Raw genomic sequence first — 109,234 nt, 5'->3', positions numbered from 1 at the left:
GGTGATGAGGAAGGAGGGGAAGGAGAGGAAGACGTCGATGAACCGGCTGAGGGCCTTGCCGCCGGGAAAGGGGACGAAGGCGATCACGATCGCCAGCACGAAACCGAGGATCACGGCGCCGGCCGTGGATCCGACGGCGATCAGCACCGTGGTGCCGAGGGCTTGTCGGAAGGCCGCCTGTCCGAAGACGTCGCCGTACGCGGCGAGGGAGGGGCTGCCGCCGGAGCCGTCCGGCGAGACGGACTGCCAGGCGACGAGGGCGAGGGGGTAGAGGAAGACGAGGCCGAGCACGGCGAGGGGCGGGAGCGCGAGCGCCCATGCGGGCAGGGCCCGTGACCTTCCGTCGCGGCGGGAGCATTCTTCGGCGCCCGGCACCGCAGGGGTCCCCGCCCGGGGCCCGTTCGGCAGTGCAGGGTCGTAGGGACCGCCCCCGTCCCCACCCTCCGCCGCAACGGCGAGACGACGCACGGCGGAGTCCGGCGGTGCCGAACCGACCCGGGCCGCGCCCGTGTTCGGGTCAGCCATGACTCGTTCCCCCGCTCACGCCGACCGCCCCTGCTGGAAGCAGCACCGCGTCCTCGCTCGCGAAATGGACGGTGACCTCATCGCCGAGCACCGGGGTCTCCCGGAGTTCGCGGACTTCCGCGGTCACACGATGGCCGTCCACCTCGACGGCCACCCGGTGCGTGGCACCCCGCCACTGGACCTCCGCGACCCGGCCCCGCAGGGCGTTCGGGCCGGGGCCCAGGCCCACCAGGTGCGGGCGGACGCACAGGGTGGCCGACGCGCCGCGCGCCGCGCCGTCCGTCGGGACGGACACGTCCGTCCCCGCGAGGCCGACGCGGCCGTCCCCGGTGACGGTCACCGGCAGCAGGTTCGCGTTGCCGACGAACGACGCCGTGAACTCGGTGCGCGGGCGCCGGTACAGCTCCTGCGGCGTGCCGCAGTCCCGCAGCCGGGCGCGGTCCATGACCGCGATCCGGTCGGCGAGGGTGAGCGCCTCGACCTGGTCGTGGGTGACGTACAGCATCGTGACGTCCGGCAACTCGCGGTGCAGCCGGGACAGTTCCGCCAGCATTCCGGAGCGCAGCTGAGCGTCCAGCGCGGACAGCGGCTCGTCCAGGAGCAGCACCCCGGGCCGGATGGCCAGCGCCCGCGCGATGGCCACGCGCTGCTGCTGTCCGCCGGACAGCTCGCGCGGGTACCGCTCGGCGTACGCGGCCATGCCCGTCATCTCCAGCGCCTCCGCGACCCGTCCGGCGATCGTGTCGCGCGGCGCCTTCTGCGCCCGGAGGCCGAAGGCGACGTTGGCGTCGACCCGCATGTGCGGGAAGAGCGCGTACTGCTGGACGACCATGCCGACGCCGCGGCGGTACGGGGCGAGGTCGGTGACGTCCCGGTCGCCGATGAACACCCGCCCGGCGGCGGGCCGTACGAACCCGGCGACGGAGCGCAGCGCCGTCGTCTTGCCGGATCCGGACGGCCCGAGCAGGGCCATGACCTCGCCGGGTTCGACGGTGAGGGAGAGGCGGTCGAGGACGGTGTTGTCGCCGTAGGCGACGGTGACGTCCTCGAACCGTATGCCTGTGCCGCTGCGCGGGCTTCCGGCGGCCGCAGTACCGGCGCTCAGGTCGTCGGACGCCGGTGACGGCGCCCGCCCGTCCGCCCGTATCACGACCCCGCCCCCGTGGCACGGAGCTCGTACTCCGCGATGGCGTCCGGCAGTTCGGCCACCGAGCCCAGGACGTGCGTGGCCCCGGCCGCCCGCAGGGCGCCCTCCTCGTGGGCGCCGGTCAGCACGCCGGCGACCACGCCCGCGCCCGCCCGGCTCCCGGTGAGCATGTCGTACGAGGTGTCCCCCGCCACCGCGATCTGCGCCACCGCGTCCGCGGCCTGCGTGCGCAGCAGGGCGGCGAGCACCATGTCCGGGTACGGGCGGCCGCGGCCGCCCACGTCGCCCGGGCAGAGGGTGAGGTCGACGAGGCCGTCGCCCCAGCCGAGCGCGGCGAGGATCGCGTCCTGGGTGACCCGGGCGAAGCCGGTGGTCAGCACGACGCCGCGGCCCTCGGCACGCAGCCGCTCGATCGCCTCGCGGGCGCCCGGGACCGGCGCGCAGTGCCCGGCCCCGACCAGCTGCCCGTAGGCCTCCTCGAAGGCCGCGTTGGCCTGCTGCGCCTTCGCCTCCTCGCCGAAGAGGTGACGGAAGACGGAGATCTTGGACTCGCCCATCGTGGCGCGGACGTAGGCCAGTTTCTCCGCGTGGTCCGCGGTGCCCGGCTCCACGCCGAGTCGCCGGGCCGCGGCGTCGAAGGCCTGCTCGACGAGGCCGTCGTCGGCGACGGTCGTGCCGGCCATGTCGAGCACGACCAGGGAGATACGGTTCTGCTCCTGCTTCAACACCCTCACCAGCCCAGTTCGTTCGCGGTCGTCTCGGCGATCGCCGGGGAGCAGGTCATGCCGCGCCCGCCGGGTCCGGTCACCAGCCACACGCCCTCGCGCACCTGCTCGCGGTGCACGACGCGCCCGGCCTCCAGGCACTGCGCGTACACCCCGGCCCAGCGGCGCCGGATCGCCGGCAGCGGGCGGCCGAGGAGGGACTCGGCGACGTCGGTGAGGTGCCGGTAGGGCGCCTCGTCGACGTCGAAGGCGAACGGGGTCTCGTACTCGTGCGTGTCGCCGATGGTCAGCCCGCCGTCCGCGCGCTGGACCATCAGCAGCTGCATCTTGTGCTCGGCGGCCACCGGCGGCTGGGCCTGCGCGGCAGCCATCGCGTCGAGGGCGGCGCCGCCGTAGGCCGGGTAGTAGCGGAAGCTGTCGGCGTCGGCGACGGAGGAGCCGAGGCGCTCGCCGAGGGGATCGGTCTGCATCATCTGCAACCGCACACGGCGGACGGGGAGTTCGGGGGCGAGCTCCTTGACGAGCCCGCCGAGCCAGGCGCCCGTGCACAGCACCACGGCGTCGCCGCGGTGGACGTCGCCGTGGTCGTCTCGGACGGCGCGCTCGCCGACGACCTCGCGGACCTCGCGTCCACCGAGGAAGGTGTAGCGGCCGGACTTCAGCAGTTCGGCCTTCAGGACGCGCTGGGCGGTGCGCGGTTCGACGGCGCCGTCGCGGCCGCACCGCAGGGCGCCGAGGAACGTGCCGCGCAGGGCGGGTTCGAGGGCGCGGACCTCGGCGGGGCCGAGGAGTTCGAAGCCGCGCCGGTCCGCCTCGGGGCCCTCCGCGGCGGCCCGGGCGACGGCCAGCTCGGCCTCGTTGGTGACGAGGGTCAGCGAACCGTTGCCCCGGAAGCCGAGGCCGGGGACGGCGGTCCCGATCTCCTCCCACAGCTCCCGGGCGCGCAGGGCGGTGTCCAGCTCCGCGCCGGCGGCCCGGCCGCCGACCCAGACCAGGCCGAAGTTGCGGACGGAGGCCCCGCGGGCCTCGGCCTCGCGCTCCAAGTGGACGACCTCGTGGCCGCGTTGCACTGCATGCCAGGCGTGCATGGTTCCCACCACGCCGGCTCCGACGACTATGACTCGCATGCCGTGAACGGTCGTCGGAGTCGGTGACTCCGTTCTGTCCGGGCGGCAACATGGGGGTGAACGGAGCGTCAAAGTTGGCCTAGACCCGTTACCGTTTCGTTATCTGCAGGTACGACGTGGCTGACCGCGCGGTTCCCCGCGCCCCTTACGGGGCGCTCACGCCCCCAGATGCGTCGTGAACGAGAACCGGTCCCCCCGGTACAGCGACCGCACCCGTTCCATCGGGCGGCCGTCGGTGTCCCGCGACAGCCGGTGGATCAGCAGCATGGGCAGCGCGGGCGGCGTGCCGATGAGGAGGGCCTCGCGCGGGGTGGCCAGCACGGTCTCCAGCTTCTCGTCCGCGTCGCCGAAGCGGATGCCGAGCTGCTCGCGCAGGTAGCCGTAGAAGGACGAGTCGGGCGAGAAGTCCGTGTCGAGCCGGGGCACCCGCTCGACCGCGATGTAGGTGCTCTCCAGCCCCACGCGCTCGTCGTCGGCGAGCAGGACGCGCTCCATGTGCCAGACGGGATCGCCCTGTTGCACCCCGAGGTCCGCGGCGAGGGCGGCCGGGCTCGGCAAGCGCTCCAGCCCCACCAGGGTGCGGCCCGGGCGGCGGCCCTGACGGCGGACACCCTCGGTGTAGCTGGCGAGGGCGAGGGGCTGTTCGAGTTTGGGCCCCGCCACCACCGTGCCGCGGCCCGCACGGCGCAGGCGGCCCTCCAGCAGGAGCTCGCGCAGGGCCTGGCGCAGGGTCTCGCGGGACACCTCGAAGCGGGCGGCGAGCTCGCGCTCGGTGGGCAGGAGGCCGCCTTCGCCCAATTCGTCGAGCAGGGCGGCCACTTGCGTCTTGACGGCGTAGTACTTGGGGACCCGGCCGTGCTCGGGAATACCGGCCCGGACAGGGGCCCCGGGAGAGTGCGCACTGTTCACGGCGCCGATCTTTGCACGGGGGCAGCGCCCGGTAGGGGTGCGGGGAACTGCGCGATCGGCCCTCACCGGCCCGCAGCCGACGCACCACCCCAGAGGTCCGGGGCGCAGCCCCGAGAACCTCGACTGCAGGCACGTCGTGGCTGGTCGCGCAGTTCCCCGCGCCCCTTACGGGGCGCCCCGGCGCCGCACACCCAGCATCAGCGCCGCCCCAGCGGCAAACGCACTACCCGCACCGGCCGCGATCCCCCGCAGAGGATCGCCCCCGGTATCGGCCAGCCCATCCGCCCCCGCATCCCCGCCCCCCACCGCGAACGCGTAATCCCCGGACTGCCCCACCCACGCCCCGTCCGCCCCGCGCCGCTGCACCGCGGTGACATTGGCCGTGACCGTCCCCTCCGGGGCGTCCCCCGTGAACCCCAGCCGCATCCGCACGGTGACCGCCTGCCGGGCGGGTACGGCGAAGCCGGGGAAATCGGGCTCCTGCCCGTCCAGCACGCCCACGTTCTCGGCCTCCTCCGTGCGCTCGAACTGCACCGGCCGCCACCGCGCGCCGCCGGGGTCGTAGAAGTCGAGCCGGATGTGGCCGGGCTGCAGCGCCCGTCCCTTGTCGGACAGCACCGCCACGGGGTGGACGGCACGGCACTCCCCGTCGGTCGTGTTGCGCAGCTCCAGTTCCCAGGTCTGCTGGGCGCCCCCGCGCTCGTACGCGTCCGGGCCGCCGCTCAGGCGCGAGGTGATGGGGAAGTCCTTGCCGGCGGGGTCGCCGCAGTGCGGCTGGGGGCTGAGTGGAATCGCGTCCCGAAAGGGGCGCGGGGCGGATACATATGCGGCTCCGCCACGTGGGCGCGACCAGCCAGAGACGGCCCGCAGCCGCAGAGCCACACTCCCGGCGGAGCGCTCGGCGGCGGCCGGCTCCTGGGGCACCACCGGCCCGAGGGCCAGGGCCAGGACAAATGCGGCGGCGCCGAGGGCGCGGGGCAGAGGCATGTTCCGGGACCTTCGCGGTGAGGGATCGCGTGGACACCGGGTAACTCCCACCGGGCAGGCCGCGGTACGGGCGCGTACGGCCGACCGGCCGTCAGACGCCACCCGTTGTGCGGAAGAGCGGGGCGAGCGCGAGCTCGGCCGCCCCGTCGACCACGGTGCGCCCGCCCCCCGGGGCGACGGCGACCGGGACCGCACCCCCGGCCGCGCCCGCAAGGGCGTCCCGCACCCCGGCCGTGTACGCCTCCGGGTCCGCGAGCACGGTGCGGCCGCCGAGCAGGACGAGGTCGATGTCCAGCAGGCGCACGAGGTTGGCGGCGCCGACGCCGAGCAGGCGGGCGGCGCGGGTGGTGTCGCCCGCGGCGACGGCGGCCAGGCACAGGGCCTCGATGCAGCCGCGGCTGCCGCAGGGGCACGGCGGCCCGTCGAGCTGGAGCACCTGGTGCCCGAACTCCCCCGCGCCCGTGCGCGCGCCGCGGTGCACGCCGCGGCCGAGGACGAGCCCGGCGCCGAGGCCGGTGCCGAGGTGGAGGTAGGCGAAGGAGTCGGCGGCACGGGTGCGGGCGAGGCCGAGGGCGGCGGCGTTGGTGTCCTTGTCGAGGACGACGGGGACGCCGAGGCCGAGCCGCTCGGCGAGCGCGTCGCGCAGCGGGAAGCCGTCCCACTGGGGGTGCCCGGTGACGCGGTGCAGGATGCCGCCCGGGTGGTCGAGGGGGCCGGGGGCGGCGACCCCGACGCCGAGGAGCGTGGCGGGGGCAGTCTCCGCCAGCAGGGCCGCGACCTCGCCCTGCACGGTGGCGAGCACGGCCTCCGCGCCCGCGCCGAAGGCGAGCGGGGCGGTGCGGACGGCGACGGGCGTGCCGGTGAGGTCGGCGAGGGTCACGTGCATCTCGTCGCGGTCGAGGTGCAGGCCGACGGCGTGGGCGGCGCCCGGTACCAGGCGGATGGCGGTCGCGGGCTTGCCGCCCGTGGAGGCCCGGCGGCCCGCCTCGGCGGCCAGCCCGCCGTCCCGCAGCCGCGCGGTGATCTTGCTGACGGCCTGCGGGGTCAGCCCCGTGCGCCCGGCCAGCTCCGCGCGGCTGGCACCGCGCTCGCCCGCCTCGCGCAGGAGACCGAGGACGAGGGCGGTGTTGTGATCGCGGAGCGCGGCGAGGTTGGCGCCGACGGGGGTGGTGATCCTGTGCACACCACCATTGTGATCGCCCCGCTTGCACTTCTGCAACAGCGTTGCCAAAGTGGAGGGCATGGTCACCCCGAACCCGTACCGCGTCGGCCTCATCGGCTACGGCCTCGCAGGCTCCGTCTTCCACGCCCCGCTGATCGCGGCCACCGGGGGACTCGTCCTCGGCACGGTCGTCACGGCCAACGAGGAGCGCCAGGCACAGGCCCGCGCCGAGCACCCCCAGGTGCGCACCGTCGCGACGGCCGACGAGCTGTTCGCGCGGGCCGGCGAGCTCGACCTCGTCGTCATCGCCTCCCCCAACCGCACGCACGTCCCGCTCGCGCACACCGCGCTGGAGGCCGGCCTGCCCGTCGTCGTCGACAAGCCGCTCGCCGCCACCGCCGCCGAGGCGGAGGCGCTCGCCGAACTGGCCGACCGGCGCGGGCTGCTGCTCAGCCCGTTCCAGAACCGCCGCTGGGACAACGACTTCCGCACCGTCGCCGGCCTCCTCGCCGACGGCGCACTCGGCAGCGTGCAGCGCTTCGAGTCCCGCTTCGAGCGCTGGCGCCCGCGGCCCAAGGGCGGCTGGCGCGAGTCCGGCGACCCCGCCGAGATCGGCGGCATCCTCTACGACCTGGGCAGCCACCTCGTCGACCAGGCACTCGCCCTCTTCGGCCCGGCCGCGGCCGTCTACGCCGAGACGGACGTCCGGCGGCCGGGCGCCGAGGCGGACGACGACACCTTCATCGCCCTGACGCACCGCAACGGCGTCCGCTCCCACCTGTGGATGAGCGCCACCACGGCCCAACTCGGGCCGCGGTTCCGGGTGCTGGGCAGCGCGGCGGGCTACGTGAAGTACGGGCTCGACCCCCAGGAGGCGGCCCTGCGCGAGGGCCTGCGGCCGGGCCCCGGCTGGGGCCGGGAGGCCGAGACCTCGTGGGGCCGCCTCGGCGCGGGCGAATCGCCGCTGACGGGCGGCGGCGAACCGGTGCCCACGCTGCCGGGCGACTACCCCGCCTACTACGCGGCCATCGAGAACGCCCTGCGCACCGGCGCCGAACCGCCCGTCACGGCACGGGAGGCGGCGGCCGCGCTGCGGGTGCTGGAGGCCGCACGGAAGTCGGCGGCAGACGGCTGCACGGTGACATTCGAGGACGGTACGAAGTGAGCGTCGCAGTGGGTGAATTGATCGCACGCCTGGAGGAGGACGAGGCCCGCCTGGTCCTCGACCGCTTCGACAACGACGACGCGTGGCGGCTCGGCCTGGCCCTGACGGAACTCGCGCAGGAGCAGGGCGCGGCGGTCACGATCGGCATCCGCCGGGTCAACCAGCGCCTGTTCCACCGAGCCCTGCCCGGCACGACGGCCGACAACGACCACTGGATCGACCGCAAGTGCCGCGTGGTGCTGCACTACGAGGAGTCCTCGCTCCTCGTCGGCGCCCGCTTCCGCGCCAAGGGCCGCACCTTCGAGACGGCCTCGCGCCTCGACCCCCGCCGCTACGCCGCACACGGCGGGGCGTTCCCGCTGCGGCTGGGCGGTACGGGGGTGATCGGCGCCGTTGCCGTGTCCGGCCTGGCGCAGGAGGCGGACCACGCGCTGGTGGTGGAGGGGCTGGAGCGGTTCTTGGGGCTCTAGGACCTGTCCGGACGGGCCGGGCCGATCTTGACGATCGGCCCGGCCCGGGTGCATGATGCGGCCTTCAGTACGTGAACAACCAAGGAGGTGAGACCCATTACCGCAGCAGCAGGCGGGATGCTCTCACCCCACCACCGCACGGTTCCCTTGGCATAGGTGGACCGGGAGAGCGTCCTTCGGTTTCCCGAAAGGCTTCACCTCTCCCATGTCGGTTTCCCTTGTCACCACTTCGCTTGTCACCACTCTCCGCGCCGCCGGCTGTGTCTTCGCCGAGGACGAGGCGCGCCTCCTTCTCGACACCGCACGCACGCCCGGCGAACTCGACACGATGGTCGAGCAGCGCGTCACCGGGCTCCCCCTGGAACACGTCCTCGGCTGGGCCGAGTTCCGTGGCCTGCGCATAGCCGTCGACACCGGCGTCTTCGTCCCCCGCCGCCGCACCGAATTCCTCGCGGAGCAGGCGGCAGCACTGACGCGGCCGGGTTCCGTCGTCCTCGACCTGTGCTGCGGTACGGGCGCGGTCGGGGCGACGCTGGGCGGCGTCGAACTGCACGCGGCCGACATCGACCCGGCGGCGGTGCGGTGCGCACGGCGGAACGTTGCTGCGGTGGGCGGCCGGGTCTACGAGGGCGACCTGTACGAGCCCCTGCCGGCCGCCCTGCGCGGGCGGGTCGACGTGCTGGTCGCCAACGCACCGTACGTACCGACGGAGGCGATCGGGCTACTTCCGCCCGAGGCGCGGGAGTACGAGGCGCTGGTGGCCCTGGACGGCGGTACGGACGGACTGAGCGTGCAGCGGCGAGTAGCCGCCGGGGCATTGGACTGGCTCGCGCCGGGCGGTCACCTGCTCATCGAGACGAGCGAGCGACAGGCTGAGCAGACGGTCGACGTCTTCGTGCGGAACGGGCTGACGGCGCAAGTAGTCAACTGTGACGAGCTGGACGCGACGGTCGTCGTGGGGCGCGTCTGACGGACCAGGGGGCCAGGGGGGTGCTCCGGGCGGCCGGAGCACCCGCTTCGCCCCTCACACGCGCTCCAGCACCACCACCGGGATCTCCCGGTCCGTCTTGCGCTGGTAGTCGTCGTACGCGGGCCAGGTGGCGACCATCGTCCGCCACATGTCCGGCTTCTCGTCGGCGTTCGCCGTACGCGCGCGTGCCGTGAAACGGTCGCCCTTCACCTGGACCTGCACCTCGGGGTTCGCCTGCAGGTTGAGGTACCAGGCGGGCGGTGTGGCGGAGCCGCCATTGGAGGCCACGAGGAGCAGCGCGTCGCCGTACGGCTGGTAGATCAGCGGATTGTTGCGCTGCGCCCCGCTCTTGCGGCCGGTCGTGGTGAGGATCAGCACCGTGGAACCCTGCCAGTCGTGGCCTTCGGCCCCGTCGGTCTCGACATATCGCCTGACGTGCTCGTCGCCGAACAGCATGAGCCTGCTCCTTCGATTTCGATCAGCGGGTCCGTTCTCATGGAACACACCGCACCCGCCGTTCGTTCCCGCTCACATGGTGAGCCTCCTGACGGGTCCGTTCCTCACGCTCCTCATCGTGATACCGCTGTTCCTGCTGGCCGCCCTGCGGAAGGCCTTCCGGCCACGCAAGGGTTTCGGCACCCGAGGTGTCGGTGCAACAGCCACCGAGGAGTTGCACGCCCTGCTCTACCCCAGCAAGCGGGTGCAGCTGGAACAGCGCCGGGTCATGCTCGTCCTGCGCGACGACGAGCTCGACGGCGCCCCCAAGAAGACCGGCATCGACCTGGACGGCGGGACGGCCCGGATCACGTGAACGCCTTCGAGAAACCCCAATGGCTCACCCGGTAGTGCCCCTTGGCGATGATGAGCGCCGCCGCCTTGTCCCGCTCCACGAGCAGCTGCCGACGTGTCCGCAACGGCTGCGGCAGCCCTTCGGGGCGCAGGGCCCCGTAATCCGTGAAACGGCGCGCCCCGCAACGGGTGCACTGCGACAGGCCGTTGGCATGCTGCCAGGCCGCGTTGTGCTGACAGTTGACCATTAGTTCCTCCCTTCCGCAGAGTGTGCCACGATCCAGTGCCCGTATGCGGCGGCACTCGCCTTTCCGGCTTCTTCGGTACCGGTTGCCGTACGCCTTGCGCTTTCCAGTGCCGCGCATTCCTCGCACCCGGTGCGGTACGGGCGCAGCCCGGCTGCGGCACGTTCGTCGCGGGTCGCCAACCGGAGGGCGGAGAGCGGGACTTCCCACGTCAGACCCCCTCCGGGGCGCTGGACCTGTACGCGGTCCCCGGTGACCCCGACGACTTGCGCGATGCGATTTTCTCGGGCATCTACCACGAACGCCCCGTTTCTGTACGCCATTCACTGACACCTTCCGCCCTGCGGGTGTGCGCGACGGTTCCACGATGCACGGGTGCGGACGGTATTTCAAACTTCAAATTGCAGAGCTGCAAATTGCAGAGCTGCCTTTTGCGGGTGGCCACTCACTGCAGAGATTCGGCATGATTTGCCGACACGGCCACAAGGGGGAGGTCAGCGTGGGTCAGCAGGCACACCGCACGGCCCGGCGCCGCCGGCTGGGTGCTGCCCTCAGGCAGCTCCGGGAGGCGGCGGGGGTCACCGCTGTGGGGGCGGCGGGGGCCATCCACGGCGGCGTCAGCAAGATCAGTCGCATCGAGACCGGTAGGCACTGCATCACACGACTAGAGCTGGACACGCTGCTGGGCCTCTACGGAGTCGAGGAAGAGAGGATCCGCGGGTGGCTGATCGCACTTGCGTCCGAGGGACGGAAGAAGACCTGGTGGCGCAAGCACAGCGAAATCCTTGGGGAGGGGTTCAAGGAAGGTCTGGCCCTTGAGTCGGAAGCAGCGCGGATCGCGGCGTACCAGACGCAGGTCGTCCCTGGGCTTCTGCAAACGCGCCCGTACGCAACAGCCGTCATGTCGGGAGCCCTCATGCCCTTGGCCGACGAGGAGTTGGAGTTCCACGTCGACTTCCGCATGGCCCGGCAGGATCTCCTCCAGCGGGATATGCACCCGCAGTACCTGTGCATCATGACGGAGGGAGTCATCCGCCAACAGGTGGGCGGTCCCAAGGTCATGGCAGCACAGCTTCGGCACCTGGTGGCCAGCAGCCGACCTCCCGACCTGACAATTCAGGTCGTCCCGTTCTCCCAAAGTGCGTTCACCTGCACCGGCGGCGCGTTCACGCTCTACTCGTACCCGGACCCGCTGGACTTCGACGTCGCGCGTATCTCGCACCTCGACGGCGAGCTGTTCCTGGAGGAGGATGAGGTCACGGCCAGGTACCAGAGGGTGCTCGATGCCCTCCGGGCTTCAGCGCTGCCGGTGGAGCAATCCATCAAGCTGATGGCGTCGGTCGCTCACGAACTTGAGCAGCAGTGAGGTACCTATGAGACGTCTCAATCTGCCCGCGCAGACATGGCGGAAGTCTTCCTACAGCGACGACCTAGGCCCCGGGTGCGTCGAGTTACAACCCACCCCCGACGCCCAAGTCGCCATAGGCGACAGCAAGTCCCGCCCCCGCGGCGCCCTCGCCTTCCAACCCCCCGCCTGGGCCACCTTCGTCCGCGCCGTCACACACGATCAGCTGACCACGACCGTGCCCTTCATCGTCGGGTGAACGGTGCAGTAGTAGCTGAACGTGCCGGCAGAGCTGAAGGTGAAGCTGAACGTGTCGCCCTTGTTGAGCATCGGCGAGTCGAGCGGACCGGAACCGCTGCTGGTGACCGTGTGTGGATCCGTATCACCATTGGTCCACGTCACCGTGGTGCCGCGGCTGATGTTCAGCGTTGCGGGCGAGTAGGCGAAGTTGACCACCGCCACCTGCCCGGTTGCCGCGAACGTCTGCTGTGCGGCGGTCAGTACGGCAGCACTCGCCAGCGCCGCCACAACGGTCCCGTACCTCTTCATCCCACTCCTCCTCTGGTCCGCCCGCCCAAATCCTCAAGACACGCCCAGCGCGCTGAAGATTTTGTGCCAGCACTCACAACAACGCCCTCTCCCACCCCGCCTCCCGCCCCTCGATGTACTCCGCATCCGTCCGCCAGATGTCTCCATCGCCCCGCGCCCATATGTCCGTCCACGGCCGTCGGCCCCGCCGGTTCTGCTCGCGCAGGAAGTCGTACATGGCACGGGTGCGGCGGCCAAGCGCGCCCACCAACTCCCGGCGTTCACCCTCATCGCCCAACCCGTACGCGTCCACAAAGACGCGCAACCTCGCCTCCGCATCCGCCCGCCGCAGGTCCCGGTCCGCCGACAGCGGCACAAACCCGTGCGCCGCATACGCCACGTCCCACAGCCGCGAACCCGGCGCCGCCGTGTCCCAGTCGATGAACGTCCAGGCGCCGTCCCCGCCCTCCGCCACCAGGTTCCACGGAGCGAGGTCGTGGTGCGCGATGATCTCGTCGCCCTCGGCAGGGACCACCACCTGCCAGCACGCATCCGGCGGCGGCACGAAGTCCGCCACGGCATCGTGGAATTCCCGGATCAGACGCCCTACCCGCGCCAGCCGCGCCACCGGGTCCAGGAGGCCGAAACCGTCCCGCCAGATCACCTCGCCCGGTGCGTACGTCAGGACCTCCCGGCCCTGTTCGTCGATGCCGAGCGGGCGTGGGGCCGCCCGGAACCCCACCCCGTGCAGGTGCGTGAGCAGGGCGTGCACGGCGGGGGTCCACGGGCCGGCCGGGCGGCGCACCGTGTTCCCCACGCGCACGATGCCGGTGGGGTTCATGCCGCCCGGCAGCGGCTGTTCCTCGCGAATCGTCACGCGCCCCAGCGTATTCAGCGCCCCTTCCGCGCCGGGAACCGCGACCGGTACAGGACGTACAGCGCCAGTGCCGCCCCGGCCGCCACGCACGTACCGCCGATGGCCATGCTCATCCCCATCGGCGGGCCGCCGTGGGCCAGTTCGTGGTCGCCCGCGACAACACTCGGCGACGCCGCCGGGCGGATCGACGAGTCCCCCCGCGGCGCTCCCGCCGCCAGCGCACCGGCGGCCTCGCAGTTCGGGAGTTCGCCGTCGAAGGGGTACGCGTGGATGCCCTGGCCGCCGCTGACGCCGGACTCGTGGCTCAGCGAACCCGCCGTGAACAGGCGCCCGTTGAGGGCGCTGAGGGTCACCACCGTGGTGCTGGCCGGGCGGCCGACCAGGACCGAACCGTGGAGGTTGCCGCTGCCTGTCAGACGGACCTCGCTCGCGTCCGGGAAGTTCCACAGCAAGCGTTCCCGTCGTGCGCCCGTGACGCCCGTCTCCGACGGGCTCACCATGCGCGAGTCGCCCGTGAAGTTGACCAGGACGGTTGCGTCCTGCGGGACGTTGCGGAACTCCACCGCCTGGGCGCCGCCGTCGGGGGCGACGAGGTCGAAGCCCACGTCGAAGACCTGGAGCGGCGAGGCGCCGTCGCCCGTGAAGACCGTGACCTGGCCGTAGTTGACGGCCGTGCCCGTGGGTTTGCGCGGGACGCCCTTGTCGTAGGCGTAGCAGGAGCTCGCCGAGGTGAGGACGTCGCGCAGGTGCCGGTAGCGGTCGACGGCGGAGGCGTCGTGCACGGCGCGCGGGCTGACCGTGCCCGTCTGGGTGCCGGCGTAGGCGACCGTCCCGTTGACCGTCCCGTCCTCCGCGAGCAGCTTGCGGCCCCCGGCCACGCGGACGTCGCCGCCCACGCGGAGGAAGGCGGAGCCGTTGTCCGGGGGGACGTGGGAGCCGAGGGTGGCGGCGCCGACCTGGTAGGCCTGGGAGGCGCCCTCGCGCTCGGCGACGTCGAAGGAGCCGAGGACGACGACGCTGCCCTCGGCCTCGGCCGCCGCGCGGCGCACGTGGAAGTCGCCGCCGACGAAGACGTTGACCGCGTTGTCCCGGCCGCGTGCGGGGCCCGCGGCGGGCTCGGGGAACACGCCGGGGCAGGAGCCCGACATGCAGGGACCCAGCCCGGCGGGCAGCGGTTCCGCGACGCCGGGGACGCCGACCGCGCTGAGCAGCAGGGCGCCGCCGGTCACGATGCCTGCCGCCAGGACGGTCGCGGCGGGGTGCCGCGGCTTCTTGCGGTGGGGATGCGGGTGCTGGTGCCGTCTGTGCCGCCTCTCGCGCATATTCCGAAAATATGCGCATAAGGGTTGACGGAGCCCTGAACACACGCCCCGGGTCCCCCGAACGCCGCTCACTCGGACGGCTCCGGCGCGGTGGCGGGGGCACCTGGCGGGTGATCACCTCGGAGCAGCATCGTGCACCCGTACCGCACCGCAGGAGGACCGCGATGGACCCGACGCCGCCTCGTCGCGCGGCCGCACCGCTGACCGTGGCCGTGGCCGTGCTGATGGCGATGACGGCGACGGCGTGTTCGGGTGGCGGCGGCTCGTCGGGGTCGGCGGCGCAGTCCGCGTCGCCGACCGCCCAACTCACCGACAGCCAGGCGAAGTCGGCGCTGATCGGCATCTCCACTCTGGGGGCGCAGTGGAAGGCCGGCGCCGGCAGCGCGAGCGCCGGGACGCAGGACGCCCTGCTGCGGAGCAAGACGGACAAGCCCGACTGCCAGGTGCTCCTCGACCGGCTGAACTCGGTCGACCTCTTCGGTGCCGGGCCGACGGCCAAGTCCACCGAGGCCTTCACCGAGCCGTCCAGGAACGCCCGGCTGACCTACCAGGTGGCGTCGTACCAGCCGGACGCCCTCGACAAGGCCATGGACTGGCTGAAGACCCTGCCGTCGGGATGCGACGCGTTCAGCGCCACCGACCCATCGGGCAACAAGGTGAACGGGCAGGTCGTCGCGACGAAGATGCCGGATGTCGGCGACGACCGGATCGGCCTCCGGACGACGCTCGCCACCACGACGCAGGGGCTCAAGGCCACCCTGACCCTCGACACGGCCGCGGTGCGGGTCGGGTCCAGCGCCGTCACCGTCGCCAACGGCGGGCTCGACGGGGCGGAGGGCTCCGCCACGGAACAGGCCGTCCAGAAGGGGGTGCCGCGGCTCAAGGAGGCGCTCGCGGGGAAGACGCCCTAGCGCCCCGTAAGGGGCGCGGGGAACTGCGCGATCAGCCACGACGCGCCCGCAGTCGAAGTCCCGGGGCCGTGCGTCGGCTGCAGGCCGTCGGTGGCTGGTCGCGCAGTTCCCCGCGCCCCTTACGGGGCGTCCTTCAACTCCTGCCGCTGTCGCCCCAACCCCTCGATCTCCAGCTCCACCACATCCCCCGCCCGCAGATACGGCTGCGGGGCCGGGCGGCCCATGGCCACGCCGGGCGGGGTGCCCGTGTTGATCACGTCTCCGGGGTGGAGCGTCATGAACTGGCTGACGTAGCGCACCACCTGGGCCACCGGAAAGATCTGGTCCGCGGTGCTGCCGTCCTGCATCGGCGTGCCGTTGACCCACAGGCGGAGGCGGAGCGTCTGCGGGTCGGGGATCTCGTCGGCGGTGACGAGCCACGGGCCGAGCGGGTTGAAGGTCTCGCAGCTCTTGCCCTTGTCCCACTGCCCGCCGCGCTCGTACTGGAACGCGCGCTCGGAGACGTCGTGGGAGACGGCGTACCCGGCGACCGCGGCCAGTGCCTCCTCGTCGGTGCGCAGGTAGCGGGCCGTGCGTCCGATGACGACGGCCAGCTCGGCCTCCCAGTCGGTCTTCTCCGCACCGCGCGGCACGAGGACGGTGTCCTCGGGGCCGACGACGGTGTCCGGGGCCTTGAGGAAGAGCACCGGCTCGGTCGGGATGGGGACGCGGTTGCCCCTGTGGTCCGTGTGGCCGCGGTAGTTGATGCCCACGCAGACGATCTTGCCGATCCTGCTGAGGGGCGGTCCGGTCCGCAGGCCGCGCGGGTCGAGGGCGGGGAGGATCCGCGCCCCCACGGCCGCCCGGATGTGCATCTGCAATGCCGCGTCGGCGAGGAGCCGGCCGTCGATGTCCGGGACGAGCGCCGACAGATCGCGCAGCGTCCCGTCCTCCTCCAGCAGGGCCGGGCGCTCCGCTCCTGCCGGTCCGACGCGCAGCAGCTTCATCCGGTGGTCTCACTCCCTGGCAGGTCGGCCGCCTGATCGTCAAGGAATCGTCCAGGAGCGGAGGCTGTCTCCGCAAGCCCCGTTTCGGTCTCCCTGGGCCTCACTTGGCGGGTATCGCCCCTTCCGCACCCTCCGGGGTGCGCAGGGGCTGGAGGAACGCGCGCTCCACCGCCGACCACGTCGTGCTCGTCACCACGTACAGCGCCGCCGCGAGCGGCACCACGGCGACGGTGACGAGGGTGCCGAAGGCGAGCAGCGGGGCCACCTTGGTCACCTTGGCCATCACGGCCGCCGTCGGGTCCGAGGCGTCCGGCGCGGGGAGCGCCGCCGCGGCCGCCGCCTTGCGGGCGCGGGTGTACGTCCAGGTGGCGACGGCGCCGACGAGGGCGAACAGGCCGAGGTAGACGAGCCCGTGGGGGCCGGCGACCCCGCCGTGGCCCAGGACGTCCGCCCAGCGTCCGGTGAGCGGTGCGCCGAGCAGGGCGTGGCCCTCGCCGCTCGAACCCGTGGAGAAGAGGTGGTACATCACGAAGAAGACGGGCAGCTGGGCGAGGAGGGGCAGGATGCCGCCCCACGGGGAGACGCCCGCCTTGGCGTAGAGCTCGCTCGTCGCGCGCATCAGCCGCTCGGGGTCGTTCTTGTGCCGTTTCCGCAGCTTCTGCACCTCCGGTGCGAGCGCGGTCCGGGCCCGCTCGCCGCGTGCCGCGGAGCGGGCCAGCGGGTGCAGGGCGAGCCGTACGCCGAGGGTCAGCAGGACGATCGCGGCGGCCGTCGCGGAGCCGCCGAAAAGCGGAACGAGGACGTCCGAGAAGTGGGAGAGGAAAGAGCCGAGAGTGGCGAAGACATGCATGGGAGAGCCCTCCAACGGGTCTCGTCGAGCCGGGATTTCAGAGAAATCGGCGTGACGAGCCGCTCGGGCCCCCGGAGTTGCGGGGACCTACGCGGCCGCCGGGAGGGGACGGCCGGGTGCCCGGGGCCGTCGGCGGCCCCGGGCGTCGGGATCGCGCTGGGCCAGGAAGGCGGTGCGGAGTTCGCGATCGCGCATGGCGGTGCGGATGCGCGTCGGGGTGAGCGGGCCGGTGCTGTGCACGACCAGGGTGCACAGGGTGACGGCGGCGGCGACCGTGGCCGTCGCCGCCATGGCGACGGCGCTCATGAGGCCGCCGCTGTGGGCGAGCAGGAGCTCGCCGAACAGGAGGAGGAGCAGGCTCAGGTGCGTACGCAGGGTGCTGTTCACCATGTTCCCCCTCCTCACCACACGTTCACGCGTTCCGTCAGACTGACTCAGATGGTACTGGGTCGCTCGCCAGCACTTCCTCGTCGGGTCGGTCGTCGGCCGGCTTCGGCCCGAGCCACGAAACCGCCAGCGCGACCACGACGTTCACACCGAGCGCGAGCGCCCCCGCATTCACCCCGTGCACCGGATCGTTCTCCGTGAACACCAGCGAGCACACCAGCGCACCTCCCACGACCAGACCGCTGAGCGCTCCCCACAGCGTCAGCCTCCGCCACACCAGGCCCAGCAGGATCATGGGGACGAGTTGGGCCATGCCCTCGTACGAGATCAGCGACAGCCGGACGAGCGTGTTCGGCTGCGTGTAGGTCAGCAGCAGCGCCAGTGCGCCCGACACGACGACCACCACCTGCCCCGCGAGGCGCTGCCGTTGCGGGCGGTCCGCCAGCGCCGGCACGGCGCCCAGCACGCTCCGGCCCCACATCGTGCCGATCACGAGCATGAACACCGCCATCGGCACGATCGACGACAGCGCCGCCGCGACCCCGATCAGCCCGACCGCCCACGCGGGCAGCGAGTCCACGACGAGCTTGAAGAGCGCCAGGTTCGACCCCGCGCCCGTGAGGCCCGGGATGACGAAGACGGCCGCCATGCCGAGCAGCATCGGCACGAACAGCAGCACGTTGTAGCAGGGCAGCAGGATCGCGTTGCGCCGCAGGGCGTCCGCGCTGCGGGCGCCCAGGTAACCCGCCACGGTGGTCGGGAAGATGACGACGGTGAGGGAGTTGAGGAAGCTGGTCGTCACGAACCAGGTCCCGTTCAGTCCGCTCCCGCCGTGCCCGGTGAACGTCAGCCACTGCGGCTTCTCCGCCACCAGGCGGTGCAGGAAGGGGCCGTAGCCGTCGAAGTAGTGCACGGGGACGTAGATCGCCAGGAAGCCGAGGGTGCCGATGACGAGGACGTCCTTGAGCACCGACACCCATGCGCTGCCGCGCAGTCCGCTGACCACGACGAAGGCGGTGGTGACCGCGAAGGCGATGAAATAGGCCCAGTCGAGGCTGATGGCACCGTAGGAGATCGTCGAGACGACGACGCCCATGCCGGTGATCTGCAGCTGGATGTACGGGAGCAGGCAGACCGTCGCCAGGATCGCCACGAGGGTGCCGAGCCAGGGGCGGCCGTAGCGGTGGGCGACCATGTCGGTGATGCTGACGAGGCCGTGGCGGCGCGCGTACGACCAGAGGGTCGGGCCGACGAGGTAACCGATCGCGTAGCCGCAGGACATGTACGCGATGACGTAGAGGACGGGGGCACCGTAGTTGTAGCCCCAGCCCGCGGCGCCGAGGTAGCTGAAGCTGGTGTAGCTCTCGCCGGCCATCAGGACCCAGATGAAGACGGTGCCGAGACTGCGGCCGCCGACGGACCACTCGGCGATCCCGCCGGCGCCGCCGCGCCCGCGGACGGCGAGGAGGCCGAGGGCCACGGTCAGCACCATGAAGACGCCGAAGATCGTCGAGGCGACCGCCGCGTTCGTGCTCATGCGCGGCCTCGCTTGCGGTCGCCGCGCCAGGCGAGGAACACGGCCACCGGTGTCAACAGGGTTGACAGGAGGATCCAGGAGAAGAGGAAGGGGAAGCCGAGGATTGTCGGCCGGACCTGGTCCACCAGTGGCAGTGCGCCGAGGAAGAGGGCGTAGGGGGCCAGGAGCCATAGGAGGGCGGGACGTTTCAGCACGGGTCGACCCTAGGCGGTGCCCGCCGCATCAGGGGCGCGTACGTCGGCTGCGGGCCGGTGGGGGCTTGTCGCGCAGTTCCCCGCGCCCCTTACGGGGCGCTACCGCTAGGCCCCCACCAATCGTGACGCTGTATAGATCAGCAGCCCCGCCAGCGCCCCCACCACCGTGCCGTTGATCCTGATGAACTGCAGGTCCCGTCCGATGTGGGCCTCGATCTTGCGGGACGTGTGCTCCGCGTCCCAGCCCGCGATCGTGTCCGTGATCAGCAGCGTGATCTCGTCCCGGTACGTCGTCACGACGTAGACCGCCGCGTCCTCCAGCCAGCCGTCCACCTTCGCGCGCAGCCGTACGTCCTCCGTCATCCGGGCGCCCAGCGAGAGGATCGCGGCCCGCGCGCGCAGGCGCAGTTCGCTGCGCTCGTCCTCGGCCGCGGCGACGATCATGCCGCGGACCGACGACCACGCCGAGGCGATGACGTCCTGGACCTCGCCCCGGCCCAGCACCTCGGACTTCAGGCGCTCGACACGGGCCCTGGTGTCCGGGTCCGACCGGAGGTCCTGGGCGAAGTCGGAGAGGAAGCGGTCCACGGCGCCCCGCGCCGGGTGGTCCGGCATGTCGCGCATCTCCGTGACGAAGCGCAGCAGTTCCTTGTAGACGCGCTCGCCGACCTTGCGGTCGACGAAGCGCGGCGTCCAGCCGGGGGCGCCGCCCGTGACGGCCCCCATCACGGAGTCGCCGTGCACGACGAGCCAGTCGTGGGCTCGTACGCACACCAGGTCCACCACCTTCCGGTGGCCCCCGTCCGTGACGATCTTCTCCAGCATGGCGCCGATGCCCGGCGCGATCTCGGCCGCGTCGGCGCGCCGGGTGATGGCCTCGCCGACGACGGCCTGCACGTCGGAGTCGCGCAGGACGGTGAGGGCGCCGCGCAGCGCGGTGGCCAGTTCGGCGGTCACCCGGTCCGCGTGGGCCGGTTCGGCGAGCCAGGCGCCGAGCCGGGAGCCGATGCCGACGGTGCGCAGGCGGAGGCGGACGACGTCGCCGGAGAGGAAGTTCTCGCCGACGAATTCGCCCAGGCTCTGGCCGAGCTGGTCCTTCTTGGTCGGGATGATCGCCGTGTGCGGGATGGGCAGGCCCATCGGGCGGCGGAACAGGGCGGTGACGGCGAACCAGTCGGCGAGGGCGCCGACCATGCCGGCCTCGGCCGCGGCCGCGACGAAGGCCGGCCAGCCGGTCCAGCCCGCGGACTGGGCCCACTTCGCGAGGGCGTAGACCAGGGCGACGGCCAGCAGCAGGCCGGTCGCGATGGTCTTCATCCGGCGCACACCGCGCCTCTTCTCTTCGTCCACCGCGCTGGGGGTGAAACCGCCCGGCCGAGCGGGCATCACCCCTTCGGCGGCATCCGACTCCTCACCCTGTGCCCGAATCATCCGCACCACCCGTTCCGGCTGTCCTCACGTGCATTGTTCCTACCCGGGGGGACTCCGGGTGCGGACGAGGAGTTCCCGGGTGCCGTGGGATCATGGAGCGGCGACCCTCCCCAGGAGACACCGTCCATGGACCACCGCTCATGAACAGGCCGCCCCTGGCCGCCCGGCAGGTGCTGCCCCGAGGTGCCGTCCCCGCCGCGCTCGCCGCCCTGGCGGCCGCGGCGACCGTCGTGGCGGCGGTCCTCTTCACCGACACCGGCGCCGGCGTCCCGCGCGCGCAGGCCGGTCCGCACGCCGTCGCCCGCTCGCACTCCGCCGTGCCGGCCGTCGCCGGGCACTGGGTCGGCAGCTGGGCGGCCGCCCCCGCGGGCGCGGAGCCGGCGACGGACGTGCGGGGCATGGCAGGCCGGTCCGTCCGCAACGTGGTGCACACCAGCATCGGCGGGACCAACGCCCGCATCCAGCTCTCCAACCTCTTCGGGAGACGGCCCCTGACGATCGGCCACGCCTCGCTCGCCCTGGCCGCCTCCCCCGGCTCCCCCGCCGCGGCACCCGGCACGCTGCGGCGGCTGGCCTTCGGCGGGCGGGAGCAGGTGACGATCCCGGCCGGGCAGGCGGTCGTCAGCGACCCGGTGCGGCTGGACGTGCCGCGCGCCGCCGACGTGCTGGTCAGCACCTACTCCCGCACGCCGTCCGGCCCCGTGACGTTCCATCCGCACGCCCGGCAGACCTCCTGGCTCGCGTCCGGCGACCACACGCAGGATGCGGGCGGGGCGGCGTACGCCGAACGGACGCCGTACTGGCGTTACGTGACCGCCCTCGACGTCTGGAGCACCGGCACGCGCGGCGCGGTCGTCGCCCTCGGCGACTCCATCACCGACGGCGTCACCGCCACGTTCGGCGCCGACCACCGCTGGACGGACGTCCTCGCCGGGCAACTGCCCGACTACGGCGTCCTCAACGAGGGGATCAGCGGCAACCGCGTCCTGCTCGGCGGCATGGGCGGCTCGGCCGTGGACAACCCCAGTGCGCTCGGCCGGTTCGACCGTGACGTCCTCGCGCGGACGGGCGTGCGCGCGGTCGTCGTCGAGCTCGGCATCAACGACATCCTGCGGTCGCCGCAGCAGCTCGACCCCGCGCGGATCGTCGACGGGCTGCGGGACCTGGTGCGCCGGGCGCATGTGCACGGGCTGCGGGTGATCGGCTCGACACTGAGCCCCTTCGGGGGGCACGGCGGCGTCGGGGCCGAGCAGGAACGGGTACGGCAGGGGGTCAATGCGGCGGTGCGGGCGGGCGGGGTGTTCGACGGCGTCGTGGACTTCGACGTGGTGCTGCGGGATCCGGCGAACCCGCAGCGGCTGCTGGCGGCGTACGACTGCGGGGACCATCTGCACCCGAACGACGCGGGGTACCGGGCCATGGCGGGGGCCGTGGACACGGGGGCGTTGACGGGGTGGCTGTCGCCGCTGACCCGGCCTTAGGCGGCGCCCCGGACCCCGGGTCGGTGCGTCGGCTGCAGGTCGTCGGTGGCTGGTCGCGCAGTTCCCCGCGCCCCTTCGGGGCGCCCCTGGCGGGGCGCTAAGGCAGCGGCTTCCGCTTCACGCCCACCCCGCCCCACAGAGCAAACCCCGTCACCCGTACCCTCGGCGAGCCCGGGGTGCCCGGGCCCGTCGCCTTGTCGCCGAAGCCGCCCATCAGGCCGAAGCCCCGCACCTGCACGTCGAGGTCCGGCGGCACCAGGACGCCCATGCCGCCGAAGAGCGCGAAGCACCGGATCACCGTCTCGCGGTCCTCGAACCGCGCCTCGCGCAGGTCGATCTGGCCGCCGCCCCACAGCGTGAAGGCCGTGAACGTCCGGCCCACCGTCCACCGGCCCCGGCGGGCGAAGCCGCCGAAGACGGCCACCGCGCCCTTGGACGTGGCCGGGCCGCCGATCCGTTCGGGCCAGGTGCCGGCCTCGTCCTTGTGCAGCGACAGCGGTGCGGGGGTCTCCGCCCCCGCCGCCGGCAGGTCACTGACGAGCGGCACCAACTCCGCGTGCGTACGGGCCTTGTACGCCGCCTCCAGGCGCTCGCCGAACTCGTCCATGTCCAGCCGTCCTTCGGCCACGGCTGTCCGCAGGGCCTCCGCGACCCGTTCCCGCTCGGCGTCGGAGGCCCGCATCTCAGGGAGTTCGTTCGTCATGGGGCACAGCGTAAGGCCTGCGTTCGGCGTACATTCTCGCGATCACGTCCTCGATGTCCGGCTCCCGGACCGACAGGTCCACCAGCGGATACCGCTCCGCCACCGCGGCCACCAGCGGCGCCGCGCTCTGCGTGGCCGCGAACGCCAGCCACTGGCGCGGGCCTTCGGTCTTCACGACCCGCACCCCGGGGATGCCGGTCACGGGCGGAAGCTCCCGCTCCAGGTCGATCACGAGCGTCCGCTCGCTCTCCCCCACCGCGTGCAGCCCGTCCAGGTCGCCGTCGTGGACCAGCCGGCCGTGGTCGATGACCATCACCCGGCGGCACAGCTGCTCGATGTCGGTCAGGTCATGTGTCGTGAGCAGAACGGTCGTTCCCTGCGTGGAGTTCACCTCGCGCAGGAACTCGCGCACCTTGGCCTTGCTGATCACGTCCAGGCCGATGGTGGGCTCGTCGAGGTAGAGCACGTCGGGGTCGTGCAGCAGGGCCGCGGCGATGTCGCCGCGCATCCGCTGGCCGAGGGAGAGCTGCCGGACGGGCACCTCCAGCAGCTCCCCGAGGTCGAGCAGCTCGACACAGCGTTCGAGGTTGGCGCGGTAACGGGCGTCGGGAATGCGGTACATGCGGCGCACGAGCCCGTAGGAGTCCCGCAGCGGCAGGTCCCACCACAGCGTGGTGCGCTGCCCGAAGACCACGCCGATGCGGCGCGCCAGCCGCGTCCGCTCGCGGGACGGGTCGACCCCCGCGACGCGCAGCCGGCCCCCGCTCGGGGTGAGGATGCCCGTCAGCATCTTGATGGTGGTGGACTTGCCCGCCCCGTTCGGGCCGATGTAGCCGACCATCTCGCCGCGCGGCACGGAGAAGCTGATGCCGTCCACCGCACGCACCTGGCGGCGCTCCCGGCGCAGCAGTCCCGTACGTCTCCGGACGTCGAAGACCTTCTCGACCCGGTCGAGTTCGATGAATCCGTCCATCTCCGTGTCCCCTCTCCTCTCTTCCCCTCTTCCCCTCAACTCCCCGTGCTCCGGTAGCTCCGCAGCCCCACCCGCCACGCCAGCCCCGCCAGGGCGCAGCACACCGCCGCCACCAGCGGCGAGGCGAAGTCCGCCCACGGCGGCAGGCCCAGCGCGTTCTCCCGGCCCAGCACCCGCAGTGCGGGCACCCAGTTGACGAAGGCGATCGGCACGACGAACGTGACGCCCCGCACCAGGTCGGTGGCGAACAGCGTGGGCGGGTACTGCAGCAGCGTCGTACCGCCGTAGGTGAAGGCGTTCTGCACCTCGGCCGCGTCGTTGGCCTTGAACTGGAAGGCCGCGCCTGCCACGAACACCGCGCCGAAGATCGCCGCCCCGCTCACCAGCATCAGCGGAACGAGCAGCAGCCGTACGGGCGTCCAGTCGACGTCCAGCCGCACCAGCGACCAGCCGAGCAGCAGCGCCCCCTGGGTGACCCGCCCCAGCCTGCGCAGGGCGAAACGGTCCGCCGCGACCTGCGCGAGGACCGGCGCGGGCCGGACGAGCAGGGTGTCGAGCGTGCCGTCGCGCACCCGGCGGCCCACCTTGTCCATGTTGCCGAGGAACAGGTCCGCCAGCCCGAACGAGGTGCTCGTCGTGCCGTAGAGGAAGGCCACTTCGGGCAGCGAGAAGCCGCCCAGCGTGCGCACGTGCGAGAACATGATGAGGATCGCGACGAAGTCGAGCGCGGTCGCCGCGAAGTTCCCGGCCGCCATCATCAGGAACGACGCCCGGTACGCCATCGTCGAGCGCACCCACATGGCGACGATCAGACCGTAGGCCCGCAGCCCCTGCGCGACACCGGAGAGTGCGTCAGCCACCCTGCACCACCACCTTCCGCGTGGCCACCGCCTGCACCACGCGCCCCAGCCCCAGCATCACCACCGCCCACCCCGCCTGGAACGCCAACGCCCGTATCAGCCCGGCCCCGTGGTGCCGGCCGAGCAGCACGTCCGCCGGCACCTGGAGCAGCGCCGACCACGGCAGCAGCCGCGCCACCTCGCCGAACGTGCCCGGGAAGACGCCCAGCGGCAGCAGCATCCCGGACAGGAAGGTCCCCAGCAGGCTGCTCAGCAGCGTCAGCCCGGCCCCGTCCAGCAGCCAGAAGGCGGCCAGCCCCACCAGGTAGCGCATCCCGAAGCCCACCAGCAGGCCGAGCAGCACCGACAGCAGGAAGGCCAGCCACGTCAGCGGGTCGGCGGGCAGGGTCAGTTCGAACGCCAGCGCCCCCACCGCCAGCGGCACCACCCCGCGGCCCAGCAGCTGGAAGGCCGCCCGGCCCAGGTCGTTGGCCAGCCACCACAGCTGCAGGTCGGCCGGGCGGTAGAGGTCGACGGCCACGTCCCCGGAGCGGATCCGCTCCTGCAGCTCTTCGTCGAAACCCCCGCCCATCAACGCCGATGCGGCCAGCAGCGCCTGACTGATCCACACGAACGCCAGCGCCTGCCCGAGCTCGTAACCGCCCAGGTGGGGACGGGCGTTCCAGAGGGCGATATAGGTGTACGCGACGATGAAGCCGAAGACCGTGTTCGTGAAGACCCCGGCTGCGGTGGCGACCCGGTAGGTGGCGTACCGGCGGAATCCGCTGAGCGCGACCGCCGCATAAAGCCGCATCCCCGGACCCCCCGCGTCGTTGAACTCATACCGGACGAAACGCAGGAGCCTAGTCGCACGCCCCGCCCCGGGGCCACGCATTTTCACCCCGGGGAGTGGTCGGCCTGAACCGAACGGCCCTGACCGCGCCGCCATCGGTGTGCTCTGCCGCTGCGCCGGAACGCAGGATGCGACAGTGTTCGCCGTGGCCACACAACCCCGGCGGCGGCCGAGGAGTCCCAGGAGACATGAGCGACGAGCACGCACACCGACGTCCCGGCGGCGGGACCGGCGCGCCGCCGCACGGCTGGGCGCCCCGCAGCGCCGCGCCCCACGCCCCGACCGCCCGCGCCCGGCGCACCGGATGGCGCCGCCTGCTGCCCACCTGGCGCCTGATCCTCGGCGGCTTCCTGCTGGTCGTGCTGCTCATCGCGGGCGCCCTGATCGCGGGTTACATGCTCGTCGACATCCCGCCGGCCAACAAGGCAGCGGTCGCCGAGAGCAACGTCTTCCTCTACTCCGACGGCAGCCAGCTCGCCCGCGACGGCGAAGTCAACCGCGAGAGCGTGCCGCTGAGCAAGATCCCCAAGAATGTGCAGCACGCCGTACTGGCCGCCGAGGACCGGGACTTCTACTCGGAGTCGGCCGTCAACCCCGAGGCCATGGTGCGCGCCGCCTGGAACACCGTCACCGGCAAGGGCAAGCAGTCCGGTTCCACGATCACCCAGCAATACGTCAAGAACTATTACCTGGGCCAGGAACAGACCATCAGCCGCAAGGTGAAGGAATTCTTCATCGCCATCAAGCTGGACCGCGAGGAGTCCAAGAACGACATCCTGGAGGGCTACCTCAACACCAGCTACTTCGGCCGCAACGCCTATGGCATCCAGGCCGCTTCGCAGGCTTACTACAACAAGGATTCGGACAAGCTGAACACGGCGGAGGGCGCCTATCTGGCCACCCTCCTCAATGCGCCCAGCGCCTACGACGTGGGCGCCCACCCCGAGAACAAGCCGCGGGCCACGGCCCGCTGGAACTACGTCCTCGACGGCATGGTGAAGAAGAAGTGGCTCACCCCGGCCGAGCGGGCGGGCATGAAGTTCCCGGTGCCCGGCAAGTCCCGTCCGCGGCTGGGGATGTCGGGCCAGCGCGGCTATCTGGTGGAGGCCGTCAAGGACTACCTCACCACCAACAAGATCGTCGACGAGCAGACGCTGGCCGCCGGGGGCTACCGCATCACCACCACCATCGACCGCAAGAAACAGGACGCGTTCGTCACCGCCGTGCGCGAAGAGCTGATGAACCAGCTCGACGAGAACCGCAAGGTCGACACGTACGTGCGCGCCGGAGGCGCCTCCATCGACCCCAAGACCGGCCGCGTCGTGGCCCTTTACGGCGGCATCGACTACACCAAGCAGTACGTCAACAACGCCACGCGCCGCGACTACCAGGTGGGCTCCACCTTCAAGCCCTTCGTCTTCACCTCCGCCGTCGACAACGGCTCCACCACGCAGCAGGGCCGCTCGATCACCCCGAACACCGTCTACGACGGCACCAACAAGCGCCCGGTGCAGGGCCCCAACGGGCCCGTCGGCTACTCCCCCTCGAACGAGGACGACAAGTCCTACGGGCCGATCACCGTCACCCAGGCCACCGACTGGTCGGTCAACGCGGTGTACGCACAGATGGCGGAGGACGTCGGGCCGGGCAAGGTGCGGGACACGGCCATCGCGCTCGGCCTCCCGGCCAAGACCCCCGACCTGAACGCGAACCCCTCCATCGCCCTCGGCCCCGCCACCGCCAGCGTCCTGGACATGACCCAGGCGTACGCGACCCTCGCCAACCACGGCAAGCACGGCCCGTACACGCTCGTCGACAAGGTCTCCAAGTCCGCCGAGGACATCGCGCTGCCGGACCGCAGCGACACCCGGCGGGCCGTCTCGCGCGAGGCCGCCGACACCACAACCGCCATCCTGCAGAGCGTCGTCGAGAGCCCGACGGGCACCGGCAAGGCCGCCCAGGCCGCCGGGCGGCCCGCGGCCGGCAAGACGGGCACGGCGGAGGACGACAAGGCGGCCTGGTTCGCGGGCTACACGCCGGATCTGGCGACCGTGGTCGCCGTCATGGGCCAGGACCCCGACACCGCCGACCAGAAGCCGCTGTACGGGGCGACCGGGCTGAGCCGCATCAACGGCGGCGGCTACCCCGCGCAGATCTGGGCGTCGTACACCGGCACCGCGCTGGAGGGGACGCCGGCCACGGACTTCAACCTGACGCTGGAGAGCGGGGCGGGGAAGCCGACGCTGGAGCCGACGGCGTCGCCGTCGTCCGCGCCGCCGTCGTCGGCACCGCCGTCGTCCCTGCCGCCGACCGCCCCGACGGGCCGCCCGACGGTCCCCGGCCCCCCGACGGGCCCGCCCACGGGTCCGCCGCCGTTCACGCCGCCGGGCCCGCCGACCCCACCGGGCTTCCCGCCCTTCGGCGGCCCGAACGAGGGCAAGGAGGGGCATGGGCGGGAGCGTGACCTGCTGGGGTACGAGTACTGAGCGGGCTCCGCGAAGTGTGGTGCGTCGGCTGCGGGCTCGTCGTGGCTGGTCGCGCAGTTCCCCGCGTCCCTTCGGGGCGCGGGCCTCAGTGCCCCGACGTCGCCTTCAAGCCGACGATGGCCACCAGCAGCAGCACGATGAAAAACACCCGCCCCACGCTCACCGGCTCGCCCAGCACCGCCATGCCGAGCACCGCGGCCCCCGTCGCGCCGATGCCGACCCAGACGCCGTAGGCCGTGCCGATGGGGAGGGAGCGGGCCGCCTGTGCCAGCAGCAGCATGCTGGCCGCGATGCCGGCCACCGTGAAGACGCTCGGCCACAGCCGTGTGAAGCCTTCGGTGTACTTCATTCCGATCGACCAGCCGACCTCGAGCAGGCCGGCGACGACGAGCAGGACCCATGCCATGATGGTGCACCCTCCGATGGAAAACGGTTTCCAGGGGTGCGTCGTCTTGTCCTGACCCGGTACGGCGCGTCTCGTCGGGCTTGCCGCCCAGGCTACAGGTACAGGCCCGTGGAGTCCTCCGAGCCCTCCAGCCGCTCCGCGGCCACCGCGTGCAGATCGCGCTCGCGCATCAGGACGTAGGCGATGCCGCGCACCTCGACCTCGGCGCGGTCCTCCGGGTCGTAGAGCACCCGGTCGCCCGGCTCGACCGTGCGCACGCTCTGGCCGACCGCGACGACCTCGGCCCAGGCCAGGCGGCGGCCCACCGCCGCCGTCGCCGGAATGACGATGCCGCCGGTGGACCGGCGCTCGCCCTCGGGGATGTCCGTCCTGACCAGAACGCGGTCGTGGAGCATCCGGATGGGCAGCTTGTCGTGGGTGGTATTCGTCCTCACGCGAAGACCGTACCTGTCCGCGCGGGGTGCGCAGGCCCCAGGCCCGGGATCCCGACCGGAACCCGGCCCGGAACCGGGGCCTTCAGTCCTTGTGGCGCCGCGAGGACACCGCCAGCAGGCCCACGACGCCCACGGCCAGCATCGCCGCCGGAACGATCCGCTCCAGCCGGGGCACGCCCTCCTCCGTGACGAACCGCGAGCGCACCTCGGAGACCAGACGGTTCGCCGCCACGTACGCGCGGCCCGCGGTCTGGTCCACCTTGGAGGCGACCTTGGCCCTGGCGTCCCCGATGATCGTGCTCGGGTGCACCCGCACCCCGATCTCGTCGAGCGTCACGGCGAGCTCCTCCCGCCTGCGGGCGATGTCCGCCTCGATCTGCGCAGGGGTCCTGGCGTCCGGCACCGGGCTGCCTCCGTCTCCGTCATGAAGAGTGATGAATGCTGATGACCAGTCTGTCAGCTTCCCCGGCCCCGTGCCCCGCGGCACCCCCGATCGGCGGGCTGGCTAGTCTCGGGACCGTCAGCCCCCGCACACTCCCAGGAGAGCCAGCCATGAGCGAGCGACTTCAGCCCGGCGACACCGCCCCGGCCTTCACCCTGCCCGACGCGGACGGCCGGGAGGTCTCGCTCGCCGACCGCAAGGGCCGCAAGGTCATCGTCTACTTCTACCCCGCCGCCCTCACCCCCGGCTGCACCAAGCAGGCCTGCGACTTCACCGACAACCTGGAGTTCCTGGCCGGCCACGGCTACGACGTCATCGGCGTCTCGCCCGACAAGCCGGAGAAGCTCGCGAAGTTCCGCGAGCAGGAGGACCTGAAGGTCACGCTGGTCGGCGACCCGGAGAAGAAGGTCCTGGAGGCGTACGGCGCCTTCGGCGAGAAGAAGCTGTACGGCAAGACGGTCACCGGGGTCATCCGCTCGACCGTGATCGTCGACGAGGAGGGCAAGGTCGAGCGCGCCCTCTACAACGTCAAGGCCACCGGCCACGTCGCCAAGATCATCAAGGACCTGGGGCTCTAGCCCCCGCGCTGCTGCCCGCGCCCCGGAGGACCGGACGGTCCTCCTCCGGCACGTCCTCGGCCTCCGGCAGGTCGAGGACGGCCAGCGCGCCCCCGCCCTCGGCCGCGCCGAACGTCAGCAGGGCCCCCAGCACCGCCGCCTGGCCCACCGCGATCGTCAGCCCCAGGCCGTGGCCCGTACCGCGCTCGGGCGCCGCCGTGCGGAAGCGCCGCGGCCCGCGGTCGACCAGGCCCGGCGGAAAGCCGTCGCCGTGGTCGCGCACCGTGATCCGGGTGCCCCGCACCGTCACCTCGATCGGCGGACGGCCGTGCTTGGCCGCGTTGGCCAGGATGTTGACCAGGATCCGCTCCACCCGGCGGGCGTCCGTCGCCACGATCCGGCCCTCGCCGACCACCTCGACGGCCACGTCGGACACCCCGCGCTGGCCCTGCGCCCGCTTGACGATCCCGCGCACCAGCGACGGCAGCTCCACCGCGTCCAGCTGGGCGCTCTCCGCCCCGGCGTCCAGCCGGGAGACCTCCAGCAGGTCCTCCACCAGCGCCCGCATCGTCTGCGCGCGCTCGCGCACCATCTCCACCGCCCGCGGGTGCGGCAGCAGTTCGGCCGAGGCCACCAGCCCCGCCACCGGGGTGCGCAGCTCGTGCGCCACGTCCGCGGTGAACCCGCGCTCGGCCTCCACCCGCGCCGCCAGGGACGTCGCCATGTGGTGCACCGAGCGGCCCAGTTCCGCGACCTCGTCCCGGCCGCCGGTCAGCAGCGCGTCCGCGTCCTGCGACTCGCCCGCCGCGATCCGCCGCGCCGCGGCGGCGCTCAGCCGCAGCCGGCGCGAGAGGCTCTGCGCCACGAACAGCGCGACCACGGCCATCAGCGCCACCGTCACCGCACCGGCCACGATCAGGGTCTGGTCCAGCGACCGCTGCAGCGGGTCCCGGGCCGGGTACGAGGCCGAGACCGACAGCAGCTTGCCGTCGCCGACCCCCGTCGCCGCCCACACCCGCGGGTCGCCGCCGCCGCTGATGTACGTCTTCGGCTTGCCCCGGGCCACCGCCTGCGCGAGCGGCGCCGGCACCCGCGAGTCGTCCAACTGCGCGCCGAGCACCAGCGTTCCGTCCCGCTGGTAGACCTGCAGCGCCGAACTCAGCAGCCCGTCCTGGTACTCCCGGGCCTGCTTGTCGCGCTCCAGCCCGGAGATGTGGTGCACGGCGACACCCAGCACCACGACGGCCAGCGCGGTGACGAAGGAGATCGCCAGCGCGATCCGTCCACGAATACCCATCACGCGATCGTGAACACCTTGTGCGCCTCGCCGGTCGGGGTGGCGCCCGTGTACGTGACCTCGAGCGCCGTGAACGCCATCGTCCCGTCCACCCGCTTGGGCCCGGTCAGCCGCAACTGCGCCGGGAACGACGTCCGCGCAGCCCCGCCCGCCCCGCTCGACACCTGCACCACACCGCTGCCGGTCGCCTCGCCCGTTCCGTACTCGTCCCAGGTGATGTTGCTGGCGACCTGGCCGGAGCTCGCACAGTCCAAGGTGATGATCTTCGGCTCCAGCACCGGTGTCCCGCCGCCGCAGTCCCGCACTCCCGGCAGCTCACCGGCGGCCGACTCGTCGACCTCCACCTGCACCTCCTGCGTGCTGAACGCCCGCTGCGCCGCGGCCGTGCGGGGCGCTTCGCCCATCACACTCCCGCGGTCGGTGGCACACGCCAGCCACACCCCGCCGGCCCCGAGCACGACCACGCCCAGAACGAGCGCCAGCACGCTGCGCGTACTGGCCCAACGGCGCGCGGCACGGTCGGTCATCGGCTCTCTTCCTCGCGTACGGGCGGGCGTTCGTCTCACGGGCTGTCCCCGTTCCCGCTCTGAGGGACGGAGAAATGGGGTCGTGCGTTCCCTTCGCGCATATCAGGTTCCTGTGAATCGGTGGGGAGACGGAGCGGCGTGTCCGAGCAGGATTGCGGTCGTTGCACTCTCCGGTTACGCGGGCGCCATCCCAACTCCCGCGCGGGGCCCAGTACGATGGCCGTGGCACGCGGCCGTGATGGAATTGGCAGTCATGCTGGGTTTAGGTCCCAGTGGGTTCACACCCGTGTGGGTTCGAGTCCCACCGGCCGCACACAACGCAGGAGGGCCGCCCCCGCAGCACAGCGGGGGCGGCCCTCCTCGTTCGGTCCGGCAGCGTCAGCCCAACAACTCCCGCACCACCGGCACCAGCCCCCGGAACGCCTCGCCGCGGTGGCTGATCGCGTTCTTCTCGTCCGGCGTCAACTCGGCGCAGGTGCGCGTCTCCCCCAGCGGCTGGAGGATCGGGTCGTAGCCGAAGCCGCCCGAGCCGGACGGGGTGTGGCGGAGGGTGCCGCGGAGGCGGCCCTCGACGACGCGTTCGGTGCCGTCGGGGAGGGCCAGGGCGGCTGCGCAGGCGAAGTGGGCGCCGCGGTGGTCGTCGGCGATGTCGGCGAGCTGGGCCAGCAGGAGGTCCAGGTTGGCCTTGTCGTCGCCGTGGCGGCCCGCCCAGCGGGCGGAGAAGATGCCGGGGGCGCCGTTCAGGACGTCGACGCAGAGGCCGGAGTCGTCGGCGACGGCCGGGTGGCCGGTGGCCTGGGCCAGGGCGTGGGCCTTGAGGAGGGCGTTCTCGGCGAAGGTGACGCCGGTCTCCTTGACGTCGGGCACCTCGGGATACGCGTCGGCGCCGACGAGTTCGATGTCGAGGCCGGCCCCGGCGAGGATCGCGCGGAGCTCGGTGACCTTGTTCGCGTTGCGGGTGGCCAGGATCAGGCGCTGCACGGTTCTTGCTTCTCCCGGGTCTCAGAGGGTGCGGGCGAGGGCCTCGCGCTGGGCCTTGTCCAGTTCGGCGCAGCCGGTCACGGCCAGGTCGAGGAGGGCGTTGAGCTCCTCGCGCGCGAAGGGCTCGGCCTCGGCGGTGCCCTGGACCTCGACGAAGCGGCCGTCGCCGGTGCAGACGACGTTCATGTCGGTCTCGGCGCGCACGTCCTCCTCGTAGCAGAGGTCGAGGAGCGGGACGCCGTCGACGATGCCGACGCTGACGGCGGAGACGGTGCCGGTCAGCGGGTGGCGGCCGTGCTTGACGAGCTTCTTCTGCTGGGCCCAGGCGACGGCGTCGGCCAGGGCCACGTAGGCGCCGGTGATGGCGGCGGTGCGGGTGCCGCCGTCGGCCTGGAGGACGTCGCAGTCGAGGACGATGGTGTTCTCGCCGAGGGCCTTGTAGTCGATGACGGCGCGCAGCGAGCGGCCGATGAGGCGGGAGATCTCGTGGGTGCGGCCGCCGATCTTGCCGCGGACGGACTCGCGGTCGCCGCGGGTGTTGGTGGAGCGGGGCAGCATCGAGTACTCGGCGGTGACCCATCCTTCGCCGCTGCCCTTGCGCCAGCGGGGGACGCCCTCGGTGACGGAGGCGGTGCAGAACACCTTGGTGTCGCCGAAGGAGACGAGGACGGAGCCCTCGGCGTGCTTGCTCCAACCGCGCTGGATGGTCACGGGGCGGAGCTGGTCGGGGGTGCGGCCGTCGATGCGAGACATGGTGACGAGCCTAGCCGCAACACGAAGGGCCCCGTTCCGGTCCGTTCCGGTGCGGGGCCCTGCGCGGAGGAGCTCAGCGGCTCACATCATGTCTTCGATCTCGGCGGCGACGGGGTCCGCGTCGGTGCCGATGACGACCTGGATGGCGGTGCCCATCTTGACGACACCGTGGGCACCGGCGGCCTTGAGGGCGGCCTCGTCGACGAGGGAGGCGTCGGCGACCTCGGTGCGGAGGCGGGTGATGCAGCCCTCGACCTCTTCGATGTTGTCGATCCCGCCGAGACCGGCGACGATCTTCTCAGCCTTGCTGGCCATGTGCACTCCTGGTTGTCTCGGCCGGACCCTGGCGGTGTCGCCGGTCGGCTTTCACACGGTAACCCACGTTCAGCCCAACTACGCGGGCGTTCGTCCGCCATCTGACGAAAGATGGCCACCACCCGGCAGTGCGTTCCGGGAGGCCGTCGCGCACGTGCCCGCCGAGTGGTCTACACCAGTATGCCAGCCGGGAGGATGCGGATGACCTCGGAAGCAGCGGCGGCCCCCCGGCCGGCCAGGAAGCACCTGCACTCCGTCTTCCAGGGCCTGCAGAAGATGGGCCGGAGCCTGCAACTGCCCATCGCCGTCCTGCCGGCCGCCGGCATCCTCAACCGGCTCGGCCAGCCGGACGTCTTCGGCAAGGACGGCCTGGGCTGGACGGACGTCGCCAAGGTGATGGCGGGCGCGGGCGGGGCGCTGCTGGACTCCTCGCTGGGGCTGCCGCTGCTGTTCGCGGTGGGCGTGGCGATCGGCATGGCGAAGAAGGCGGACGGTTCGACAGCCCTGGCGGCGGTGGCGGGCTTCCTCGTCTACTACGCGGTGCTGCACCAGTTCCCGCAGAATTGCCCGGGCGGTCACCGCTTCACGGGGCTGGGGCTGCTCAGCGGGGTGTGCATCGCCCCGGACGGCACGGCGGGCGCAGCGGCGTACCAGAACCCGGGCGTCTTCGGCGGCATCGTGATGGGCTACATGACGGCCAAGCTCTGGGAGCGCTACCACCGGGTGCGGCTGGTGGACTGGCTGGGCTTCTTCAACGGGCGCCGGCTGGTGCCGATCATCATGGCCTTCGTGGCGATCGCCTTCGCGGCGCTGTGCCTGTGGATCTGGCCGCCGGTGGGGCGCGGCCTGACGAGCTTCAGCAAGTGGCTGGTGGATCTGAGCTCGCTCGGCTCGGGCATCTTCGGCGTGGCCAACCGCGCCCTGCTGGTGATCGGTCTGCACCAGTTCCTGAACGTCTTCGTGTGGTTCCAGTTCGGCGACTACACCAAGCCGGACGGCACGGTGGTGCACGGCGACATCAACCGCTTCCTGGCGGGCGACCCGCACGCGGGCCAGTTCACCTCGGGCTTCTTCCCGATCATGATGTTCGCGCTGCCGGCGGCGGCCCTGGCGATCGCACACTGCGCCAGGCCGGCCCACCGCAAGGCGGTGGGCGGCATGATGCTCTCGGTGGGCCTGACCTCGCTCGTCACGGGCATCACCGAGCCCATCGAGTACTCCTTCCTCTTCATCGCCCCGCTGCTGTACGTGGCGCACGCCCTGCTCACCGGTGTCTCGATGGCGGTCACCTGGGAGCTGGGCGTGCACGACGGCTTCAGCTTCTCGGCGGGCCTGATCGACTACGTGATCAACTGGAGCCTGGCGACCCGGCCTTGGCTGATCATTCCGATCGGCCTGTGCTTCGCGGTCGTCTACTACGCGCTCTTCCGGTTCGCGATCACCCGGTTCGACATCCCGACGCCGGGGCGGGAGCCGGAGGAGGAGGCCGGGGAGAGTTTCGAGGACGCGGCGGTGAAGCCGTAAGTTCAACACCGCGTAAGGATCCTGTAACCCTGCGCCGCCTCCGGACCGATAGGTTCGGGGGCCGCCGTGCATGTGGTCCAGGCCACCTGGAAGCATGGATTCCTTTATGCCCGCTTCACGTGCTACAACAGGTCTAAACCACTGAGTGGTGTAGACCATAAGCGGGCCGTCCCCTTCCCCCGAGCGCCCGCCTCACTTGGAGGAATCCGATGAGCAGGCCCAGGTCGAAGGCGACCAGGAAGCCCTCCGGGCAGCAGAAGAAGCGGCCGGTCCCGGCCCAGAAGAAGTCCGGCGGCGCCGCGCCGGCCCAGCAGGCCGAGACCGCGAAGGCGTCGGCGAGCACCGCGACCGCGGTCGCGGAGAAGCCCGTCGAGAAGGCCGCCAAGGCCGAGAAGAAGTCCGCCCCCGCCAAGAAGCCGTGGTCCGGCGTGCTGCAGGGCCTGCAGAAGATCGGCCGCAGCCTGCAGCTGCCCATCGCCGTGCTGCCCGCCGCCGGCATCCTGCTGCGCCTCGGCCAGAAGGACGTCTTCGGCAAGGACGGCCTCCACTGGGACAAGGTAGCCGACGTCTTCTCCACCGCCGGTGGCGCGATCTTCGACAACCTGCCGATGCTCTTCTGCATCGGTGTCGCGATCGGCTTCGCCAAGAAGGCCGACGGCTCCACCGCGCTGGCCGCCCTCGTCGGCTTCCTCGTCTACAGCAACGTGCTGAAGGCGTTCCCGGTCCACGAGGCCTTCGTGAAGAACGGCGAGTACACGGCCGCCGTCTACAACAACCCCGGTGTCCTCGGCGGCATCATCATGGGTCTGCTCGCCGCCGTGCTGTGGCAGCGCTACCACCGCACCCGACTGGTGGACTGGCTCGGCTTCTTCAACGGCCGCCGCCTGGTGCCGATCATCATGGCCTTCGTCGGCACCCTCGTGGGCGTCTTCTTCGGCCTGGTCTGGGAGCCGATCGGCAACGCCATCAGCGACTTCGGCACGTGGATGACGGGCCTGGGTGCCGTCGGCGCCGGTCTGTTCGGTCTGGTCAACCGCGGTCTGATCCCGATCGGCATGCACCAGTTCGTCAACACCGTCTCCTGGTTCCAGCTCGGTGACTTCACCGACGCCGCGGGCAAGGTCGTCCACGGTGACATCAACCGGTTCTTCGCCGGCGACCCGAGCGCCGGACAGTTCATGTCGGGCTTCTTCCCGATCATGATGTTCGGTCTGCCGGCCGCCGCGCTCGCCATCGCGCACTCCGCCCGCCCCGAGCGCCGCAAGGCCGTCCTGGGCATGATGATCTCGCTCGCGCTGACCTCGTTCGTCACCGGCATCACCGAGCCGATCGAGTTCGCGTTCATGTTCATCGCGCCGCTGCTGTACGCGGTGCACGCGGTGCTGACCGCCGTCTCCATGGCCGTCACCTGGGCGCTGGGCGTGCACGCCGGCTTCACCTTCTCCGCCGGCTTCATCGACTACGCGCTGAACTGGAACCTGGCCACCAAGCCGTGGATGATCATCCCGATCGGTCTGGTCTTCGCGGTGATCTACTACGTGGTGTTCCGCTTCGCGATCACCAAGTTCAACCTCCCCACCCCGGGCCGCGAGCCCGAGGAGGAGATCGAGGACCTCACCAAGGCGTAAGCCCTGTCGGCGACTCAGAAGGGCCCCGGAACCGTTGGCGGTTCCGGGGCCCTTCCCCGTGTCCGGTGGATCTTCGCGCCCCGTCAGGGGCGCGGGGAACTGCGCGACAAGCCACGACGCGCCCGCAGATGACGTGTTGCCCCCGGGGCGGTGCGTCGGCTGCGGGCCGGCTGTGGTTGCTCGCGCCCACGCGGCGGAGCCGCATATGTCAACAGCCCCGCGCCCCTTACGGGGCGCACCCGACGGGGTGCGCCCTACACCTCGTACACCGCCCCCGCCTGCGCCAACTCCGCCGGCCCGTCGTAGACGGACCTGGCGTCGCGCAGGTTCGTCAACGGGTCGGTCCACGGCGGGATGTGGGTGAGGACCAGGCGGCCGACGCCCGCGCGGGCCGCGCACTCGCCGGCCTCCAGGCCGTTGAGGTGGAGGTCGGGGATGTCCTCCTTGCCGTGCGTGAAGGAGGCCTCGCACAGCAGCAGGTCGGCGCCTGCGGAGAGTTCGTCCAGGGCGGCGCAGGGGCCGGTGTCGCCGGAGTAGACCAGGGACGCCCCGTTGTGCTCGACGCGGAAGGCGTAGGCCTCGACGGGGTGGCGGACCAGGGCCGTACGGACCGTCAGGGGGCCCAGGGCGAAGGTGCCGGGGCGCAGGGTGCGGAAGTCGAAGACCTCGCTCATGCAGGCCTCGTCGGGCACGTCGCCGTAGGCCGTGACCAGCCGCTGCTCGGTGCCCTGCGGGCCGTGGACGGGGATCGGCCTGGCGCGGCCGCCGTCGTGGCGGTAGTAGCGGGCGACGAAGTAGCCGCACATGTCGATGCAGTGGTCGGGGTGGAGGTGCGACAGAAGCACGGCGTCGAGGTCGTAGAGACCGGTGTGGCGCTGGAGCTCTCCGAGGGCGCCGTTGCCCATGTCGAGCAGCAGCCGGTAGCCGTCGGCCTCCACGAGGTAGCTCGAACAGGCCGATTCCGTGGACGGGAACGACCCCGAGCATCCGACGACGGTGAGCTTCATGCGGGCCTGAACCTCCGTGGGCCGGTGACGGGGGGCCATGCGGTGCAGTCGAGCCTAGGACGGGAGCGGTGCAACCGCTCCTCGGCGGCGGGGTGGTGTGGCTGGAATCACCAGGACGGCCGTCCGGCACGGCGCCCGGTGCACCGAAGGCCCCGCCCGCGCTACAGGGGGGAGCGCGGGCGGGGCCACGGGAGCGGAGAAGGCTGCGGCTACAGGGGCTTGTGCTGCTCGGCGCGGTCCAGCGTGTCCATGAAGCGCTGGAAGCGCTCGGCCGACTCCTTGCTGCCGGCCGTCACCGTGAACACCTCGGGCGACATGAAGGCCGCGAGGCGTTCACGCGTCTCAGGGGCGAGCGCATCCCACGCTGCCCGGTCCAGCCGTGACTGCGCCGCAGTTTCCGCACTGCCAGTTTCCATTGTTGAGTTGCCTCGTGTCCGAAGATCCACATGCGGGACAGGTCATGTGCGTCTCCTACGTGATGATGTCAGCCGCCTGCCAACATCGGTAGTAGCAGTTCACCCGTGCACAGTTCTGTTTTTTACCGACCGCAGCGGACACTACGCCCAGAGCTGGCCGTGCAGCGCGGCCACCGCCTCCTCGGTCGTCGCCGCCGTGTAGACGCCGGTGGAGAGGTACTTCCAGCCGCCGTCGGCCACGACGAAGACGATGTCCGCCCGTTCCCCGGACCGGACCGCCTTGCGCGCGACGCCGAGGGCGGCGTGCAGCACGGCGCCGGTGGAGATGCCCGCGAAGATGCCTTCCTCGGCGAGGAGTTCGCGGGTGCGGCGCACCGCGTCCTCGGAGCCGACGGAGAAGCGCGTGGTGAGCACGGAGGCGTCGTAGAGCTCGGGGACGAAGCCCTCGTCGAGGTTGCGCAGCCCGTAGACCAGGTCGTCGTAGCGCGGTTCGGCGGCGACGATCTGCACGCCGGGGACGTGCTCGCGCAGGTAGCGGCCGACGCCCATGAGGGTGCCGGTGGTGCCGAGTCCGGCCACGAAGTGGGTGATCTCCGGGAGGTCGGCGAGGATCTCCGGGCCCGTCGTGGCGTAGTGGGCGCCGGCGTTGTCGGGGTTGCCGTACTGGTAGAGCATCACCCAGTCCGGGTGCTGCTCAGCGAGCTCCTTGGCCACGCGCACGGCCGTGTTGGAGCCCCCGGCGGCGGGCGAGGGGATGATCTCCGCGCCCCACATGGCGAGGAGTTGGCGCCGCTCCTCGCTGGTGTTCTCGGGCATCACGCACACCATGCGGTAGCCCTTGAGCTTGGCGGCCATGGCGAGGGAGATGCCGGTGTTGCCGGAGGTGGGTTCGAGGACGGTGCAGCCGGGGGTGAGCCGGCCGGCCTTCTCGGCCTGCTCGATCATGTGCAGCGCGGGCCGGTCCTTGACGGAGCCGGTGGGGTTGCGGTCCTCCAGCTTGGCCCAGATCCGCACGGACGCCGAGGGGGACAGCCGGGGCAGGCCGACGAGCGGGGTGTTGCCGACGGCCGCCAGGGGGCTCTCGTAGCGCATGGGGCGCCGCTCAGACCATTCCGCCGGCGACCGCCGGGAGGATGGTGACGCTGTCGCCGTCGCCGAGCTCGGTGGCGAGGCCGCTGAGGAAGCGGACATCCTCGTCGTTGAGGTAGACGTTGACGAAGCGGCGCAGCGCGCCCTTCTCGTCGACCAGGCGCTCGCGGATGCCCGCGTGCCGACTGTCGAGGTCCTTGAACAGCTCGTCGAGCGTGCCGCCGCTGCCCTCGACGGCCTTGGCGCCGTCGGTGTACGTGCGGAGAATGGTCGGGATACGGACCTCGATGGCCATGGGCTGTGCTCCTGTCGGAGTGCTGGAGTGCTGGGGGTGGGGCACGTGGGGCGATCGTATCGACACCCTGTGCGTCCGCCGGAAGCATGTACCGGCATCCGGACACAACGGTCTTACTGCGTGGTCACATTCCCGTACGCGGCGACGATCTCGACGTCTTCTTCGGTGACTTCGCCGTCCACGATGCGGAACGAGCGGAACTGGAAGGGTCCGGAGCCGTCGGTGTCCGCGGTGGAGACGAGGACGTAGTGCGCGCCGGGCTCGTTGGCGTAGGAGATGTCGGTGCGGGAGGGGTAGGCCTCGGTGGCCGTGTGGGAGTGGTAGATGATCACCGGCTCCTCGTCGCGGTCGTCCATCTCCCGGTAGAGCTTGAGGAGATCGCCCGAGTCGAACTCGTAGAAGGTGGGTGAGCGGGCCGCGTTGAGCATCGGGACGAACCGCTCGGGCCGGCCGCTGCCGGCGGGGCCGGCGACCACGCCGCACGCCTCGTCGGGGTGGTCGGCGCGGGCGTGGGCGACGATCCGGTCGTGGAGGTCCTGGGTGATGGTCAGCATGCGGCCAAGAATAGGCAGGGGGCCCGCCGGTACGGCGGGCCCCCTGCAGGAGCGAGAGGCTGCGGATCAGGCGGCCGCCTCGACCTCCGGGACGGGGGTCGGGTGCGGCTTGCGGGCGAAGGCCTCGGGGTTGCGCTTCTTGAGCACCACGTAGGAGACCCACATGATCGCGGCCCAGACCGGGGCGCAGTACAGCGAGATCCGGGCGTCCTTGTCGATGCCCATCAGCACGAACACCATGCCGATGAAGAGCAGGCCGAAGAGGCTGGTCCACGGGGCGCCCGGGGCCTTGAACTCCGACTGCGGCACCACACCGGCGTCGGCCAGCTTCCGGTAGCGCAGGTGGGACGCGAGGATCATGACCCAGGCCCACAGGCCGGAGATGGTGGCGAAGGAGACGACGTAGTCGAACGCCTGGCCGGGCCACTGGTAGTTGATCCAGACGCCGACCAGCATCAGCGCGGCGGAGATGGTGGTCCCGCGCAGCGGCAGGCCCTTCTTGCTCAGCCGGCCGAAGAACTTCGGGCCCTGGCCGTTGAGCGAGAGGTCCCGCAGCATGCGGCCGGTGGAGTACATGCCGGAGTTGCAGGACGACAGCGCCGCGGTGAGCACCACGAAGTTGACGATGCCGGCACCCGCCGGGAGACCGATCATCTGGAACGCCTCGACGAACGGGCTGACGCCCGGCTTGAAGACGGTCCAGCTGACGACGGACAGGATGATCAGGAGCGCACCGAGGTAGAAGAGGGCGATGCGCCAGGGCACGGTGTTGATGGCCTGGGGCAGGGTCTTCTTCGGGTCCTTGGCCTCGCCGGCGGTGACACCGACCAGCTCGACGGCCATGAACGCGAACATCACCAGGTGCAGGGTCATCAGCGTGCCGCCGATGCCGTGCGGGAAGAATCCGCCGTCGGCCCACAGGTGGCTGACGGAGGCCGTCTTGCCGGCGTTGGAGAAGCCCAGGGTGAGGACGCCGATGCCGATCAGGATCATGCCCATGATGGCGGTGACCTTGACCATGGAGAACCAGAACTCCAGCTCACCGAAGAGCTTCACGGAGATCAGGTTGGCGAAGTAGAGGACGACGGTGAAGCCGAGGGCCGAGACCCATTGCGGAATGGACTTGTCCCAGTACTGGACGTAGGTGGCCGCGGCGGTGACCTCGGTCATGCCGGTGACGACCCAGAAGAGCCAGTACGTCCAGCCCGTCACATAGCCCCAGAAGGGGCCCAGGAATTCGCGGGCGTACTCCGAGAAGGAGCCCGACACGGGGCGGTACATGAGCAGCTCGCCGAGCGCTCGCATGATGAAGAAGATGACCAGGCCGGCAATCGCATAACCCAGGATCAGGCTCGGACCGGCCTTGGATATGGCCTTGCCCGCTCCGAGGAACAATCCCGTGCCGATGGCGCCACCGATGGCGATCATCTGGATCTGCCGGTTGCCCAGTCCCCGCTGGTAACCCTCGGAAGCTTCCGTTCCGCTTCCGTTCTCGTCCCGCACTGCGGTAGGGGACGCGACCTGCTCAGAGGTCATGGTGGTGCGCCTTTCGCTCCATACCGATCCGGTTGCTCCGGATCGGGTTCCGATCCCCCCGGATGGAGTCCTGCGAGTGCCGACGGTCGGTCGGCCAGCGCTCCCGCCGTGACATGGGTGGCGTCACGGAGGCAGGTCGGCAAGATGTATCACGATGTAACAAGGAGATCAGTGGGGCGGGTATGGTGCACGCCACACAAAAAGCAGGACAAAGGTCACAGCCGTCGATAAAAGCCGTGGCGACGGTGATTCGATCGTTATCCGGTTTTGAGCGTTCGCTGAGCGAACAGCGGCGCTGCGGCTCGGCGGACTCAGTGAGTCAGCGATTCAACGAGTGTCTCCTGCAGCCCCCCGAGCCACAGATAGGCCATCACCATCGGCTTGCGCGGATCCTCGTCCGGCAGCTCGAGCAGGGCCTCGCCGTCGTCCTCGTCGGTGACCTCCAGCCGGGTCCCGATCGTCAGGCGGAGATCGTTGAGCGCGCACAGCCACCGCGTGCAGTCCTCCGGCGACAGGCGCAGCACCGCGCCGCGGTCGCCGGCCACAGTCAGCCCGTCGAGGGAGCGCACCATCGCGAGGGCGTCGTCGCGCTTGCGGGCGCGCAGGTCGTTCTCGGTGTAGCGGCGGAACTCGGACGCGTACGCGCGCTCCTGCCGGTCCTGGTCGGTGCCGGGTGTGCCGTAGGCGTCGGGGAAGAGCCGGGCGAGCGCGGGGTCGGACGGCGGCTCGCTCGGGCCCTCGGCGAAGAGCCGGGCCAGCGGGTCGGCGGCGTCCGGGCCCTCGGTCTCCCCCGGCCCGATCAGCTCCAGCAGCTGGACGGCCAGGCTGCGCAGGATGGAGATCTCGACCTCGTCCAGGGCCACGGCGGCCCCGCCGCCGGGCAGCGGCTCGAAGTGCCCCGCCATCAACGGTCCTGCGACAGCGTCGCCCAGAGCCCGTAGCCGTGCATCGCCTGCACGTCGCGCTCCATCTCCTCGCGGCTCCCGCTGGAGACCGCGGCACGGCCCTTGTGGTGGACGTCGAGCATCAGATTGCGGGCCTTGTCCTTGGAGTAGCCGAAGTAGGCCTGGAAGACATACGTCACATAACTCATGAGGTTCACGGGGTCGTTGTGGACCAGGGTCACCCAGGGGACGTCTGGCTCGGTCACCGCGAAGGGGGACTCGCCCGTCTCGGGCCGTTCGATCTCGACCGGTGCAACACTCACGGTTCCCATGCTGCCACTCGCGGGCGGCCGATGCACAAAGGGGTCCCGGTGCGGTGGCCGTGCTTTCGATCACTGAAATCGTCAAAGTGACGAGTATCGGGGGTAGCATCTGAGCCATGAATGCTGCGGACTTGAGGCTGCCGGTGGACGTGCCCTCGACGGCCCTCTTCACCGACCGCTACGAGCTCACCATGGTGCAGGCGGCGCTCCGGGCCGGCACCGCCGACCGGCGCTCGGTCTTCGAGGTCTTCACCCGCCGCCTGCCGCACGGGCGCCGCTACGGCGTCGTCGGGGGCATCGGCCGCGTCCTGGACGCCGTCGAGAACTTCCGCTTCGACCGCGGTGTGCTGGACTTCCTCGCCGCCCAGCAGATCGTCGACGAGCCCACGCTCGCCTGGCTGGCCGACTACCGCTTCCGCGGCGACGTCTGGGGCTACCCCGAGGGCGAGATCTACTTCCCGGGCTCGCCGATCATGCGGGTCGAGGGCACCTTCGCCGAGGCCGTGCTGCTGGAGACGGTGATCCTGTCGATCCTCAACCACGACTCGGCGGTCGCCGCGGCCGCCTCCCGGATGGCCGTGGCCGCCGGGGACCGGCCGCTGATCGAGATGGGCGCCCGGCGCACCCACGAACTGGCCGCCGTCGCCGCCGCGCGCGCCGCCTTCGTGGGCGGCTTCAGCTCCACCTCGGACCTGGCGGCCGGCTTCCGCTACAACATCCCCACCGTCGGCACCAGCGCCCACGCCTTCACCCTGCTGCACGACAACGAGCGGGACGCCTTCACCGCCCAGGTCGCCTCGCTCGGCGGCACGACGACGCTGCTGGTCGACACCTACGACGTCACCGAGGCCGTGAAGATGGCCGTCGAGGTCGCCGGGCCGCAGCTGGGCGCGGTGCGCATCGACTCCGGGGACCTGCTGCTGCTCGCCCACCGGGTGCGCCAGCAGCTCGACGACCTGGGCGCCCAGGACACCAGGATCGTCGTCACCAGCGACCTGGACGAGTACGCCATCGCCTCGCTGGCCGCCGCGCCCGTGGACGCGTACGGGGTGGGCACCCAGCTGGTCACCGGCAGCGGGCACCCCACGTGCTCGATGGTCTACAAGCTGGTCGCCCGCGCGGACTCCTCCGGCGAGGACGCCCCGCTGCGGCCCGTGGCCAAGAAGTCGATGGGCGGCAAGACCTCCATCGGCGGCCGCAAGTGGGCCGCGCGCCGGGTGGACGCGGACGGGGTGGCCGAGGCGGAGGTCGTCGGCACGGGCGAGGTCCCGGCGGAGCTCGCCGACCGGCAGCTGCTGGTGGAGCTGGTCCGCCGGGGCGAGGTCGTCGCCCGGGAGCCGCTGGCCACGGCCCGCGAGCGGCACGTCCGGGCCCGGGCCGGGCTGCCGCTGTCGGCGACGCAGCTCTCCCGCGGCGAGCCGGTGCTGCCGACCGAGTACGTCGGCTAGGGCGCCCTGGGGGGCGGCGGCGCGGGCGCGTGAGCCCCCGTTGTTCCCTTGCGCCGTCCGTTCCCCCTCGCACACCGAAAACCGAGTCACTACCCTCGGTCACATCGAGCTGATCTGTTGTTCGACCGTTCGACCGACGGCCCTCCCCCAAAGGATCTGCACCATGAACCGTGCACTGATCATCGTCGACGTGCAGAACGACTTCTGCGAGGGCGGCAGCCTCGCGGTGGCCGGCGGCTCCGACGTGGCCGCGGCCATAACCGACCACGTGGCCGAGACGGCCGGGATATACGAACACGTCGTCGCGACGCGTGACCACCACGTGGACCCCGGCGAGCACTTCTCGGCACACCCCGACTTCGAGCACTCCTGGCCCGCGCACTGCGTGGCGGGCACGGAGGGCAGCGGGTTCCACCCGAACTTCGCGCCCGTCATCACCTCCGGGGCGATAGACACGGTCTTCGACAAGGGCGCGTACGCAGCGGCGTACAGCGGCTTCGAGGGAACGGACGAGAACGGGGAGCCACTGGAACGGTGGCTGCGCGAGCGCGGGGTGACCGAGGTGGACGTGGTCGGCATCGCCACGGACCACTGCGTACGGGCCACGGCACTGGACGCGGTGCGGTGCGGCTTCGCCACCCATGTCCTGCTGGACCTGACGGCCGGGGTCGCCGCCGAGACGACCCAGCGGGCACTGGAGGAGATGAAGGAAGCGGGCGTGGAACTGAGCGGCAAACCGATCGTGGGGTGACCGGGGCTTCGCCCTCGGCCCCGGGGCGAAGCCCCCGGGACGTCACCCCGTGCGCCGCAGCAACGTGGCGATCGGATGCCACGACTCGGTGTCGTCGTCCGGCGCCGCGCGCCACACGATGCCCTCCGGGTGGTGCAGCACCGCCGTTATCTCGTCCGGCGTCGGCGGCTCCGTGTTGCCCCGCAGGTACACCGCGCGCAGCCCCAGATTGCGCAGGCGCGTCAGGGCGCGGGCGCGGTTGGCCGCGCGGACCAGGACGCGCACGCGCGCGCCCGGCGCCACGCTGCCGCCGGGCGGGCCCGGCAGGGACAGGGCCACGACCACGCTGCTGTCCGGGAGCCTTGCGAAGCCTCCGCCTGCCATCGCCCGCCTCACCTCTCCGCCGGTAAGACCATCACGAGAGCATCATGGGCACGATGGCCGCCGCCCGCCAGAGGGCGAGGCGGCGGCCGGTTACCGAGCGGTCGCTCCGGCGGTTACTTCGCCGACGGGCCCACCTGGAGGAGCATCCAGGAGCCGCTCGGCGCCTGCGCCTGGATCCGGATGCGGGTGTTGGTGTCGGTCAGGCGCACCCCGCCCGTGGGGTTCGCCGGGTCGTAGTAGGTGTTCCTGTGGTCGTCGAAGACCGGAACGCCCGGCTTGGCCTTGACCTTGGCGGCCACGCCGTTGGAGTGCACCGTGTAGCCCGCGGCCGGGAACCAGCTGAACGTGGAGTCGTAGGCCTGGAAGCGGTTGCGCATCAGCGAACCGTCCGCCCACTTCTCGGCCTTGGGGTGGGCGTCGACCGGCAGGATGCGGCCGGAGCCGGGGTGGACGCCGACGTTGTTGTCCGTCTGCGAGGTGTCCCACAGCCAGACCAGCAGGCCGTTCTGGTACGGGTAGTGCTCCACCCAGCCCGGCTTGCCGTCCTTCCAGCCGAAGTTGTACGGGCCGGTCTTCAGGGTCCGGTCGTAGGAGACGTACTGGCGGTTCTCGGCGATGTAGTACTGCGGGTACTCCTTGGTGAAGGAGGCGCCGATGCGCGAGAAGCCCTTGGCGGTCCAGCCGTTGTCGTCGCCCTCGGCGTTGTCCGAGAAGACGGTCCGGCCGTCCGCGGTGAGCGCGATCGCGTCCGCCGTGAAACCCTTGCCGGAGGTGCCGCCGTCGGTGGCGTAGCGGAACCGGAGGTCGACCTTCTTGCCCGCGTACGCGTCGAGCGGGAAGGCCAGCTTCCGGTACGCGCCCGAAGTCCCCGTCAGAGCGGGCCGGTTGCCGCCATCACGAGTGATCCCCTTGCCGTCCGCGGTGCCGTCGAGCGGCGTCCAGCTCGCACCGCCGTCCGTGGAGACCTCGGTGTAGAGGAAGTCGTAGTTCTCCTCGATGTCCCACCAGCCGGAGAGGTCCAGCGAGGCCTTGGACGCGCCGGTGAGGTCCACGGTCCGGGTCAGGGTGTTCTTCAGGCCGTCGCCCTGGCCCGACCACCACTGCCTGGTGCCCTCGGCCGGCGCGACCACGCCGGTGGTGACCTTCTTGGCGGGCAGGTCGACCAGCAGCGCCTGCTTGTCCTTGGTGTTGTACTCGGCCACGCCCAGCTTGTGCGTCGACTTCGTCGCGGCCTTGGCCTTGTCGTAGTTGAGCCAGCCGAGCTGGAGCTTGTCCCAGGCGCTCATGTCACCGGGCAGGTCGCCGATGGTGTCCTTGCCGTTGCCGAGCCAGGAGCCCGAGGACATCAACGACCAGTAGGCGACGGAGGACTCACCGGTTCCGGTGGTGTCGTACTCGTCGGGCAGGCCCAGGTCGTGACCGTACTCGTGGGCGAAGACGCCGAGTCCGCCGTTCTCCGGCTGCATCGTGTAGTCGCCGACCCAGAAGCCGGTGTCGCCGATCTCGGTGCCGCCCGCCTTGTTGAAGGACGGGCCGGTCTTGCCGGCGTCGGAGCCGTAGGCGTACCAACGGTGCGCCCAGATGGCGTCCTTGCCCTGCGCGCCGCCGCCCGCGGACTCGTCCTCGCCGGCGTGGACGATCTGGAAGTGGTCGATGTAGCCGTCGGGCTCGTTGAAGTTGCCGTTGTGGTTGTAGTCGTTGCGGTCCCACTGGTCGTACTGGGCCAGGGTGGCCTTGATGTCGGCGTCGCTGCGGCCGGCGGCCTTCTGGTCCGCCACCCACTGGTTCACCGCGTCGCGCACGAGGTCCCAGGCGTTGGAGCAGTTGGTGCTGCCGCAGTAGTTGGAGCCGTAGCGGGCCTCGTTCCAGGGGACGCGCACCCAGTCGCTGACGACGCCGTCGACCGAGTAGCGGCCCGAGGACTGCTTCTCGTAGTACTTGGCCAGGGACTCCTTGTTCTTGTCGTGCGAGAAGTAGAGATCCTGGTAATGCCGGCGGTCGAAGTCCTTCTGCCAGGCCGTGCTGTTGTCCTTCGCACGGTCCGGCTTCGGTATCCGATTGTGCGCGGGGCCGGGCGTGCCGCCGTACTTCTTGACGGGCGGCTTGGGGCCGTCGGGCCCGTCCGGGTCGTACGTCGTGGTGTCGTCGACCTTGTCGCCGAAGTCGACGAGGATGGTGAAGATCTTGTCGGTCTTCTGCCGGGCGAGCTCGACGTACTTGCCCTTGCCGAGCTGGACGACCGTGGACGGGCCGCGCTTCTCGGCCTTGGCGTCGCCGGAGATCGTCTGCTCCAGCGCGGACTTGCGCTGGTCGGCCTGCTTCTTCGAGTAGGGGCCCTTGAGGTCGTGCTCCGCGCCGCGCTGGACCTGCGCGGGGTCGTGGCGCTCGACGGCGACGGGCGAGGGCGAGTCGGTCGGGCTCGCGGCCCAGGCCGTCCCCGTGGTCAGGGTGGCCGCGCCGAGTGCAGCGGTCACCGTGGCCACGGCGGCGGCTCTGAAGCCCCTCCGTTGGCTGCTGTTCACTTGTGAGTGTCCTCCCCAGTAAGAACTGTGGAGGTATTTGACCGAAGTCACGCAAGAAAAGACAGATCTTGACTGAGGCGGTCAACCCCAGTACGTTATGCGGACTTTAAGTTTCGAATAAAGGATGGGGCAAGACTTTCCCCTCTTCCTCGACGTCCCCCTCGACGTCCCCCTCGGCGTCCCCTCGGCCGCACAACGGGCGCGCACCGACACCTCATTGATGCCCCCAATGCATCCACACGCCCCCCGCGCCCTGCCACCGTGGGTTAGGTCACGCTTACTGCTGGTTCCCCTCGGGCAGTCAGGACCGTAGAGTCGGATTGCTGTCCCCTGTTCGCCGACTCGTCGTCCCTGTCGATGTCTTGAGGACGGATACCGCCATGCCGCGTCCGACTCCTGCACAGATCGCTTACGGCTCGGCCACCGTGGTCTGCTCGACCCTCGTCATGCTGCTGCTGTCCCAGGCACGCTCGGGGTTCGGTGCCGCGGTCATCGCCCTGACGGCCCTGGCCCTCGGGCTCCTCGCCGCCTTCGCCGTCGCGGCACCACCACGCCGCCGGCATACGCGGACCGCCGTCCGGATCCCCGGACAGCGGACGCCCACGCGCACTGCGGCCGCCCCCACGGTCCGCCAGTCACTGCACGGTTGACACCACGACGGTCTTCGCCGCCTTGTCGTGGATGCACTGGTGGTACGGCTGGTCCCACGTGCACCACAGCACGTTGACCAGCCAGAACACAAAGCCACAACAGGGCACGACCTCCGGCAGGTTGTAGACCGCCGCACGCGTCCAGCCGACGCTGCCCGCCGGGACGGCACCGTTCTCCAGCACCGCGACGCGGATCTTCATCGCCATCTTGCCGACCGTCTGCCCACGCGTGGTCAGCATCAGGCCCTCGTACACGAAGTAGACGACGGAGATGAGGATGCCCAGCCCGGTGGACTTGGCGTTGTCCCGCCAGGGGTCCCAGCCCCAGGTCGCCGCGGAGAAGATCGCGCTGACCGGGATGCTGACGATCAGGCCGTCGATGATGCGCGCGATCAGCCGCCTGAACCGGCTCGCCAGCGGCGGCATTCCGGCCAGAGGGTCGGCTGCGCCGTACTCGTTGCCGTAGGGGCTGCCGGGGCCGCCGGGGCCGCCGTAGGGCGGCACGCTGCCCGACCCCGGGTACGGCGGCTCCCCCGAGCCGGGCGGCTCGGACGGCCTCTTCTGGAACGGGTCGTCTTCCCGCGGCTGATCGGTGCTCATGGCCCGAGTAGAACCCGGGCTGCCGGCTTCCGCATCCGCCGCGCGCCGTTCGGGTCGGCGGTACTGCGGCTGCGGGCCGTCCGTGGTTGATCGCGCAGTTCCCCGCGCCCCTTACGGGGCGCGCCGACGAGCCGACCGTGCCCCGAAGGGGCGCGGGGAACTGCGCGACCAGCCCCCACCGGCCCGCAGATGACACAGGGGCTCAGCCCTTCGCCGAGGCCACGAACGTGTGCGCCGCCTTGTCGTGCCAGCACTGGCGCCACGGGCGGTCGAACACGCACCACAGGACGTTCAGCACGCCGATGCCGAGCACGCCCAGAACGGCGTTGACCAGCCAGCGCCGCAGCGCCGTGCCGAACGAGGCCTTGTCGTGCGACTCGATGTCCAGCACCCGCACCCCGCACAGCTTCTTGCCCAGCGTGCGCCCCCACAGGGCGGTCGGCAGCGCCTCGTAGAGCACGCCGCCGACGAGCAGGACCGCCAGCACGATGCCGAGGTACGTGCCGGTCGTGCCGTCGAGCAGCCACACCGTCACCGTCTGGCCGGACTGCCGGGCGCGCTCCACCTTGGCGTCGATGTGCTCGACGGACTTCTCCCACAACGGCGCCGCGACGGCGCCCACGGCCGAACCGAGCACGGCCCAGTCGATCAGCCGTGCGCCCAGGCGGCGGCCGAGCGGGGCGGGCCGGCCCTGCTGCTGCGCGGCCATCGCGGCGAAGATGTCGTCCGCCGGCGGCGGCTTCCACGGCCCCGGCTCCCCCGCGGCGAGCTGGTGCACCTGATGTGCCCAGCCGACCGGGGCCGTGGGCGGGACGGACTGCTGCTGCTCCCGGACCGGCACCGCGGCCGAGGAGGGGCGGAGCACGGGCGGCGGGCTCTCCTGACGCCGGGCGGGGACGGCGGCGGGCGCCTGGGCCGGCACGACGGGCGGCTCCTGGGTGCGCTGGTCCGGCCGGGCCTGCGGGGCGGCCGCGATCTGCGGGGTCGCGGGCAGCGGTTCGGGCCCGCCCGGGAGCGGCGCGGGCGGGCCGCCGGGGGCGGCGCCGTGCGGCTTGGGACGCAGCCCGAGCGAGGCCTCGGACTCCGCCGGTTCCGCGGGCAGCCGGGGGTCGCGGGCGCGGGGGACCTCCGGGACGGCGCCGGGCGTGCCGCCCCAGGAGACGCGGCGGTCCGCATCGCCGCCGAAGCCTTCCTGCCGGGCCGCGTCCGCGCGCCAGGCGATGCCCCCGGCGTCCTCGGCCGGCTCCGGCTCCTCGTCCAGGAACACCGGACCCGTCTCCTCCGCCGTCGGCTGCCGCGGCGTGGGCGGGACGGGCGCGGCGAGCGCGGGTGCCTGTGCCGCGGCCATCCCGGCCACCCCGGCGGGCGCCGCCGGCATCGGCTCCCCCTCGGAGGGCGCGGGCCGGCTGGTGCCGGGCACCCAGGCGGTACCGCTCCAGTAACGGATATATCCGGGAATGGAGGGGTCGGGGTAGTACCCTCTGCAGGGTACATTCCCAGTCTTGCCGGGAGGGTGGACCATGCCCCCAACTCCGTTCCTCAACAACACACTTGACTTGTCGGCCATGTCCGGCATCGATGATCCCCTGATCGCTCAGCTACGCAAGCAGGGACGCACCACGACGCTTGACTTAAGCACGGGGTACGCGTCGTACGTACCGCAGCGTCCAGGCGGGTACCTCCGCCTGTCCATGGAGGACATTAACGAAGAGAGGAGGACCAGGAAGAAGGAGACCAACCGAAAGACTGCCTTCGAGCGACAGACCGAGGACATTGAAGCCAAGCGCAAGGCGCTGGGCTGGGGCAAGTTCGCAAAGTTGTACGAGGACCCCGCAACCAGCGCTTACAAGAAGCGGAAAGTCACCCGTCCGGACGGCAGCGTCGATTGGGTTGTCCTCCGCCCCGCGTTCCAGAGGATGCTCAAAGATCTTCTCAGCGGGTTCATCGATGGAGTGATCTTCTACGACCTGGACCGACTGGTCAGGCAGCCCCGGGACTTGGAGGACCTGGCGAACGTCGTCCAAGAGACCAAGCGGCCGGCCGTGGGAGCAACGAGCGAACTCAACCTCGTCCGGGAAGCTGACTGCAACATGGCGCGCATCATGTGCGTGATGCTCCTCAAGCAGTCTCAGGACACATCGCGGCGCGTAGCGCGCGACACCCTAGGAGCCGCAGAGGTGGGGATCCCCATCGGACGCCTCGGGTACGGCTGGGTGAGGAAAGGCGAGGAAGTTGGCCGCATCGTCGAAGACGAGGCGGAGGTAGTCCGAAGGATCTTCAGGGAGTTCACTGAAGACAGCAAGTCCTTCAACGGGATCACAGCAGACTTGAACGCCGACAAGATCCCGTCACCCGGCGGTAAGCACTGGGATGTTCCATCCGTCAAAACGATCCTTGTGAACCCACGCTACGCCGGAATGGTCCTCTACGAAGGAAGCCACCGCATAGAGGCATCGAAGCAACACGACGGCTTGTCAAAGCTTCTCACCGACGAGAAGGGCAACCCCATGATGGGCTCATGGGACGCCATCGTCACTCCGCAGGAATGGTTCAGAGCGCAGACGGCCATGAAGCAGCGTCGCGAGAGCGGTGAGGTCGACACGACCAACTACGGCGGCATCGGTCGCGGAAAGTACTTGCTCACCGGCATCGTGCGGTGTTCCAAATGCAAGACGCCTTTGGAGTCGTACTTCAACTCGAAGCGGGGCTATCACACCTACAGGTGCCCTTCGCGAGGGAGAGGCACCGCATGCGGGTCCACGTCGAGGAAGATGGCTCCGTTGGACGACCTGGTCGACCTGCTCATGAAGGGGTTCATTGAAAAGGAACTCTCCAAGACGAGCGATCCGGGGGACGCAGAGCAGCAGATCACTGAACGCAGGACCGCTCTGGAGGCAGAGGAACAAGAACAAGTACAAGAGAAGGCCCGGCTCGAAAGCAAGTGGGAGAGCGGAAAGCTTGCAGACCTTGGTTGGTCGCGCGATGACTACGACGAGCACATCGGACGGATCTCCAAAAAACTTCGCGAGATCAACGACAATCTTTCCGCTCTCGGGCCCGTTCGTGTGCATCAACCAGCTGCGGAAGTGGCAGAGCAGTGGAACAAGGGCGGTATCCCGGAGAAACGAGCCCTCTTGAAGCGCTACATGGAAGGAATCCAGCTCCTTCCCTCGCCTAGAGGACGAGGCGCCTTCGACGCGGACACGGTCATCCCTCTGTGGCGCCACCGCAAGAACTCCGCGATTGTTCCCGGCCAAACCGAAGCAGCCGAGACCGAAGGTAGCTCCGCTCCTCAATAGTCAGCTGGGGAGCACGTGCGAGATGGCGATCGAGCCAAGCCCGGACGGACGGATCGTCCGGGCTCACGCCGCTACTCGTCTCCGGCATGAGCCCGCCCCCACGCCACACGAGTCAGCGAATCACGTGCAATTTCCCGGTTTAGGATCGCGTCTTGGGTGATTCCCGCAGCGATGAGAGCGGCGCCGGGGGTGTGGCCGGAGCCGAGGTAGCGCCAGTTGGCTTCTGTGATCGTTCCGGCAATGTTCTCGGGGCTTGCGCTACTTGCGTGTTGAGTGCGTTCGGTTTGTAGTGCTTCGTAAGTGGTGGAGTACACCCGGGATTTGGTGAGGATGTGGCCGCGGTAGCCGAGGGTGTGCGCCCAGGCGTGGAGTCGGAGTGGCGCGAGTTCGGGTAGGCCGCCGAGTCGCCAGCAGGTGTGCATGAGAGTGCGTACGTGGCTGGTGACAGGGGCGCGGTCGATGTCGTCTTGGCTGGTGACGGGGTAGTCGGTACCGCCGGCTGAGCCGGAGCCTGCTCCCTTGGTGACGTACTTGGCGACGTACGCGGCTATCGCGTCGTCCGTGAGACCTCCGGGGCCGGGGTTGGTGCGGATAGGGCGGGCGTCGAGCTGAATGCCCCAGCGGAGAGCGACTTCCCCCGTAGCCGGGGTGTACGAGGTGCTGACGAAGACCTGGCGTCGGGCTGCGTGGACGGCGTCGACGAGTGCTTGTGCGGTGCCCCAGAGCGGGGGCGGGTCGTTCGGTCCGGCGGGGCCGTCGAGGCGGATGACGGCGTGGACGTGGACGGCGGCTCGTTGCTGGTATTCGGCGACCTTGGCGAAGGACAGCCGTGCGTGCTGGGGGAAGTGGGACTGCTTGAATCCAGCCGCAGTGGCGAGGTGACGCCGGATGTTGCGGACGAAACGGGACCACAGTTCTCCGGCGTGGGCGTGCCACAGGACGTGGGCGGTGTAGTCGTAGCAACCGGGGCAGATCGGTTGTCCGGCCAGCGGCTCGTCCGGTGCGTGGAAGGCGGTGCAGCTGCGGGGGCGGTCGTGGTCGCATGTGCCGCTGTTGCGGCGGGGGTGGCAGCGTCGGCCGTCGGTGGTGGTGCGGTGGACGGGCCCGAAGGACGGGGCGGTGAGGGTGACGAAGAGCCGGGGATGGGTGCGGACCGAGACGGGGATGGTTTTGCCGCCGGTCAGGCCGGCTCGGACGAGGTGGAAGGTGTCTCCGGCGTGGAGGCGGGAGCAGGAGGGGCAGACGGTTTCGCGCCGGTTGCGGCAGCGCAGGAGAAGTCGTTCGCCGGGTTCGTTGTGGGTGCTGTAGTGGCGCAGGATCTCGCCGGTTGCCACGTCGTAGGCGGTGGTGTGGCCGCTGAGGTGGACCGGTCGGGCGCAGCCGCCGGTGGCAGTGACCTGCTCGATCCAGCGGGAAAACTTCGAGTCGTTGGCGAGTCGGATGATGTCCTGGTCGATCTGGGGCAGTTGGCGCAGGCGCGCCGCGCGGTCGAGGACGGCGCGCCTGTCGTCCGACGTGATGTCGGGGCGGATGGTGGGGACCTCCCTTGGTAGGCCGCAGTGGCGGCACGGTGGTTGGGTGGTGGGCCGGTGTCGTCCATGGCGATCACTCCTGGTTCTCGGGTTGGTTGGTCAGCGGATGGTGCCGTTGCCGCGGCAGCAGCGGCAGCGGTGCCAGCGACCGTGACGGGTTTTGCGGGTGCGGCGTTCGCCCTTGCAGACGGGGCAGCGCACGGGGCGCATGGGCACGGCGTGGTCCCTTCTCAGCTGTGGTGGGTGAAGCCGGACAGGATGTAGGTGACGATCTGGTTGAGGAAGAGGAACGCTGCGGTCTGGCCGACGTACATGCCGAACAGGCCGATGATCACGGCCTCCCAGGCCTTGACGTCGCGGGAGCGGACCAGGAGCGCGGTCATGACGCCGAAGACCACGGCGATGGGCAGGGCTGCTTGCTCGCTCACGAGGCACCATCTCCGTCGGCCATCAGCAGGGCACGGTGGACACCGGGAAGGACCGGGGTCAGGTGGAAGTGCTTGGCTGTGATCTCGCGTGCTTGGTCGATGGTGGTCAGGTGGGACCGGGCCCGGCTCCAGCCGCCATCGGCTCCGAGGCAGATGGCAACGCCCTTCTCCTCTGCGGTGATCGACTGCGCGGCGGCGACAGCGTCCTTGGCGAGGTCGCCCAGGGTCATCTCAGCGGTTCCGGGGTCGTTGACCGCGTGGCAGATGCGGCCGGACAGCTGGGCACGCAACGCGGTGACGCCGGAGCCGAGTTCGGAGCCGATCCGCTGCCCGGCTACCACCAGGTGCAGCCCCAGGACCGCACCGAGCTGGGCGATGCGCAGCAGGTAGACCGAGCACTGCTCCGCTTCGGCCTTGCTCTCGCGGGTACCGTCGTGCAAGTAGAGCTCTGCGAGCTCGTCGACGATGACCACGATCGGGACCGGGCGCAGTTTCTCCGGCAGTTGCCAGATCGAGCGCACGCCTGCCTCACGGCAGACCAGCATGCGTTCCTGCAGCTCGATCACCAGCGCGCCGAGGGCCGCGGCAGCCTCGCGCCGGCTGGTTGCCAGAGCCGACAAGCGGCTCTCAAACAGGCCCAGTTCCATGCCCCCCTTGCAGTCGATGCCCACCAGGGCGACATGCTGCGGAGCGAGCTGAGTGACCAGCCGCGCGAGCAGGGTGGACTTTCCTGACTGTGTGGCGCCCACGATCATCCAGTGGGGTACCGTCCGGAAGTCCAGCACCCACGCGCCGCCGGCTTCGAGGATCCCGACCAGCGCCGAGAGCAGGGCAGGCTTGGCGTGCGCGCGCCCGGGATGCTGGAGCGGATCGACAGCAGTCGCCGTCAGCAGGACGAACCCCCGGTCCGGCGAGGTCACGCGGACAGCGTGGACGCGCCATGCGTGCGCCAGCGCCTCCACCGCGGCCTTGTAGAGCTCCGGGGTCTGCCCGGGGTGCAGGCGCACCAGCAGGGAGACACCGGTGCGGGTGGGTTTGGGGAAGGAGATGCGCGGTGCGACCGGCCGCAGCGGACGACCGGTCACGATCACATCCGCGATCAGCGTGCGGGCCGGGCTCGGGGAGACGGCCAGGTCGGTGTGCCGGGCGACCTCGCGCCAGTGCCACAGGATGCGTAACGCGGTGCGCGGGTAGCCGGTGCAGTACCAGACCGCTATCGGGTACCGCTCCCGCAGGCGCCCGCCGGCCACCAGCAGCACCGCCGCGACGGCCAGGAGCAGGGCGAAGAGGATGTGTCCCATCACGCCCCACCCGCCTTTCCGGCAGCAGGCGCGACGGGGGTGATGGCGTTGGCGCGGAAGGACAGGCCGTGCCGGTCGCCCATGGCCCAGGCGAACGCCTCCAGCCCGGTGACGCGCACCTCCACACCCTCCGCCACACCCTTCGGCTCACTGGGCACGGCGATCTCGATCACCGACACCCGGCGCCCGTCCTGCCGCACCAGCACACCGACCGTGTAGATCGTGTTGCCGTCGCGGTCTTTCTTGACCTCCTTCGTCTCGAACCCCGTCATCTTCGGCTCGGGTGCCACCGCACACCGCATGACACCCAGCCGGGATACGTCCACAGGAATGGACTGCATGAAGTACCAGGCCTCCTTGGCCAACCAGACACCCGCCGACCCGGCGGACGTCACTCGTACTAACAAGTGACGACTATGCATCTGTTGACCCGAGCGCGCAACCACTTATGCTGACGAGTGATGTGAGCCGGACCGCAGACCGACGGAGAGGAAGTCCCCGACGTGGGAGAGATTCAGCGCCCCGGCGCCCTGTACCAGCAGGTCGCTGCCGAAATCCGCAAGGCCATCGCCGCAGGCGAGTTCCCGCCCGGCGCCCCGCTCCCCTCCGAAGCCCAGCTCATCGCGCGCTACGGGGTCTCCCGCCCCACCGTCCGCAACGCCATCTCCGCCCTTCGGTCTGAGGGATTGATCGAGGTCATCCACGGCAAGGGATCGTTCGTCCGCGCACTCCCCGCACCGTCGCTGGTCATCGACCGCAGCATTGCCCGCAAGGCGAAGACCTTCGTACTGGGACACGCGTGGGAGACGGTCGAGGCCCCGACGGTCTACCGCACCGAGGTCACCACAGAAACGGCTCCGCTGTTCGAACTCGCCGAGGGGGATGCGCTCTTCGGTGTCGACCGGCTTCTGTCCGATCCCGCCACGGGTACGCGTGCGCTGCATCGGATGCTCATCCCGTTCGCGGTGGCGGAGGAGGGGAAGGGGAAGGCGCTCGCCGAGCATCCCGACATGGACCCGGAGCAGGTCTATGCCGCCCTTGCCGCAGCCGGCCACAGCCTGGCGTGGACCGAGACCGTAGGGGCCCGGATGCCGCAGCCCGACGAACGCTCCGCACTCGACATCCCCGAAGCAACCCCGGTCGTCACCTCCACGCGCATCACCCACGGCACCGACGACCAACCACTCGTCCTGGAGGACCTGCGCGCCAGCGGCGCCCGTGCGCAGTTCTCCTACCGGATCACCGCCGACACCACCCGCACCGCTGGTGCTGCGCGCAGCAGCTGAGAGCCGATCGCGTCCAACTTCCCTTTACTTGCTCAAGGGCGCGCCTTCGGCGCGCCGGGCGGCCCCGCCGCCCCGCCCGGGCTGCGGCCTGGCGGCCGGTCCCGGACGGGCGCGAGCCGCCCGCACCCACAATCGCCCTTGCGCGTAAAGAAGTCGACGTCGCCGGCTCAGCAGCGATGGCCGCGAGCGCCATGTCGACGCCCCCCAGGTCGCTGCAACCCGGGCTCGTTGGCGATCGGGTCCCCGGTCGGGCGCCGATGTCAGCCGGCTGCGTGCGGTGGAGGGTTGCCGGTCTTGAGCTGAGCAGGCTTCGCGCGTCGGCTTTCGCTGTCGTCTGCGGTCCGGCAGGCGGCATCAGCGGATCTGCGTCTCGGGTGGCGACGACCGTGACGAGAGCCAAGAGCAGAAAGGCGTGGCTGAGGCCGGGAAGTGGCTGAGGGAGACACACGTGACGCACGACCACTCGACCGCCCCGCCATCGTGGCTGACGTTCTGTGGCGCAGGTTGAAACGGCTAACAGTGATCAACGCTCCCCAGGTCAGCTGGCCACAGCCGCGTGGGCGGGGCGGCAGCGGTGAGGGGCACATGTGGCGGGCGCTTGGCCGACTGCACGCATCGTCGTTGCGCGGGTGGTCTTGGCCAGCAGCAGGGGGAGGAGTGGGGCATGAGTCCGGTGCGCTGTCCGCCGGGAACGTGGGACGTTGCCGCCGTACTCGCGCCGTCACGGATGCACCAGCGTGAGGAGAGCGCACTGCCCGGCCGTGGTTGAGGGGGGCAGCAGTTGCCGCGATGCGGCTGAGCCCGTCTTGGGCGCTCCGCTCAGCTTGCCACCGTCGTGGCCAGGCGTCCGGCTGGCTCTTGCCGGTGGCGAAACGTCTAATCCAAGCCGCTTGTGGTGACGCCGACCCTGGTACGTCAAGCGGTAGTTGGCCCGATCTCGGCCACTGTGAACGCTAGATGTCGTACTGGCCTCACCTGGTCATTTTGTACGTTCTGGTCATGTGCCATTATGGGTGATCTTGTGAGCTTGATTTAGGTGACATCAAGATCATTCGATGCTTATGGTTGAAACGTATTGATCAGCGAGATATGAGTGATTCGCCCTTCTTGTTCATGAATGGAAAACGAGGGTGATTTCGCCATGCACTTTTTCCCCTGTGCCCCGTTCCGGCGCGCATGCGATGATCTTCGGCGAAGCGCAATTGGGCCGCATTTCCGCGGGCTTGCGCTTCGGTTTGACATAAACGACAACGGGAGAAAAATGAACTCCGCAACGTTCGGCGACAGAGTGTTCAAGCGCTTATCGATGGGTGGCGTCGCGGTGGTGACCGCGGGTGCGATCCTGACGGTCGCCGCGTCGACTGCTTCAGCTGCGCCGGCCAACTCCTCGCGTACCGCCAGGGCGGCCGCTGTGGTCTCGGCTCAGCTCGGCACCCCTGTTGACGAGGCTCTGGTCAAGCAGCTTGTCGACGGCATCAACTCTGCGCGGGCATCGCTTGCCGAGGGCCAGAGCAAGGTCATCTACGACAACGGCCAGTACGCCCTGAGCCTGTCCAAGGAGGCTGCGGGCAAGACCACGCTGCGCGCCTTCCAGACCGGCCACACGGGCAACCAGCCTCGCGGCTTCTGCCACATGTCCGCCATGGCTGCGGTCTACGGCATTGGTGCCGCAGCGTTCGCCGCAGCGGCTGCGGTCGGTGGCATCGAGGTTCTCGGCATCGCCATCTCAGCCGACGCCGCGGGGGCGCTCTCCACCGCTCTGTCGGCAGGCTCGGGGGTCTCGGCCCTGGTCTCGCAGTACATTTGCTGATCCAGCACTGACCTGAACGGAAAACATGCGCGCCCTCGTTACCGTCCTCGCGGTTCTGGCGATCCTTCTGCCATTGGCTGGAATGAGACTGAAGAAGTCGGAGGCTGGACTTCCCAAGTGGTATTTCTGGGCATTGGCCGCAGTCGCCCTTGCTCTGGTCGCATCTGTGGCCTACACGCAACTATCGTGAGGAGAACGAATGCAAAACGGTAATGTGGTCCGGACGCTGGGAACTGTCTGGCTGATAGGCATGGCCACGGTTGCACTACCCGGTGTGGCGCTGTGCGGCGGCACCGCGTTCAGCGACATCGTGTCCTCCAGCACGCCGCTCCTGGCTTCGCTGGCCGTCGCCACAGGTCTGACGGCCAAGCGCGCCCTGCGGAACAGCGGAGTTCGCGCATCCGCCCAGGTCGCGCAGGCCTGATGTAAGAGAGACGTCCCGCACGGGACGTGGTTGGGGCTGCGACGTCTTGCCGCAGCCCCAACCTGCCTTACGGGCAACTGCGCAGTTGGTGTCACAGCCAGCACTATTGATATCGACGTAACTGCCGTGCCAGACGCCGCACGGCCAGCTCTTGGGCAACAGCAGGCCCAAGGTAGTGGGCCAGCACCAAGGTCACTCCAGTGGCAAGCGTGGGCCATGGCCCCAGAAGGGCATCCCCCAGGAGTACCCCGCCCACCAGCATCAGAAGACCTATCGCAATGGCAAGGGCCTGTTGTTCGTCACGCGGCATCATGCACCTCCCCGAGATCGCGAGAAGCACACGAGGCTATCGGCCGCAACTCGCCCCAGCAGCCCCATTTTTGCCACGCCGACTCAGCCGGCTTCACCCAGGTGGGTTCCCCGCCGCACCAGCTCCGCCACCGCTCGGACCAGCTCCGCCGGCCACACCAGCCGCGCGACCCCGGACCCATCTGCCCGCGTCTGCGCCACGACCGATGCTCCGTCGATGTCGACCCCGGCACGGACGAGCGCTGCGCTCAACTCCGCAGTTGCATCCTTGGCATCCCGCCACCCGCCGACGTAGTCGACACCCCGCACCCACAGCACCGCATCCGGGTCGAACTCCGAGCCGATCCCGAACGCCCCGTCCTCTGGCCCGAACATCAGCGTGCCACCCCTCTTCGCATCATGGCTGCAATTGATCATTTGAGGGGCACATCCCATAGGCGCACGACGACGGCCCCGGTACCATCGGCACCGGGGTCATCCGTGATCCCTTCCGGACCACCCCCCAACTGTCCAGGCGGCGGGGTGGTCCGGTCTCGCGTTCTACGACGTTGCGCGGTCCGGCTCCCCGAGGAGTGATCAGACTCAGGGGAACCGAACCGCTGACGGTGGCTGGCGCCAACCGCCGCCCCCTCAGGCATCTTTCGAGAGAGCACAGACGTCGGTCATAACGTCGGTGTTCCCGCGCTGAGGGGAGGCTCGGCCACGCGCTCGCTGTGGCCCAGCCCGTCTATGGGAGTACGTCGGTCTTCACTGGCCGAGGTCTCGCCGCGGGTCGTCACTCAGGTGCGCCGAATCCGAGGGGCCCAGCCGCAAGGGCTTGGCGTTCTTGAACGTCAGTACGACCTCCATGGTCCCCGAGCGCCAGTCCTGGCGGACGCCCTTCACCTTCCGCCACCTGCCATCGTGAACGATCACGTCTCCGGGCCTCACGCGCTGCGACCACACCCTTGCCATTGCCATTCCTGTCCGTCTGGGGCCCTCAACAAGGCCCGTACTAAGTTGCCGGTGGGGGCGCGGCCTCTCGCTCGGGAGGGGAGCTCCCGAGGGCTGCGAGAGGCCACGCCAGCCGGGGCTGGGCGGTCACTCCTGCTCCGGCAATGGGCCGCGCCTACCTCCCGATCGCAAGGGAGGTCCAGGACGGCAGCGGCCCGGCTCTCTACCCCGGCGTGCCGAGATCGAAGCGGCAGTAGATCGTCTTGCCACCGTCCTCCCCCGGGACCCACCACACGGCGTCCGCCAGGCGGTTGATGATCAGAAGGCCGCGGCCGGAGTCAGGCAGCACCGCTTCCGGGAGGCCATCCGTCAGGTAGGGGGAGAACCCCTCACCGATGGGGAACGTGGGCCCGCTGGAGTCCTCGTCAGCCACGCCGACGAACAACCACTTGGGCCACATACGGAGGGTCACGTCGATGCGTCGAGGTGCTCCCGGTCTGGCCAGCCGCTGATCCGGGATCGCGTGGTGGACCACGTTCCCGACGAGCTCGGAGACGACTAACCGGACGTCGTCCAACAGTGCTTCAAGGCCCCAGTCCTGGACGGTCGATCGGGCCATGTCGCGCGCAGCCCGCACGGTGTCGGGCGACTCGGCGAACAACGTGAACGCCCGGAAGTGGAGAGCCGAAGCTACGTGCGCCGGATCGTGGGGAGCAAGTGTCGAAGAATCCGCTGTCGACCGTTTGGTCTTCGATGACGCCATGCCTGTTCCTCCCATCTGCCGGGCGGAACGGCTGTTCCGTCGGTGCCGAACAGTCAACGGCGCACCGGGTGCAAGCGGGAGCGTTCACAAGGGGGTTCATGCGAACTCCCTTGATGCGAGGGGGGTTCACGAATGAACCCCCCTCTGCGGCCCTGCTGTGCCACCATGAACCCCAGCCGTCATCCAGGGATGGCAGGGGAGCATGAGCCGAGAGCCAAACACCCATTTGATCTCCCTCATGGCAGAGGCCAACGTCTCGAACAAGGGCTTGGCCAAGCGCATGCGGGACGTCGCGGCCCAGCGTGGTGAACACCTTGGGACCACGCACGTAGCGGTTCAGCGATGGCGGAGCGGAGCCGGCATCCAGCCGAAGACCGCGGTCGTCATGGCGGCAGCCCTGAGCGTGAAGCTGCAGCGCAGGATCACACCGGCCGATCTTGGGTTCTTCGGCGAAGCGGAGGCGGCTGCACCTCTCGCCGTGACGTATCCCGCCTCAACTACGGATGCTTTGGCTGCACTCGACGGTCTGAGCGCGGAACGAGTGGAGGGGCCGGACAATGGGCGCTTGGTCGTTGCCGACGGCGACCTGAGCGCCGCCGTCCTGTCCTGGATGGTTGCCCGCCCCGACGGCATCCAGACCGACCGGCCGGTGAGCCAGCGCGTGGGCATGCGCGACGTCCGAGCCATCCGTACTGCCGGCAAGATGTTCATGGAGCTGGACTTTCAGTTCGGCGGAGGCCACGGGCACAAGGCCTTACGCCATTACTTCCGGCACGAGGTTCTTCCTCTGCTCGACGCAAGCTTCAGCGAGAAGGTCGGTACGGCCTTGTTCGGTGCCGCATCGGAAGTCGGGCAACTGTTGGCGTGGACCGCCTACGACACGGGCAACCATCGGCTCGCCTACCGGTACATGCTGTCCACCCTCAGGCTTTCCCAGGTAACCGACGACAGGATGTTCGGGGCGCGTATCCTGTCCAACCTCAGTCACCAGGCAAACTATTTGGGCCAGCATGTCCAAGCCGCCCAGCTGGCCCGTGCTGCACTTGAAGGCGCAAAGGGACGTGCCACGCCTCGTGCCATGTCCATGTTTGCCGCCATGGAAGCCCGAGCCTTGTCCAACTCCGCAGACCCCGGGGCCGCAGGAAGGGCCATGAGCGAAGCAGAGCGATACTTCGAGCAGGCAGACACGGCGGAGGATCCGGATTGGTTGTCCTACTTCGACTCGGCAGAGCTCATGGGCGAGTTCTGCCACTGTTTCCGTGACTTGAAGCAACGATCCGAGGCCGTGCGGCATGCGCAGAAGGCCGTGAATGAGACGGATCCCAAGTACGCGCGCACCCTTGGGTTCTGCCGCATGGTGCTTGCCCAGAGCCAACTACTCAATGGCGAACTTGAAGCTGCGGTGGCTACAGCCAGCTTGGCTGTGGAAGCAGGGGACTCGCTCCAGTCTTCCCGCTTCCAGCGCTATGTCTCCGACTTCCAGACCGAAGTCAGCACCCACGCCACCCATCCGGTCGTCGCCGGCTTCAACGAGCAGGTGCGCCAGGCCCTCGCCCGCCTCGAAGACGAGTAGCGCCTACCAAGGGCGCCAGTCCCGGCGCGCTTTGTCGTCCCGGAGGGAGGCGATGCGGCGTGCGTACTCGTCTGCCACGTGCCGATCCTCGTTGATGTTTTGCATGAGCCACGTAGTCATGTGGAACTCCTGCACAGCGCGCAATGTGGGGAAGCCTGGCCAATCCCGGAGATCACGCCCGTACGCCGATACGAAGCCCGCGTACTCCTCTGCTGTCTGCCAGCCGAGGCTGTGATGCTCGACCGAAGTCACCATGAGGTCCCACTCCGGGTGATCGAAGCCGAACTTCTCGAAGTCGATGAGCCTGACTTGCCCCCGATCGTCAACCATCAGGTTCTGTACGTGTGCATCCCCGTGCATCGGACCCTTGGGCGAGTCGAAATACAGCTCAGCCACCTTGGTTCGCAGCTCTCCGAAGCGGTGTTGCAAGAACTCGCGGTCAGCAGCAGCTATGCCATGCGCGCGAGCGAGGCGCAGAGGGGTTCGGCCGAAGATGTTGTAGGGCGGCAGCTCCAAGCCGGAAGGCAGCAACAGCGAGTGCAAATCCCTAAGAACTCCGCCGAGTTCTGCATAGGTTGCCTTCCTGTCCCCCTCGCGGATCAGATGCCAGAACGTCACCGGGTGCCCGTCAACCATCTGCGGCTGTTCCAGGTCGCCCAGAACACGCGCAGCAGGGAATTGCTCAGCCTCCAGCCAACGAGACACTGCTACCTCGTTGCGTGCCGAAGCCATGTACTCCGATGATCGGGCAATGCGCACGACCACTGGCACGGACGCCAACCGGTAAAGGGCGTTCTCCCCGAGGCGGATCAGCGTCGCTCCTTCGGCGTCCAGCCCCGCCAACCGGCACGCTTCAGCCATCACGCGCGCTGTTCGTGCCGAGGTGAAACCTTCTTCCTGTGTGCAAGCAGCGTCGAACGGCATGCCGGTACCAGCTCCCCTAGTCGTGCGCGACCTCCCGCCACGCGCAACCACTGGTGACCAACCAACGCGCGCCGGGCACAACACAGACCGTACCGACCCCCGACGAGTGCGGCGAACCCCTGCCGACGTTGATCAGCCGGTTTCGGCAACAACCTTGGGGGCGGGCCGGAGAAGCTCAGTCATCGGTCCTGGTCACGCCCACCGGGCAGGAGACTCCCATCCCCCGATCCCGCAGTACCCGTTAATGTTGCGCGAGAGGTACTGCTGGTGCTGCGAGTCCGTGATCCCGTTCGCCGACTCCGCGTAGATCAGGGACTTCATCGGTCCCGTGTCCATTTGCGGACAGACACCGCAACACATAGACCAGCACAGCCGAATCACGCCTCTGACCAGGCGAAATGCCGCACGCCCCAGATGTACCCGGTTGACGGTACTACCCCTCGGGGTAGTACCCGCGGACGGGGTGACTGTCGGCGGATCCCGAGGGAGGTGCGCTCATGGTCTCCGGTGTCCCGTATCTGTTCGGTCCGTACTGTGAACTCAATGCGCAAAAGGCAACCCGCAGCGCAGCCAACAGGTCTACCAGAAGTCCCCACTCCTGTGGCCGTCCCGGGAGCGGGACCACTCACACGTGCGACTGGAGGACGCCCGGAGCCATGCTGCGACGTCATGGTGAGAAGTCAGGGTGAAAAGTCGCGTCATGACGTGGGGCCGGTGCGCTCTCCCCGGTGCGGGCCCACACCGAAGGGCCACGCGTCGAGGGAAGCCGAGCAGAGAGGGCGCACTCATGGACACCGTGGTGGAACGCGAGCTGGACATCGACCTGATGCTGTCACCGGAGCGCAGCATTCCCGTGCCGGCCCGGCTGACGTACTGCGCGGACGATCCGTACGCCGTGCGCATCACCTTCCACATCACCTCACTCGCGCCGGTGACATGGACGTTCGCGCGCGACCTGCTGGTGGACGGGGTCTTCCGCCCGGCCGGGGAAGGGGACGTGCGGGTGTGGCCCGCGCGGGCCGGGGGACGCACGGTGGTGTGCCTGGGGTTGACGTCGCCGGAGGGCGAAGCGGTGGTGCTCGCGCAGGCGAACGTTGTTACGGGGTGGCTGGAGCGGACCATGCGGGTTGTTCCGCCCGGGGCGGAGGCCGAGTTGCTGGGGCTCGACGAGGGGCTGCGGGTGTTGCTGGCGGCCGAGTCCGGGTGACGGGACCTCCCCCAGCTGGCGCTGGGAGGTGCCCCCAGGGACTGTCGTCACATTCCCGTCGTCGCCCGAAGGGCGGCCCCGCGGCGTCTGGTGCGTGCTTTCGCCCGGTGCGGCGAGAGCGCGTGCCAGGCGCCGCGGGGCAGACGGGAATGTGACGACAGGCCCTAGGGGGGCCGGGGGCGGTGCCCCCCGGCCGGTCACGCGTCCAGCACCTTGCCCGGGTTCAGCAGACCCAGCGGGTCGAAGACCGCCTTGATGCCCCGCTGCATCTCCAGGGCCACCGGGCCCAGTTCCTTCGCCAGCCATTCCTTCTTCAGCAGGCCCACCCCGTGCTCGCCCGTGATCGTGCCGCCCAACTCCAGGCCCAGGGCCATGATTTCGTCGAACGACTCCCGTGCGCGCCGCGCCTCGTCCGCGTCGGCCGGGTCGAAGCAGACCACCGGGTGGGTGTTGCCGTCGCCCGCGTGGGCGCACACGCCGATGGTCAGGCCGTGCCGCTCCGCGACGGCCGCCGTGCCGTCCAGCATCTCCGCCAGGCGGGACCGCGGGACGCACACGTCGTCGATCATCGTGGCCGGGCGGAGTGTCTCCAGGGCGGGCAGCGACATGCGGCGCGCCTGCAGCAGCAGGTCCGACTCGGCCGCGTCCTCGGCGGGGACGACCTCCGTCGCCCCCGCGTCGCGGCACAGTTCCGCCACCGCGGCCAGGTCCGGGCCGGGGTCGGGGGTGTCGAAAGCGGCGAGCAGCAGCGCCTCCGTGCTCTCCGGAAGGCCCATCCGGGCCATGGAGTTGACCGCCCGCACCGTGGTGCCGTCCATCAGCTCCAGCAGTGACGGCGCGTGCCCGCGCCGCATGATGCGGCACACCGCCTCGCACGCCGCGGCGACCGACGGGAACTCCGCCGCCAGCGCCAACTGCTGCGGCGGTTCGGGCTTGAGCGCCAGGACGGCCCGTACGACCACGCCGAGGCTGCCCTCGGAGCCGACGAACAGACGCGTCAGGTCGTAGCCCGCAACGCCCTTGGCCGTCCTGCGGCCGGTCCTCAGCAGCCGGCCGTCCGCGAGGACGACGTCCAGACCCAGTACGTACTCGGCGGTGACGCCGTACTTGACGCAGCACAGCCCACCGGACGCCGTGCCGATGTTGCCGCCGATGGTGCACTGCTCCCAACTCGACGGGTCCGGCGGGTAGTAGAGGCCCTGTTCGGCGACCGCGCGCGACAGGACGGCGTTGACCACGCCCGGCTCCACGACGGCGACCCGGTCGACCGGGTCGATCTCGACGATCCGGTCCATCTTCACCAGCGACAGCACGATGCACCCGTCCAGCGCATTGGCCGCGCCGGACAGGCCCGTCCGGGCCCCCTGTGGCACGACCGGCACGCGCAGTGCCGTCGCGGTGCGCATCACGTGCTGCACCTGCTCCACGGTCCGCGGCAGCACCACGGCACCGGGCGCCCCGGCGGCGCAGAAGCTGGCCATGTCGGTGGCGTAGGAGCGCATGACGTCGGGGTCGGTGAGCAGCGCGTCGGCGGGGAGCCCTTCGAGCAGCTGACCAATGAGATCGCCCATAGGCTCACCCTGCCACCACACAGTGGCAGGGGGAAGATCGCCGAACCGTCAGAGATTGCCCCGCTTCTCCTGCTCCCTCTCGATCGCCTCGAACAGCGCCTTGAAGTTGCCCTTGCCGAAGCCCATCGAGCCGTGCCGCTCGATCATCTCGAAGAAGACCGTCGGACGGTCCTGCACCGGCTTGGTGAAGATCTGCAGCAGGTAGCCGTCCTCGTCGCGGTCGACGAGGATCTTCAGCTCGCGCAGCGTCTCGACGGGCACGCGGGTCTCGCCGGCCCACTCGCCGAGCGTGTCGTAGTACGTGTCGGGGGTGTCGAGGAACTGGACCCCGGCCGCGCGCATGGCGCGCACGGTGGCGACGATGTCGTTCGTGGCCAGGGCGATGTGCTGCACGCCGGGGCCGTTGTAGAACTCGAGGTACTCGTCGATCTGGGACTTCTTCTTGGCGATCGCCGGCTCGTTGAGCGGGAACTTCACCTTGCGGGTGCCGTCCGCGACGACCTTCGACATGAGCGCGGAGTACTCGGTGGCGATGTCGTCGCCCACGAACTCCTTCATGTTGGTGAAGCCCATGACGTTGTTGTAGAAGGTGACCCACTCGTCCATCTTGCCGAGCTCGACGTTGCCGACGCAGTGGTCGATCGCCTGGAAGTACCTTGTGGGGGACACCCCCACACCCCCGGGCCGCGTGCCGGGCTCGACGATCGGGGCGGCGGCGACGAAGCCGGGCAGGTACGGGCCGGTGTAGTCGGAGCGCTCGACCAGGGTGTGGCGGGTCTTGCCGTAGGTGGCGATGGAGGCGAGGACGACCGTGCCGTGCTCGTCCTTGATCTCCTGCGGCTCCTGCAGGCCCGTCGCCCCGTGCTCGACGGCGTAGGCGTAGGCGGCCCGCGCGTCCGGCACCTCGATGGCGAGGTCCACGACGCCGTCGCCGTGCTCGGCGACGTGGGCGGCGAGGAAGCGGCCGCGCTCGCTCGCGGGCTTGATGACAGTGGTGAAGACGAACCGGGCGCTGCCGGACTCCAGGACGTAACTCGCCGTCTCCCGGCTGCCGTTCTCCGGTCCGGAGTAGGCGACCAGCTTCATGCCGAACGCGACGGAGTAGTAGTGCGCGGCCTGCTTGGCGTTGCCGACGGCGAAGACCACCGCGTCCATCCCCTTGACCGGGAAGGGGTCGGCCTGCCGTGCGGTGTGCGGGGTGTGATCCGTGGTCTGAGTCATGGCCGCAGGGTCCCTCCGAACCGCAAGGTGCGCAATAGTTTGCGGATTCCCTGGGCATGTTGCCCACCGGTGTCCGAGAGGCTCCGGACGTTCTGTACAGGCTGCACAGGAGAGGCGGAGAACCGTGATCGATCGTTTGGACGGCAGGCTGATCGAGCTGCTCGCCGAGGAGCCGCGGATAGGGGTGCTGGAGGCCTCCCGGCGGCTGGGCGTGGCGCGCGGCACGGTGCAGGCGCGGCTGGACCGGCTGCAGTCGCAGGGGGTGATCCGGGGCTTCGGGCCGGACGTGGACCCTGCGGCGCTGGGCTACCCGGTGACCGCGTTCGCCACCCTGGAGATCAAGCAGGGCCAGGGCGCGGACGTCCGCGAGCACCTGGCGACCGTCCCCGAGGTGCTGGAGCTGCACACCACGACCGGGCACGGGGACATGCTGTGCCGTCTGGTGGCCCGCTCGAATGCCGACCTCCAGCGGGTGATCGACCGGGTTGTGGGCTTTGATGGGATCGTGCGGGCCTCCACGGCGATCGTCATGGAGAATCCGGTTCCGCTGAGGATCATCCCGCTGGTCAAGCAGGCGTCCGAGGACTGATCACGGTCCCCCCACGGGTAGGAGTGGCGGGTGAGCTTCTGGGAGTACGTCGGCAGCCGCCACGCCCAGCTCTTGGCGGACACCTTCCAGCACGCCAGCGCGGTGTTCCAGTGCATGGTCGTCGCCACGCTCGCCGGGGTCGCCATCGGCGTGGCGACGTACCGCAGCGAGTGGGCCGGCAACCTGGCCGTCACCGCCTGCGCGACGCTCCTCACCATCCCCTCCCTCGCCCTGCTCGGCCTGCTGATCCCCGTCACGGGCCTGGGGGTGGCACCCACGGTCACGGCGCTGGTGCTCTACGGGCTGCTGCCGATCGTCCGCAACGCGATCGTGGGCCTGCGCGGGGTGGACCCGGCGCTGGTGGACGCGGCGAAGGGGATCGGGATGTCGCGCACGGCCCGGCTGTTCCGGGTGGAACTGCCGCTCGCCTGGCCGCCGATCCTCACCGGGATCCGGGTCTCCACGCAGATGCTGATGGGCATCGCCGCGATCGCCGCCTACGCCTCGGGCCCGGGCCTGGGGAACGAGATCTTCCGCGGCATCTCCTCGCTGGGCAGCGCCAACGCGCTCAACCAGGTGCTCGCCGGAACGCTGGGGATCATCGTGCTGGCCCTGCTCTTCGACGCCGCCTACGTCCTCATAGGACGGCTGACCGTTCCGAGGGGGATCCGTGCCTGAAACGCACGACGCGCCGGGTGTCCGTGCCACCACGGGGGCCACGATCCGGCTGGAGAACCTCACCAAGCGCTACTCGGGCAACCCCGTCCCCGCCGTCGAGGACGTCAGCATGGAGATCGGAGCGGGGGAGACCGTCGTCTTCGTGGGACCGTCGGGCTGCGGGAAGTCCACCACCCTGAAGATGATCAACCGGCTGATCGAGCCCACCTCCGGCCGGATCCGCATCGACGACGAGGACGTCACCCGCATCGACCCGGTGAAGCTGCGGCGCAAGGTCGGCTACGCCATCCAGTCCTCCGGGCTGTTCCCGCACATGACCGTCGCGCAGAACATCGCGCTCGTGCCGCGCATGGTCGGCTGGCCCAAGTCCCGTGTCCGCAACCGGGTGGAGGAGATGCTCGACCTGGTGGGCCTGGACCCCGGCGAGTTCCACGGCCGCTACCCCCGGCAGCTCTCCGGCGGCCAGCAGCAGCGGGTGGGCGTGGCGCGGGCGCTGGCCGCCGACCCGCCCGTGCTGCTGATGGACGAGCCCTTCGGCGCCGTCGACCCGATCACCCGCGACCACCTGCAGGACGAACTGATCCGGCTGCAGCACGAGTTGCACAAGACGATCGTCTTCGTCACGCACGACTTCGACGAGGCCATCAAGCTCGGCGACCGCATCGCGGTGCTCCGCGAGCGGTCGCAGATCGCCCAGTTCGACACCCCCGAGGCCATCCTCACCAACCCCGCCGACGACTTCGTCTCCGGCTTCGTCGGCGCGGGCGCCGCCCTCAAGCGCCTCAACCTCACCCGGGTCCGGGACGTGGGCGTCGTGGACTTCCCCACGGCCGGCGTCGACGACCCCCTGCAGTCCCTCTTCGACACCCTGCGCTCGGGCACGGCCAACGAACTGCTCCTGCTGGACCGGCACCACCGCCCCTACAAGTGGCTGCGCCGCGGCGACCTGATGCGCGCCAAGGGCTCGCTGGCCCGCGCGGGCACGCTCGTGCACGACACGGTCACGCGCGACGCGACGCTGCGCGACGCGCTGGAGGCGGTGCTCATCGACAACGCCGGGCGGGTGGCGGTGACGGGCAAGCGCGGACGGTACGAGGGCGTCGTCGACATGCAGACCCTCATGAACTCCGTCCACGAACTGCTGGAGGCCGACCGGCTGGAGGCCGTCGAGCACCAGCACGCGCTGGAGGAGCAGCGCGCGGAACACACCCGGCGGGAGCAGGAGGGCGACGCGTGAGCCCGGCGGACTCCCGGCCGCCGAAGGACGAACGGCCGCCGGGCGAACTGGAGGTGCGCGGGATCGTCTTCCGCGACGAGACGGAGGCCGCGGAGGCGGGGACGGAGCCCCCGGATGCCGTATCCGGACGCCCCGCCCCCGCGCGCCGGATCACCTGGCGGAAGCTCGTGATCCTGCCGGCCGTGGTCGCGCTGATCCTGCTGGGCACCTGGCTGTGGTTCCGCGGGGCGCGGCTGGACTCCATCGCCCGCAACGCCATCGGGGGCGGCAACGTGTGGCTGCGGCTGGAGCAGCACGTCTACCTCACCGTCGTCTCCACCTTCTTCGTCCTGATCATCGCCATTCCGCTGGGCGTCCTGCTCACCCGCCGGCCGCTGCGCGGCGCCGCGCCCATGGCCATGGCCGTCGCCAACATCGGGCAGGCGACGCCCGCGATCGGCCTGCTGGCACTGCTGGTGATCTGGCTGGGCATCGGGACGAAGGCCGCGCTCATCGGCATCGTCGTCTACGCGGTGCTGCCCGTCCTCGCGAACACCATCGCGGGCCTGCGGGCCATCGACCCGACGCTGACGGAGGCCGCGCGCGGCATCGGGATGTCCCCGGTGGGCGTGCTGCGCAGGGTCGAACTCCCGCTGGCCGTACCGCTGATCCTCGCCGGGGTGCGCACCGCGCTCGTCCTCAACGTGGGCACCGCGACGCTCGCCTACTTCGGCGGGGGCGGCGGCCTGGGCGACCTGATCGCCTCCGGCATCACCAATCAGCGGATGCCGGTGCTGGTGCTGGGCTCGGTGCTGACGGTGGCGCTGGCCCTGCTCGTCGACTGGCTGGCGTCGCTGGCGGAGATGCTGCTGCGGCCGCGCGGCCTGGAGGGGGGCGAGTGACCGTGGCCGGGGTGCTGGAGGCGGCGCACCAGGCGGAGGTGGCCCGCGCCAAGCGGCGCGCGGTGGTGGCGACCCTGATCGCCGGGGTGCTGTTCCTGCCGGCGGCACTGCTCGGCGGCTGCGGGCTGACCAGCGGCTCACCGCTGGTCGAGGAGGTCCGGCCGGGGTCGGTGGGACAGGGCCTGCCGCTGAAGGGCGCGCACCTGACGGTGACGTCGAAGAACTTCAGCGAGAACATCGTCCTCGGCCAGATCATGGGCCTCGCCTTCCGCGCGGCGGGCGCGAGCGTACTGGACCGCACCAACATCCAGGGCTCGATCGGCGCCCGGGAGGCGGTGCGCTCGGGGAGCGCGGACGCGATGTACGAGTACACGGGCACCGCGTGGATCACCTACCTCGGCCACGACAAGCCGATCAAGGACCCGCACGAACAGTGGCGCGCGGTCGCCGAGGCGGACGCGAAGAACGGCCTGGCGTGGCTGCCGCCCGCGGCGCTCGACAACACGTACGCGCTGGCACTGAACCGGGAGAACGAACGGCGGTACGGGACCCGGACGTTGTCGGACGTCGCAGCACTCGCGGCGACGAACCCGGGAGCGGTGACGCTGTGCGTGGAGAGCGAATTCGCCGCGCGGAACGACGGGTTGCCGGGAATGGCGAAGGCGTACGGGATGACGGTCCCGGCGTCGCGGGTGCAGAAGATGGACGGCGGCATCATCTACACCCAGGTGTCCGGGGGCCGTTCGTGCACGTACGGGGAGGTGTTCACGACGGACGGCCGGATCAAGGCGATGGACCTGGCCGTCATGGAGGACGACCGCCACTTCTTCCCGAACTACAACGCGGCGCCGGAGCTGAACGCCAAGGCCCTGCGGGAGCATCCGGCGATCCGGGACGTGCTCGACCCGATCACGGCACGGCTGACGAACGAGGTGGCGCGGGAACTGAACGCGGAGGTGGACGTGCAGGGGCACGACCCTCGGGCGGTGGCGCTGGGGTGGCTGGTACGGGAGGGGTTCGTGCGGAAGGGGTGAATGCCCCCGTGCCGCGCCCCGTCAGGGGCGCGGGGAACTGCGCGAGCAACCACAACGGACCCGCAGCTCACTCAGCAGCTGGGCACCTGCCCGCCGGAGGCAAGCGCCTTGAGCGACGCCACCGCGTCGCTCAACTCCGTCACCGGAATCAACTGCATCCCCTTCGGCAACTCCGCCTGGGCGTCCCGGCACTCCGCCTTGGGAACGAGAAAGACGGTCGCCCCGTCCCGCTTGGCAGCCTGCGTCTTCAGCGAGACGCCACCGACAGCGCCCACGCTGCCGTCCGGATCGATCGTCCCGGTGCCCGCGATGGTCCGGCCGCCGGTGAGGTCTCCCCCGCTGCCGTTCCCGTTCAGCTTGTCGACGACGCCCAGCGCGAAGAGCAGGCCCGCGCTCGGGCCACCGACGTCGGCCAGGCGCAGTTCGACCTTGACGTCCTTCGGCGACCGCTGCAGATAGCCCAGCGCAGCAGCCGCGGCCGCGTCCTGCGACTTCGCCATCTCCGCGAGGTTGTGCTGCTCGATCTGCCGGTCCGACTGCCCGGACGGGTAGACGGCGTCGTGCGGCATGACGGCGCGGTCGGTGCGGAACCAGCCGTCGACCACGTCGCCGAGCATGACGTCGGTCTGCGGCCCGGTGGCCATGATCGTGGTCATCCGCAGCTGCCCGTTCGTCGGCCGGCTCTCCGCCCCGCTGATGCTGATCACCGGCTTGTTCTTGTCGGAGCCCAGCACGTTCACCGTCGTCCCGGGCTGCGCGATCGCGAACGGCAGGGGCACGAACGCGGCCACCGCCAGCAGCGCGACCACGGGCGCGGCGCAGACGGCGAGGGTACGGGGGCGGCGGGACGGTGCAGACATGGTGCGAATCTAGCAATCCCGCTCACCGCAGCGCGTCGGCCACCTCCTTCGCCGCCTCCATCACCCGTGTCCCGACCCGCTCGGGCACCGAGTCCGCGAGCATCACCACGCCGACGCTGCCCTCGATCCCGGTCACCCCGAGCAGCGGCGCGGCCGCGCCGCTCGCGCCCGCCTCCAGCTCGCCGTGGGTGAGCGCGTAGCCGGGGGAGTCGGCCTCGCCGCGGCGGGCGGCGAGGATGGCCCGGCCGGCCGCGCCGCGGTCGAGCGGGTGGCGGAAGCCGGCCCGGTAGGCCACGTGATAGTCGGTCCAGGTCGGTTCGACGACGGCGACCGCGAGGGCCTCGGCCCCGTCGACGAGGGTCAGGTGGGCGGTGGCCCCGAGATCCTCGGCGAGGGCCCGCAGGGCGGGCAGGGCCGCTTCCCGCACCAGCGGGTGCACCTGCCGTCCGAGCCGCAGCACCCCGAGCCCGACCCGGGCCCGGCCGCCGAGGTCCCGGCGGACGAGGGCGTGCTGCTCCAGCGTGGCGAGCAGGCGGTAGACGACCGTGCGGTTGACCCCGAGCCGGGTGGAGAGCTCGGTGACGGTCAGGCCGTGGTCGGTGTCGGCGAGCAGTTTGAGGACGCGCAGTCCCCTGTCGAGCGTCTGCGAGGTCTCCGCGGTCACGACGCCCCCTCCTCCGATGAGTGGCGGCCGTCGATGCGGTGGGGTTGCGCCACCGGTCCCGTCCGGCAGCGCGCAAGGAGAGGCCGCCGGTTGCTGAGACGCACTGAGTACCGGCTGCGCTCCGCGGCGGCGCTGCCACGGGGCGTGCGTGACCGGACCGTAGCGCCGCCGGTCCGCTCTGCGGAAGAGTCTGCCCACAATCCGGTCAGCCCGCAGGCGAATCACGAGTATCGGAGCCGGAGTTTCAGCATGCGGACGCCGTGCGCGGGGCGCGCACGGCGGACGCGCCCCGCGTGGGAGTCACGCTGTGAAGAGTCACCGCATGCGCGTGGCCCACTCCCGGACCTTGTCGATCCGCTCGGTCAGCTGGCCGGCCGTCGCCTCCGCGCTCGGCGGGCCGCCGCACACGCGGCGCAGCTCGGTGTGGATGACGCCGTGCGGCTTGCCGCTCTGGTGGACGTACGCGCCGACGAGCGTGTTGAGCTGCTTGCGCAGCTCCAGCAGCTCCTTGTGCGTGACCACCGGCCGCCGCTCGGCGGGGATCTCCAGGAGGTCGGCCTGCTCGTCCGGCTTCTTACGGCTGTGCGCGATCTGCCGCGCCTGCCGCTTCTGCAGCAACAGCTGCACCTGGTCGGGCTCCAGGAGGCCGGGGATGCCGAGGTAGTCCATCTCCTCCTCGCTGCCCGGGTGCGCCTGCATGCCGAACTCGGCGCTGTTGAACAGGACGCGGTCGAAGACGGCGTCGGACTCCAGCGCCTCGAAGGGCAGCATGTCCTGCTCGCCGGTGTCCTCGTCCTCCTGCTTGTTCGCCTCGTCCATCTCCTTCTCGGACTCGGCGTACGGGTCCTCCTCCTCGCCGTCCTTCTTGGGCTTGTCGAGGACGTGGTCGCGCTCGACCTCCATCTCGTTGGCGAAGGAGAGCAGCATGGGGATGGTCGGCAGGAAGACGGACGCGGTCTCGCCGCGGCGCCGCGACCGCACGAAGCGGCCGACGGCCTGGGCGAAGAACAGCGGCGTGGAGATCGTCGTGGCGTAGACGCCGACCGCGAGGCGCGGCACGTCGACGCCCTCGGACACCATGCGGACGGCGACCATCCAGCGCGAGTCGCCGCCCGCGTAGTCGTCGATGCGCTGCGAGGCGCCGGAGTCGTCGGAGAGGACGACCGTCGGGCCCTCACCCGTGATCTCGCGCAGCAGCTTGGCGTAGGCGCGCGCCGAGTCCTGGTCGGAGGCGATGACGAGGGCGCCCGCGTCGGGGATGGACTTGCGGACCTCGGTCAGCCGCTGGTCGGCGGCGCGCAGCACGTTCGGCATCCAGTCGCCGCGCGGGTCCAGGGCGGTGCGCCACGCCTGCGAGACCGCGTCCTTCGTCATCGGCTCGCCGAGCCGGGCGGAGAGCTCGTCTCCCGCCTTGGTCCGCCAGCGCATGTTGCCGCTGTAGGAGAGGAAGATGACGGGCCGGACGACGCCGTCGGAGAGGGCGTTGCCGTATCCGTACGTGTAGTCGGCGGAGGAACGGCGGATGCCGTCGTTGCCCTCCTCGTACGTGACGAAGGGGATGGGATTGGTGTCGGACCGGAAGGGCGTACCGGTCAGGCACAGCCGGCGGGTGGCCGGGTCGAAGGCCTCCAGGCAGGCTTCGCCCCAGGAGCGGGAGTCGCCGGCGTGGTGGATCTCGTCGAGGATGACGAGGGTCTTGCGCTGCTCGCACCGGTTGCGGTGGAGCATCGGCCGTACGCCGATGCCGGCGTAGGTGACGGCGACGCCGTGGTACTCGCGGCCCAGCGGGCCCGCGCTGTACTCCGGGTCGAGCTTGATGCCGACGCGGGCGGCGGCTTCCGCCCACTGCTTCTTCAGGTGCTCGGTGGGTGCGACCACCGTCACCTGCTGGACGACGTGGTGGTGCAGCAGCCACGAGGCGAGGGTCAGGGCGAAGGTGGTCTTCCCGGCGCCCGGGGTCGCGACGGCGAGGAAGTCCCGGGGCTGCGTCTGGATGTACTTGTCCATGGCGCCCTGCTGCCAGGCACGCAGCTTGTTGGCGGTACCCCAGGGGGCCCTGCCGGGGAAGGCGGGCGAGAGTTGGTGATGTGTGGTGGTGGTAGTCACGGTCTCCGTCGGCTGGGTCGGCGACAGGCAACCGCGACAGCCTACCGGGCCGGGCCGGGGGCCCTGGGGTGCCGCCCGGTGCGGCACCGTTCCCGGGGCTCCGCACCACGGCCTCCTACCCCCGAGGCCTCAGCCTCGTACCGACCCACGCACCCGCCAGGGCACACGCCGCCGCCACGGCAAAAACGGCCGCGAACGCCCCACCCGGCGCGGCAGCGCCCCCGGCGTCGGCGGACACCGACCCGCCCCCGAAGGAGACGAACAGCACACCGGCCACCCCCACCAGCACGATGCTGCCCAACGCATCGGACACCTGCATCGAGGCCGAGTTGGTGCCCTCCTCCCCCTCCCGCGAGAGCCGCAGCAGCAGCACGCCGAGGCTGGACATCGTCAGACCCATCCCGTACCCGGCGACGATCCACGCGCCGGCCACGACCCACACCGGCACGGCGCCGGCCAGCACGGCCGGCACGACGCCGACGGCCACCGCCAGCAGGACCATGCCCAGGCTCATCAGCCGTGCCCGGTACGGCTCCGCCGCAGGACGGCTCTGGGTGTACGAGCCCAGCGCCCACGTCAGCCCGCCGCCCGTCAGCGACATCCCGGCCATCGTGGCCGACATCCCCCGCTCCGTCACGAGCATCAGCGGCACGAACCCCTCCGCGGCGAGGAACGAGCCCTGCGCGATGCCCCGCAGCAGGACCACCGCCGGCAGCCCCCGCGCGGCCCGGAACGTCCCGGCCGGCAGCAGCCGCAGCACGCACGGCACCAGCAGCAACAGCCCGGCGGCCGCGGGCAGCAGGGACCAGGGCCGCAGGTCCTGGCCCGCGTACTGCAGCAGCCCGGCGCCCGCCGCCACGGCGAGGGCCAGCAGGATCCGCCGCCGGTCCATCCGCTCCGTCCGCACCCCGGCCGGGACGCGCCGCAGGGCCGGCAGCATCACCAGCAGCGGGGGCAGCACCAGCAGCGGGATGGCGAGGAACACCCAGCGCCACCCGAGCTGCTCGGTGACCGTGCCGGCCACCGCCGGGCCCACGATGACCGGGACCACCCACGCCGCCGAGAACGAGGCCATCACCGACGGCCGCAGCCGTTCCGGGTAGGCCCGCCCCACGACCACGTACAGCGCGACGATCACCAGCCCGGAGCCGGCGCCCTGCACGGCACGCGCCGCCACGAACGTCCACATCTGCTGCGCCGCACCGGCCCCGAGCAGGCCGGCGCCGAAGGCCCCGATGCCGGTGAAGAGCGGGGCCGACGGTCCGGCTCGGTCGCACCACTCCCCCGACAGCGCCATGGCGAACAGGCTCGCCGTGAAGAAGGCGGTGAAGGCGAACGCGTACATCCCGATGCCGTCGAGCGCCCGCGCGGCGACCGGCATCGCGGTGTTGACCGCGCTCGCCTCGAAGGCGATCAGGGAGACGACGGAGATGATGCCGAGGGTGAGCGCCCGGTGACGGCGCCCGAGTATGCCTTCCGGCGCGTCGGGCGAGGGCATGCCGGGCAGGGCCGGGGACTCGGTGGAATCGGGAGCGGTCATGCCCCTCAGAGTAAGGAGCGCAGGGCGTTTTCGCCCCTGTCATGGGAACCAGATCCGCTCCGCCTTCGGTCCTAGGGAGGCCGGCCGGCCCGGCACCGGCCGGGCCCCCTCCTCCTCTCACGTCGTGAGCAGAACACCGCCGTACGACACCCCGGCGATCACCACCCACGAGCACAGCCCCAGCGCCGCGACCCGCCCGCCGGTCCGCACCAGCGAGGGCAGGTGCACCGCACTGCCGAGCCCGAACAGGGCGGCGGCGAGCAGCAGTTCCTGCACGTGCTGCGCACCGTCCAGGGCGGCTGCGGGCACCCAGCCGGTCGTCCGGACGACGACCATGGCGAGGAAGCCGAGCACGAAGAGCGGTACGAGCGCGGGCCGCTTGCCCTCCGCCGCACCGGCGTCGGGGGTACCCCCAGCGGTAGCTGGGGGAGCGTCGTACGCCCGCCTCCGGCGCACCGCGACGGCCACCGCCGCGACGAGCGGCGCCAGCAGCGCCACCCGCATCAGCTTGACGAGCACGGCCTCGCCGAGCGCCGCCGGTCCGGCGGTCTGCGCGGTGGCGACCACCTGTCCGACGTCGTGCACGCCCGCACCGACCCACCGCCCGAACTGCGCGTCGTCCAGCCCGAGCGGGTGGTGGAGCAGCGGCAGGACGGCGATGGCGAGCGTGCCGCACAGCGTGACCAGGGCGACGGACGTCGCCACGTCCTCCTCGTCGCTGCCGGACACCTCGCTGACGGCGCCGATCGCGGAGGCCCCGCAGATCGAGTACCCGGTCGCGATCAACAGCGGCTGGTCGCCGCGCAGCCCGAGCCGGCGGCCGAGCCACAGCGTCCCGAAGAACGTCGCCACGACGGTGACCAGCACCATGACCACGGTGGCCCAGCCCAGCCCGAGCACGTCGTCCAGGCTGAGCTTGAGGCCGAGCAGGACGACGCCGACGCGCATGAGCCGCTTGCCGGCCAGCGTCAGCCCGGGCCGCCCGGCGCCGCGCACCAGGGCGCGTGCTCCCGGCAGGTGCGCGGCGGCGATGCCGAGCACGACGGCCATGGTGAGCATCGGGACGGCGGGCACGAGCCGGTGGACGCCCCAGGAGAGGGCGACCCCCGCGGCGGCCATGGCGAGGCCGGGCAGCTTGCCGGGTGTGCGCCCGGTGCCGGCGGAGGAACGTGCCCGCTCCCGCGAAGAGATCAGTGTCATGTGTGCGGTCAGAGCTCGTGGGCCGGAAGGTCGTACACGCGGCGGACGCTCGATCCGAGCCGCGAGACGTCGGCGCCGTAGATGTGGACGGAGATGGCGGTGGACGAACCGGCGTTGCGCACCCGGTGGATGTCACCGGGCGGCGCGAAGCCGCACACGCCGCCCTGGGCGTTGACCACGTCCTCGGTCGCGACGAGCCGGGCGGTCAGGCCCTCCGGGACGAGGCGGTAGCGGCGCTCGCTCTCGGTGCCCTGGTGGACTCCGGTGACGCACCAGGAGACGTGGTCGTGGATACAGGTCTGCTGCCCGGGCATCCAGACGAGCGCGACGACGGAGAAGCTGCCGTCGGGTTCGGCGTGCAGGATGTGCTGGCGGTAGTGCTCGGGGTCGCCCTCGCACTGCTCCTCGGTCAGCAGATCGCCGGCGCCGAGGTGGGCCGCGAGCCGCTCACCGACGAGGTACGCCGTCGTGTCGGGCGGCAGTCCGCGGCCTACGGCCTCCCGGACATCGCCGATGAGCTCGTCCAGGCGGGCTGTCGTCGGGGGTGCGGTAGGTGTGGTCATACGTGCAGAGTCGGGCGACTTGATCCATCAGTCCAACGACAGTTCGTAGAGAGGATTCTCAAGCGAGCTTATGGATCGGGGCTGCTCTGTTCGAAGAGGGCGCCCCGAAGGGGCGCGGGGAACTGCGCGAGAAACCGACACCGACCCGCAGCCGACCGACAACCGGCGGAAGCCCTCAGCAGCCGACCCGCCGCGCCGCGACGGCCTTCAGCTCGTCCAGGACGAGCATGGTGGCCGGAATCCGGAGGTGCTCGCGCAGCACGTAGGCGGAGACCTGCCGGCGGGACGCGGGGTCGAGGGCCCGCCCGGTGATCTTGTCGTGGCGCAGGAAGGACAGGACGAGCCCCGGCATCATGGCCACGCCGAGCCCTTCGGCGACGAGCGACTGCACGACGAGGATGTCGTCCGTGGTGAAGGCGATGTCGGGCGCGAAGCCCTCCTCGGCGCACTCGTGGAGGAAGTTGGCGCGGCAGCGCAGGCACCCGGCTATCCAGCGCTCGTCCGCCAGCTCGGCCAGCTTGACCGCGCGGCGCCGGGCGAACGGATGCCCCGCGGGCAGCAGCACGGTCAGCTGGTCCTCCATGAGCGGTATCTCGACCAGCTCCTCGGGAACCTGTTCGCGCAGGCCGGGATAGGTGAAGGCGAGCGTGATGTCACACTCGCCGCGCACCAGCCGGCGCAGCGACTCGGGCGGCTCGCCCTCCAGCAGTTCGACCCGCACCCCCGGATGATCGGCGGCCAGCCGGGCGAGGGCCTCGGGCACGATGGTGGCGCCGGCGCTGGGAAACGCACAGACCCGCACCCGCCCGGCCCGCAGCCGCGTCAGCGAACTCATCTGCTGCTGCGCGGCGGTGAGGCTGTCCAGAATCGTCTCGGCGTGCCGCGCCATCGCCTCCCCGGCCTCGGTCAGCCGCATCCGCCGCCCGGCCCGGGTGAAGAGGGGCGTGCCGACGGCCCGTTCGAGCGCCTTCATCTGCTGGGTGATCGCGGGCTGCGTGTATCCGAGCGCGCGGGCGGCTGCGGAGTACGACCCCGTCGTGACCACCGCATGAAACGTCTTGATGTGCCGCGAGTCGAACACGCAGGAATCATAAGCGGAATTTGGGGGAAGGGGGCGAGGACCGGTGGGTTGCTTCTGGATGATCGCCACGGCACTCCGTCCTCCCGATCCTCCCGCCGTTCCGTGAACGCAGCATGTCGGGTGCGTGGCAGGCCCCGAGGCCCCATTGAGCCCGCGCCCCCGGCGCCCTATGGTCGTGGGCAGTTGCACGAAACGGCCGTGTGCCCGAGTGGTTGAGGGGCTCGCCTGCAAAGCGAGTTACGTGGGTTCGATTCCCGCCACGGCCTCCATACCCGTCCGTTGCTCACGGACCGGCGATGAGCCCGCGCAGGCGCAGGGCGAGCCACGGCCGGGGGCCGCCGGCCAGGATCCGGCCCTGCGCCATCTCCTTCCAGAGCGGTGAGCGTCGGAAGGCGATCAGCAGGAAGGCGACCGGATCCATGGAGATCCGGCAGTCGGAGCGGCGCGAGGACGTCCCCTCGCGGGTCACCGTCATCGTCCCGTCCTCGACGGCGGCCACCAGCCGCGGCCCGCCGCGGACGGCGAGGTCGAAGGAGATGCGCACGCCTTGCGCCTTCGCCCGGTCCAGGGTGAGCGGCATCATCGTCGGCAGCGACTGCCCGACGACCAGCCGTGCCGCGTCCGCCCCGATCGTCCAGGGGAGCCGGGCGCCGCGGGCGATGTCGAGCCCGTGGAGCAGGCTTTCGCTGAGCATCAGCCCGGTGGCGGTGGCAAGCGTCAGGGTCACCTGCTGTCCGTACCAGGGCGTGGGTACGGGCGTCTCCGGCGCGAGTCCCCCGGTGACCCGGAGGAACGTTTCGCCGTGGTCGCGGACGAAGTCGCCGAGGTGTGCGCGTTCGTCCGCGCCGAAGAGCGAGACGGCCTTGGCGTTCACGGCAGTGATCCGCTCGGTCAACGAGCCGTCCCCGGGCGGAAGAACGCCGCCCCAGTCGGCGAACTCGCCGGTGAAGGCGGAGCAGTAGGCGAGGTAGACGGCCCGGAGGTGGGCGCCGACGTCGCCCACCGTCCAGTCGGGGAGGCTGGACGGCACGGTCATGTCGCCGACGTTGTCGAGCAGTTGGCCGAGCCGCTGGGCCGTCTCGTGCAGCGCGGCGCGGGTCTTGTCGTGCTCGGCGACGGGGTCGAAGGCGAGGGCATCCACGGCCGGCAGGGTACTGCCGACGACCGCAACCGGCCATGGTCCCGACCGTTCTCGGCGATCGCCCCCGGCCGTAGGCTGGTGCGCATGTCATCCCTCGTGCGTCACATCACCATCGACTGTGCCGACGCCCACCGCCTGGCCTCCTTCTGGGCCGAGGTCCTCGACGGCTCGCTCGCCGCCGACGACCATCCGGGCGACCCGGAGGCGATCGTCACCTCCGCGAGCGCGTCACTGCTGTTCATCACGGTGCCCGAGCGAAAGATCGTGAAGAACCGCGTGCACCTGGACCTGCAGCCGCAGGGCCGCACGCGCGACGAGGAGGTGGAGCGCCTGCTCGCCCTGGGGGCGACGATGGTGGACGACTTCCGCCGCCCGGACGGGACGGGGTGGGCGACCATGGCCGATGTCGAGGGCAACGAGTTCTGCGTGGAACGGAGCGCGGCCGAGCGGGAGCGGGGGCATTAGGCGGGCCGCAGATCTTCATCTTTGCCGGCGTGGCGCGAGGGTTCGGGTCACCCGAAGAGGCTGCGCCACACCTGCCTGGCCGAATTCTGTCCCTTGTGCCACAGGTCCACCGCGTCGTTGTCGGCCCACGCCCTGCCGGCGTCGGCGAAGCCTTCTCCGATGCCGGCGACGACACCGTCCTGGTGGATGTGCCGGCTGAAGTGGGCTCTGTGGGTGAGCTCGTAGCCGAACGTCCCCACGCCGTACCCGAGGACCGCACCTGCCGCAACACCCGTTGCGGCCACGGCCACCGGAGGTGCCGCTGCACCGATGGCGGCGACCCCCGACTCCACGAGGACGCCCGAGGCCAGCCCCGCCACCGCCGGGCCGCCGGCCTTGGCCACGGCCTCGCCCCAGGACCAGCCCTTCTCGTGGTCCTCCTCGGCCTGGCAGTAGACCGTCGCCCCGGTCAGGACTCCGCTGAGGGCACCCATCGCGCCCACCGCCCCGGTCCTTCCTCCGCGGAACCGGTCCGCGATCTCCCCGACCGTGAGCCTGGCGCCCTTGCTTCCCTTGAACTTGCCGGCCCAGCCCTCGACGGACGAGACGCTCATCCGCTGCTCGGTGAGCGCAGCCCGCGTCGTCCGGCGCTGCTCCAGCATCCGGTCCCACTCCTCGCTGCCCTTCGGCACCCCCGCATGCGCCCGCTTCAGGTCCGCCGCCTGCTTCTGCAGCCGCTCCAACCGCTCGTGGCCGACCTCCGTGACCGCCGCCGGTGCCGTGTACAGACCTCGCAGCACCTCCGCGAGCGTGAGCTGGTCCGCGGGGCCGAGCGTCTCGGGGGACCCGTCGCAGGGGAGGATCTGACCCGCAACGCCGTTCAGCCGCTGAGCAGCCCACTGACGTACGTGCTGTGCACGGGAAAGCGCTGCTTCCGCAAGGGTGAGGCCGACGGCCTGCGCCTGGCCTTGGTCCTGGCCCTGGCCCTGGTCCTGGTCCTGGTCCTGGACAGCCTCCAACTCGTGCCGCGCTTCGGACAGTTCGTCCGCGAGAACCGTGACGATGTCCGCTACCTGCGACATGGCCTCCGCCATCGCCGCCTGCACCGTGCCGTCCGAGGCCCACGCCGTCTGGAACGCACTCGCGGCCTCCCCGGTCCACCCCGCCTCGTGGACCACACCGGCGACCTTGGAGTTCAGGAACCTGGACGACTCGTCCAACGCCTGGGCGGCCGCCGTGTAGTCGCGCGCGACGTCGTGGAGCCCCCTGATGTCGTCGTCGATCACGGTCGGCCCCTCAGTCCTTGCCCTGGTACTTCTCGATCAGGTCGTCGAACATCCCGTGAACGTCGATATCGGTGTTCCGGTAGTCGGCCGCCGCCTTGCGCAGCTTGCTGCCGTGGCCATCGATCAGGCCGGTCATCATCTGGTGCGCTGCACCGAATGCGTCGCTGAGGCGCGAGAGGGCGGAGCCGAGGGCGACGTCACCGACCCCGGGGGTCGGCGGGGACGCCAGGTGCCTGGTGCGTCCGAGCTCCGCCGCCTCGCGGTGGAACGCCTTGCCGGTGGCGTCGATGTGGTCCACGGTTGCGCAGAGCCTGTCGCTCATGCCGCAGCCTCCGCCGTCGCCGGATCGACGGCGATGACCGAGATACCCGCCTCGCCGAGCAGGACACGCAACGCACCGACGGGCAGGGCCACCCACGGCTGATCCGGCCCGAGACAGGACACGAGCCGCTCCGCGGAGGTGAACACAAGCCCACAGATGTGTCCTTGAGCGGTCCGGCGCGTCTCGAAGAGAACCTGAGCCTCGGGCCCTTCCGGGCCGGGCCGGGCAGGTGCCAGGACAACACGGTTGTCGTCGAGCAGATCTGCGCTCATGGAGGGCGGCTCCTGATGGTCGTCAGGCTGTGCGGCGATCGCCAAGGCGATCACGCCTGCGACGCCTGCCGCAAGCAGGTTGCCGCGGGTCCGCCCGGGAGGGGTACGAGTCGTCAGGCCTTGCGTCGACGGTTGACGAGTACGGGGACCGCGACCGCCAGTGCGACGACTCCTGCGATGCCTGCCGCGAGCATGTTGCGCGTGGAGAGCAGGCCGTCGTCATCTGAGGCTTGCACTGGGGTGGTTGGCTCGGCTTCGGCATTCGGGGACTTCGACTCGAAGTCCGACACCGTGAGCAGGCCGCTGACCGGCTGCCTGATGAGCGGGCTCACGCCGCCCCCACCCGCGACAGGGGTCGTCACCTAGATCGTCCCTTCGCTATTGGCCGCGGCGCCGGCGCCGGCCCTGCCACCGCGCCCGCCCCCGGCCGGAGTGGCCGCCCCGCCCAGCTCCTGCGCCCGGCGCTGCGCCGCCCACATGCGTTCCTTCAGCTCCGCGTCGACGTTCGCGTAGCCGTCGTGCGCGCCCAGCACCGCCGTGCCCATCGCCTCGATCAGGTCTGCGAACAGCTGGGAGAGCTGCTCCAGTTGCGCATGCACCTCGTTGTACGCGCTGTACAGGCCGCCCGCCTCGGCGAAGTTCACGCCGAGGTGCCCCGCCCCGAGGCTCGCCTCCGCCACGCGTCCGGGGGCCGCCGCCGAGTCGTGCAGGGAGGCCAGAAGCTCGTCGACCCTGCCCTTGAAGGTCTTGAGCGATTCCAGCTCTGCGTGCAATCTGTCGGCGCCCACGTCCGCCCCGCCCGTCCCGTCCCTCGTCCGCTCTTCTTGACGGGACGCAGCCTACTGTCCGGTACCGACAGCCCACCTGAGTACAGGTACTCAGACGGCGCGTCAGCCCATCGGCAGGTTCGCGAGGATGCCGATCACCAGCGCTCCCGCCGCGAACGCCCCCGCCGCCACCGCCCCACGCGTCACCCCGTACCGCGGGTGGGACGGCAGGGCCCAGGTCACGACGAGCAGGGCGGCCGCGACGAGCCAGACGACCGGTGCGGCCGCCAGTGACGTCATGAGCGCGTCGGAGCAGTGGTCCGGGCCGCAACTGTCCGTCGCCATCGGGGACAAGCCGATCAGGAAAAGGTCGAAGGCGAGCAACGGCAGGACCAGCAAAGCCGTCACGCCGCGCACGCACCACGCCTTGCCGTCGTACGGGCGCACAGCCGGTATCGGCGGCTGCTGCCAGCCGTTCATCGTGGTGTTCCTCATGGACACCAGCCAAGCAACCAACAGCCCGGCCCCGCCTGCGCTCCCGTACTCAATCAGCCCACGCGCGCGTACTCAGACTCAGACGACCGCCGCCGTCTGGGGGCGGATCGGCAGCCGGTTCACCGGCCGGCCCGTCGCCGCCCGTACCGCCGAGGCGATCGCCGCCGGCGACGTCACCACCGGCACCGCGCTGATCGCCTTCGCGCCGAACGGGGCGACCACGTCCCGTTCCTCCACCAGCTTCACGATGCGGATGTCCGGCGCGTCCAGCGCCGTCGGCAGGGCGTACCCCGTCAGGTCCGGCCAGCGCACCTGGCCGCCCGGTGTGCGCAGGTTCTCCGTCAGCGCCGCGCCCACGCCCTGGGTGACGCCCGCTTCGATGCGGGCCCGAGCCTGGGCCGGGTTGAGGATGCGGCCGACGTCCTGGGCGAGTGCCATTTCGACGACCCTCACCGAGCCGAGTTCCACGTCCACGTCGACCACGGCACGCACCGCGCAGAACGCCATGCCGACGAAGGCGTCGCCCTGGCCCGTGTCGTCGAGCGGCTCCGTGGGGTGGGGGCGGCACTGGGCCGTCGCCCAGAGCTCCTTGCCGTCCAGGGCCTCCGCGACCGTCGTGCTCAACACCCCGTCGTACGACGTGATCTTGCCGTCCGTGATCTGCAGCAGCTCCGTCGACATCCCGAACTGCGCGGCCAGCGGCTGCAGCAGTTGCGTCCGCACCATGCGCGCCGCGCGCTCCACCGCGCCGCCCGACACCCAGGTGTGGCGGCCGTGGCAGGCGGGGCCCGACGGCGGCTGGTCGGTGTCGACCGGGGCGACGTAGACCTCCTCCAGGCCGAGGACCTCCTGGACGATCTGACGCGCCAGCGTGGTGAACCCCTGGCCCGTCTCCACCGCCGCGCAGATCACCGTCGCCACCGAGCCGCTGACCTTGACCGTGGCCGTCGAGACCTCGTCCGCGCCCTCGGCTCCCAGCATGTGGACCATGCCCACGCCGTAGCCCACGCCCCGGCGCACCGCGCCCGGGTCGCCCGCGCCGTCCGGGCCGCCGGGCAGGAGCCAGCCGTCCTCCGGGTCGTCCTTGGGCAGGGCCGGGAGCGGGAAGTCGCGTACCGCGCGCAGCAGTTCGGCGACCGGTGCCGGGCACGTCACCGTCTGGCCCGTGGGCAGCAGGTCGCCCGTCGCCATGACGTTGCGCATCCGCAGCTCCGCCGGGTCGATGCCCAGCTGCGCCGCCAGCTTGTCCATCTGGCCCTCGTACGCCGCGCACACCTGCATGGCGCCCTCGCCGCGCACGTGGCCGGAGGGCGGGTTGTTGGTGCGTACCGCCCAGCCCTCGACGAAGGCGTGCGGGACGACGTACGGGCCGCAGGCGAAGGCGACGGCGGCGGCCAGTGCGTCGGACGACGAGTCCGCGTACGCGCCCGCGTCCATCAGGATCTGGGCCTCGACCTTCACCAGCTTGCCCTCCGCGTCCGCGTGGTGGCGGTAGCGCAGGAGCGTCGGGTGGCGGTGCGGGTGGCTGAGGAAGGACTCCTCGCGGGTGGCCGCCAGCTTCACCGGGTGGCCGGTGCGCAGGGCGAGGAGGCCCAGCGAGAGCTGGATGCCCGCGTCCTCGCGGTCGCCCATGGAGCCGGGGACGCCGGTGACGACGACCTTCACGCGCTCGGGGTCCAGGCCGAAGCAGGCGGCGGCCTGGTCGCGGTCGGCGTGCGGGTCGGTCGAGGCGGTGTAGATCTCCACGCCGCCGTCGGGGCGCGGCACGGCCAGGCCGGCCTCGGCGCCGATGGGGGCCGGGTCCTGGCGGCCGATGCGATACAGGCCCTCGACGACGACCTCGCCCGTCGCCTCCGGGTCGCCGAAGCGCAGCGGGATGTGGCGGATCAAGTTGCCGTCGGGGTGCAGCGGTTCGGCGGCGAACGCCTGCTCCGGGTCGGTGACCGGCTCCAGCACCTCGTACTCGACGGCGATGGCCGCCGCCGCGAGGCGGGCCGTGTCGGGGTGGTCGGCGGCCACGGCGGCGATCGGCTCGCCGTGGTGGCGGACGATCCCGGAGGCGAAGACCGGGCGGTCGGCGATCCCGCGGCCGTGCGCGGCGGAGCCCGGCACGTCCTCGTGCGTGACGACGGCCCGGACGCCCGGCATCGCCGCGGCGGCCGAGGTGTCGATGGTGACGATGCGGGCATGCGGGTGCGGGGAGCGCAGCACGGCCGCCCACAGCAGGCCCTCGGCCCACAGGTCGGCGGCGTACGGGAAGGTGCCCTGGGCCTTGGGCAGGGAGTCCGTGGAGGGGAGCGAGACGCCGATGCCGTGCGTGCGCGGCTCGGTCAGGACGGGCGGCGGAGCGGTCACCGCAGTGGCGGCGCCGAGGCCCTCGCCCAAGCCCATGCCGGTCGCGCCGCCCATTCCGCTCATGCCGTTGCCCTTCCGCTGCCGCCGTTGTGCAGACCCGCCTGGTGCGGGATGCGTGCCGTCTCGGTCTCCGGCTGCTGCGCCTCTTCGAGCGCGGCGGCCGTCTCGGTGCGCTCGTCGACCACCTGGCGCACCGCGTCGAGGACGCCCCGGTAGCCGGAGCAGCGGCAGAGGTTGCCGCAGATCGCCTGCCGGGTCTCGAGCTCGCTCGGGGCGTGGTTGCCCTCAAGCAGGTCGTGCACGGTCATGGCCAGTCCGGGCACGCAGAACCCGCACTGCACGGCCCCGCACTCGACCAGTGCGCGCTGGACGTCGGACGGCTGCCCGTCGACGGTCAGGCCCTCGACGGTGCGGACGTCCGAACCGGCGGTCGTCGCGGCCGGTACGAGGCAGGAGGCGACGAGCCGGCCGTCGACCTGCACCGAGCACGCGCCGCACTCGCCCTGTGAGCAGCCGTCCTTGGCGCCCGCGAGGCCGAGCCGCTCGCGCAGGACGTAGAGCAGGGACTCCCCGATCCAGGAGTCGGTCACGGGGCGGTCGGTGCCGTTGACGCACAGGACGTAGGAGACGCGCGGGTGTTCGTCGTGCGGTTCCGCTTCCGCGAGGCCGCCGGGGTCGCCATGGTCGCCGGGGGCGGCCTCCGGGTCCGCTTCGGGGGCGGGGGCGGGCTCCGGGGCGGGTTCGAGGGCTGCGGCCTCGTCCTCGGTCTGCTTCTCGTCCGCCGACTCCGCCGCCGGCTCCACCGGCGCGGCAGCCGGCTCGGGCGCAGGCTCGGGCTCGGGGGCCGGCCCGGCCGTCCACGCCTCGGTCAGGTGATCACCTGTACCGGTGATGTCCACGGGCGCGGCGGCCCGTTCGCGCATCGGGTACTCGCCGGACTCCTCCACCGAGTCGTCCCCGGCGGCCGGGACGGACCACTGGCCCGTGTCGCCCTCCGTGGCGCCGAACGGGACGGCCCACTCCTGCGTGGCCTGCGGGTCCGCGGGGCCGCCGGCGTCGGCGCCCCGCACGTCCCACTCCCCGGTGGCTGCCGGGGAGGCGTACGGGTCCGGCCACGTCACCGCCGGAGCGGGCGCGGGTGCAGGCGCGGGTGCGGGCGCCGGGGTGCCCGGCGCCGCGAGGGGGCCCCAGCCGCCGGAAGTACCCGGCTGTGCGAGGAGTTCGGGCGGCAGCTGGACGAACGTCGTGCCGTCCGCGTCCAGCCCTGCGCCCTGGGGGATCGGCTGCCAGCCGCCCTCGGTGTGTCGCTGCTGTTCGTCACTCACGCGAGTGCCCTCCCCAGTGCTCGGCGGGCCAGAGTCGCCACCGTACGACGGAGATGCAGCACCGCCGGCGGCAGGGTACCCGGCCCGTCGCCGGTCAGGGCGGCGGAATGCTCGGGTACGGGGTCGGGGATGCAGGCGACGGCCACGTACTCGCCGAAGGCGGCGAGCGCCTCGGGCGCGAGGGTGCGGTCGCCGTCCCAGTCGATGAGCGAGGACACCCAGTGCTCGGTGTCGAACGGCCGCAGCGGCATGGGCGCGACGGCGCCCACCGCGCAGCGCACGCTGCGCCGCGCCGGGTCGAGGACGACGGCGACGGAGGCGGTGGCGCGGCCCGGGCCGGTGCGGCCGGTGGCCTTGAGGAAGACCTGCGGGGCGTGCAGCAGCGGCACGCGGACGTGGCCGATGAGCTCGCCCGGCCGCAGCATGTCGAGGCCGGCGAGCATCCGGCCGACCGGCACCTCGCGGCGCCCTCCGCCGGGGCCCGCGATGACGAGCGAGGCCTCCAGGGCGGCGAGCACGGGCAGGGCGTCGCCGGCCGGTGCGGCCGAGGCGATGTTGCCGCCGAGGGTGCCGGCGTTGCGGATCTGCGGCGGGCCCGCGGTGCGGGCGGCGGCGGCGAGGGCGGGGATGAGGGCGGCGAAGTCCGGGCGGCCCATGCGGGCGTGGGTGAGACCGGCACCGAGCAGGGCCGCGCCGTCCTGGTACTGCCAGCCGCGGATCTCGTTGATCCGGCCGAGGCCGACGAGTCCGGCGGGGCGCAGCAGTCCCGAGTTGACGGCGGCCATCAGATCGGTGCCGCCCGCGACGGGCACGGCTGTGGGCATGGCGGCGAGCGCCGCCACGGCCTCGTCGAGCGTGCCCGGCAACGTCACGGTGTGCGCCGCCTGCGGTGCGTGCGTGGTCAACCCACCTGCCCCTTCCCCGGAGGTCCCGACTGTGCCGCCAGGTCTCGCCGTACGGTACGTGCTGTCGGCCCGGACGTGGCAACTCTGGCACATCTTCGGAGGTCGCCGTCGCGAGGGTCCGCGAACCGCCGGGCCGGCCCCGGGCGGAGGCCGGCCTCTGCGCGCTGTGGGCGTATTGCCATGCTTCGGGGATCCTTGTACGACTTACGGCGGTGTGTGAAGGACCACGGTGCCAGGGGCACGCCGCACGGGCCGTCACCTTCCGCCGCGGCTCACACGATCGGGGGCGGGCCCTCGATCGGGCGTCCGAGCACACCCGGGCGGCGCTGCCAGGGCCGCGGGCCGCCGGACGGCCGGTAGTCCACGCCGAGGGCGTCGAGCCGGGCGTAGTGGACGGCCATCCGGCGTTCGAACCCGGCCCAGTCGCGCTCCGCGGGCGCCGGCAGCGCGGACCACGCGGTCTCGGCGAAGGCGGCGAGCCGGGGGAACGCCTGGTAGTCCACGCGCTGCTGGGTCTCCGTCACCTCGGTCCAGAGGTTGGCCTGGGCGCCGAGGACGTGTGCGGCGGCGGGAGTTCCGGCGAGCTCCGGGGGGACGGGTTCGAAGCGGTAGACGTCCTCCAGGGTGCGGACGTAGCCGATGGGGACGGGCTCGTCGGGGCCGTCCGCCTGCCGGTGGTCGAGGTAGACCTGCTGCTCGGGGCACATGATGACGTCGTGTCCGGCGCGCGCGGCGGCGATTCCGCCCGCGTATCCGCGCCAGGAGGAGACGGTCGCTCCCGCGGCCAGGCCGCCCTCCAGGATCTCGTCCCAGCCGACGAGCCGCCGCCCGCGCCCGGCGAGCCAGCGGTCGAAGTGCCGGATGAACCAGCTCTGCAGCTCGTCCTCGTCGGCCAGGCCCTCGGCTGCAATGCGGGCCTGGGCGGCCGGAGATGCCTTCCACTGGTCCTTGGGGCACTCGTCGCCGCCGATGTGGATGAAAGGGGAGGGGAAGAGGTCGAGGACCTCGGCGAGGACGTTCTCGTAAAAAGCGAGAACGGTGTCGGTGGGGGCGAGGACGTTCGGGTTGACGCCCCAGGTGTCCCAGACGTCGAGGGCGGCGGTGTCGACGACGTCGGCGTTGCCGAGCTCCGGGTATGCGGCGATGGCGGCCTGCGAGTGGCCGGGGAGGTCGATCTCGGGGACGACGGTGATGTGCCGCTCGGCCGCGTACGCGACGATCTCGCGGATGTCGTCCTGCGTGTAGTACCCGCCGTGCGGGCGCTCGTCCCAGAGCGGGGACGCCCGGTGCCCGAGCTTGCTGCGGGCCCGCCAGGCGCCGGCCTCGGTCAGCTTCGGGTAGCGCTCGATCTCGATCCGCCAGCCCTGGTCGTCCGTCAGGTGCAGGTGCAGGACGTTCAGCTTGTGGGCGGCGAGCAGATCGAGGTAGCGGAGGACGCCGTCCTTGGGCATGAAGTGCCGGGCGACGTCGAGGAGTACGCCGCGCCAGGCGAAGCGGGGGGCGTCCTCGATGACGGTGCAGGGCACCGTCCACTGCCGGTCCGCGTGCAGCGGGGCGCGGCGGAAGGCGTCCGGGCCGAGGAGTTGGCGGAAGGTCTGGGCGGCCCAGAAGACGCCGGCGGGGCTGCCGCCGGTCATGTCGACCGTGTCGTCGCCGACGACGAGGCGGTATGCCTCGGTGCTCAGCGAGCGGTCGACTCCGAGCACGATGCGGTGGGTTCCGGCGGTGCCGGGGTCCAGCGGGAGGCTGGTGGCCGCGCCGACCGTGGCGCGCAGCCAGCGGGCCACGTCCTCGGTGCCGGGGTGGGCGTCGAGCAGGGTGCGGGCGTCGAGCGCGCAGTGCCCTGCGGGGGGTACGGGCCGGATCTGCTGCGGGGACGGGATGAGGTCCATGGGGTGTTCTTGCCCCCGACCCGCCCCTTCCCGAAACCGGGGCCCGGGGGCGGAACCCCCGGACACCCGGTGCCGGACTACTTCTTGTCCCCGCCCTTGCCCTTGTCCTTGTCGCCGCCCGTGGAGCCGAGACCCTCGAAGATCTCCTTGCACATCGGGCAGACCGGGTACTTCTTCGGGTCGCGCCCGGGCACCCAGACCTTGCCGCAGAGGGCCACGACCGGGGAGCCGGAGAGCGCGCTCTCCATGATCTTGTCCTTCTGGACGTAATGGGCGTAGCGCTCGTGGTCGCCGTCGCCGTGCGACACCTGCGGCGTCGGCTCGACGAGGGTGCCGGTACCTGCCCCGCGCTCGGGCTCGAGAGTGCTCATGGTCCCCAAGGGTACTGGGGCCGGGCGCCGTCAGTTGAGGCTCGGGTCGTCCGGATAGGTGGCGACCATCGCCAGTTCGTTCCGCTGGCGGCGCAGCACGGCGCGCCACAGCTGCTGGGGGTCGGGCGAGGAGACGTCGCCGGGCTCGGACTCCACGACGTACCAGGCGCCCTCGACCAGCTCGTCCTCCAGCTGTCCGGGGCCCCACCCGGCGTACCCGGCGAAGATCCGCAGCGAGCCGAGGACCGTGGCCAGCAGCTCCGGCGGGGCCTCCAGGTCGACGAGGCCGATCGCGCCGTGCACCCGGCGCCAGCCGAGCGGGCCGTCGTCGCCGGTGTCCTCGCCGCGGAGCCCGGGACCCGGCCGGGCGCCCCGCTCGCCCGCCTCGTGCGCCTCCCCCGGCACGACGGCCACGCCGAGGGCCGAGTCGAGCGAGACCGGGCCGCCCTGGAAGACCACGCCCGGCTCCCCGGTCAGACCGGCCCAGGACGCGAGGATGTCGCCCACGCCGACCGGGGTCGGCCGGTTGAGGATCACGCCGAGGGAGCCCTCGTCGTCATGGTCGAGCAGCAGCACCACGGCGCGGTCGAAGTTCGGGTCCGAGAGCGCCGGTGTCGCGACAAGCAGTCGCCCTGTGAGCGAGGACACCTCGGTCATGGCCACATGATCCCGCATTTCCGGCCCGAACGGGGAGTGGACTGCGAGGACGGACAGGGAGCGACGAGGGGCGTACGAGAGCAGCCACCGCGCAGAGCGACCGGTGATAACCGGTAGCGACCGTTCCATAAACGCAGCGTGTTGTTGCCAATCCATGACGTACGCAAAGCCCCCATCAGGCGGCAGTCGGGCCCTCCGGTCGCATTACCCTTTCTTCTTGCCCCCTGCCCAACTCCAGGAACGCGAGATCCATGACCGGCCCTGACGATGTCCTGCTTGTCCACGGCGGTACCCCGCTCGAGGGCGAGATCCGTGTCCGCGGTGCGAAGAACCTCGTGCCGAAGGCCATGGTCGCCGCGCTGCTCGGCAGCGGTCCCAGCCGGCTGCGCAATGTGCCCGACATCCGCGACGTGCGCGTCGTCCGCGGCCTGCTGCAGCTGCACGGTGTGACCGTCCGCCCCGGCGACGAGCCGGGCGAACTGGTCATGGACCCGTCCCGCGTGGAGAGCGCCAACGTCGCGGACATCGACGCCCACGCCGGCTCCTCGCGCATCCCGATCCTCTTCTGCGGCCCGCTGCTGCACCGCCTCGGCCACGCCTTCATCCCCGGCCTGGGCGGCTGCGACATCGGCGGCCGGCCCATCGACTTCCACTTCGAGGTGCTGCGCCAGTTCGGCGCCACCATCGAGAAGCGGGAGGGCGGCCAGTACCTGGAGGCCCCGCAGCGGCTGCGCGGCACCAAGATCCAGCTGCCGTACCCGTCGGTCGGCGCGACCGAGCAGGTGCTGCTGACGGCCGTGCTGGCCGAGGGCGTCACCGTGCTGTCGAACGCGGCCGTGGAGCCGGAGATCGAGGACCTCATCTGCGTGCTGCAGAAGATGGGCGCGATCATCTCCATGGACACCGACCGCACCATCCGCATCACCGGTGTCGACTCGCTCGACGGCTACAACCACCGCGCCCTCTCCGACCGCCTGGAGGCGGCCTCCTGGGCGTCGGCGGCGCTGGCCACCAAGGGCAACATCTACGTCCGCGGCGCCCAGCAGCGCTCGATGATGACCTTCCTCAACACCTTCCGGAAGGTCGGCGGCGCGTTCGAGGTCGACGACGAGGGCATCCGCTTCTGGCACCCGGGCGGCTCGCTCAACGCCATCGCGCTGGAGACCGACGTCCACCCCGGCTTCCAGACCGACTGGCAGCAGCCGCTGGTCGTGGCGCTCACCCAGGCCTCCGGCCTGTCGATCGTCCACGAGACGGTCTACGAGTCGCGCCTCGGCTTCACCTCCGCGCTCAACCAGATGGGCGCTCACATCCAGCTCTACCGCGAGTGCCTGGGCGGCTCCGCCTGCCGCTTCGGCCAGCGCAACTTCCTGCACTCCGCGGTCGTCTCCGGCCCGACGAAGCTGCAGGGCGCCGACCTGGTCATCCCCGACCTCCGCGGCGGCTTCTCGTACCTCATCGCCGCCCTGGCGGCCGAGGGCACGTCCCGCGTCCACGGCATCGACCTGATCAACCGTGGCTACGAGAACTTCATGGAGAAGCTGAAGGAGCTCGGGGCGCACGTCGAGCTCCCGGGCGGAGCGGCCGCCTGACCGTGCAGCACCACCCGGCTGGGCCCGCGCCCGGCTGGGGGTCCGGGGGTCATCCCCCGGGACAGCACAGCATGGAGAAGCTGAAGGAGCTCGGGGCGCACGTCGAGCTCCCGGGCGGAGCGGCCGCCTGACGGCGCGTAGCGCACTGAAGAAGCCCGTACGGACCGGTCGGTCCGTACGGGCTTCTTCGTGTCTCAGAGGGCCTGACAGGGCCTCACGAAGGCCAAAAGGGTGGTCACCCCGGCCGGGGTGACCACCCTTCAGTGCTGAGCAGTGCTCACAAAGGCCTTACTTGCCCTTGGCCGCTTCCTTGAGCTTGGAGCCCGCGGAGACCTTCACGCTGTAACCAGCGGGGATGTTGATGGGGTCACCCGTCTGCGGGTTGCGGGCGGTGCGAGCGGCGCGGTGCGTGCGCTCGAAGGTCAGGAAGCCGGGGATGGTCACCTTCTCGTCGCCCTTGGCGACGATCTCACCGACGGTCTCGGCGAGGGCGGCCAGAACGGCGTCGGCGTCCTTGCGGGTCACCTCGGCGCGGTCGGCCAGAGCGGCCACCAGCTCACTGCGGTTCATGTTGTACTCCCGTGTTCATCTTGCCAATGAGGCGTGAGATCGAAGCCGATGCTGCCAGGGCCCTCGGACAGTCCCCGGACCCGGGTCCGTTGCCGGACCCTCGCGCCCGGTTACGCATCCTGCCCCCACCAGTAGTGGGAAAGCCAATCCGGCGCCCTGGAGAGTCACACGGAAAGCGCTGCAGCCTCGGATGCGGCCGCGTCCTGCGGCCTGATTTCTGCCCGACACCTTATGGGGGTCCGGCAAGCCGCGCGCCACTCGACGCGCCGTGATCAGGCAGTCGTGGTGGCCGTCACAGCCGCTCCGGCGGCCTTGGCGGCCTCCCGGACGGCTCCGGCGACCGCTCCGGCGACCTTGTCGTTGAAGACGCTGGGGATGATGTAGTTCGCGTTGAGCTCGTCGCCGGCGACGACGTCGGCGAGGGCGCGGGCGGCGGCGAGCATCATGTCGGTGTTCACGGTGCGGGACTGGGCGTCCAGCAGGCCGCGGAAGACTCCGGGGAAGACCAGGACGTTGTTGATCTGGTTGGGGAAGTCCGAGCGGCCGGTGGCGACCACGGCGGCGGTCTGGCGGGCGATGCCGGGGTCGACCTCGGGGTCGGGGTTGGCCAGCGCGAAGACGATCGCGTCTTCGGCCATCGCGGCCACGTCCTGCCCGTCCAGCACGTTCGGCGCCGAGACGCCGATGAAGACGTCCGCCCCGCGCACGGCCTCCTTCAGCGTGCCGGTGATGCCCTCGGGGTTGGTGTTGTCCGCGATCCAGCGCAGCGCGGATTCGGGGGCCGCGTCCACCAGGTCCGCGCGGCCGGCGTGCACGACACCGTGGATGTCGGCCACGACCGCGTGCCGCACGCCGGCGGCCAGCAGGAGCTTGAGGATGGCGGTGCCGGCCGCGCCCGCACCGGACATGACGACCCGTACGTCGCCGATATTCTTCTCCACCACGCGCAGCGCGTTGGTCAGGGCGGCGAGGACGACGATGGCGGTGCCGTGCTGGTCGTCGTGGAAGACGGGGATGTCCAGGGCCTCGCGCAGGCGGGCCTCGATCTCGAAGCAGCGCGGGGCGGAGATGTCCTCCAGGTTGATGCCGGCGAAACCCGGGGCGATGGCCTTGACGATCTCCACGATCGCGTCGGAGTCCTGGGTGTCCAGGCAGATCGGCCAGGCATCGATGCCCGCGAACCGCTTGAACAGGGCGGCCTTGCCCTCCATCACCGGCAGCGCGGCCTTGGGGCCGATGTTGCCCAGGCCCAGCACCGCCGAGCCGTCGGTGACCACGGCCACCGAGTTCCGCTTGATCGTCAGACGCCGCGCGTCCTCCGGGTTCTCCGCGATCGCCATGCACACCCGGGCCACACCGGGGGTGTAGACCATCGACAGGTCGTCACGGTTGCGGATCGGGTGCTTCGACGCCATCTCGATCTTGCCGCCGAGGTGCATCAGGAACGTACGGTCCGAGACCTTGCCCAGCACCACGCCCTCGATGCCGCGGAGCTTCTCGACGATTTCGTCCGCGTGCTCGGTCGAGGTCGTCGCCATCGTGACGTCGATGCGCAGCTTCTCGTGGCCGGAGGCGGTCACGTCCAGGCCGGTGACCGAACCGCCCGAGGACTCCACGGCCGTGGTGAGCTGGCTGACGGCGGTCCCGCTCGCGGGGACCTCCAGACGGACGGTCATCGAGTACGAGACGCTAGGCGCCGTTGCCATGGCCGCTTTCCTCTGCTTTCCCTGTTCTTTACGTTTTCCCCGTCGCGGGAGCGCGACGTTCGATCGTCGCACCTACTGACCAGTAGACGGTAACCGGTCAAGAAGGTGCAAAACCCTGTGCGAAAAACCGTCAGGGCGCCCCTCGGACTGTGAGGGACGCCCTGTGGAACGTCTGGTGACACCGACCCGCCATGCTCGCCTCGCGGCAAGTGGTCGCTCGAAGCGACGAAGGTTGGGCCCGGGGGCTTGGATCGAGCCGGTGCCGTAACCAGGCTAACAAACGCTCTCCCGAAAGTAATTCCTCCGGGCCCGGCGGCCGGCCCGCACCGCCCGTTCGGCGCCGCGGGCCGGTCCCGGGGCCGGTCCCGCCCTCAGTCCCGCAGCAGGTCCGGCACCCCGTGTGCGTCCGGGTCGTCGCGCTCGGCGGAGAGCACCGTCAGCCGCTGCGTGGCGCGGGTGAGCGCCACGTAGAGCACGCGCAGGCCCGCGGGGGACTCGTCCGCGATCTCCGCGGGCGAGACCACGAGCGTGGCGTCGTACTCCAGGCCCTTGGCCTCCAGGCTGCCCAGCACCACCACGCGGTCGCCGAGCCCGGCCGCCCACTCGCGCGCCTCGGCACGGCGGCCCATCGGGACGACCACGCCGACCGTGCCGTCCACGTCGGCCAGCAGGTGCAGCGCCTCGCGCCGTACGGACGCGCCGAGTTCGGGCCCCGCGACGGTGAACCGGGGCTCCAGGCCCGTCGAGCGCACGGCCCGCGGGGCCTGCATGCCCGGCATCGCCAACGCCAGGACCTTTGCGGCGAGTTCGGCGATTTCGGCGGGGTTGCGGTAGTTCACGGTCAGCTCGAAGCGGCGCCGCGGGCGGGCGCCCAGCGCCTCGTCGCGGGCTTCGGCCGCCTCGTCCGGGGCGGACCAGGAGGACTGTGCCGGGTCGCCGACGACCGTCCACGTGGCGGTACGGCCGCGGCGGCCGACCATGCGCCACTGCATGGGCGTCAGGTCCTGGGCCTCGTCGACGATGACGTGCGCGTAGTCCCGGCGCTCCTGGGCCAGCCGCTCGGCCCGCTCGCGGCGCGACTCCGAGCGCTGCGGCATCAGTTCCTCCAGCCCGGTGAGCTGGTCCAGCGGGTCCAGGTCGCGGGCCGGCTTCGGGCGGGCCGGGACGCCGAGCAGCGCCTCCAGCTCGTCCAGCAGCGCCACGTCGTGCACCGACAGCAGGCCCTTCCCGGTGGCGTCCAGGCGGCGCAGCGAGCGGGCCAGGAGCCGGACTTCGCGCGGGTTGAGCACCCGGCGCGACCAGCGCGAGAGCCGCTTCTCGTCGGCCATGCAGGCCAGCACGCGGCGCGGGGTGAGCTCGGGCCACCAGGCGTCGAGGAAGGCGGTGAAGTCGTCCTCGGTGGTGATGTCCTCGTCGAAGGCGGAGCGTGCCTCGGCGGCGAGTTCGGGGTCGGTGTAGCGGCGGGGGCCGCCGGCCTTCGACCACAGGGCGTCGAGGATCAGCCGACGGGCGCGCGGCCGCAGGAGGTTGACGGGCGCGGTGCCGCCGAGGGCGGTCTGCCGGATGCGCTGGAGCGCGTCGGCGTCCAGCTCGATGCGGCCGCCGAAGGCGACGACGCGCAGCCGGCCGGGCTGGTCCGGCGTCTCCAGCGCGCCGCGCACGGCCTTGCGCAGCACCTTGAGCATGCGCGACGAGCCCTTGACGCGGGCGACGGCCGGCTCGTCGTACGTGTCCGCCTCGGCACCGTCCACCAGGGAGCCGACCGCGCGGATGGCGACCTGGCCCTCCTCGCCGAGCGACGGCAGGACGCCCTCGGTGTAGGCGACGAGCAGCGGCGTCGGGGAGACGACGAGGATGCCGCCCGCGTAGCGCCGGCGGTCCTGGTAGAGCAGGTAGGCCGCGCGGTGCAAGGCGACGGCGGTCTTGCCGGTGCCCGGGCCGCCCTCGACCTCGGTGACCGAGGCGGCGGGGGCGCGGATGACCAGGTCCTGCTCGGCCTGGATGGAGGAGACGATGTCCCGCATGGTGTGGCTGCGGGCCTGGCCGAGGGCGGCCATCAGCGCGCCGTCGCCGACGACGGGCAGCGCGGTGCCGTCGAGGGTGCTGGTCAGCTCGGGGCGCAGCAGGTCGTCCTCGACGCCGAGGACCCGGCGGCCCTTGGAGCGGATGACGCGGCGGCGCACGACCCGGCCGGGCGCCACCGGCGTGGCCCGGTAGAAGGGGGCGGCGGCGGGCGCCCGCCAGTCGATGACCAGCGGCGAGTAGTCGGAGTCCAGGACGCCGATGCGGCCGATGTGCAGGGTCTCGGCGATCTCGGCCCGGTCGCCGCGGACGGCGTCGTCGGCGGGTTCGACGGAGGTGTAGGCGCCGTCGGGGCCCTTCTTGCCGTCCTTGCCGAGGAGCAGGTCGATGCGGCCGAAGAGGAAGTCCTCGAACTCGTTGTTCAGCCGGTTGAGGTGCACCCCGGCACGGAACACCTGGGCGTCCCGCTCGGCGAGCGCTCCCGGCGTGCCGACCTGGCCGCGCTTGGCGGCGTCGTCCATCAGGAACTCCGCCTCGCGGATCTTCTCCTCGAGGCGGTGGTACACCCGGTCCAGATGGTGCTGCTCGGCACCGATCTCTCGGTCGCGGACCCCTTCCGGCTCCTTTGCCGGTCCTGTCGCCACCTGCACGTCCGTGGCGTTCTGCGCGGCCACCCAGGCCCCCTTCTGCTGTGCGTAGGGCAGCCGTCAACCGTACGCGAACAGGGGTACTGAGCGCACCTGTCAGGACATGAGGGGTTTGCCACGATGGGTCATACGTTCTGCATGTTGACAGTGGCCAGATGCTGGCCATCGAGGGTACGGACCTCGAAGCGCGCGATCTCGTCGCGGTTGAAGGCCGTGCCGCCGTGCGTGTAGAGGGGCTCCCGGCCCCACTTGTCGCCGCCCTTGTCGATCCCGTAGCCGGAGGCCGGGACGGCCCAGGTGGTGACGGTCTGCGTCCGGCCGTTCTTGCCGACGGCGACGAGGTCGCAGCTCAGCGGGCCCTTGACGTTGGCGAGCTTGAGGACGACGCGGGTGCCCCAGGGCTTGTCCATGAGCGAGACGGTCGCGTCGACGCCGGTGCCGGGGTCGACGGCCCCGTACTTGTCGCCCTCCTGGTACATCTGCTGGGCCATGCTCGTGCCGCTCTGGTCCGGCTCGCCCTCCGCCGTGACGGCCAGGGCCGCCAGCGGCCCGGCGACGATCATCGCGGAGGCCGCGCCGGCCAGGCACACCCGCCGCACCCGCTGTCTGCGGCGGGTCACGGCGATGTGCTCCAGCAGCGCGGGGAGCATCTCGGGGCGGGGCGCGGGCTTCCTCACTTCCTCCTCGTGCGGGGGCATCGACTCCTTGTAGTCGGCGAGGAGCGGGGTCAGGCCCATCAGACCGTCGAGCTCGGCGGCGCACCGGGGGCACGCGGCGAGGTGTTCCTCGAAGCGGGCGGCGTCGGCCGCGTCGAGGACGCCGAGTGCATAGGCGCCGACGTCGGTGTGATCGGTGTGCCGTGCCGGCCCGGTCATGGCGTCACCCCTCGTTCCTCGAGCGAGACCTTCATCGAGCGCAGGGCGTAGAAGACCCGGGACCTCACCGTCCCGGGCGGTACGCCCAGCGTCTCTGCCGCCTCGTTCACCGTTCTTCCCTTGAAATAGGTCTCGATCAAGGCCTCCCGGTGGGCTTCGGAGAGATCGCCCAACGCGTCGGAGATGGTCATCAGGCGCAGCGCCCGGTCGATCTCGTCGGCCGCCGGGACGACGTCCAGCGGCCCCGCGTCGACCTCCTGCGGGCGTGCCTGCCTGCTGCGGTGGCCGTCGATGACGATCCGCCGCGCCACGGTGACCAGCCAGGGCCGGACCGAGGAGGGCGAGCCGCGCAGCCGGTCGGCATTGCGCCAGGCGCGCAGCAGCGTCTCCTGGACGACGTCCTCCGCGCGCTGGCGGTCACCGGCCACCAGCCGGGAGACGAAGGCGAGGAGCGGGCCCGCGTGCTCCGCGTAGAGAGCCCGCATCAGGTCCTCGTCACGGCTCGTCCTGTCGGCCACGCCCGCATCCTTGCGCACGCGTTCCCCTCGGGTCGAGGGCGTGAACACCCACGGAGTTTCCTTTCAACCGTGGGTACGGGCAGATGGCCGAATCCGTTCAGTTCCGGTCAGTTCCCGGCTGTACGGGCCCGGTGCCGGGCGACCCGCTCCCGGTTGCCGCACACCTCGCTGGAGCACCAGCGCCTGCGGCGGCCCCGGGAGGTGTCCAGGTAGACCAGGGAGCAGTGCTCCCCCGCGCAGCGGCGCAGCTGGCCGCGGGCGACGGGGTCGGTGAGCAGGTCCACGGCGTCCCGGGCGACCTGCCCGAGGAGCGCCCCGCAGTCGGGGGCGCCGGCGAGACTGCGGACGAGGAGCCCGTCGGCGCCCCGGCCGGCCTGCGGGGCGGGCGGCGCGGTGGCGGCCAGCGCGTTGACCCGCTCCAGGTCGGGGTCGGCGGCCCGCCCGTCGACCTCGGCGTGCACCACGCGGTGCAACAGGTCGCGCGCCGCACGGAACCGCCCGAGCCAGGCCCCGTCCACGCCGCCGAGCGGGGTGCCCTGGGGCACGATCCCGGCGCCGAGCAGCCACGCTCTCAGCCGCTCGGGCGTATCGAGCCGGTCCACCGGCTCCTCGCCGCGCCGCCCGTCGACCGTGGCCACCAGATCGAGGCAGAGCCGCCCGGAGTCGAACCGCAGCTCGTAGGCCGTCGCCGCCGCCATGCGCGTGTCACCTTTTCCTGTTGGGAGAGGCTCCCCCCGCCGCCCCCAGGGTGCCGGGTCGGACGCGCGCCCGAAAGGGTCTCGGGCTGCCTACGCCCGTACGCCGGGTGGGCGCCGGGCGGTTGACGGGGGGTGGGTGCGGGGGTTGGTGGATGGGTACGCCCTCTCTTCGGGTCAATTTCCCTGCGGTGGCGGCTATTTGGCGGACGTGGTGCGCTGCATACCCCGCGGGGGGCCTCGTGCGCAACGGGCGGGTGATTGTCGGATCTTGGGATCCGCCCACGTCCATTCGGGAACACGCCGCTGAACTGGGGCGATGCTACGCCGTTCGAGATCGTCGGGCCGTGGCTCCCTGGCATTGATCGTCTTCTCTCCACTAAAGAGGTACCGGTCCGCTGGCGAGCAGTCGGCGGGCCTGCCCTTTGCCAGGTGGCGATTCGGCCCTCCCGGACCGACCTGCCCACCTGCGCGAGCACTGACGACCACCCACCAGACTGCTAACTTGCAGATTGCCGGGGCCCGTTGAGGACCCGGCCGTCTGGGAAGGACCAGAGATCGTGGCTACTCCGGGAGCCGTGGTACAGCGGCGACAACTGCGCACAGAGCTCAAGAAAGCCCGCGCCAAAGCGGGTCTCACGCAGCTCGAAGTGGCTGCGCGCATGGACTGGAGCCCCTCCAAGCTCATCAGGATCGAAGCCGGCCAGGTGGGCGTGTCCCGAAACGACCTCCTGGCACTGCTCACCGCCTACGGCGTGACCGGCCAGGACAAGATCGACTACATCCTTGAACTGGCCCGCGCCAGCCGGAAGATGCCGTACCGGGAATACCGCGGCCTGTTCGACAAGCCGACCCTGGACCTTCTCGAATACGAGATGGCGGCGTCCATTGTCCGCTCCTTCGAACCGCTGCTCATTCCGGGCATGCTCCAGACCGAGGAATACATGCGGGCCCTCGCCGTGTCCTACGCGCCGGACATCGTCGGGAACCAGCTCGACCGGCTCGTGGAAGCACGGCAGCAGCGACAGGAGCTGCTGGAGCGCGTGGAACGGCCCGAGCTTTTCTACGTCCTCGACGAGGCGGCGGTCCGCCGCTGGATCGGCGGCCCCAGGGTGATGACGGCACAGTTGCAGCACCTCAAGGACCTTGCGTCCCGGCCCGGCATCTCCATCCAGGTCCTGCCGTTCGCCCTCGGCGCCCACGCGGGCCTGCGCGGTCCCTTCGTCCTCCTCGAATTCGACGCGGAGATGGACGACATCCTCTACCTGGAGAACAACCCCCTCGCAGAACCCGTCTTCAGTGACGACGCCGACAAGACGAGCCGGTTCCTGGAGACGTTCTGGGAACTGGAGCGGCTCGTACCGCGAGAGGACCTCCCCCGCGTGCTGGACAGCGTGATCCAGGAGATGAACGAGCCGGCGACGGGCTCCTCGCCGGACGAGGCGGAGAGCGAGACGTAGCAGAAACAGTGCCACCGTCGGCAGCGGCGACCGGTCACAAGCGGGTTGATATCGGAGCGATTCGTGAAGAGCATAGCCAGCCGGACGCATACCGACGGGTTGCGGCACCATGGCCGACCATGACGACAGGACCGGCCAGGAACGCGCATCGGGACTGTGGGCCCTCTGGGACATCATCAGGGAAGTCCTGCGCAACGTCGTGTCCGACTCACGCCGGACGCGCAATCTCATCCTCCTCGTCAACATCACCATGCTCTGCGCCGCGATCTTTGTCGCCGTCGTCGTGGCAGCGCTGCTGACGGTCTGGTTCTGGCTGTCGTCCCACCCCTCCGGCTGGCTGGAGGCCGCAGCGCTGTCCGGCGGCGTAGGGGCCGTCTCAGGGCTGCGCTACCTGCGTTTGCGCACCGCGCGCAAGGTCAGCGCGACGGGTCGAGGCGGGCGGCGTCGCGGCCGTGACGAGGAGGAAGCAGACAGGCCAGCCGACTGACCAGGGTCGGTGCGACCCACCCCGCAGCAAGCATCACCAGCACCGAAGTCACCACATGGATCGGCACGTTGCCACCGGCCACGGAGGCTGCGAGCTGCCCCGCCCCCACCGCTGCCACGCCTGCAGCCAGGACGTACGCGGTCCACAACAGGGCCTTGGCGATCCGGGGCGGACGGGCTGGAGCCATGGCACCTCCTCCGGCGCGAGGGGTACGCCCCTCGGGACCCAGCGTAGGGGATGAGCCCGGGGGGCCGGAACCGTTGGTACAAACTGTCTGCTGGCGCTATATATGCGGGAAAGTACTGAACCCCGCAGGCCTTCTCTGATCGCCGATTCATTGCCACCCTAGAGGGAATACCGACTCCTGGACGGCCGATCGGAAGGGGACTCACAGTGAGCGGTCAGGACCCTCGTCCACACTGGCGGAAGAGCAGCTATTCCGAACCTGGAAAAAACTGCGTCGAAGTCACCTGGACCGGACGGCACATCCGCATGCGGGACTCAAAATTCCCCGAGCGCCCTGCCATTTCTCTGTCCGACCGCGCCTGGGCAGAATTCATAGCCGGGTTATGCGGATAGTCCACCGCGAACTCGCACCACACCACCTTGCCGGGGTCGCGCTCGCCGACGCCCCACTTGTCGGCGAGCATGTCGACGATCCGGAGCCCGCGACCGCCGTCGGCCATGGCCTCCGGCGGGAGGATGCGGGGGCAACCGGCGCCGCTGTCGTGCACCTCGATGCGGAGGGTGTGGCTTTCGAGCAGCCACAGGTGGAGGAGGAATCCGCGCCCCTGCGGGACGCCGTGCCGGAGGGCGTTGGTGGTGAGCTCGCTGACGCAGAGGGTGATGTCACGGGAACGGGCTTCGATTTCCCATCGTTTGAGGGTTTCCCTGGCGAACTCCCGTGCGGGTGCGATGGCTCGCATGGTGCGGCGGTAGAACCTCTTGCGGAAGAGGGGGAGTTCGGGTTGCTCGTTCATACGGCAACAGTCGCAGGAGGTTACTAGGGTGGGCCAGGGAGTGGGGGCGTACGTATCCGGAGTACGGCTTCCATCGCGGTGACGCGCGTTTGAGGGTGGGGAGTTGGCTTGCATGCAGACCCGGAAGAACAACAGGCAGATCTCATCCACTCACATCATCGGCGCTCTCCTCAAGCAGGTCCGTATGAATGCGCAGCTGACGCAGCGCATGCTCGCAGAGCGTGCATGCGTACACGAAGAGACGATCGCATCGATCGAACAAGGCCGACGAGTACTGATGCCGAAGTTGGCCGAGCAGCTGGATCGCATCCTCGACACTGGCGGGGTTCTCGCGGTCGCTGCTCGGAAAGCCCTCGTGCAGGACAACTTCCCAGTTCTGGTGCAGGCGTTCATGGAGTACGAACGGGAGGCAATTGCTCACTCATCGTACGAGAACGCGGTCGTCCCTGGGCTGCTCCAGACTGAAGCCTACGCTCGCGCAGTATTCCGCACCGCAATCCCTGCCCTCAGCTTGGACGAGATCGAGCGACGTGTAGAAGTCCGCATGGAGCGCCAGCTTCTCCTGCACCGCGAGGAGCCCATGACGGCGAGCTTCATCGTCTGGGAACCGGTGCTGTTGAGCCGAATCGGCGGTCAGGACGTCATGCGTGAGCAGGTGCGTCACATTCGAACCTGCGCAGACCTTCCCGGGGTGTCCGTCCAGGTCTTGGAGCTCGTCTGCGAGAGTCACACGGGGCTCAGCGGACCGTTCGTCCTTCTGGAGACTCCGGACCACCAGCACCTCGCGTACACGGGAGCTCAACGCAGCAGCCGTCTCATCGCCGACCCGGACGAGGTCAGCACTCTCGCACAGAAGTATGGAATGCTGCGAGCACAGGCCCTCAACACCAAGGACACCAGGGCCCTGTTGGATCGGCTGCTAGGAGAGACATGACCAGCGCCCAGCCTCCCACATGGTTCAAGTCGAGCTACAGCAGCGAAGAGCGCGACAACTGCGTCGAAGTAGCCCCCTCCCCCGCCACCGTCCTCGTCCGGGACTCCAAGAGGGTCCCGGACGGCCCGAACCTCACCCTCACCCCCGCCGCCTGGGCGGCATTCACCCGCTCCCTCTAGCAGCGGCTACGACACCCGAGCCACGCTCAGGATCACGCTAGGGATCAGCGGCCCCTCACTCGGCTGGGTCGCGTCGAACTTGACGTCATCCCCCTTGGCCTTGACCCGCAGCACATCCCCCGCCTTGAGCGGGGTGACCGTCTGAGCCACGACCACATGCGTGCTGTGCGCAGCAGCCTGGCACAGGCGGACGCTGCTGTTGGGTACGTCCTGGTCGTTGACGTTGAACCACGTGTCCGCGCAACCCCGCGTCGGGTCCTTGCCGCGCTGGACGCCGCCCTCCTCGGTGAAGACCTGCGGGGCTACGACGATCATGTACATACCGTCGTGCTCCACGGTGACCGAGTCCTTGCCGGCCGTGAGGCCGTGGATGCCGTCCACGTGCTCGAACTGCACGGCCTTCACGTTGCCGTTCTGCTCCTGGTCGATGCCGGAGGACAGCTGGGCGAAGTCCGAGCCGCCGTGCGCGGCGAGGGACGGCGGAGGAGCCGCCTTCCCGGTGCCTGCGGTCACAGCGACAGCGGCAACGGCGGCGGCCGCCGCGGCGAGAGCGGCGAAGGTGCGGGGCGCGGACACAGGGAGCCTCCGATATGCGGATACCCGACAGAAACGGCAATAACGTATTGGCGCGGTATGCCCGATGTGAATCGGAACGTCAGTGCAGCCGACACCTCTTTCGGATGAGGCCGCCGGGTGGGCCGTGGCTCCGAACAACGCCCATGGCGACCGGAATTGCACCCGGTTCGTACCCGAACCGGTGGTTTGGCGGCGTCCTCGGCTGCCGTCGAATCCGGCGGCAGTACAACGGTCACACCGATCACGTCACTCCCGAGGAGAATGCATGCGCCTGAGGTTGACCGCCCTCGCCGTCACCGCCACCGCTCTGCTGGCCACGGCGATCGCCGCTCCCCCGGCAATCGCGACGGCACCGGCCCACCCACGCGCCCAGCTGCTGCACACGGTGCACCACTTCGAGGGTTCCAACTGTGAACCCCAGGGCGGACAGCACCACCTCTGCATGTTCGGCGACCATGACTTCAAGGGCGGCGGTCTCGCCCTGGAAGAGGGCGCCAGGATCCCGCGCCTCGGCGACTACAACTTCGACAACACGATGTCGTCGTGGGCGAACAACACCCAGTTCACCTGCCACTGGTTCACGGACAGCGACTTCAAGGGCACAGAGCACCGGATGAACCCCGGGGACCGGGTGGACCTCCCGTCCCAGGACGACAACAACGCCTCGTCGGTCTACTGCGAGGGCTCGTCCCACTGAGGCCCAGGAGCTGAGCGCGGCGGTGCCCGGCACCGCCGCGCTCACGCGTCAGTCCACCGCTTCACCCGGCGGCAGCCAGGAATCGGCCGCCGGCCGCACCCGCCAGCCCAGCTCCCCCGCGAGCTCCGCCGCCGCGCGGCGCAACGCATCGAGCCCCGCGTGCCGCAGCCCCTTCCGCCACACCATCGCCACCGGCGACAACGGCACCGGATCGACCAGCGGCCTCAGCGCCATCCCCGGCACCGCGATGAACTCCTCGCTCGCCAGCACCGACCAGCCCCGTTTGCGCACCACGCGCACGAACTCCTCCTCCCCCTCCAGCCCGGGGAAGGGCTCGGCCGTCCGGATCCCGCGCCCGGCGAAGAGCAGCCCCGCGAGCCGCGTCCACTCGGCGGTGGCCTCGTTGCCCGCGGCGGCGTACAGCGTCTCGCCGCGCAGGGCGGCCAGCGGGACGGTCTCGCGTGCCGCGAGCGGATGATCGTCCGGCAGCAGCACGGCCATCCGCTCCAGCCGCACGGGTGCCCATTCCAGCCCGGCGCGCACGTCCGCCGGCAACCCCGCGGCCCACCCGAAGGACACGTCGAGCCGGCCGCTCAGGATCTCGCGCGCCGCACCCGTCAGCCCGCTGTGGAAGCGGGTGACCAACTCGACGTCCGGCGGCACGGCTTCCCGCGCCCGGACGAGCACGCGATGCCCGGTCGTCATCGTCCCGCCGGTGTCGACGAGCAGGGGCCGGCCGCTCTCCCCCGCGCAGGCCGCCGCCAGCTCCTCGTACGCGGCAAGAATCCGCCGGGCGTACGGCAACAGCCGCGCGCCGTCCGCCGTGAGCGTCACGCTCCGCGTGGTACGGGCGAACAGCTCGGCACCCAGCAGCCGTTCCACCCGCCGGACGTCCCGGCTGAGCGCCTGCTGAGCCACGTACAACCGGGCCGCGGCACGCGTGAAGTGCAGCTCCTCGGCCACGGCGACGAATGCGCGCAGCAGGCGCGGCTCCATGTCGATGTCGTGCGTCACGCAGGGCAGTTAACAACACACGTGCGTGAATGCCCACTGATCAGGTGTTGGACCGCGGGGACGGGCAACGGCGACCGTAGAGACATGATCCGGTTTCTCGCCTTCCCGCCCCAGTACGCCCCGGCCCCGCCTCAGCCGCCGCGCAGCGCCCGGCGCCGACGCCTCACCAGCACCACGCCCGCCACTGCGGCAACACCCGCCAATCCGCCCGCACTTGCCCCGGCGACCAGGGCGGTGTTGTCGAAGCCGCTCTCCTCCGCGCGGCGTTCGAGGCCCGCGACGATCAGGTGGCCGGTCCGTTTCACGCGGCCGTGATGGCTTATGACCGTCACGGGGTAGCGGCCGGTCGCCAGGTCGTCCCGCAGGCGGGCCGGGCCGAAGTAGCGTGGGTCGTCGCCGTCGCCGGCCTTGCTGTCGTCGCGGCGCAGCGGGACCGGCTGTTCGAAGGCGGGGGACGTCGCGGTCAGGCGGTCCTCCTCGCCCGGATCGGGGGACGCGTCGCGCCACAGCACGTTGACGGTGCCGCCGGCCGTCGCCCGGTGGCCGCCCGTGCGGGCGGCGCCGGGGTGGGCGGTCGGGGCGAAGAAGGCGGGGCCGCGTGCCCTGCCGACGTAGTCGCGGTCGCCGGGGCGGGCGGCCCGTACCTCCAGGGGCTTCTCGTCGACGGTGCGGCCGCGGGCGTCGGTCAGCCTGACCTTGTACGTGCCGTCCTTGACCGTGGCCGGCAGGGTCACCAGCGCGCTGAACATTCGCGGGTTGTTCCAGTCGCTGCTCTCCGGGTCGTGGACGAGCCGGACCGGCGCCCGGAAGGCGGGCGAGGAGGCGGTGAAGACGTCGCCCGTCTCGCCGGGCCAGAGGTCGTCGTACGAGATGCCCTGCCGCTCGCCGGGGCGCAGCACCTCGCCCTCGGAGGCCACCCGGAAGACCGGCCGCTCGGCCTTCTTGACCTCGACGTTCTCCTCGGCGACGACCTTGCCGCCCGCGTGCACGCGCAGCGGGTACGAACCGGGCCGGACGGTCATCGCGACGGCGGGCCGCGCGTGGTGGCCGCGCTCGCCGTCGTGACGGTACGGGGTGAGGCGGACGCGCTGCGGGAAGACCGGTGAGGTCACCGTGACGTCGCCGTGGGCGCGGAGTCCCTGGACGTCGATGTCGATCAGTTCGCCGGGGCGGTTGTCGAAGGCGCCGTTGAGCAGCAGGTGCACGCCGCCCGTCCCGTCCCCGGCCCAGGCCGCGGGGGAGGCGCCCAGCCACAGCGCTCCCGCACCACCCAGGACGATCACTGCCGTGCGCATACGGTTCACGGCGACACCCCCTTGTCGTTCTGTTAAGAGGGCCGGGAGGGCCTTCGGGTTGCACGGATCCGGGATATGACGAAGGCCCCGCCACCGGTACGGTGACGAGGCCTTGGCCCACATGGGATGAGTGGAGATGGCGGGAATCGAACCCGCGTCCAACGGTGCAGAATCAGGGCTTCTCCGAGCGCAGTCCGCTGCGATTTTCTCGGCCCCGGAGATCACACGGACAAGTCTCCGACGGGCTCAGTCACTGTTTGGTTTCCCGCTCGGCCCCGTGACCGGGCCTAGCGGTTTAGTTCCCTAGCTGATGCCAGGATCCGGGTCGGGAACAGCCCCGGGCTGACACTTCGCAAGTCGCTACTTAGGCAGCGAGGGCGAAGGAATCGCGCTTGGTGTTGGCGATTATTGGTTGCGACATATGGTTTACGAGATCATTGCCGCTTCCTCGGCTCGCTTCCCCTGCTTCGACATCCGCTGTCGAAACCGATCATCCCCATGTTGTGTTTTCAAGC

Annotated in this window: 115 protein-coding genes, 2 tRNA genes, 1 other RNA gene, 1 pseudogene and 1 riboswitch (1 of these 120 running past the window's edge); of the genes and pseudogenes, 36 read left to right on the top strand and 83 right to left on the bottom strand. The window is 70.9% G+C overall.

Annotation, left to right across the window (positions count from 1 at the left end):
- From ACMATS_RS23945 to ACMATS_RS23915, 7 genes are all read right to left on the bottom strand, one after another.
- Window positions 1-525, bottom strand: partial view of a 2-aminoethylphosphonate ABC transporter permease subunit gene (locus ACMATS_RS23945; protein ID WP_414168996.1) — the 5' portion only. 516 nt of this gene lie to the left of the window's left edge; the window shows 525 of its 1,041 coding nt (coding positions 1-525); the start codon lies at window positions 523-525; its stop codon lies off the left edge, out of view.
- Entirely contained in the window at window positions 518-1,630 is a 1,113-nt protein-coding gene (locus ACMATS_RS23940; RefSeq protein WP_414170779.1) for an ABC transporter ATP-binding protein, read from the bottom strand. The genes ACMATS_RS23945 and ACMATS_RS23940 overlap by 8 nt, the downstream gene beginning before the upstream one ends.
- A gap of 41 nt (window positions 1,631-1,671) precedes the next feature.
- A complete protein-coding gene (locus ACMATS_RS23935) occupies window positions 1,672-2,400 on the bottom strand; it encodes a phosphonatase-like hydrolase (RefSeq protein ID WP_414168995.1) in 729 nt (242 codons plus the stop codon).
- A gap of 2 nt (window positions 2,401-2,402) precedes the next feature.
- Complete coding sequence (locus ACMATS_RS23930; protein WP_391151242.1) at window positions 2,403-3,524, bottom strand: TIGR03364 family FAD-dependent oxidoreductase; 1,122 nt, start codon at window positions 3,522-3,524, stop codon at window positions 2,403-2,405.
- A 156-nt stretch (window positions 3,525-3,680) separates the two neighbouring features.
- Window positions 3,681-4,433: a GntR family transcriptional regulator gene (locus ACMATS_RS23925; RefSeq protein ID WP_390781013.1), complete on the bottom strand. Its 753-nt coding sequence runs from the start codon at window positions 4,431-4,433 to the stop codon at window positions 3,681-3,683.
- A 165-nt stretch (window positions 4,434-4,598) separates the two neighbouring features.
- The gene (locus ACMATS_RS23920; RefSeq protein WP_414168993.1) at window positions 4,599-5,420 is read right to left on the bottom strand and encodes a hypothetical protein; all 822 of its coding nucleotides are present in this window, start codon (window positions 5,418-5,420) and stop codon (window positions 4,599-4,601) included.
- 91 nt (window positions 5,421-5,511) lie between these two features.
- Window positions 5,512-6,603 (bottom strand): ROK family protein, encoded by a 1,092-nt coding sequence (locus tag ACMATS_RS23915; protein ID WP_414168992.1) that lies wholly within the window; start codon window positions 6,601-6,603, stop codon window positions 5,512-5,514.
- A 58-nt stretch (window positions 6,604-6,661) separates the two neighbouring features.
- On the opposite strand from ACMATS_RS23915, the gene ACMATS_RS23910 reads away from it, so the two are divergent.
- From ACMATS_RS23910 to ACMATS_RS23900, 3 genes are all read left to right on the top strand, one after another.
- Window positions 6,662-7,747, top strand: coding sequence for a Gfo/Idh/MocA family oxidoreductase (locus ACMATS_RS23910; RefSeq protein WP_414168991.1), 1,086 nt, complete (start codon window positions 6,662-6,664; stop codon window positions 7,745-7,747).
- Window positions 7,744-8,217 (top strand): heme-degrading domain-containing protein, encoded by a 474-nt coding sequence (locus tag ACMATS_RS23905; protein ID WP_414168990.1) that lies wholly within the window; start codon window positions 7,744-7,746, stop codon window positions 8,215-8,217. The genes ACMATS_RS23910 and ACMATS_RS23905 overlap by 4 nt, the downstream gene beginning before the upstream one ends.
- Before the next feature lie 205 nt (window positions 8,218-8,422).
- A complete protein-coding gene (locus tag ACMATS_RS23900) occupies window positions 8,423-9,187 on the top strand; it encodes a putative protein N(5)-glutamine methyltransferase (protein WP_414168989.1) in 765 nt (254 codons plus the stop codon).
- Between the two features lie 54 nt (window positions 9,188-9,241).
- Here the strand turns inward: ACMATS_RS23900 and ACMATS_RS23895 are convergent, their stop codons facing one another.
- Complete coding sequence (locus ACMATS_RS23895) at window positions 9,242-9,643, bottom strand: nitroreductase family deazaflavin-dependent oxidoreductase (protein WP_414168988.1); 402 nt, start codon at window positions 9,641-9,643, stop codon at window positions 9,242-9,244.
- Window positions 9,644-9,722: 79 nt separating this feature from the next.
- On the opposite strand from ACMATS_RS23895, the gene ACMATS_RS23890 reads away from it, so the two are divergent.
- A complete protein-coding gene (locus ACMATS_RS23890; RefSeq protein ID WP_414168987.1) occupies window positions 9,723-9,998 on the top strand; it encodes a DUF6191 domain-containing protein in 276 nt (91 codons plus the stop codon).
- Here ACMATS_RS23890 and ACMATS_RS23885 read toward each other — a convergent pair.
- Window positions 9,991-10,224: a DUF6255 family natural product biosynthesis protein gene (locus ACMATS_RS23885; RefSeq protein WP_390782241.1), complete on the bottom strand. Its 234-nt coding sequence runs from the start codon at window positions 10,222-10,224 to the stop codon at window positions 9,991-9,993. The genes ACMATS_RS23890 and ACMATS_RS23885 overlap by 8 nt on opposite strands.
- A gap of 496 nt (window positions 10,225-10,720) precedes the next feature.
- On the opposite strand from ACMATS_RS23885, the gene ACMATS_RS23880 reads away from it, so the two are divergent.
- Complete coding sequence (locus ACMATS_RS23880; RefSeq protein WP_414168986.1) at window positions 10,721-11,587, top strand: DUF5753 domain-containing protein; 867 nt, start codon at window positions 10,721-10,723, stop codon at window positions 11,585-11,587.
- A 7-nt stretch (window positions 11,588-11,594) separates the two neighbouring features.
- Complete coding sequence (locus ACMATS_RS23875; protein WP_390782239.1) at window positions 11,595-11,825, top strand: DUF397 domain-containing protein; 231 nt, start codon at window positions 11,595-11,597, stop codon at window positions 11,823-11,825.
- On the opposite strand, the gene ACMATS_RS23870 is transcribed toward ACMATS_RS23875, so the two are convergent.
- From ACMATS_RS23870 to ACMATS_RS23860, 3 genes are all read right to left on the bottom strand, one after another.
- On the bottom strand, window positions 11,789-12,115 hold the full coding sequence (locus tag ACMATS_RS23870) for a cupredoxin family copper-binding protein (RefSeq protein ID WP_414168985.1): 327 nt from the start codon (window positions 12,113-12,115) through the stop codon (window positions 11,789-11,791). The genes ACMATS_RS23875 and ACMATS_RS23870 overlap by 37 nt on opposite strands.
- Window positions 12,116-12,188: 73 nt before the next feature.
- Window positions 12,189-12,971, bottom strand: a complete 783-nt coding sequence (locus tag ACMATS_RS23865; protein WP_414168984.1) for an aminoglycoside phosphotransferase family protein — start codon at window positions 12,969-12,971, stop codon at window positions 12,189-12,191.
- Window positions 12,972-12,985: 14 nt separating this feature from the next.
- Window positions 12,986-14,293, bottom strand: coding sequence for a choice-of-anchor A family protein (locus ACMATS_RS23860; protein WP_414168983.1), 1,308 nt, complete (start codon window positions 14,291-14,293; stop codon window positions 12,986-12,988).
- 164 nt (window positions 14,294-14,457) lie between these two features.
- Between ACMATS_RS23860 and ACMATS_RS23855 the strand changes: the two genes are divergently transcribed.
- Window positions 14,458-15,204, top strand: a complete 747-nt coding sequence (locus ACMATS_RS23855) for a hypothetical protein (protein WP_414168982.1) — start codon at window positions 14,458-14,460, stop codon at window positions 15,202-15,204.
- 119 nt (window positions 15,205-15,323) lie between these two features.
- Here ACMATS_RS23855 and ACMATS_RS23850 read toward each other — a convergent pair whose 3' ends face one another.
- From ACMATS_RS23850 to ACMATS_RS23825, 6 genes are all read right to left on the bottom strand, one after another.
- Entirely contained in the window at window positions 15,324-16,190 is an 867-nt protein-coding gene (locus ACMATS_RS23850) for a fumarylacetoacetate hydrolase family protein (RefSeq protein ID WP_414168981.1), read from the bottom strand.
- 100 nt (window positions 16,191-16,290) lie between these two features.
- Window positions 16,291-17,040 (bottom strand): YidC/Oxa1 family membrane protein insertase, encoded by a 750-nt coding sequence (locus ACMATS_RS23845; protein WP_390782233.1) that lies wholly within the window; start codon window positions 17,038-17,040, stop codon window positions 16,291-16,293.
- Between the two features lie 87 nt (window positions 17,041-17,127).
- Window positions 17,128-17,430, bottom strand: a complete 303-nt coding sequence (locus tag ACMATS_RS23840; RefSeq protein ID WP_414168980.1) for a DUF6412 domain-containing protein — start codon at window positions 17,428-17,430, stop codon at window positions 17,128-17,130.
- A 34-nt stretch (window positions 17,431-17,464) separates the two neighbouring features.
- Complete coding sequence (locus ACMATS_RS23835; protein WP_391151223.1) at window positions 17,465-18,964, bottom strand: sodium:solute symporter family protein; 1,500 nt, start codon at window positions 18,962-18,964, stop codon at window positions 17,465-17,467.
- Complete coding sequence (locus ACMATS_RS23830) at window positions 18,961-19,158, bottom strand: DUF3311 domain-containing protein (protein WP_390782230.1); 198 nt, start codon at window positions 19,156-19,158, stop codon at window positions 18,961-18,963. The genes ACMATS_RS23835 and ACMATS_RS23830 overlap by 4 nt, the downstream gene beginning before the upstream one ends.
- 105 nt (window positions 19,159-19,263) lie before the next feature.
- Window positions 19,264-20,589, bottom strand: a complete 1,326-nt coding sequence (locus ACMATS_RS23825) for a DUF445 domain-containing protein (RefSeq protein WP_414168979.1) — start codon at window positions 20,587-20,589, stop codon at window positions 19,264-19,266.
- 140 nt (window positions 20,590-20,729) lie between these two features.
- Here ACMATS_RS23825 and ACMATS_RS23820 point away from each other — a divergent pair, with 140 nt between their 5' ends.
- The gene (locus ACMATS_RS23820) at window positions 20,730-22,070 is read left to right on the top strand and encodes an SGNH/GDSL hydrolase family protein (protein WP_414168978.1); all 1,341 of its coding nucleotides are present in this window, start codon (window positions 20,730-20,732) and stop codon (window positions 22,068-22,070) included.
- Between the two features lie 97 nt (window positions 22,071-22,167).
- Here the strand turns inward: ACMATS_RS23820 and ACMATS_RS23815 are convergent, their stop codons facing one another.
- Genes ACMATS_RS23815 through ACMATS_RS23800 form a run of 4 tightly spaced genes read right to left on the bottom strand, consistent with a single transcriptional unit; the run spans window position 22,168 to window position 25,399 of the window.
- The gene (locus ACMATS_RS23815) at window positions 22,168-22,773 is read right to left on the bottom strand and encodes a DUF1707 SHOCT-like domain-containing protein (RefSeq protein WP_414168977.1); all 606 of its coding nucleotides are present in this window, start codon (window positions 22,771-22,773) and stop codon (window positions 22,168-22,170) included.
- The gene (locus ACMATS_RS23810) at window positions 22,754-23,746 is read right to left on the bottom strand and encodes an ATP-binding cassette domain-containing protein (protein WP_390782226.1); all 993 of its coding nucleotides are present in this window, start codon (window positions 23,744-23,746) and stop codon (window positions 22,754-22,756) included. The genes ACMATS_RS23815 and ACMATS_RS23810 overlap by 20 nt, the downstream gene beginning before the upstream one ends.
- 35 nt (window positions 23,747-23,781) lie before the next feature.
- Window positions 23,782-24,546 (bottom strand): ABC transporter permease, encoded by a 765-nt coding sequence (locus ACMATS_RS23805; RefSeq protein WP_414170778.1) that lies wholly within the window; start codon window positions 24,544-24,546, stop codon window positions 23,782-23,784.
- A 52-nt stretch (window positions 24,547-24,598) separates the two neighbouring features.
- Window positions 24,599-25,399: an ABC transporter permease gene (locus tag ACMATS_RS23800; RefSeq protein WP_414168976.1), complete on the bottom strand. Its 801-nt coding sequence runs from the start codon at window positions 25,397-25,399 to the stop codon at window positions 24,599-24,601.
- Window positions 25,400-25,626: 227 nt separating this feature from the next.
- Here ACMATS_RS23800 and ACMATS_RS23795 point away from each other — a divergent pair, with 227 nt between their 5' ends.
- A complete protein-coding gene (locus tag ACMATS_RS23795) occupies window positions 25,627-27,924 on the top strand; it encodes a transglycosylase domain-containing protein (protein ID WP_391151219.1) in 2,298 nt (765 codons plus the stop codon).
- 85 nt (window positions 27,925-28,009) lie between these two features.
- Here ACMATS_RS23795 and ACMATS_RS23790 read toward each other — a convergent pair whose 3' ends face one another.
- From ACMATS_RS23790 to ACMATS_RS23780, 3 genes are all read right to left on the bottom strand, one after another.
- A complete protein-coding gene (locus ACMATS_RS23790) occupies window positions 28,010-28,330 on the bottom strand; it encodes a DMT family transporter (RefSeq protein WP_390782223.1) in 321 nt (106 codons plus the stop codon).
- A gap of 35 nt (window positions 28,331-28,365) precedes the next feature.
- A riboswitch (guanidine-III (ykkC-III) riboswitch) is annotated at window positions 28,366-28,428 on the bottom strand.
- Window positions 28,423-28,725 carry a GroES family chaperonin gene (locus ACMATS_RS23785; RefSeq protein WP_171086153.1) on the bottom strand — a complete coding sequence of 101 codons (303 nt, stop codon included), beginning with the start codon at window positions 28,723-28,725 and terminating at the stop codon, window positions 28,423-28,425. It overlaps the preceding riboswitch by 6 nt.
- A gap of 121 nt (window positions 28,726-28,846) precedes the next feature.
- Window positions 28,847-29,167: a DUF3618 domain-containing protein gene (locus ACMATS_RS23780; RefSeq protein WP_336413265.1), complete on the bottom strand. Its 321-nt coding sequence runs from the start codon at window positions 29,165-29,167 to the stop codon at window positions 28,847-28,849.
- A gap of 149 nt (window positions 29,168-29,316) precedes the next feature.
- On the opposite strand from ACMATS_RS23780, the gene bcp reads away from it, so the two are divergent.
- The gene (gene bcp / locus ACMATS_RS23775; protein ID WP_390782221.1) at window positions 29,317-29,784 is read left to right on the top strand and encodes a thioredoxin-dependent thiol peroxidase; all 468 of its coding nucleotides are present in this window, start codon (window positions 29,317-29,319) and stop codon (window positions 29,782-29,784) included.
- Here the strand turns inward: bcp and ACMATS_RS23770 are convergent.
- Both ACMATS_RS23770 and ACMATS_RS23765 read right to left on the bottom strand, forming a co-directional pair.
- Entirely contained in the window at window positions 29,765-31,060 is a 1,296-nt protein-coding gene (locus ACMATS_RS23770; protein ID WP_390782220.1) for a sensor histidine kinase, read from the bottom strand. The two genes, bcp and ACMATS_RS23770, sit on opposite strands and share 20 nt — an antisense overlap.
- Window positions 31,060-31,587: a hypothetical protein gene (locus ACMATS_RS23765; RefSeq protein ID WP_390782219.1), complete on the bottom strand. Its 528-nt coding sequence runs from the start codon at window positions 31,585-31,587 to the stop codon at window positions 31,060-31,062. The genes ACMATS_RS23770 and ACMATS_RS23765 overlap by 1 nt, the downstream gene beginning before the upstream one ends.
- Before the next feature lie 229 nt (window positions 31,588-31,816).
- On the opposite strand from ACMATS_RS23765, the gene ACMATS_RS23760 reads away from it, so the two are divergent.
- Window positions 31,817-31,900, top strand: a tRNA-Leu gene (locus tag ACMATS_RS23760).
- A gap of 65 nt (window positions 31,901-31,965) precedes the next feature.
- On the opposite strand, the gene rdgB is transcribed toward ACMATS_RS23760, so the two are convergent.
- The 3 genes from rdgB to ACMATS_RS23745 form a co-directional block, all read right to left on the bottom strand.
- Window positions 31,966-32,568, bottom strand: coding sequence for an RdgB/HAM1 family non-canonical purine NTP pyrophosphatase (rdgB, locus tag ACMATS_RS23755; protein WP_391151216.1), 603 nt, complete (start codon window positions 32,566-32,568; stop codon window positions 31,966-31,968).
- A 21-nt stretch (window positions 32,569-32,589) separates the two neighbouring features.
- Complete coding sequence (gene rph, locus ACMATS_RS23750; protein ID WP_390782217.1) at window positions 32,590-33,321, bottom strand: ribonuclease PH; 732 nt, start codon at window positions 33,319-33,321, stop codon at window positions 32,590-32,592.
- A gap of 81 nt (window positions 33,322-33,402) precedes the next feature.
- The gene (locus ACMATS_RS23745; protein ID WP_336413259.1) at window positions 33,403-33,636 is read right to left on the bottom strand and encodes a PTS glucose/sucrose transporter subunit IIB; all 234 of its coding nucleotides are present in this window, start codon (window positions 33,634-33,636) and stop codon (window positions 33,403-33,405) included.
- Window positions 33,637-33,837: 201 nt separating this feature from the next.
- On the opposite strand from ACMATS_RS23745, the gene ACMATS_RS23740 reads away from it, so the two are divergent.
- Together ACMATS_RS23740 and ACMATS_RS23735 are read left to right on the top strand one after the other, a co-directional pair.
- Entirely contained in the window at window positions 33,838-35,160 is a 1,323-nt protein-coding gene (locus tag ACMATS_RS23740; protein ID WP_414168975.1) for a PTS transporter subunit EIIC, read from the top strand.
- A 209-nt stretch (window positions 35,161-35,369) separates the two neighbouring features.
- Window positions 35,370-36,788: a PTS transporter subunit EIIC gene (locus ACMATS_RS23735; RefSeq protein WP_390782215.1), complete on the top strand. Its 1,419-nt coding sequence runs from the start codon at window positions 35,370-35,372 to the stop codon at window positions 36,786-36,788.
- A gap of 254 nt (window positions 36,789-37,042) precedes the next feature.
- On the opposite strand, the gene ACMATS_RS23730 is transcribed toward ACMATS_RS23735, so the two are convergent.
- From ACMATS_RS23730 to clpS, 8 genes are all read right to left on the bottom strand, one after another.
- On the bottom strand, window positions 37,043-37,795 hold the full coding sequence (locus ACMATS_RS23730; RefSeq protein WP_390782245.1) for an MBL fold metallo-hydrolase: 753 nt from the start codon (window positions 37,793-37,795) through the stop codon (window positions 37,043-37,045).
- 342 nt (window positions 37,796-38,137) lie between these two features.
- Complete coding sequence (locus ACMATS_RS23725; protein WP_171086123.1) at window positions 38,138-38,257, bottom strand: hypothetical protein; 120 nt, start codon at window positions 38,255-38,257, stop codon at window positions 38,138-38,140.
- A gap of 95 nt (window positions 38,258-38,352) precedes the next feature.
- Window positions 38,353-39,303: a PLP-dependent cysteine synthase family protein gene (locus tag ACMATS_RS23720; protein ID WP_390782214.1), complete on the bottom strand. Its 951-nt coding sequence runs from the start codon at window positions 39,301-39,303 to the stop codon at window positions 38,353-38,355.
- Between the two features lie 10 nt (window positions 39,304-39,313).
- Window positions 39,314-39,595, bottom strand: coding sequence for a MoaD/ThiS family protein (locus ACMATS_RS23715; RefSeq protein WP_391151212.1), 282 nt, complete (start codon window positions 39,593-39,595; stop codon window positions 39,314-39,316).
- A 113-nt stretch (window positions 39,596-39,708) separates the two neighbouring features.
- Window positions 39,709-40,149 carry a Mov34/MPN/PAD-1 family protein gene (locus ACMATS_RS23710; protein WP_390782212.1) on the bottom strand — a complete coding sequence of 147 codons (441 nt, stop codon included), beginning with the start codon at window positions 40,147-40,149 and terminating at the stop codon, window positions 39,709-39,711.
- A 66-nt stretch (window positions 40,150-40,215) separates the two neighbouring features.
- Window positions 40,216-41,685, bottom strand: coding sequence for an amino acid permease (locus tag ACMATS_RS23705; RefSeq protein ID WP_390782211.1), 1,470 nt, complete (start codon window positions 41,683-41,685; stop codon window positions 40,216-40,218).
- A gap of 311 nt (window positions 41,686-41,996) precedes the next feature.
- Complete coding sequence (locus tag ACMATS_RS23700; RefSeq protein ID WP_414168974.1) at window positions 41,997-42,590, bottom strand: DUF2017 domain-containing protein; 594 nt, start codon at window positions 42,588-42,590, stop codon at window positions 41,997-41,999.
- A complete protein-coding gene (clpS, locus tag ACMATS_RS23695; protein WP_336413249.1) occupies window positions 42,590-42,901 on the bottom strand; it encodes an ATP-dependent Clp protease adapter ClpS in 312 nt (103 codons plus the stop codon). The genes ACMATS_RS23700 and clpS overlap by 1 nt, the downstream gene beginning before the upstream one ends.
- Before the next feature lie 107 nt (window positions 42,902-43,008).
- On the opposite strand from clpS, the gene ACMATS_RS23690 reads away from it, so the two are divergent.
- Together ACMATS_RS23690 and ACMATS_RS23685 are read left to right on the top strand one after the other, a co-directional pair.
- Window positions 43,009-44,340 carry a nicotinate phosphoribosyltransferase gene (locus tag ACMATS_RS23690; RefSeq protein WP_391151211.1) on the top strand — a complete coding sequence of 444 codons (1,332 nt, stop codon included), beginning with the start codon at window positions 43,009-43,011 and terminating at the stop codon, window positions 44,338-44,340.
- A 163-nt stretch (window positions 44,341-44,503) separates the two neighbouring features.
- Entirely contained in the window at window positions 44,504-45,091 is a 588-nt protein-coding gene (locus tag ACMATS_RS23685) for an isochorismatase family protein (protein ID WP_414168973.1), read from the top strand.
- A 42-nt stretch (window positions 45,092-45,133) separates the two neighbouring features.
- Here ACMATS_RS23685 and ACMATS_RS23680 read toward each other — a convergent pair whose 3' ends face one another.
- Complete coding sequence (locus ACMATS_RS23680; protein WP_336413246.1) at window positions 45,134-45,454, bottom strand: hypothetical protein; 321 nt, start codon at window positions 45,452-45,454, stop codon at window positions 45,134-45,136.
- 113 nt (window positions 45,455-45,567) lie between these two features.
- The gene (locus ACMATS_RS23675; protein ID WP_414168972.1) at window positions 45,568-47,976 is read right to left on the bottom strand and encodes an immune inhibitor A domain-containing protein; all 2,409 of its coding nucleotides are present in this window, start codon (window positions 47,974-47,976) and stop codon (window positions 45,568-45,570) included.
- 380 nt (window positions 47,977-48,356) lie between these two features.
- Here ACMATS_RS23675 and ACMATS_RS23670 point away from each other — a divergent pair, with 380 nt between their 5' ends.
- The gene (locus ACMATS_RS23670) at window positions 48,357-48,626 is read left to right on the top strand and encodes a hypothetical protein (protein ID WP_390782206.1); all 270 of its coding nucleotides are present in this window, start codon (window positions 48,357-48,359) and stop codon (window positions 48,624-48,626) included.
- On the opposite strand, the gene ACMATS_RS23665 is transcribed toward ACMATS_RS23670, so the two are convergent.
- Window positions 48,612-49,226, bottom strand: a complete 615-nt coding sequence (locus tag ACMATS_RS23665; RefSeq protein WP_414168971.1) for an RDD family protein — start codon at window positions 49,224-49,226, stop codon at window positions 48,612-48,614. The two genes, ACMATS_RS23670 and ACMATS_RS23665, sit on opposite strands and share 15 nt — an antisense overlap.
- 202 nt (window positions 49,227-49,428) lie before the next feature.
- Window positions 49,429-50,748 carry an RDD family protein gene (locus ACMATS_RS23660; RefSeq protein ID WP_414168970.1) on the bottom strand — a complete coding sequence of 440 codons (1,320 nt, stop codon included), beginning with the start codon at window positions 50,746-50,748 and terminating at the stop codon, window positions 49,429-49,431.
- A gap of 43 nt (window positions 50,749-50,791) precedes the next feature.
- Between ACMATS_RS23660 and ACMATS_RS23655 the strand changes: the two genes are divergently transcribed.
- Window positions 50,792-52,525 carry a recombinase family protein gene (locus ACMATS_RS23655; protein ID WP_414168969.1) on the top strand — a complete coding sequence of 578 codons (1,734 nt, stop codon included), beginning with the start codon at window positions 50,792-50,794 and terminating at the stop codon, window positions 52,523-52,525.
- A gap of 71 nt (window positions 52,526-52,596) precedes the next feature.
- Here ACMATS_RS23655 and ACMATS_RS23650 read toward each other — a convergent pair whose 3' ends face one another.
- The 4 genes from ACMATS_RS23650 to ACMATS_RS23635 all read right to left on the bottom strand — a co-directional run bounded on the left by ACMATS_RS23650 (window position 52,597) and on the right by ACMATS_RS23635 (window position 56,127).
- Window positions 52,597-53,931 carry a replication initiator gene (locus ACMATS_RS23650; RefSeq protein ID WP_414170777.1) on the bottom strand — a complete coding sequence of 445 codons (1,335 nt, stop codon included), beginning with the start codon at window positions 53,929-53,931 and terminating at the stop codon, window positions 52,597-52,599.
- Between the two features lie 356 nt (window positions 53,932-54,287).
- Entirely contained in the window at window positions 54,288-54,485 is a 198-nt protein-coding gene (locus ACMATS_RS23645; RefSeq protein WP_414168968.1) for a hypothetical protein, read from the bottom strand.
- Complete coding sequence (locus tag ACMATS_RS23640) at window positions 54,482-55,786, bottom strand: FtsK/SpoIIIE domain-containing protein (protein WP_414170776.1); 1,305 nt, start codon at window positions 55,784-55,786, stop codon at window positions 54,482-54,484. Before ACMATS_RS23640 ends, ACMATS_RS23645 begins: the two co-directional genes overlap by 4 nt.
- Window positions 55,786-56,127, bottom strand: a complete 342-nt coding sequence (locus ACMATS_RS23635; RefSeq protein ID WP_414168967.1) for a hypothetical protein — start codon at window positions 56,125-56,127, stop codon at window positions 55,786-55,788. Before ACMATS_RS23635 ends, ACMATS_RS23640 begins: the two co-directional genes overlap by 1 nt.
- Window positions 56,128-56,289: 162 nt before the next feature.
- On the opposite strand from ACMATS_RS23635, the gene ACMATS_RS23630 reads away from it, so the two are divergent.
- From ACMATS_RS23630 to ACMATS_RS23620, 3 genes are all read left to right on the top strand, one after another.
- Window positions 56,290-57,072 (top strand): GntR family transcriptional regulator, encoded by a 783-nt coding sequence (locus tag ACMATS_RS23630; protein ID WP_414168966.1) that lies wholly within the window; start codon window positions 56,290-56,292, stop codon window positions 57,070-57,072.
- A gap of 1,117 nt (window positions 57,073-58,189) precedes the next feature.
- Complete coding sequence (locus ACMATS_RS23625) at window positions 58,190-58,882, top strand: hypothetical protein (protein ID WP_414168965.1); 693 nt, start codon at window positions 58,190-58,192, stop codon at window positions 58,880-58,882.
- Window positions 58,883-59,081: 199 nt separating this feature from the next.
- The gene (locus ACMATS_RS23620) at window positions 59,082-59,306 is read left to right on the top strand and encodes a hypothetical protein (RefSeq protein ID WP_414168964.1); all 225 of its coding nucleotides are present in this window, start codon (window positions 59,082-59,084) and stop codon (window positions 59,304-59,306) included.
- Window positions 59,307-59,699: 393 nt separating this feature from the next.
- Here the strand turns inward: ACMATS_RS23620 and ACMATS_RS23615 are convergent, their stop codons facing one another.
- The 3 genes from ACMATS_RS23615 to ACMATS_RS23605 all read right to left on the bottom strand — a co-directional run bounded on the left by ACMATS_RS23615 (window position 59,700) and on the right by ACMATS_RS23605 (window position 61,311).
- Window positions 59,700-59,990, bottom strand: coding sequence for a hypothetical protein (locus tag ACMATS_RS23615; protein ID WP_414168963.1), 291 nt, complete (start codon window positions 59,988-59,990; stop codon window positions 59,700-59,702).
- 372 nt (window positions 59,991-60,362) lie between these two features.
- Window positions 60,363-60,500, bottom strand: coding sequence for a hypothetical protein (locus ACMATS_RS23610; RefSeq protein ID WP_414168962.1), 138 nt, complete (start codon window positions 60,498-60,500; stop codon window positions 60,363-60,365).
- Between the two features lie 271 nt (window positions 60,501-60,771).
- Complete coding sequence (locus tag ACMATS_RS23605) at window positions 60,772-61,311, bottom strand: ATP-binding protein (RefSeq protein ID WP_414168961.1); 540 nt, start codon at window positions 61,309-61,311, stop codon at window positions 60,772-60,774.
- Window positions 61,312-61,513: 202 nt separating this feature from the next.
- On the opposite strand from ACMATS_RS23605, the gene ACMATS_RS23600 reads away from it, so the two are divergent.
- A complete protein-coding gene (locus ACMATS_RS23600; RefSeq protein ID WP_414168960.1) occupies window positions 61,514-62,884 on the top strand; it encodes a sporulation protein in 1,371 nt (456 codons plus the stop codon).
- 3 nt (window positions 62,885-62,887) lie between these two features.
- On the opposite strand, the gene ACMATS_RS23595 is transcribed toward ACMATS_RS23600, so the two are convergent.
- A complete protein-coding gene (locus tag ACMATS_RS23595; protein ID WP_414168959.1) occupies window positions 62,888-63,808 on the bottom strand; it encodes a phosphotransferase enzyme family protein in 921 nt (306 codons plus the stop codon).
- Window positions 63,809-64,595: 787 nt separating this feature from the next.
- Here ACMATS_RS23595 and ACMATS_RS23590 point away from each other — a divergent pair.
- Window positions 64,596-65,015 (top strand): SsgA family sporulation/cell division regulator, encoded by a 420-nt coding sequence (locus ACMATS_RS23590; protein WP_390782203.1) that lies wholly within the window; start codon window positions 64,596-64,598, stop codon window positions 65,013-65,015.
- 197 nt (window positions 65,016-65,212) lie between these two features.
- Here the strand turns inward: ACMATS_RS23590 and ACMATS_RS23585 are convergent, their stop codons facing one another.
- Window positions 65,213-66,586, bottom strand: a complete 1,374-nt coding sequence (locus ACMATS_RS23585) for an FAD-binding oxidoreductase (RefSeq protein WP_414168958.1) — start codon at window positions 66,584-66,586, stop codon at window positions 65,213-65,215.
- A gap of 48 nt (window positions 66,587-66,634) precedes the next feature.
- A complete protein-coding gene (gene hppD, locus ACMATS_RS23580; RefSeq protein WP_414168957.1) occupies window positions 66,635-67,807 on the bottom strand; it encodes a 4-hydroxyphenylpyruvate dioxygenase in 1,173 nt (390 codons plus the stop codon).
- Between the two features lie 124 nt (window positions 67,808-67,931).
- Here hppD and ACMATS_RS23575 point away from each other — a divergent pair, with 124 nt between their 5' ends.
- The 5 genes from ACMATS_RS23575 (at window position 67,932) to ACMATS_RS23555 (ending at window position 72,226) form a co-directional block, all read left to right on the top strand.
- Complete coding sequence (locus ACMATS_RS23575; RefSeq protein WP_336413238.1) at window positions 67,932-68,396, top strand: Lrp/AsnC family transcriptional regulator; 465 nt, start codon at window positions 67,932-67,934, stop codon at window positions 68,394-68,396.
- 30 nt (window positions 68,397-68,426) lie between these two features.
- Window positions 68,427-69,074, top strand: coding sequence for an ABC transporter permease (locus ACMATS_RS23570; protein ID WP_336413237.1), 648 nt, complete (start codon window positions 68,427-68,429; stop codon window positions 69,072-69,074).
- On the top strand, window positions 69,067-70,311 hold the full coding sequence (locus ACMATS_RS23565; protein WP_390782325.1) for an ABC transporter ATP-binding protein: 1,245 nt from the start codon (window positions 69,067-69,069) through the stop codon (window positions 70,309-70,311). The genes ACMATS_RS23570 and ACMATS_RS23565 overlap by 8 nt, the downstream gene beginning before the upstream one ends.
- Window positions 70,308-71,192 carry an ABC transporter permease gene (locus ACMATS_RS23560; RefSeq protein WP_414168956.1) on the top strand — a complete coding sequence of 295 codons (885 nt, stop codon included), beginning with the start codon at window positions 70,308-70,310 and terminating at the stop codon, window positions 71,190-71,192. Before ACMATS_RS23565 ends, ACMATS_RS23560 begins: the two co-directional genes overlap by 4 nt.
- A gap of 62 nt (window positions 71,193-71,254) precedes the next feature.
- A complete protein-coding gene (locus ACMATS_RS23555; RefSeq protein ID WP_390782329.1) occupies window positions 71,255-72,226 on the top strand; it encodes a glycine betaine ABC transporter substrate-binding protein in 972 nt (323 codons plus the stop codon).
- Between the two features lie 71 nt (window positions 72,227-72,297).
- Here ACMATS_RS23555 and ACMATS_RS23550 read toward each other — a convergent pair whose 3' ends face one another.
- The 7 genes from ACMATS_RS23550 to ACMATS_RS23520 form a co-directional block, all read right to left on the bottom strand.
- Window positions 72,298-73,086 carry a PDZ domain-containing protein gene (locus tag ACMATS_RS23550; protein ID WP_414168955.1) on the bottom strand — a complete coding sequence of 263 codons (789 nt, stop codon included), beginning with the start codon at window positions 73,084-73,086 and terminating at the stop codon, window positions 72,298-72,300.
- Window positions 73,087-73,108: 22 nt separating this feature from the next.
- The gene (locus ACMATS_RS23545) at window positions 73,109-73,750 is read right to left on the bottom strand and encodes an IclR family transcriptional regulator (RefSeq protein ID WP_390782322.1); all 642 of its coding nucleotides are present in this window, start codon (window positions 73,748-73,750) and stop codon (window positions 73,109-73,111) included.
- A 315-nt stretch (window positions 73,751-74,065) separates the two neighbouring features.
- On the bottom strand, window positions 74,066-75,856 hold the full coding sequence (locus ACMATS_RS23540) for a DEAD/DEAH box helicase (protein WP_414168954.1): 1,791 nt from the start codon (window positions 75,854-75,856) through the stop codon (window positions 74,066-74,068).
- Window positions 75,857-75,971: 115 nt separating this feature from the next.
- Window positions 75,972-77,396 carry an MFS transporter gene (locus ACMATS_RS23535; RefSeq protein WP_414168953.1) on the bottom strand — a complete coding sequence of 475 codons (1,425 nt, stop codon included), beginning with the start codon at window positions 77,394-77,396 and terminating at the stop codon, window positions 75,972-75,974.
- Between the two features lie 117 nt (window positions 77,397-77,513).
- Window positions 77,514-78,596, bottom strand: coding sequence for a YeiH family protein (locus tag ACMATS_RS23530; protein WP_414168952.1), 1,083 nt, complete (start codon window positions 78,594-78,596; stop codon window positions 77,514-77,516).
- Between the two features lie 8 nt (window positions 78,597-78,604).
- Window positions 78,605-79,159 (bottom strand): cysteine dioxygenase, encoded by a 555-nt coding sequence (locus ACMATS_RS23525; RefSeq protein WP_414168951.1) that lies wholly within the window; start codon window positions 79,157-79,159, stop codon window positions 78,605-78,607.
- Between the two features lie 175 nt (window positions 79,160-79,334).
- Window positions 79,335-80,240, bottom strand: a complete 906-nt coding sequence (locus tag ACMATS_RS23520) for a LysR family transcriptional regulator (RefSeq protein WP_336413226.1) — start codon at window positions 80,238-80,240, stop codon at window positions 79,335-79,337.
- 194 nt (window positions 80,241-80,434) lie between these two features.
- Between ACMATS_RS23520 and ACMATS_RS23515 the strand changes: the two genes are divergently transcribed.
- Window positions 80,435-80,509: transfer RNA gene (locus ACMATS_RS23515), tRNA-Cys, on the top strand.
- A gap of 14 nt (window positions 80,510-80,523) precedes the next feature.
- Here the strand turns inward: ACMATS_RS23515 and ACMATS_RS23510 are convergent.
- Complete coding sequence (locus tag ACMATS_RS23510) at window positions 80,524-81,381, bottom strand: maleylpyruvate isomerase N-terminal domain-containing protein (RefSeq protein WP_414168950.1); 858 nt, start codon at window positions 81,379-81,381, stop codon at window positions 80,524-80,526.
- Between the two features lie 84 nt (window positions 81,382-81,465).
- Between ACMATS_RS23510 and ACMATS_RS23505 the strand changes: the two genes are divergently transcribed.
- Window positions 81,466-81,846, top strand: a complete 381-nt coding sequence (locus ACMATS_RS23505; protein ID WP_414168949.1) for a VOC family protein — start codon at window positions 81,466-81,468, stop codon at window positions 81,844-81,846.
- 47 nt (window positions 81,847-81,893) lie between these two features.
- Here ACMATS_RS23505 and ACMATS_RS23500 read toward each other — a convergent pair whose 3' ends face one another.
- The 12 genes from ACMATS_RS23500 to ACMATS_RS23445 form a co-directional block, all read right to left on the bottom strand.
- Window positions 81,894-83,111 carry a WXG100 family type VII secretion target gene (locus ACMATS_RS23500; RefSeq protein WP_414168948.1) on the bottom strand — a complete coding sequence of 406 codons (1,218 nt, stop codon included), beginning with the start codon at window positions 83,109-83,111 and terminating at the stop codon, window positions 81,894-81,896.
- Between the two features lie 10 nt (window positions 83,112-83,121).
- Window positions 83,122-83,433, bottom strand: coding sequence for a DUF6317 family protein (locus tag ACMATS_RS23495; RefSeq protein WP_414168947.1), 312 nt, complete (start codon window positions 83,431-83,433; stop codon window positions 83,122-83,124).
- The gene (locus ACMATS_RS23490; protein WP_414168946.1) at window positions 83,430-83,759 is read right to left on the bottom strand and encodes an SAV_915 family protein; all 330 of its coding nucleotides are present in this window, start codon (window positions 83,757-83,759) and stop codon (window positions 83,430-83,432) included. The genes ACMATS_RS23495 and ACMATS_RS23490 overlap by 4 nt, the downstream gene beginning before the upstream one ends.
- Before the next feature lie 59 nt (window positions 83,760-83,818).
- Entirely contained in the window at window positions 83,819-84,037 is a 219-nt protein-coding gene (locus ACMATS_RS23485) for a hypothetical protein (RefSeq protein ID WP_414168945.1), read from the bottom strand.
- Between the two features lie 30 nt (window positions 84,038-84,067).
- Window positions 84,068-84,493: a hypothetical protein gene (locus ACMATS_RS23480; protein ID WP_414168944.1), complete on the bottom strand. Its 426-nt coding sequence runs from the start codon at window positions 84,491-84,493 to the stop codon at window positions 84,068-84,070.
- 102 nt (window positions 84,494-84,595) lie between these two features.
- The gene (locus tag ACMATS_RS23475) at window positions 84,596-84,967 is read right to left on the bottom strand and encodes a hypothetical protein (RefSeq protein WP_390782310.1); all 372 of its coding nucleotides are present in this window, start codon (window positions 84,965-84,967) and stop codon (window positions 84,596-84,598) included.
- Window positions 84,968-85,045: 78 nt separating this feature from the next.
- A complete protein-coding gene (locus ACMATS_RS23470) occupies window positions 85,046-87,385 on the bottom strand; it encodes a xanthine dehydrogenase family protein molybdopterin-binding subunit (RefSeq protein ID WP_414168943.1) in 2,340 nt (779 codons plus the stop codon).
- The gene (locus ACMATS_RS23465) at window positions 87,382-88,647 is read right to left on the bottom strand and encodes a (2Fe-2S)-binding protein (protein WP_414168942.1); all 1,266 of its coding nucleotides are present in this window, start codon (window positions 88,645-88,647) and stop codon (window positions 87,382-87,384) included. The genes ACMATS_RS23470 and ACMATS_RS23465 overlap by 4 nt, the downstream gene beginning before the upstream one ends.
- Window positions 88,644-89,552, bottom strand: a complete 909-nt coding sequence (locus ACMATS_RS23460) for an FAD binding domain-containing protein (protein WP_391156573.1) — start codon at window positions 89,550-89,552, stop codon at window positions 88,644-88,646. Before ACMATS_RS23460 ends, ACMATS_RS23465 begins: the two co-directional genes overlap by 4 nt.
- A gap of 272 nt (window positions 89,553-89,824) precedes the next feature.
- A complete protein-coding gene (locus ACMATS_RS23455) occupies window positions 89,825-91,444 on the bottom strand; it encodes a beta-N-acetylhexosaminidase (protein WP_414168941.1) in 1,620 nt (539 codons plus the stop codon).
- Between the two features lie 77 nt (window positions 91,445-91,521).
- On the bottom strand, window positions 91,522-91,815 hold the full coding sequence (locus ACMATS_RS23450; RefSeq protein ID WP_390782305.1) for a DUF3039 domain-containing protein: 294 nt from the start codon (window positions 91,813-91,815) through the stop codon (window positions 91,522-91,524).
- A gap of 30 nt (window positions 91,816-91,845) precedes the next feature.
- Complete coding sequence (locus ACMATS_RS23445) at window positions 91,846-92,472, bottom strand: YqgE/AlgH family protein (RefSeq protein ID WP_390782304.1); 627 nt, start codon at window positions 92,470-92,472, stop codon at window positions 91,846-91,848.
- Between the two features lie 251 nt (window positions 92,473-92,723).
- Between ACMATS_RS23445 and murA the strand changes: the two genes are divergently transcribed.
- Window positions 92,724-94,064 (top strand): UDP-N-acetylglucosamine 1-carboxyvinyltransferase, encoded by a 1,341-nt coding sequence (murA, locus tag ACMATS_RS23440; RefSeq protein WP_390782303.1) that lies wholly within the window; start codon window positions 92,724-92,726, stop codon window positions 94,062-94,064.
- Between the two features lie 288 nt (window positions 94,065-94,352).
- Here murA and ACMATS_RS23435 read toward each other — a convergent pair whose 3' ends face one another.
- The 6 genes from ACMATS_RS23435 to ACMATS_RS23410 form a co-directional block, all read right to left on the bottom strand.
- Window positions 94,353-94,634 (bottom strand): HU family DNA-binding protein, encoded by a 282-nt coding sequence (locus tag ACMATS_RS23435; RefSeq protein WP_003968811.1) that lies wholly within the window; start codon window positions 94,632-94,634, stop codon window positions 94,353-94,355.
- Window positions 94,635-94,906: 272 nt separating this feature from the next.
- Window positions 94,907-96,340, bottom strand: coding sequence for an NAD-dependent malic enzyme (locus ACMATS_RS23430; protein WP_414168939.1), 1,434 nt, complete (start codon window positions 96,338-96,340; stop codon window positions 94,907-94,909).
- A 371-nt stretch (window positions 96,341-96,711) separates the two neighbouring features.
- Entirely contained in the window at window positions 96,712-99,036 is a 2,325-nt protein-coding gene (locus ACMATS_RS23425) for a HelD family protein (RefSeq protein WP_414168938.1), read from the bottom strand.
- Window positions 99,037-99,134: 98 nt separating this feature from the next.
- Window positions 99,135-99,884 (bottom strand): zf-HC2 domain-containing protein, encoded by a 750-nt coding sequence (locus tag ACMATS_RS23420; RefSeq protein WP_390781993.1) that lies wholly within the window; start codon window positions 99,882-99,884, stop codon window positions 99,135-99,137.
- Window positions 99,881-100,420 (bottom strand): sigma-70 family RNA polymerase sigma factor, encoded by a 540-nt coding sequence (locus ACMATS_RS23415; protein ID WP_390781992.1) that lies wholly within the window; start codon window positions 100,418-100,420, stop codon window positions 99,881-99,883. Before ACMATS_RS23415 ends, ACMATS_RS23420 begins: the two co-directional genes overlap by 4 nt.
- An 89-nt stretch (window positions 100,421-100,509) precedes the next feature.
- The gene (locus ACMATS_RS23410; protein ID WP_414168937.1) at window positions 100,510-101,100 is read right to left on the bottom strand and encodes a CGNR zinc finger domain-containing protein; all 591 of its coding nucleotides are present in this window, start codon (window positions 101,098-101,100) and stop codon (window positions 100,510-100,512) included.
- Between the two features lie 557 nt (window positions 101,101-101,657).
- Between ACMATS_RS23410 and ACMATS_RS23405 the strand changes: the two genes are divergently transcribed.
- The 3 genes from ACMATS_RS23405 (at window position 101,658) to ACMATS_RS23395 (ending at window position 103,623) form a co-directional block, all read left to right on the top strand.
- Complete coding sequence (locus ACMATS_RS23405) at window positions 101,658-102,557, top strand: helix-turn-helix domain-containing protein (RefSeq protein WP_414168936.1); 900 nt, start codon at window positions 101,658-101,660, stop codon at window positions 102,555-102,557.
- 109 nt (window positions 102,558-102,666) lie between these two features.
- A complete protein-coding gene (locus ACMATS_RS23400) occupies window positions 102,667-103,044 on the top strand; it encodes a hypothetical protein (RefSeq protein WP_414168935.1) in 378 nt (125 codons plus the stop codon).
- A 393-nt stretch (window positions 103,045-103,437) separates the two neighbouring features.
- Window positions 103,438-103,623 (top strand): DUF397 domain-containing protein, encoded by a 186-nt coding sequence (locus ACMATS_RS23395; RefSeq protein ID WP_414168934.1) that lies wholly within the window; start codon window positions 103,438-103,440, stop codon window positions 103,621-103,623.
- A 29-nt stretch (window positions 103,624-103,652) separates the two neighbouring features.
- Here ACMATS_RS23395 and ACMATS_RS23390 read toward each other — a convergent pair.
- Window positions 103,653-103,970, bottom strand: a pseudogene (locus ACMATS_RS23390) (ATP-binding protein); the annotation flags it as partial.
- Window positions 103,971-104,136: 166 nt separating this feature from the next.
- Between ACMATS_RS23390 and ACMATS_RS23385 the strand changes: the two are divergent.
- Window positions 104,137-104,958, top strand: coding sequence for a helix-turn-helix domain-containing protein (locus ACMATS_RS23385; protein WP_414168933.1), 822 nt, complete (start codon window positions 104,137-104,139; stop codon window positions 104,956-104,958).
- A complete protein-coding gene (locus ACMATS_RS23380; protein WP_414168932.1) occupies window positions 104,955-105,137 on the top strand; it encodes a DUF397 domain-containing protein in 183 nt (60 codons plus the stop codon). Before ACMATS_RS23385 ends, ACMATS_RS23380 begins: the two co-directional genes overlap by 4 nt.
- 6 nt (window positions 105,138-105,143) lie before the next feature.
- Here the strand turns inward: ACMATS_RS23380 and ACMATS_RS23375 are convergent, their stop codons facing one another.
- Window positions 105,144-105,713: a hypothetical protein gene (locus tag ACMATS_RS23375; protein WP_336416570.1), complete on the bottom strand. Its 570-nt coding sequence runs from the start codon at window positions 105,711-105,713 to the stop codon at window positions 105,144-105,146.
- Window positions 105,714-105,978: 265 nt separating this feature from the next.
- Between ACMATS_RS23375 and ACMATS_RS23370 the strand changes: the two genes are divergently transcribed.
- On the top strand, window positions 105,979-106,410 hold the full coding sequence (locus tag ACMATS_RS23370; RefSeq protein ID WP_414168931.1) for a peptidase inhibitor family I36 protein: 432 nt from the start codon (window positions 105,979-105,981) through the stop codon (window positions 106,408-106,410).
- A 48-nt stretch (window positions 106,411-106,458) separates the two neighbouring features.
- On the opposite strand, the gene ACMATS_RS23365 is transcribed toward ACMATS_RS23370, so the two are convergent.
- From ACMATS_RS23365 to ssrA, 3 genes are all read right to left on the bottom strand, one after another.
- Window positions 106,459-107,406: a LysR family transcriptional regulator gene (locus ACMATS_RS23365; protein ID WP_414170775.1), complete on the bottom strand. Its 948-nt coding sequence runs from the start codon at window positions 107,404-107,406 to the stop codon at window positions 106,459-106,461.
- A 149-nt stretch (window positions 107,407-107,555) separates the two neighbouring features.
- Window positions 107,556-108,728 carry a hypothetical protein gene (locus ACMATS_RS23360; RefSeq protein ID WP_414168930.1) on the bottom strand — a complete coding sequence of 391 codons (1,173 nt, stop codon included), beginning with the start codon at window positions 108,726-108,728 and terminating at the stop codon, window positions 107,556-107,558.
- Between the two features lie 119 nt (window positions 108,729-108,847).
- Window positions 108,848-109,217: a transfer-messenger RNA gene (gene ssrA / locus ACMATS_RS23355) on the bottom strand.
- Window positions 109,218-109,234 lie beyond the last annotated feature (17 nt).

Source organism: Streptoverticillium reticulum (assembly GCF_047456005.1).
Classification (GTDB): Bacteria; Actinomycetota; Actinomycetes; order Streptomycetales; family Streptomycetaceae; genus Streptomyces; species Streptomyces reticulum.
The sequence above is the reverse complement of the archived record's forward strand: the minus strand, read 5'-3'. Positions and strand labels throughout refer to the sequence as shown.

What these genes read in the sequence shown, in the direction of transcription:
- ACMATS_RS23930 (WP_391151242.1), bottom strand. Translation starts at nt 3,524, where the DNA reads ATGCGAGTCATAGTCGTCGGAGCCGGCGTGGTGGGAACCATGCACGCC.
- ACMATS_RS23920 (WP_414168993.1), bottom strand. Translation starts at nt 5,420, where the DNA reads ATGCCTCTGCCCCGCGCCCTCGGCGCCGCCGCATTTGTCCTGGCCCTG.
- ACMATS_RS23910 (WP_414168991.1), top strand. Translation starts at nt 6,662, where the DNA reads ATGGTCACCCCGAACCCGTACCGCGTCGGCCTCATCGGCTACGGCCTC.
- ACMATS_RS23900 (WP_414168989.1), top strand. Translation starts at nt 8,423, where the DNA reads ATGTCGGTTTCCCTTGTCACCACTTCGCTTGTCACCACTCTCCGCGCC.
- ACMATS_RS23895 (WP_414168988.1), bottom strand. Translation starts at nt 9,643, where the DNA reads ATGCTGTTCGGCGACGAGCACGTCAGGCGATATGTCGAGACCGACGGG.
- ACMATS_RS23885 (WP_390782241.1), bottom strand. Translation starts at nt 10,224, where the DNA reads ATGGTCAACTGTCAGCACAACGCGGCCTGGCAGCATGCCAACGGCCTG.
- ACMATS_RS23875 (WP_390782239.1), top strand. Translation starts at nt 11,595, where the DNA reads ATGAGACGTCTCAATCTGCCCGCGCAGACATGGCGGAAGTCTTCCTAC.
- ACMATS_RS23870 (WP_414168985.1), bottom strand. Translation starts at nt 12,115, where the DNA reads ATGAAGAGGTACGGGACCGTTGTGGCGGCGCTGGCGAGTGCTGCCGTA.
- ACMATS_RS23860 (WP_414168983.1), bottom strand. Translation starts at nt 14,293, where the DNA reads ATGCGCGAGAGGCGGCACAGACGGCACCAGCACCCGCATCCCCACCGC.
- ACMATS_RS23855 (WP_414168982.1), top strand. Translation starts at nt 14,458, where the DNA reads ATGGACCCGACGCCGCCTCGTCGCGCGGCCGCACCGCTGACCGTGGCC.
- ACMATS_RS23850 (WP_414168981.1), bottom strand. Translation starts at nt 16,190, where the DNA reads ATGAAGCTGCTGCGCGTCGGACCGGCAGGAGCGGAGCGCCCGGCCCTG.
- ACMATS_RS23845 (WP_390782233.1), bottom strand. Translation starts at nt 17,040, where the DNA reads ATGCATGTCTTCGCCACTCTCGGCTCTTTCCTCTCCCACTTCTCGGAC.
- ACMATS_RS23840 (WP_414168980.1), bottom strand. Translation starts at nt 17,430, where the DNA reads ATGGTGAACAGCACCCTGCGTACGCACCTGAGCCTGCTCCTCCTCCTG.
- ACMATS_RS23835 (WP_391151223.1), bottom strand. Translation starts at nt 18,964, where the DNA reads ATGAGCACGAACGCGGCGGTCGCCTCGACGATCTTCGGCGTCTTCATG.
- ACMATS_RS23825 (WP_414168979.1), bottom strand. Translation starts at nt 20,589, where the DNA reads ATGATTCGGGCACAGGGTGAGGAGTCGGATGCCGCCGAAGGGGTGATG.
- ACMATS_RS23820 (WP_414168978.1), top strand. Translation starts at nt 20,730, where the DNA reads ATGAACAGGCCGCCCCTGGCCGCCCGGCAGGTGCTGCCCCGAGGTGCC.
- ACMATS_RS23815 (WP_414168977.1), bottom strand. Translation starts at nt 22,773, where the DNA reads ATGACGAACGAACTCCCTGAGATGCGGGCCTCCGACGCCGAGCGGGAA.
- ACMATS_RS23810 (WP_390782226.1), bottom strand. Translation starts at nt 23,746, where the DNA reads ATGGACGGATTCATCGAACTCGACCGGGTCGAGAAGGTCTTCGACGTC.
- ACMATS_RS23805 (WP_414170778.1), bottom strand. Translation starts at nt 24,546, where the DNA reads ATGTGGGTGCGCTCGACGATGGCGTACCGGGCGTCGTTCCTGATGATG.
- ACMATS_RS23800 (WP_414168976.1), bottom strand. Translation starts at nt 25,399, where the DNA reads ATGCGGCTTTATGCGGCGGTCGCGCTCAGCGGATTCCGCCGGTACGCC.
- ACMATS_RS23795 (WP_391151219.1), top strand. Translation starts at nt 25,627, where the DNA reads ATGAGCGACGAGCACGCACACCGACGTCCCGGCGGCGGGACCGGCGCG.
- ACMATS_RS23790 (WP_390782223.1), bottom strand. Translation starts at nt 28,330, where the DNA reads ATGGCATGGGTCCTGCTCGTCGTCGCCGGCCTGCTCGAGGTCGGCTGG.
- ACMATS_RS23785 (WP_171086153.1), bottom strand. Translation starts at nt 28,725, where the DNA reads ATGCTCCACGACCGCGTTCTGGTCAGGACGGACATCCCCGAGGGCGAG.
- bcp (WP_390782221.1), top strand. Translation starts at nt 29,317, where the DNA reads ATGAGCGAGCGACTTCAGCCCGGCGACACCGCCCCGGCCTTCACCCTG.
- ACMATS_RS23770 (WP_390782220.1), bottom strand. Translation starts at nt 31,060, where the DNA reads ATGGGTATTCGTGGACGGATCGCGCTGGCGATCTCCTTCGTCACCGCG.
- ACMATS_RS23765 (WP_390782219.1), bottom strand. Translation starts at nt 31,587, where the DNA reads ATGACCGACCGTGCCGCGCGCCGTTGGGCCAGTACGCGCAGCGTGCTG.
- rph (WP_390782217.1), bottom strand. Translation starts at nt 33,321, where the DNA reads ATGTCTCGCATCGACGGCCGCACCCCCGACCAGCTCCGCCCCGTGACC.
- ACMATS_RS23745 (WP_336413259.1), bottom strand. Translation starts at nt 33,636, where the DNA reads ATGGCCAGCAAGGCTGAGAAGATCGTCGCCGGTCTCGGCGGGATCGAC.
- ACMATS_RS23740 (WP_414168975.1), top strand. Translation starts at nt 33,838, where the DNA reads ATGACCTCGGAAGCAGCGGCGGCCCCCCGGCCGGCCAGGAAGCACCTG.
- ACMATS_RS23735 (WP_390782215.1), top strand. Translation starts at nt 35,370, where the DNA reads ATGAGCAGGCCCAGGTCGAAGGCGACCAGGAAGCCCTCCGGGCAGCAG.
- ACMATS_RS23730 (WP_390782245.1), bottom strand. Translation starts at nt 37,795, where the DNA reads ATGAAGCTCACCGTCGTCGGATGCTCGGGGTCGTTCCCGTCCACGGAA.
- ACMATS_RS23725 (WP_171086123.1), bottom strand. Translation starts at nt 38,257, where the DNA reads ATGACCTGTCCCGCATGTGGATCTTCGGACACGAGGCAACTCAACAAT.
- ACMATS_RS23720 (WP_390782214.1), bottom strand. Translation starts at nt 39,303, where the DNA reads ATGCGCTACGAGAGCCCCCTGGCGGCCGTCGGCAACACCCCGCTCGTC.
- ACMATS_RS23715 (WP_391151212.1), bottom strand. Translation starts at nt 39,595, where the DNA reads ATGGCCATCGAGGTCCGTATCCCGACCATTCTCCGCACGTACACCGAC.
- ACMATS_RS23710 (WP_390782212.1), bottom strand. Translation starts at nt 40,149, where the DNA reads ATGCTGACCATCACCCAGGACCTCCACGACCGGATCGTCGCCCACGCC.
- ACMATS_RS23705 (WP_390782211.1), bottom strand. Translation starts at nt 41,685, where the DNA reads ATGACCTCTGAGCAGGTCGCGTCCCCTACCGCAGTGCGGGACGAGAAC.
- ACMATS_RS23700 (WP_414168974.1), bottom strand. Translation starts at nt 42,590, where the DNA reads ATGGCGGGGCACTTCGAGCCGCTGCCCGGCGGCGGGGCCGCCGTGGCC.
- clpS (WP_336413249.1), bottom strand. Translation starts at nt 42,901, where the DNA reads ATGGGAACCGTGAGTGTTGCACCGGTCGAGATCGAACGGCCCGAGACG.
- ACMATS_RS23690 (WP_391151211.1), top strand. Translation starts at nt 43,009, where the DNA reads ATGAATGCTGCGGACTTGAGGCTGCCGGTGGACGTGCCCTCGACGGCC.
- ACMATS_RS23685 (WP_414168973.1), top strand. Translation starts at nt 44,504, where the DNA reads ATGAACCGTGCACTGATCATCGTCGACGTGCAGAACGACTTCTGCGAG.
- ACMATS_RS23680 (WP_336413246.1), bottom strand. Translation starts at nt 45,454, where the DNA reads ATGGCAGGCGGAGGCTTCGCAAGGCTCCCGGACAGCAGCGTGGTCGTG.
- ACMATS_RS23670 (WP_390782206.1), top strand. Translation starts at nt 48,357, where the DNA reads ATGCCGCGTCCGACTCCTGCACAGATCGCTTACGGCTCGGCCACCGTG.
- ACMATS_RS23665 (WP_414168971.1), bottom strand. Translation starts at nt 49,226, where the DNA reads ATGAGCACCGATCAGCCGCGGGAAGACGACCCGTTCCAGAAGAGGCCG.
- ACMATS_RS23660 (WP_414168970.1), bottom strand. Translation starts at nt 50,748, where the DNA reads ATGGTCCACCCTCCCGGCAAGACTGGGAATGTACCCTGCAGAGGGTAC.
- ACMATS_RS23655 (WP_414168969.1), top strand. Translation starts at nt 50,792, where the DNA reads ATGTCCGGCATCGATGATCCCCTGATCGCTCAGCTACGCAAGCAGGGA.
- ACMATS_RS23640 (WP_414170776.1), bottom strand. Translation starts at nt 55,786, where the DNA reads ATGGGACACATCCTCTTCGCCCTGCTCCTGGCCGTCGCGGCGGTGCTG.
- ACMATS_RS23635 (WP_414168967.1), bottom strand. Translation starts at nt 56,127, where the DNA reads ATGCAGTCCATTCCTGTGGACGTATCCCGGCTGGGTGTCATGCGGTGT.
- ACMATS_RS23625 (WP_414168965.1), top strand. Translation starts at nt 58,190, where the DNA reads ATGGAAAACGAGGGTGATTTCGCCATGCACTTTTTCCCCTGTGCCCCG.
- ACMATS_RS23620 (WP_414168964.1), top strand. Translation starts at nt 59,082, where the DNA reads ATGCAAAACGGTAATGTGGTCCGGACGCTGGGAACTGTCTGGCTGATA.
- ACMATS_RS23615 (WP_414168963.1), bottom strand. Translation starts at nt 59,990, where the DNA reads ATGTTCGGGCCAGAGGACGGGGCGTTCGGGATCGGCTCGGAGTTCGAC.
- ACMATS_RS23605 (WP_414168961.1), bottom strand. Translation starts at nt 61,311, where the DNA reads ATGGCGTCATCGAAGACCAAACGGTCGACAGCGGATTCTTCGACACTT.
- ACMATS_RS23600 (WP_414168960.1), top strand. Translation starts at nt 61,514, where the DNA reads ATGAGCCGAGAGCCAAACACCCATTTGATCTCCCTCATGGCAGAGGCC.
- ACMATS_RS23595 (WP_414168959.1), bottom strand. Translation starts at nt 63,808, where the DNA reads ATGCCGTTCGACGCTGCTTGCACACAGGAAGAAGGTTTCACCTCGGCA.
- ACMATS_RS23590 (WP_390782203.1), top strand. Translation starts at nt 64,596, where the DNA reads ATGGACACCGTGGTGGAACGCGAGCTGGACATCGACCTGATGCTGTCA.
- ACMATS_RS23585 (WP_414168958.1), bottom strand. Translation starts at nt 66,586, where the DNA reads ATGGGCGATCTCATTGGTCAGCTGCTCGAAGGGCTCCCCGCCGACGCG.
- hppD (WP_414168957.1), bottom strand. Translation starts at nt 67,807, where the DNA reads ATGACTCAGACCACGGATCACACCCCGCACACCGCACGGCAGGCCGAC.
- ACMATS_RS23550 (WP_414168955.1), bottom strand. Translation starts at nt 73,086, where the DNA reads ATGTCTGCACCGTCCCGCCGCCCCCGTACCCTCGCCGTCTGCGCCGCG.
- ACMATS_RS23535 (WP_414168953.1), bottom strand. Translation starts at nt 77,396, where the DNA reads ATGACCGCTCCCGATTCCACCGAGTCCCCGGCCCTGCCCGGCATGCCC.
- ACMATS_RS23530 (WP_414168952.1), bottom strand. Translation starts at nt 78,596, where the DNA reads ATGACACTGATCTCTTCGCGGGAGCGGGCACGTTCCTCCGCCGGCACC.
- ACMATS_RS23525 (WP_414168951.1), bottom strand. Translation starts at nt 79,159, where the DNA reads ATGACCACACCTACCGCACCCCCGACGACAGCCCGCCTGGACGAGCTC.
- ACMATS_RS23505 (WP_414168949.1), top strand. Translation starts at nt 81,466, where the DNA reads ATGTCATCCCTCGTGCGTCACATCACCATCGACTGTGCCGACGCCCAC.
- ACMATS_RS23495 (WP_414168947.1), bottom strand. Translation starts at nt 83,433, where the DNA reads ATGAGCGACAGGCTCTGCGCAACCGTGGACCACATCGACGCCACCGGC.
- ACMATS_RS23475 (WP_390782310.1), bottom strand. Translation starts at nt 84,967, where the DNA reads ATGAGGAACACCACGATGAACGGCTGGCAGCAGCCGCCGATACCGGCT.
- ACMATS_RS23470 (WP_414168943.1), bottom strand. Translation starts at nt 87,385, where the DNA reads ATGAGCGGAATGGGCGGCGCGACCGGCATGGGCTTGGGCGAGGGCCTC.
- ACMATS_RS23455 (WP_414168941.1), bottom strand. Translation starts at nt 91,444, where the DNA reads ATGGACCTCATCCCGTCCCCGCAGCAGATCCGGCCCGTACCCCCCGCA.
- ACMATS_RS23450 (WP_390782305.1), bottom strand. Translation starts at nt 91,815, where the DNA reads ATGAGCACTCTCGAGCCCGAGCGCGGGGCAGGTACCGGCACCCTCGTC.
- ACMATS_RS23445 (WP_390782304.1), bottom strand. Translation starts at nt 92,472, where the DNA reads ATGACCGAGGTGTCCTCGCTCACAGGGCGACTGCTTGTCGCGACACCG.
- murA (WP_390782303.1), top strand. Translation starts at nt 92,724, where the DNA reads ATGACCGGCCCTGACGATGTCCTGCTTGTCCACGGCGGTACCCCGCTC.
- ACMATS_RS23435 (WP_003968811.1), bottom strand. Translation starts at nt 94,634, where the DNA reads ATGAACCGCAGTGAGCTGGTGGCCGCTCTGGCCGACCGCGCCGAGGTG.
- ACMATS_RS23430 (WP_414168939.1), bottom strand. Translation starts at nt 96,340, where the DNA reads ATGGCAACGGCGCCTAGCGTCTCGTACTCGATGACCGTCCGTCTGGAG.
- ACMATS_RS23420 (WP_390781993.1), bottom strand. Translation starts at nt 99,884, where the DNA reads ATGACCGGGCCGGCACGGCACACCGATCACACCGACGTCGGCGCCTAT.
- ACMATS_RS23410 (WP_414168937.1), bottom strand. Translation starts at nt 101,100, where the DNA reads ATGGCGGCGGCGACGGCCTACGAGCTGCGGTTCGACTCCGGGCGGCTC.
- ACMATS_RS23400 (WP_414168935.1), top strand. Translation starts at nt 102,667, where the DNA reads ATGGCCGACCATGACGACAGGACCGGCCAGGAACGCGCATCGGGACTG.
- ACMATS_RS23385 (WP_414168933.1), top strand. Translation starts at nt 104,137, where the DNA reads ATGCAGACCCGGAAGAACAACAGGCAGATCTCATCCACTCACATCATC.
- ACMATS_RS23380 (WP_414168932.1), top strand. Translation starts at nt 104,955, where the DNA reads ATGACCAGCGCCCAGCCTCCCACATGGTTCAAGTCGAGCTACAGCAGC.
- ACMATS_RS23370 (WP_414168931.1), top strand. Translation starts at nt 105,979, where the DNA reads ATGCGCCTGAGGTTGACCGCCCTCGCCGTCACCGCCACCGCTCTGCTG.
- ACMATS_RS23365 (WP_414170775.1), bottom strand. Translation starts at nt 107,406, where the DNA reads ATGGAGCCGCGCCTGCTGCGCGCATTCGTCGCCGTGGCCGAGGAGCTG.